Origin of the sequence: Acinetobacter sp. 1542444 (assembly GCF_000581835.1) — a bacterium.
Classification (GTDB): Bacteria; Pseudomonadota; Gammaproteobacteria; order Pseudomonadales; family Moraxellaceae; genus Acinetobacter; species Acinetobacter pittii.
Genome location: NZ_JEYA01000005.1, coordinates 230,686 through 346,028, shown reverse-complemented (window position 1 = coordinate 346,028; position 115,343 = coordinate 230,686). Strand labels below are relative to the sequence as shown.

The window sequence follows — 115,343 nt, the reverse complement described above, 5'->3', positions numbered from 1 at the left end:
CTTTACCGTTCTTTCTATTAATTTGCTGGTTTAACAGGCATCATAATCAGGGCATAAAAAAGAAGGATTGGCTAATTTTAATTTTTGCCGGTCTATTAGGCTACTACTTTGCAAGTTGGCTCGATTTCATGGGCCTCATGTTTATTAGCGCCTCTTTAGAACGAATTATTCTATTTTTATATCCCACGCTTACAGTCATCGTATCAAGCTTACTCTACAAACAAAAATTAGATGTAAAAAGTTTCTTTGCCATTTTTCTTAGTTATGGTGGAACCGTGCTGGTTATGCTTCAGGAGCACAACAACGCACCAATTCAGGGCAACTTCTGGTTAGGGACAAGTTTCGTATTTGCAAGTGCCGTGGCTTTCGCCGGCTATTTGTTGCTGACGCCACCTCTCATTAAGAAATTTGGCTCTTGGAATTTCACAGGGTTAGCCTTAACTGTGGCTTGTATCGGTACATTAACTCATTACGCACTAAGCACACCTCATCCTATTCAACTTCTATTACAACTCCCTTCTAGTGTAATTTGGTATGGCATTGGCTTAGGCTTTTTAGTTACCGTGTTACCTACCGTTATGCTCATGCAAAGTATTGAACGATTAGGTGCCTCTCAATCTGCAATGATTGCTTCAATTGGACCAGTTTTAACGATTTTGCTTGCCGTTGCTTTTTTAAATGAACATCTCAATATGTGGCAATGGGTCGGCTGCCTTCTTAATATTGTCGGCGTCATGATGATTACACTTAGAAAGAAAAGACTAAAACATTAAATCCTCTTGACCTCAACTTAAGTTGAGGTTGGATACTCATCTAAATTTTAATGAACGGTTGAGTTCCAATGAGTCAAGAAACTTTTAAAATCATAAATCCATCAACTTTATATAACCCAACTCCTAACGCTTATAGTCATGTTGCTGTAGTGGAAAGCTTTAAGAATATTATTCATGTAGCAGGTCAAGGAGGCGAAAATTCCCAAGGTGAATTAAGCCCAAGTTTTGAAGAACAAGCGAACCAAGTTTTTGATAATATTCAACATGCTTTAAAAGCAGCCAATGCAGAGCTTAGCAATATTGCTGTATTGAGAGTTTTAGTTGTTGACCACTCGGTCGAAAAACATCAAATTTTGATTAAAATTATGCAAAATTTATGGAAAAATCATCCTTTTCCTGCCTGTACACTTATTCCTGTGCCGCGCCTTGCGCTAGAACACATGCTTATTGAAGTTGAAGCAACGGCATACACCCAATAAAACTGAGAGAACGTCATGTCTACCCCTGAAGATATCAGTCAAAATAAACCTTTGCTTTGGTTGATGGCAGCAGCATGCGGTTTATGTGCAGGTGTGAATTATTATTGTCAGCCTCTAATTCACTCTATTCAGCAAGAGTTTGCTGTAACTCAAGCACAAGCCGCTTTAACAGTGACATTTGCTCAGGTGTCTTATGCCCTCGGTTTACTCTTTATTGTCCCATTGGGTGATATTGTCAATAAAGCCAAAGCTATTCCGTTTTTGATGGTGCTTTGCGCAGTTGGTCTATTTACATCTGCTTTTGCTGTGAACTTACCCATGTTGTGGATTGGTACAATTTTAGCGGGATTATTTTCTGTTGCTGCCCAAGTCCTCATCCCACTTGCCACAATGACCGTAAAACCCGAGAAAACTGGCGAGATCATTGGTTTTTTAATGAGTGGCTTATTGGTCGGGATTTTACTCTCTACCAGTCTAGCTGGCTTATTTTCCAACCTTTTCCACTGGAAAGTAGTGTATGTCGTAAGCGGCGTATTAATGCTTCTGTTGGCATTTACTTTAAAAAGCCGTCTGCCTTATGTCTTACGCATGAAAATGAACTATGGACAAATATTTGTTTCCATGGCTCAACTCTTAAAAGAGGAAAAGCGACTATTATTAAGAGCGCTTACAGGTGCTTTCGCCTTTGCCGCAGTAAGTATTCTGTATTCCACAATCGCCTTACTGTTGACTTCGGCACACCATTTGCCCGATCTATTTATCGGACTGGTCCCACTAGTCGGTATCTTTGGGGCATTATCAACACGCTATATTGGTAAATATGCCGACCAAGGCTACACACGATTACTCACTTGGATGGGTTGTGGACTGTTTTTGGTGAGCTGGCTTTGTTTCTATTTCGGACAAACCCTCCTTTCTAGTTATGTTATTGGCTTTGCTTTAATTCAATTAGCACTCGCACTCGTTCATACCAGCAACCAGAGCATTATTTTCCGTTTACGTCCAGATGCTAAATCTCGTATTAATGCCATCTATATGACAACTTATTTTATTGGAGGAGCTGGTGGCTCTGCCTTAGGGATTTTTGCTTGGAATCATGGCGGGGGGGCTATGACATGTGTTGCAGGGGTAGCTCTTGTTCTGCTTTGTATTTTATTTAGTGTCATTGATGCTTTCTTACAAAAAAAGCAGCTCGCTCACTCATAAAGTAAATTGTTATAAATCATCTTTCTATATTCAACATAAGGGTGGTTATAAATTACTCGGTTAAATGCCACTGTCGATTCAAGGCTAAACCCCGTATAATGCTGCCCTTTCATTAATTTAACGACTTTTGGGTCTATTGGCTATGCAATCACTTCAATCGTTACAACCTCGTATTTCTGTCGCACCTATGATGGATAGGATCAACTAATATAAAATAATTATAAATATTAGACACTTAATAAGAAAAATAAAAATCATGGTGTAAAATTGGTGTAGAGCCAAACTATTTATGCAAGAGACTAAAAAATATTCAATCGCAATCATAATAGATGGAAATGATGACAAAACCCTTCACACTTTGATCTGTCTAGCTAATTATTGATATTATAATTTTGGAGTAATAATGAATACAGAATCATTCCAACCATCAGCAGAAGATGGGTTAATTGGACTTGAGGAACAAAATGAAATTTCTGGTTTAGTTCGAAGATTTGCTACAGAAAAATTCGGATATAAAAGAGTATATGTTTCATCTGCCGCATTAAGTAACAGAATGCCTCAAGCAAGCGTAACGATTACATTACGCCAAAGTTTAATTGATCTTTATCTAAGATTCGGAAAATATGCCTTTGCTGTTTATAAAGATAAAAAATATATTGTTGTTGCTCGTATTGGATTTAAGAAACAGAAAAATGGTCATGGAACCTCTTTACTGAAAGAGCTCTGTATTTTTGGGGAAAAGTTTGGATACGAATATGTAGAAGTAGAACGCCCAAACCTTGACTGCCAAGCTTTTATGAAAAAATTAGGCTTTAAAGATGAGTTCTATCTTCCAATTGATCAGTTGAAAAAGTCTATTCAAGAATACGAGCTTTCGAAACAAGCAAAAGTCTGTCTCGCATGAACTCAATTGCAGTAGGTTTACAGATTGTTTCATCGACTTTGTGGACAACTTTAGAGTTGTCCACATACTTCAAGATTAGAAGCCACTATTTAGGCGTTTGCGCTCACGACTTCTAAAGTTTTTCACATATGGTCCATCAATCATTTCTTCTGGTTCTAACAGCAGTGCACAATTAGCTAAGGTAGCAATTGAACTATCAGTTAATTTAAAGTCATCAGGTAAAAAACCATACTCTTTCTGACGATTAGATTCTATGGCTTCAAATAAAGCTCTAAAATAATCTGCCAAGGAAGCCCTTTCCCCACTTGTTGCTGCTTCAGTAACAGAATCTATGGCAGTAGGTAGAGCTACCCTTGCATCTTCAGCAATTACTCTTATCAACTCATGTAACTGAGGCCAATATTTAAAATCAAACCGACCTTGAAGCAGCTTTAGCTCTGCTTGCAAATGTGATCTGAAATACGGATTACTTTGAGAGGCTTCACGAATTATATTACCAATGTGATAATGGGTAGGGGTTGTAAAATCAGATGTATTTATTAACTCCGATCTTGACTCTAACAGGTTAGCCAGTTCATGAGCTTTAACAGCAATTTGCTGATTAACTTCGTTTAATTGTTTTTGAGCTGACCTAGACTTCACTACCTCCTCTGGGTTATGCATAGAAGTAATGCTTACAAATATTTCTAAAAAGCTTCTGAGTGCTTGATGGTATTTACCCAGTTTTAAATACAATTCACGATAAGCGTGTTGTAACTCAACTTTTCGCTCAAGTAACCTGTCAATGATTATGTTTTCACTGGGTAAAATATGCGCCTGTATATTGCTAGCTTTTTTATCTAATAGAATATTTTCACACACTTGCAGGGCTTTTGTTTGATCTGTCGACATCATGGTTCTCGTCTCTATAACTATTCGTGTCTATAGTGTAATGAGCTCCTTTAGGTATGTCGGTATCTGAACATTACTAGCTTTTAAAGTACTCAGATACCTTCCCATGAAAAACTAAATAAACAACAAGAGTTTTTGTTTAAAAAAATAATTAAAGTCTCTAACCCCATGTTTAATCTACAGCTTCTTTTTGGCCAAACAAAAATTTCCCAATCCACCAAATTGTTTGCCCAAAATTAGAAATAAGCTGTTCACCTTGCCTTAAAAATGAGTCTTGTTCATCAATTTTAGCAAGCTTTAAAGCATCTTCAATTTTAGAACTAGTTTGATGAGCATCACCTAAACGCATGTCATAGGTACCAGCAATTACTCCAAATACTTTTCGAGCTTTATCATTGCCAATTTCTTGGGCTAGAATATCTTCAAGAAGTTTATTAGAACCTAATTTATCTTTGTCTTTATGAGCAGATAACGTGCGAAGAGCAGTGATATTAAGACGCTCAGAAAACACCCGGATCAAATCTTTTGCCAAACGCAATAATGAAGCGCGATCCCTACTCATAAAGCGAGAAATACTTTGTGTTAATTCGCTATCATCTATGTCATGTCTATATAAATCAATTTTAAACTTCTTACGAAACCCTTGTTCTAGCATACGCATACTCTGAAAAAGTAACTCTTCAACAGCATAAGTTGATGCAACTTGTACTTTTACTTGAGCGGACAGTAATTCAGCAGAAACCCTCCCTTCAGGAGCAACATTATGTGCAGCCCAAATATGTTGTTCCCATGCCTCAAGACGAGCAATATCATAAGCATAGACAGTAATCAGATCAGAGTCATTGATTCCAAAATGCGTAGAATAACCTGAAGTAGACTGGATACCACCTGTTTCAGCTGTATACCATTTCAAAGAAAAACCACGATGATTAAGAAGCTCATTTACAATGCTTGGGCGAAACCATAACCAGCGTCCTACATCTTCATTATTTAAATCTAGTGATGAAATTCTCTTCCCATCAGTTTCTACGATGAAACTTGGTAGGTTAATATCCACATCCCCACGAACACGGATACTTCGCCCTTGATGTACAATCCATTCATCACGCCAAAACTCCCCTTCTACTCTTACTCCTGGATAACCTTCTATATGGCCTTCTGAACTTTCCGATTCAGTATTTTCATTATTTTCTGGCCCCATCACAGGAGCATCTTCTTCTTCATCTATATCAGTTCTCCAAACACGAAAAGAAGCCCATCCACCCCCATAAACTTTTTCTAAATCACGAATTAAAAGCTCAAATCGACCTTGATCCCTTTGTTCTTTAAAGCTCTCAAGCCCTACATAACTACTATCTTCAATATTAGAAACATTTTCTACTCTTTGACGATAATAAGATAAACGTAGAGAAAGCCCCCTTGCTGCTAAGTAATCAGCAAGAAACTCCCTTTTAATTTCAATTAAACGATGATTACCCTTAGAGTCAAAAAACTCCCTTATAACTACACAAAAATCTTCTTCTGGTCTTACCCAATTATCTCCTTCTTTCACTAAACGAAGGGCTACTATTAAATCAGGATTTATTATCCATTTAGTTAAACCTATTACTGGCTGCTGGTGAGTAAATATAAGGTTAATACCGATAGGATCTCTATCATTATATTGATATTGCTCAATGGATGAGTAATACCCATCATCGTATGCATAAGGAGCAACATCACGACTTAATCCAAGATCCCCCCATCCTAACGTTTCTGCAATTTCTATTTTTTCTGAAGGAAATGCAGCTGAACCACACCCAAAAAACTCACTAATATAACCAATATTTTTGACATTCCCTTTCTCCTCACTAGAGGATGCTCTCAACGGAATCCATGTAGAGTTAGCAAAAGTTCTACGAGTTTCTTTCTTTTGAAGAATCCAATCTTGGTCCATAATTTATTTTTACCTATAGTTATAAATAACCTAGTATATTTAAATACTTTTTTGAACGTTATAACAAGCAACTGAGTTCTAATTTTTAATTTATTCGTATATTGACCTTATCTTAAAACACACAGATAAAAATTCTAAGCAAATGAATTTGAACATAATAGAAAAAGCTGATACCCAATAGTATCTCTCCAATTTAGAAAGGAGATACTATTGGGCTAAATAAACTCTTGATTATGAAGCTTTCAGTTTAACAGCAACGATAATATAGTTTTCGCCTTCAGCTTTTAACTCAAACTCTACATGTTGTCCTACAGTTAAACCATTTAACAATGCCGGATCAGCAACTTTAAATCCCATTGTCATGGCAGGCCATTTAATTGCAGGAATAGCCTCATGGTTGAGAGTCAGTAAATTTTCTTTAGTATCAATAGCAGTAATGACGCCGATGGCTTGGGCAGAAGCAGCTTTAGCTGTGTCTTTACTCATCTGTTCCATCGGTGCTTCACTCTTTTCTTGCTTTGGTGCTTCATTTTTACTACAAGCGCTGAGTGCAGCAACAGTCGTAACAAATGCCATAACTTTGATAATTTTCAACATAATAAAAACCTCTTTTGGATAAAAAATAAAACCATCAATGGATTGATAGCTTTCTTTTGATTAAAAGCTGATATGCAGCCGGAATAACAAACATTGATAAAAGTGGGGCTGAAATCATGCCTCCAACCATAGGTAAAGCAATACGACTCATTAACTCAGAGCCTGTCCCAGTTCCCAAAAGAATTGGCAACAATCCTGCCAAAATCACAGCAACCGTCATTGCTTTAGGGCGGACCCGTAATACTGCCCCTGTACGAATTGCATCATTTAGTTGTTGCTCATTTAAGGGTCGTTCAAACGAATGTAATTTCTCCTGAGTGTGTTCTATCGCTTGTTTCAGGTAAAACAGCATGACAACACCAAACTCAGCCGCAACTCCAGCCAAGGCGATAAAACCAACGGCAATTGCGACTGAAAAATTGTAACCACTCAGATACATCGCCCAAATACCACCAATTAGAGCAAATGGTAGAGTGACCATAATTAGAACCGCATCCTGTACTTGCCTAAAAATCAGATAGAGCAGAAGGAAAATGATCATCAAAGTAATTGGAATAACCACTTTTAAACGAGCATTTGCCCGTTCCATAAACTCGAATTGACCCGAGTAACTAATACTCATACCAGCGGAACGTTTTACCTGTTGGTCAATAGACTGCTTCAGATCTTTAACCACAGAAGCTAAGTCGCGGCCCTGTACATCCACATAAACCCAACCACTTGGACGAGCATTCTCACTTTTCAACATGGGTGGGCCATCTGTAAGTTGAATATCCGCAACACTGCTCAAGATAATTTGCTGACCTGATTCAGTAAGAATAGGTAGATTTCTGAGAGCTTCTAATGAGTCTCTAATTTCCCGCGGATAACGAACATTAATCGGATATCTTGCTAATCCTTCTACGGTTTCACCAACATTTTCTCCACCAATCGCTGATGCAACAATCTGTTGAATATCATTGATATTTAGACCATAACGGGCAGCCTCAAGTCGATTAATATCAACATCAACATAACGTCCACCGGTTAATCTTTCGGCAAGAGCAGAACTGACCCCCGGTACCTTTTTAGCAATTTGCTCAACTTGCTGTGCGACCTGATCAATCTCGCCAAGGCTACTCGCAGAAATCTTAATACCAATTGGACTTTTGATTCCTGTCGCCAACATATCAATCCGGTTACGAATAGGTGGTACCCAAATATTCGTCAATCCAGGAACCTGAACAGCCTTATCGAGTTCTTTGACCAGTTTTTCTGGCGTCATTCCCGAACGCCACTCAGAACGGGGCTTAAACTGGATCGTCGTTTCAAACATCTCAAGTGGTGCAGGATCGGTGGCAGACTCAGCACGACCAGCTTTACCAAATACAGTCGCAACTTCCGGAACGGTTTTAATCATCCTATCCGTTTGCTGGAGTAGTTCAGATGCTTTGGCAGCAGATAACCCCGGTAAAGCAGAAGGCATATAAAGTAAATCGCCTTCATCCATGTTCGGTAGGAATTCCCCACCCAAACGAGTGAGAGGAAAAAGACTCAGAATAAATACGATTAACGCTGCCAATAACGTAAGCTTTGGATACTCCAAAACTTTATCCAACATTGGTCGATATATTTTAATAAGAAAACGGTTGAGCGGATTACGTTGTTCCGAAGGTAACTTTCCACGAATCCAATAACCCATCAAAACTGGAATCAAGGTAATGGATAATCCAGCAGCCGCGGCCATAGCATAGGTTTTTGTGAAAGCTAATGGAGAAAATAACCGACCTTCTTGTGCTTGTAAGGTAAAAATAGGAATAAAGGATAAAGTAATAATAAGCAGACAGAAGAATAAAGCTGGACCAACTTCACTGGCAGAACGGGCAATAATAGACCAGCGCTCTTGTGAATCCAAAATATGATCAGGATGTTCATGCTGCCAAGCTTCAATATGTTTATGCGCATTCTCAACCATGACCACTGCCGCATCAACCATTGCACCTATGGCAATGGCGATACCGCCTAGTGACATAATATTGGCATTGAGACCTTGATAATGCATAACAAGGAAAGCCGATAAAACACCTAATGGTAAAGAAACGATCGCCACCATAGCCGATCGTAAATGCCATAGGAATAAACCACATACCAACGCTACAACAATAAACTCTTCCAGCAGCTTATGACTTAGATTCTCTACAGCCCGGTCAATGAGTTGACTTCGATCATAAACAGGAACAATCTGTACGCCCTTCGGTAGGCTCCGTTGTAACTCAGCAAGTTTCTCTTTTGCAGCTGCAATCGTCTCACGTGCATTTTTGCCTGCCCGTAAAATGATGACACCACCAACAGATTCTCCTTGGCCATTATATTCACTGATCCCTCGGCGCATTTCAGGCCCGAGCTGAATTGTTGCGACATCGCCCAATGTAACAGGAATACCGAAACCATTGGTGCGCAAGGGAATCTGACGAAAATCTTCCAAAGTTTTCAGGTATCCGGATGCTCTCACCATGTATTCAGTTTCAGCCATTTCCAATACCGAGCCACCAGTTTCCTGATTGGCCTTTTGGATTGCATCAATAATGCTGCGCTGGGTAATACCCAATGCAGCCATTTTTGTAGGATCTAGTACAACTTGGTATTGCTTTACCATTCCACCAATGGTGGCGACTTCTGCAACATTGGGTAATGTCTTGAGCTCATATTTTAAAAACCAGTCTTGTAAGCTACGAAGCTGGGAAAGGTCATGCTGCCCAGTCGGGTCAATTAATGCATATTCATAAATCCAGCCAACGCCTGTTGCATCTGGTCCCAATGAAGATTTTGCATTTGTTGGCATCCGCCCTTGGATCTGATTGAGATATTCCAATACACGCGATCGAGCCCAATAAAGATCTGTATGCTCATCAAAAATGACATAAACAAATGAATCACCAAAAAATGAATAGCCTCTCACCGCTTTTACACCAGGGACAGATAACATGGTTGTTGTAAGCGGATAGGTCACCTGGTTTTCAACAATTTGAGGCGCCTGGCCAGGGTAATTCGTTCGTACAATAACCTGTACATCAGATAAGTCTGGCAAAGCATCAATAGGTGTATTCTTAACTGCCCATGTACCCCATACTGCTAAAACAAGAGCTGCGAGCAATACAAAAATACGGTTTGCAATTGAGAACCGAATAATACGGGCAATCATGATGGATCTCCCTTTTCACTCGGCATAGATGCCATAGACATATTGTTAGATATCTTGGAAATATTAGAAATGACATAAGCATCACTAACTTGTTTAAAGCTAAAACTAACCTGATCACCTGACCGAATTTGAGTAAAAGGCTTTGCAGGTTGTTTAAAGCTCATTGTCATAGCCCCCCAACCAAGTCCTGCAATCGCTTGATGAGAGATTGTAATTTCCTGAAGTGTAACTTTTTCGACTCTACCAATACCTTGATATAGGGATGGTTTAGGATTTTGAGTTTGAGAGGTGGAAATAGCTTTTCCTGTATTAAGCTTATCGAGTACACCTTGTAAATTTGCTTCAGAATCAATCAGGAATTGTCCTGAAATCACAACCTTTTGCCCAACTTTTAGCCCTTGTAAGATGGCTACTTTAAGACCGTCACTTTGTCCCAACTGCACGACAACAGGTTCGAAACGTCCTTGCTCATGTGCCACAATGACGACATTCCGTGTACCGGTTCGAATTACCGCTTGCTCCGGGATCACTAAACTTGCTTGGGGATTATTAAGGAATTTTACGCTAGCAAACATACCCGGTTTTAAATGACCATCTGAATTGGGTAATTCAATACGAACTTTTATGGTTCTGCTTGTGGTATCGAGTGTTGGTAGAATATCAATAACTTTACCTGTAACTGTTTTTGTATAGGCAGCCAAAGTTACTTCGGCTTTACTTCCTTGTTTTATTGTTGCAATTTGAGCTTCGGGAACCGCAGCTTCTAGCCAAATCGGGTTAAACCCTTTAATTGTGGCAAGCGTTTGTCCCATACTTAAGGCCATTCCGCTACGCACCTCTAGTGAATCAATAAATCCACTCACAGGAGCACTCAAAGTCATAGTGGACTGAACTTTACGTGTTCTCTCAACACGTTGGATCACATCTTGCGGTATTCCCAAAAGCTGTAACCGTTGTCTGCTTGCCTGAATTAAAGAACGATCACCCATTCTAAGCACAGCCAGAAATTCTGTTTGCTCACCCGTCCACTCGGGTATAGAAACATCGGCAATCGGACTACCTTGAGATACAATATCTCCAACGGCATGGCCATAGACACGCTGAACAAATCCATTTGCTCTTGTTTGTAAAATAGCAACTTGACGCTCATTCGCCTGCAATATGCCATTGGTCAGCAAGTTACTTCCTACCATTGCTTGTTCAACCATGGCATAACGTATAGCCAGATTTTGCTGAATAGAGGGATCAATCTTTACTACTGTACTTTCAGTAGCGCCTGCATCACCTTCATCAGCATATTTAGGAACCAGCTGCATGTCCATAAAAGGTGATTTACCTGGCTTATCAAAATGCTGCTCGGGTTTCATGGGATCGTACCAATACAAAACTTTAGCTGTCTTCTGCGTACTGTCCGATTGTGTTTTTTCACTTTTATGGGCAAACCAATAACCGGCACCACCACCAACTGCCAAACTCACACCGACAAGTCCCGCCATTGCAAATGCCAACTTATTTCTTAACATTAGGATTACTCCTCGGTATGGTTTTGAGTGGGTTCAACAAAATTAAAGTACAGTTGAGCCGTTATCATTGATTGTTGTTGTTGAAGATCAATAAGACGCATTCGTTGTTCAAGTAATGCCTGACGTGTTGCTATTACATCAGTTAATTTGGCTTTTCCTGCCTGATAACTCGCGAGCTGTAACCGCTCTTTTTGCACTGCATAAGGAATACTCATTTGAGTAGCCCGCTTAATTTGCTGATTAAGAGCTTCAATATCTGCAAGTCCATCATCCAACATGCTTAAATGCTCACGATATTTTGCTTCTTGATCCGCAGTGACTCGATTTTGCTCTGCTAACGCGGCTTGAATGAGGGGACCACTTCGTTTTCTTGAGAATACTGGTATTTCTGTCGTCAACTGAACTCCAATCATGTCTCCAAACTCTGGAGCTCTATGCTGGTAAGCCACCTCTATTCCCCAATCTGGCTTCTGTAAAGCTTGTGCTTGTTTCAGCTTTGATTCAGTGACTTGCTTTTGTGCTTGAAATGCCTTCAGTTCAGGGTGTTGATGTAGGTGGTGATATAGTTGCGCGGTATCAACTTGTAGGTTGGGGGCCTGAGTTGGTAAGGTCTCTATCTGAGAGGAGTTTTCCAAAGGATTTGCACTGACTAAACGATGTAGCTCCAGCTTTGCTTTTGTCAGATCTCGCGATAAATCATCCTTTTGATCAAGTAATACCGTATATTCTTGTTTAGGTGTCATTGCATCAGCGATCAACGATTGACCTGAAATTATTTGTGTTTGAGTCAGTTTTCCAAGCAGCCCGTTTTCTGCAAGTAACTTATCTATCAGCGCTAGCTTTTGCTCAAGATAAAAACGCTTAAACCATGCTGTAGCGACTTGTTGCCGTAGATCAATTCGAAGAATTTGTGTTTGACTATTTGCAACTCCGAGTTCAGCTTGAGCAAGTTCAACTTCGGCCTTTCTTTTGGCCTTATTTGGAAAATCCTGCATAACGCCTATTTTCTGCATAGTCATACCCTCTTGGGTGACTGACCAAGCAGAATCTCCAGATACTGGATAATTATCTAATCCAACAAATAGTTTGGGATTAGGTAAAATGCCTGAAGCGAGTACATTGTTCTCTGCACCTTCAATCTGAGCATAATTTGCTTTTAAAGTAGGTGCATTTTCCTCAGCACGCTTTAAGGCGTTCTCTAAAGTCAGTATTTCTGCATTTGCATGGCCATATAAAAATAATAGACACACAATGCTTAACGATTGCCTTACCCATACTTTGGATGGCAATTTTCTATAGTGAGACATAATTCTCATCCTAAAATGATGCGCATACGAATATGCAAAACATCCATAGATCAACTATGAATGATTAAAAGGTCATCAAATTAGGTGGCTTGCGGGGGGCGCCATAAACTATAAAGAATGGATGGGGGAAGTTGTTGATTAGGAGAGGTAAAATTAGATTGATCTAATACAGGTCCTACTATTTCTAGCAAAGGAACTAAAGAGTCTTTGGGAAAAGCAATTTTTGCAAATGAAGCAATACAATCTGGTTCAGACATGCAAGAAGAATCATGAACCGTTATTTTTTTGATTTTTGAGTCCGCCTTCATACAATCCATATGTGCAGCATTTACCTGATTATTTTCAGGTGAGTGCATCATTTGCATAGATTGCATCTTTTCTGAAGACATTAAACATTTTTTATGCACAGATGCAGCAGCAGCTGCCGATCCTACAAAGAGGATAGCAAACGATAAAAACAGCGATAGGCATGTCTTTAACCACTGCATAGAGATAAGACCAAATTTTATACTTTTTTAGTTTTACAGATTCTAATGAAAATAGCAATCATGAGGTCTTAGGAATAGCAACTTACACCACTATTCCTAATTAACTTTTTATATAAAAATTAATATTCACTATTAAATTATGTAACTCTACTCACCACTTGATAAGTGATAAATGAAAAGAGATAAGCAAGAGAGAATAAATAAGTTGCCATAATAATAGGCTGTCTCCAACTGCCAGTTTCCCTTCTTATGGTAGCCAATGTTGCTAAACAATGTGGAGCAAAAATAAACCAGACTAATAAAGACAAACCTGTCGCTAGACTCCAACCATCCGGGCCTGATATTTGAGATAATAAGGTCTGAGTAACTGCATCCTCATCACCAGACATTGCATAAATTACCCCTAACGCAGCAATAATTACTTCACGAGCTGCCATCGCAGGAATCAAAGCAATACAAATTTCCCATGTAAATCCAATCGGCGCAAATATTGGATGGATTAAATGGCCTAACTGTCCAGCGATACTATAATTGATCGGAGGCATAGTTGGATTATCTGGAGGTAAGGGGAATGTTACCAAGAACCATAACAAAATAGAAAGTGCGACAATAATTCCACCAACTCTTTTTAAGAATATAGTTGCTCTATCATAAAGCCCCAAAGCTACATTTCGAACATCTGGAATACGGTATGTTGGTAATTCAAAAATAAAAATACTTTCAGTTTTATCTTTTCTTACTAATTTCAGAAATAAAGAAACCAATAAAGCTGATATGATTCCTGACATGTAAAGCCCGAATAGAACTAAACCTTGCAAACTGAGCCAACCATAAACTAATTTGTTTGGAATAAAGGCTGATATCAGTAAAGCATATACAGGTAATCGTGCAGAGCACGTCATCAAAGGTGCAATCATAATCGTTGCTAAACGATCTCTTTCAGAACTAATACTTCTTGTCGCCATAACTCCGGGAATTGCGCAAGCAAAGCTTGAAAGTAATGGAATAAATGAACGTCCACTTAAGCCAGCTTTGGACATCAATTTATCTAACAAGAATGCAGCTCTAGGTAAGTACCCTGATTCTTCTAAAACTAGAATAAAGAAAAATAAGATCAGAATTTGAGGCATATAAGCAAGTACACTACCAGCACCTGCAATTACGCCATCAACAATCAAACTTCTTAAAAGTGAATTAGAGATCAATGGCCCAATTACCCCCCCAAACCATGTAATCGAATCTTCAACAAATGAAATTAATGGTTGGGCCCAAATAAAGACTGCCTGAAACATTACAAACATGGTAAAGGTCAATATTAATAATCCAAAAATTGGATGTAAAAATATTTTGTCTAATAAAGCAGTCCGTTTGTCACCATTATCATTTTTCAAGATGACCTGTTTTGTAATGTACTTAATTTGGTCGAAGTGACTTAGGTCAGAATGATAAGGGGCAACAAATAATTTCTTTTGGTCTAACTGGGTCAATAGCCCCTGAATTCCTTTTGTTTTTACAGCTACCGATTCAACGACAGGAATGCCTAAAAGCTGAGATAGCTTCGTTGTATCAATTGAAATTCCACGCTTTCTAACCTCATCCATCATATTGAGAACAAGTATCATAGGTCTGTTTAATGCTCTGACTTCAAGTACAAGACTTAAATGAAGATGAAGGTTAGTAGCATCAACAACACATACAAAAATATCAGGTATGACTTCGCCTTTTAATTCGCCAAAACAAACAGCTCTAGTTACTTCTTCATCTAAGCTACTTGGTTTTAAACTGTAAGTCCCAGGTAAATCCAATACTCGAATGGTATCGCCAGAAGGTAATTTAAAAAAACCCTCCTTTCGTTCAACCGTTACTCCTGCGTAATTAGCAACTTTTTGACGAGTACCTGTGAGGGTATTGAAAAGAGAGGTTTTACCACAATTGGGATTACCAATAAGTGCAATATTTTTAGTGTTCATTGATAATCTCTACAAAAATTCGTTCTGCTTCATTTTTTCTTAATGCAAAACGTGAAGTTTCGATTTGGACCAGTACTGGGTCACCACCGAAAAGCCCTTTCGCAAGTACTTGTAAGGATTCACCGACTCGAAAGCCAAGCAGTTCTAGACGTTCAAGAACAGGATCACTTTTATCTTGAAACTGAGAGCCTTTTTTAAGATCAATGATTTTTACGGTCTGATTTTGCTTTACTTGAAATAAATTCATTGTCTGCCTCTTATCTCAACGCCAAAATTTTTCGAGCGCCATTAAGCACAAACAGAGACACAAGGATGCCAATAATCAAATCTGGGTAAGCTGAACCAGTCCATGCAACAAGCACACCTGCTAAAATAACTCCCATATTTACGATCACGTCATTAGCGGAAAAGATCCAACTCGCTTTCATATGAGCTCCACCATCTTTATGTCCAGAAATGAGATACAGACACGATACGTTAGCAATAAGCGCTAAGAAGCCAATAACGATCATCAAATCTGACTCAGGTTCACTACCAAACATAAAGCGTCTGACAACATCAACAATAACGATCAAAGCTAATAAAAGTTGAATCCATCCTGCAAAATGAGCTGCTTTTAATTGATATTTAGAGGCTTTCCCTACTGCGTAAAGTGCTATACCGTAAACGGCAGCATCCGCAAACATATCAAGAGAGTCCGCAATAAGCCCCGTTGATGCTGCAATAATTCCACTTATGAATTCAATAAGAAAAAGGACACCATTGATTGCTAATAATAATTTTAGAACTTTCGCTTGATTAGTTGGGTCAAGTGTCTCGGGCAATTCTCCTGTAGCTTTTACCGTTTCAACAATTTTTGCACCAAAACCGAGGGCTTCAAGTTTTGTAGTAATTTCATTAATCCCATTTGTATGGAAAACAACTAACTTCCTTTGTGCTAAATCAAAAGATAAACCTTTAACTTCATGCAAGGGAGAAAGGGCCATTCTTACCATTTGCTCTTCTGCCGAACAATCCATCTTCGGAATTAAAAAAGTACTGGCTTCTTGTGCATGCTCTTTATTTTCATAAGATTCAGTTTTATTTAACTTTGCTCCGAATCCAAGAGCTTCGAGTTTTGCAGTGATTTCTTTACTTTCACCATTATGCAGAACTTTTAAGTTCCGGTTTGGCAAATCAAAAACCAATCTCTTAACATCCACTAAAGAAGATAAAGTCATCCGAACCATTTGTTCTTCTGCGGAACAATCCATTTTCGGAATGTTATAGTCACTGATGAAAGTCGCTATAGGTTTATCCCCATTAACTAATTCAGGTGACTTTAAAGAATCTGGACCGCAGCACGAATTCAATTCCCCAGAACACGGCTGATTACTACCATAGGAATCTTTTTCATCATAATTAGGTACTTGTTCTACCTTATTACCACAACAAGAACTTTTATTTTCTTCAGTAGCTGAATCTTTACCCTTACAAGAATCTATTTCTGATTCAGGTTGATTTTGCTTAGTGTCTTCACAAGAACTTCCTTTATTACAACCGCAACCACTCATTGATGTGCCTATAGTCAGATCTTAATTTATTGCATATTAAAAACCTTATAGCTACTATAGAGTCAAGATGAAAATTAGAGATATTGATATGTCTTTAAAAATTGGTGAATTAGCAAAAAAAGTATCGTGCTCTGTTTTAACTATCCGTTACTATGAAAAAGAAGGATTGATTCCATCTCCCGAAAGAACTCAAGGGAACTATCGGCTGTATAATGAGGATTATATAGATCGCCTAAAATTCATTCTAAACTGCCGTACACTTAATATGAATTTAAGTGAGATAAAACAATTACTATCGTATAAAGACACGCCGAATCAGAATTGTTCAAGCATCAATCATCTTGTTGACTCTCATATAAAAATTATTAAAGAAAATATAAATTCTCAACAAAAATTAATTCAGCAACTCTTAGATATCAGACGAACATGTGATGGATTATGTACAGTAGATAAATGTGGTGTTCTAAAAGAAATTGGAGATTATGAAACTAAATTAGCTATAACTTGAGGGTTATTAGTTTATAAATGGAATTACTTTTAATTCTTTGCTATATGACTAGCATCTTACGCTACTAGTCATATAGCAAAATTCTCTAGAAAACTAATTCGATACCTGCACCATATTTCCACCCTTTTTCAGACTCAGTAGCCTCCTGCATAGAAGTAGCTTTTTGTCCTTTTTCATATTGATAAGCAACATCAATGAAAGGTCTGATACGCTTAGTAATCTCATATCTGGTTTTGATACCAGTTTTCAATTCTGACAAACCTGATTTTGCAGCATAGTCAGAGTTATCACTGAATACCGCATCCATTTCTAAATAAGGCTGTGTAATCAATTTCTGGGTTAATAAGAAATCACGCTCGACTTCAAAACTTGCTCCCCAAAAATTATTTTCACCACCGTATAAATAAGCTTGTGTTTCAAAGAAGTAAGGAGCTAATCCTAATACACCAATGACACCATCAACTCGATCGCTGTTGCTGTTATTTTTATCTTCACTGTATCTTACCCCAGCTTGTACATCCCAAAACGGTGCTACATTACGGCTATAAAGTGCTGACACATCGTATTTTGGATCATTACTTTCTGTCTTATCCAAATTGGCTTCAATGAAAAGACGATTTTCATCTGTTCCTATCAATGTTTCTATTTTAGAACCTAAAGCTCCTTTACCATCTTCATCCACAGTCCACTCATTTTCAAACTTTGTTGATTGAAAAATTTGTCCACCATGCTCTTTAAGATGCTTATCGTGGTTCTGATTAAGCATGAGGTTTTCAGAAGCTTTGGTTTTACCTTTATCATTGTCAGTAGATGGTTTCTGATAAACATTACGCTCAACATATCCTAAACCACCAGGCTCTTTTAATAGGATATTGATACCTTCTGACTGAGTAGGACTTACACTATTGTCTATGTTCTCAGTAGAACCATCATTTGCAAAAACCACACCTGACAATCCGATTAAAGCGATAGATAAAAGTGTCTTTGAATATAATTTCTTAGTGGTGCGCATGTTGATTTACTCCCTTATCATTTGTCTTAGGTTGAGCAACAACATCCTTCATATCAGTACCATTGCTATCGACATTTGCCACAATAAGTTTATTCATCATTCCAGCAGACATGTGATATAGCAAATGGCAATGGATAGCCCATTCACCTAACTCATCAGCAGTAAGTAAAGTTGTCACTGTTTTACCTGGTGGAACTATCACTGTATGTTTATTTGGCATATTGCTAGGATCTTGACCATTTTCAAGCTGCATAAACATGCCATGCAAATGCATTGGGTGGGCCATCATACTGTCATTGATGAATTTTAAACGTATACGCTCACCATATTTGACTTTAAATGGTTCTGTTTGATTAAACTTCTTACCATTAATAGTCCAGATATAACGCTCCATATTTCCACCCAAGCGAATTTCAATTTCGCGTTCCGGAGCACGTGTATCTTGTTGAGGGTTCAAAGATTGTAAGTCACTATACTTCAATGCTCTTTGACCAACTGGAGTCGATGCGTTTGCCCATCCATACACCACATCACTTGTTTCAGAAGTGTTTGTGTTCATTGCTGACATATCATGGTTCATTCCAGACATCGACTGGTCTTTTGAATCACTTTTCATCGAAGACATATCGTGATCCATGCCTTTCATTGAAGACATGTCATGATCCATTCCAGGCATCGACTGCTCTTTTGAATCACTTTTCATCGAAGACATATCGTGATCCATGCCTTTCATTGAAGACATGTCATGGTCCATTCCAGGCATCGACTGCTCTTTTGAATCACTTTTCATCGAAGACATATCGTGATCCATGCCTTTCATTGAAGACATGTCATGGTCCATTCCAGGCATCGACTGCTCTTTTGAATCACTTTTCATCGAAGACATATCGTGATCCATGCCTTTCATTGAAGACATGTCATGGTCCATTCCAGGCATCGACTGCTCTTTTGAATCACTTTTCATCGAAGACATATCGTGATCCATGCCTTTCATTGAAGACATGTCATGGTCCATTCCAGGCATCGACTGCTCTTTTGAATCACTTTTCATCGAAGACATATCGTGATCCATGCCTTTCATTGAAGACATGTCATGGTCCATTCCAGACATTGACTGGTCTTTTGATTCACTTTTCATCGAAGACATATCATGATCCATGCCTTTCATCGAAGACATGTCATGATCCATACCCATATCTTCCATTGTTAATAGGGAACGTGGGCGTGGTTTTGGCATCACAATATTTTTTACAGGTGTAGTATTTTCATCGTGTAGTGTGCCAACAGAAAATCCACTGCGATCAATAGATTCAGCTTCTATCTGATAATTTGCTTGTTTAGGTTCCACAATAACATCATAAGTTTCAGCCGTTCCTATTCTAAACTCATCAACAGGCACAGGTTTTACGGGTTGGCCATCTGCACTTACTACGGTCATTTTCAGATTAGGAATTCTTACATCAAAGAAAGACATTGCCGAGGCATTAATGAACCGAAGACGAACTTTCTCTCCAGCTTTAAAGTTTCCAGTCCAATTTTGTTCTGGAGTTTTACCATTCATCAAGAAAGTATAATTTGTTACGTCAGACATATCTGTCTTCAGCATTCGCATCTGATTCCACATGGAACGATCTTGCCACGTAGCTTTTAAACCATCCCTTTTAATTTGCTTAAAAACATCAAAAACAGTTTCTCTTCGATTTTGATAATAATCAGCTTCTTTTTTGAGATTACTCATAATCTGACCACTAGTAGAGTTATGAAAGTCAGAGAGTAAGACAACATAGTCTCTATCAGCTTTTTCCCCAGCTGTTAGAGGCACTTTATTCTTTGGATAAATAACGAGAGGCCCATACAAGCCATCTTGTTCTTGGCCTTTACTGTGCGAATGATACCAATAGGTACCATTTTGACGAACTTTGAATTTATATTCATAAGTCTTATTTGGTGCGATACCATCAAACTGATTAAATCCTGGTACCCCATCCATGATGCCGGGTAAGATTAAGCCATGCCAGTGAATAGAAGAGTCTTGGTTTTTTAATTTGTTATGGACACGAATAACCGCATCATCACCTTCCTCAAATTCAAGAAGAGGTGCAACAAACTTACCATTTACTGTAATTCTCTTTAGAGGCTTACCAGTAATATTCACCGTTTGCTCAGCAATTGTTAAATCATATTCTTTAACCGCTGCCATAACCCAAGTTGATGAAAATAAACCCACTCCTATCAATAGGACATGACTTAACTTTTTAGACATTTATTTCACCTATCTAATATTTAGTTGAGGGCTAAAGTAGGTTTATTTTTCACTTCACCCTCAATCTTTGATTTATCGTATTCGTTATTTATTTGACATGTTCATTTTAGAATGGTCCATGTTCATCATTTTAGAATGATCCATGTCACTCATATTAGAGTGATCCATATTCATCATTTTAGAGTGATCCATTTGGGACATATCTGTCATCTTACCGTGATCATGTTGACTATGATCTTGTTGATTTTTCTCTTCACTCTTCATGTCACAAGGCTTTTTGCAGTTTTCTTGCGCTTTTGGATTTACCTTGACTTCTGTACTTGCACTATTTGCCTGTTTAGCATCTGCTGCCCAAGATTGAGTTCCAGCAACTAAAGTCCCAACACATAGAAGAGTAGTTAAACCACGACGGAATAGAGATTTCATTGTTTGCTCCAAAAACTAACTTTATGTATCTACCTTATAGGCTCTCACCGAACATCAATGTGACCTGAAAATGACATTTTTGTAATCTAGACCGAATTGCGTATTTATAACGTTATTATGGTCTTAATAAAGAGTATGGGATTTTTTAAATGAGAATCTTATTAGTTGAAGACGAACAAAAAACAGGTGATTACCTTAAGCAGGGCCTCTCTGAAGCTGGATATATTACAGATTGGGTTACGGATGGATTATCTGGTAAACACCAAGCTCTTTCGGAAGAATACGACTTAATTATTTTAGATGTCATGCTACCAAAGTTAGATGGCTGGAATATCATTAATGACATCCGTAAAAGCGGAAAAACAATGCCTATTCTTTTTCTTTCAGCGCGTGATCAGATTGAAGATAGAGTTAAAGGTTTAGAGTTAGGTGCCGATGATTATCTCGTCAAGCCTTTTGCTTTTGCTGAGCTACTCGCAAGAATAAAAAGTTTACTTCGTCGGGGTCTACAAAAAGAAGACAGCAATATTATTACGATTGCCGATCTTGAACTTGATCTCCGTAAACGTCGTGTGACTCGGGCTGGACAGCGTATTGATCTAACAGCCAAAGAGTTTGCATTAATGGAGTTATTTATGCGAAGACGAGGAGAAATTCTACCTCGTGCTCTCATTGCCTCTCAAATTTGGGACATGAATTTTGATAGTGATACCAATGTAGTGGAAGTCGCTATTAAGCGGTTAAGAAGTAAAATAGACAGCAATTTTAGCCCTAAGCTTATTCAGAACATACGTGGAATGGGCTATGTGCTAGAGGTAGAAGATGACTCATAAACTGTTTAATGCTATCAGTTTCCGTATAGCAATTATCTTCTCTCTTTCTACCGTCATCATCTTAATGATTATGGGGTTGGTTATTCATCAACTTGTAATGCATCATTTCGAAACTCAAGACCGCACACAGTTAGAAGGTAAAATTCAACTTGTAGAAAACCTTCTTGAGCAAAACCCAGCCAATACAGATGAATTAAATATATATTTAAAAGATGCACTAATTGGTCATCATGACCTCATTGTTCAGATAGAGCGCCCTACTGGACAAATTATTTTTAGTTCAGCACCAGCAGTGATTAAAACTCAAGCTTTAGTCAAATCTAGACATACTCCATGGATAGAATGGGAGATTCAGAACAAAACATACCGTGGTTTAGTTTATAAAAAGTCTTTTGATAGAAATAAGAGTATTCCGTCAGCTCAAATTATTGTTGGAATAGATACATCAGAGCATCTACATTTTTTAAATGACTTTAGACGGCAGTTATTATATATCGGCGTTTTAGGCACTATTTGTTTAATGTTCCTTGGCTGGTTTGCTGCATGGAAGGGATTACGTCCAGTTCAAAAGATGGCAAAAGTAGCAGAAGGTATTTCAGCTCAACATCTTTCTGAACGCCTAGAAGTTGAAAACACTCCAACTGAACTAAAATCACTGGCTATAGCTTTTAACGATATGTTAGATCGTTTAGAAACAGCGGTAGAAAAGCTCTCAGATTTTTCATCAGACCTCGCTCATGAGATTAGAACACCTATTAACAATTTGATGACTCAAACCCAAGTTTGTTTATCACGTAGTCGAGATATTAACACCTATCAGGAGGTCCTCTTTTCCAACCTGGAAGAGTTTGAACGTTTAGCTCGGATGGTTTCCGATATGCTATTCCTTGCGAAGGCTGAGCACGGGTTACATTTACCAAATTTACAGCAAGTTAATTTAGTAAAAGAAGTCTCTGCTTTATTTGACTTTTACGATGCGATTGCTGCTGAAAAGGGTATGTTATTGGAACAAACGGGATACGGTTCTGTTAAAGGCGATCCATCTATGTTACGTCGTGCTCTAAGCAATTTATTGTCAAATGCAATCAAATATGGAAAAACAGATTCAGTAATCAAAATCAAATATCAACAAAACTTTGATACGACTGTTTTTACAATTGAAAATGAAAGCTCACCGTTATCATCAGATCAGCTGAATCGACTATTTGACCGTTTTTATAGAACTGATGCTTCAAGACAACGTGTCGAAGAAGGTACTGGTTTAGGCTTAGCAATTACCAAATCTATTCTTGATGTTCATGGAGCTACGATTCAAGCAACTTATGAAGATGGACGCATTATCTTTAAAATTGTCTTTAAAAATTAATTATAGGCTACTCATTTTAAAATTAGTTTGTGAGTAGCCAATACTGCTTATTTGAAATTACGTAATCGTAATGCATTACCAATAACCGAGGCAGAACTTAGGCTCATTGCTAATGCAGCAATCATTGGTGAAAGCAGCCATCCAGTGAACGGATACAATACTCCAGCCGCTAGAGGAATACCCAAAGCATTATAAAGAAAAGCAAACATTAAATTCTGCTTCATATTTTTTACTGTAGCTTCTGATAAGGAGCGAGCAATTTCGATACCACGTAAATCACCTTTAATTAAGGTAACTTGAGCACTATTCATTGCAACATCAGTACCGGTACCCATTGCAATTCCAATATCAGCTTGGGCCAAAGCGGGAGCATCATTGATCCCATCGCCAGCCATGGCAACCACTCGTCCTTCTTTTTGTAATTTATTCACTAATTCTAGTTTGTCTGCTGGTTTAACCTCACCATAAACTTCATTGATCCCTAATTTAGTACCAACTGATTTTGCTGTTGTTAGACCATCTCCGGTAGCCATCACAATTCTCAAACCTGAGTTTTTCAATAAAAGTACAGCTTCAGGAGTACTCGTTTTGATTGGATCAGAAACGGCTAATAGCCCTACAAGTTTACCGTCAACAGCTAAATGCATAACGCTAGCACCTTCAGCTCTTAACTTTTCTGCTTGAGAAATAAAGGCATCAACAGATATTCCAAGTTGTTCCATCAATGCTGTATTGCCCAAAGCTAAATGTTGTCCATTTAATTCGCCCTTAACACCAATACCTGATCCCGACTCAAAAGATGAGGGCTTCATTAGTGAAAGTTTTCTTTCACGAGCTGCTCGTACAATAGCATCAGCTAAAGGATGCTCACTTCCTTGATCTAAACTGGCAGCTAAGCGAAGAATCTCATTTTCTTCATATCCAGAAAGTGCAATAACCTTATCAAAAGATGGTTGTCCTTCCGTTAACGTGCCGGTTTTATCAATGATTAACGTATCAACTTTACGAAGATTTTCTATCGCAGCTGCATCACGAAAAAGCACCCCATTTGATGCACCACGCCCTGTTGCAACCATAATCGACATTGGAGTAGCTAGTCCTAAAGCACAGGGACAAGCGATAATCAAGACTGCAACTGCATTGATGAGTCCATAAACCCAACTTGGATCTGGTCCAAATATTCCCCACCCAAAGAATGTAAGGATAGCAATAGCAATAACCACCATGACAAACCATCCTGCCACGTGATCTGCCATCCGTTGCATCGGAGCTTTAGAGCGTTGGGCTTGAGCTACCATTTGAACTATTTGAGAAAGTACTGTTGAAGATCCAACCTTTTCCGAACGGATCACTAATGAACCATTCATATTCATCGTTGCACCTATGACTTGATCACCCACACGTTTTGTAACGGGAACAGGTTCTCCTGTCAGCATTGATTCATCTACAGAACTTGTACCTTCTGTTATGACTCCGTCAACAGGGACTTTTTCCCCTGGGCGTACCCTTAATGAGTCACCTACATGCACATGGGATAGTGGAACATCTTCTTCCGTACCATCATCTCTTATTATTCTTGCAGTTTTAGGAGCCAATCCAAGTAGTGATTTTATTGCTGCTGAGGTTTGTGATCGTGCTTTCAACTCTAGGACTTGACCTAATAAGGTCAGTGAAATAATTGCAGCCGTCGCTTCAAAATATACTGCAACACGCCCCATAGATATAAATGAAGCCGGGAATACTTGAGGTGCTACCGTTCCAACCAAACTGTAAATAAATGCTGCCCCAGTTCCGATTCCTATTAAAGTCCACATATTTGGACTACGATTTAGGATTGATTGCCAACATCTAACAAAAAAAGGCCAGCCAGCCCAAAAGACAATAGGCAAAGTTAGGAAGAGCTCAATCCAGCTTTGCACTTGCATGTCGAACCAATTAAAACGGTGGCCAAACATTGCTAAAAAAACTACGATAATAGTCAAAGGTAAGGTGTACCAAAACCTTCTCTTAAAGTCTTTAAGCTCAGTATTCTCGTCTGATTCGTCTAGATTCGGAAGTAAAGGCTCTAAGGTCATACCACAGATAGGACAGTTACCAGGATGATTTTGTCGTATTTCTGGGTGCATTGGACAAGTATAAATTGTAGAAGTATTAACATTAACCGGCTGGCTAGTTTCATTTAAATCTGAATTGATCTTTTTATCGGGTTCTTTAACTGTCGCTGTTTTTTCTGCTTTAGTTATATAAAAATCAGGATCACTTTTAAATTTTGAGTGACATTTTTCACTGCAAAAGTAAAAAGTTTTATTCTCAATTTTTTCAAAAAATTTAGATGTATCTGTTACAGCCATGCCACAAACAGGATCAATCAATGCATTGTTGCCAGCTTTTTCTTCATGATGATGATGGTTCATATAAAACCTCCTTCATGTTTAATTCTTAAAATAAAGGGCTGATTAAGGCGTACTAAATCTTCTCTTATTTGTTTATTTAATGAACATTATTTTCTATAAGGTCAGTGTAACACTTGTACCTTTTCAATTTTAAAAATGACAAAAATGTAATTTTGAAGTCATCGGAGTGTTTCTCTCATTCTTTAATAATAGACCTACAAGGTGATGACCAAGCTTCCAAACTATGATTTTCATTCGGTCATTACTTATTCAAGCATTAGTTTAAAGAGGATGAAGAAATGAAAATTTTTCAAAATAAAATGTCAGCTCTACGTAACGTTCTAGTAGGCGCAACTATGGTTGCTGCTGCTTCAAGCGCATTTGCACATGTCAAACTTGAGAGTGCAATTCCTGCAATTAATACTACGGTAGCAAGCCAGCCAAAAAATATAACGTTAAATTTTGGTGAACCGGTCATGCTCATGAACGTTAAATTACTTGATGCTCAACGCAAAGACATCCCTTTAAATTATCAAGTAAATCATGATTTGAAAAAATCATTCGAAGTAGCAATACCAAAACTCAAACAAGGAAAATATACGGTGGTTTGGACCACAATGGGTACAGATGGCCACAACATGAATGGTGAATATAACTTCACTATTAAATCTGCAAAATAACAATAGAAAGTAAATAGCAATATGCCAGCAGCTTGCTGGCATATTGCTATAAAAAGGGGAGAAAAATATGGTTCCTGAAACTTGGATATATGCAACATGGCTAATTAAAGTCATTCTATATTTAGGAATTGCATCTGTTATCGGAGGTGCTTTCTGCTATTTCTTACTTGGCCGTTATGTAGAAATTAAGGAAACGATTCTTAAATACATCACTATAGGTGCTGGTTTAGGCTTTTTTTCAAGTGTTTTAGGATTCTTCATTCTTATAGGGAGTTTCGCCAATACAGGTCTTTCCGGCATGTGGGACAGTAACTACATAAATATTTTGATCAATACTCCTATTGGACATATCCATATCATCCGGTCAATCAGTTTTGCATTGTTACTACTATTTATGATCATAAAACTGAGTAAAGGTACTATTCAAGTTTCGAAAATTGAAGGAACCATATTTACCATATTACTCATACCAATAGTTTTTAGCTTTTCCCAACTAGGTCACGTTACGAATTTACCATTATTCGCTCAATTTTTATTGTCAATACATGTACTTGTAATGTCTTTATGGATGGGATCACTTTATCCTTTATGGAAAACCAGTAAAAGAATTATTGGCTTACCATTAAAAGAACGCATGCATTTGTTTGGACGCATTGCAGCTTTTGTTGTGGGGATATTACTTGCTTGTGGTGCCAGCATTGCTCTGTTACTGATTAAAGATTTCAATACTCTGCTAAATACTCCTTATGGGCATGGATTTATTATTAAAATCCTATTCGTTCTAAGTATTCTGTTATTAGCCGCGTTTAATAAATGGTATTTCACTCCTCGCTTACAAGATCCGAAATTTGCTAAACAACTGGGTTATGCCATTTTATTTGAGATGTCTTTAGGCCTCTTAATTCTTTTAACGACTGGTTATATCACGACAGTAGTAGGTATCGAATGAGAGGAGGATCAAATAATGACTTCATGGAAGAAGATAAGCTGTATCTTACTTCTACCTATTGTAATGAGTACGATAAGCTGGGCAAAACCAACTTTGCCAGAAACAATAACCCCTTAATCTAACTCGCCTTCCCGTATGTTTGAATGATAATCGTAAAATGGAGATTCTTTTCTGGTAACTGTATTACACTTTTATTTAATAGAATTTTTAAAAAGAAAAATCTTCTAATACAGTAAAAAAAAATTATATTTATTTTTAATTTTAAAATTGAGCTCTCTAGATAGAGAGCTCCTACTATTTAAATGTTTAAATTAAAAATTAAGACACCATTCTTATAGCCTGCTCCAACCCGCGTTGTTTAAGGTTGGCTCCCGCACCAAACCATGCCGAATCCATCCGGTGATCCGTTGATATCGCACGTCGCTCATGATCGACAAACTCGGTAATACTGCACAATAAACCATAAGCTGTATCTTTAGCTGACGCTAACTCAGCTCCACGGCCATGCCCATTAAACATGGTCATGACCTTGGACATGGCGCGTCCATTCGGTTCGGTTTTATTGTCGGCTTTGGATGAATGGATGGGTTGAGTCCTTGCCACATTACGATAGAACTGAATGATACTTTCATCCTGTTCGGCAATGCTCAGATTGGTGTTATTAAACACAGCATCAAAGTAGGCTGCGGCTTCCTGTTGGGTGACTTTACGCTGGCTCAGTTGCTTCATCTCATACATGTGTTCATCCCATGCACGAACTGAAATACCTAGTTGCTGTTTAATCTTCTCTGCATCGAACTTGGTACTGTGGGGAACTTTCACCACACCTGTACTGCTATTCTGCCCACGTAGAGCAATCGCCAGAGTGTTATTACACACCACACGAATTGAGGTAAATTGCGCCGTGGTTGCCAGTGTGCCATCACATGCTGTTGCCAGAAGAATGTAGCCATTACTCACATCCTTGCCTTTCAACGCTGCCGATTGCCCTGTTCTTGCCAATGCCCAGAACTTACGTCCACCTTTGAGTACCCCCGCCGTTTCCAGTTCAAAACCTGACTGATCAGTGAGGTCTTTGTAGAAATTTAATATCTCCATCGGTTGCACCTCCTGATAACGCTGACTCACTACCGATAACGGTGCATGAGTATCTGAACGATAAAGCACTCGCTGTTCTTCATAGGGCAGAATGATATTTTGTCCCCGTTCATTCTTTGCCATATAACTGATATTGGATGATTCAATCCGCCAGTCCATACCCGCCTGCTGTGCCCATACTTCAATTGGCTGATTTCGAATGAGCTGATTCCCTAGTCCATGCCAAGGGGTTTGACCAACGAATGCCATTGTTTCTATTTGATGTGCCATAATTAGTTTCCTTTAAGTGATTTAAATAATTTGAATGCTGTAAAAGTTAAGAATTACGCGAAGCCTGATTGTTGGATTTCAAAATGCTCCAGACATTGCTCACACAGGTAATGCAACGTCACCATATTGTCTTGATGCTGGACATAGAGCAGAAACATGCCCCCGATCACCAAGCCAACAAAGCCCCCCACTAAAGGATGTATAGGACTTCGCTTTGACAACTGCATACAGGCTGCTGCCAGAGACATCGGTGAAAATGACGAAAGCTTTGCAAACACACCTGAAGTAGGCTCTGTCTGGCGTAGTAATTTGATGTGTAATGAGTGACAGTAAGGACACCGGTGCATGTACTTCTTCCTTAAATAAAAGGCATAAAAAAAACCACAAGCATTTGCTTGTGGCTTGATTAGATTTATATCGTTTTTTAAATTAATGATTCACTTTGGGAGTCGCTAAACCTTTCTTAGTACAAGGTTGGATACTTTCAATATATTGCCCATCACCAGTGTCTTTAAAGAAACCATGTTTAGATTTGATTTCTAAACATTGCCCTTTCTTATAAGGTTTAACTTGAGGAACAACTTTAGCTGGTATTGCATAGCTATTTAAAATGACCTCACCCTTAGTTGTCGGAAATACAACTGATTCTTCACCATAGTAGACATTGGCTTTTAGAGTGACCTGCTCTGTTTTAGCCAAGGCAATAGAACTGACGATAAAGCTTAAAATTCCACATGCGATAAGTTTGATTGGGCTCATGATATTTTCTCTTTTTAAATAAAATTAATAATTAAATGAATGCTACAGTCCAGCTTTAATTAGCGACCAAAACATGGCTGGTATCCTTCTTTAAGGACTTGATTGCTGTTCTTATCCCAACTCGCCACGTACCAAGTACATTGGTAACGGTCAGAGTCCCATGCAGCACGGTAAGTTATGGTATTGCCTTGTTGACTCCAGCCATCAACTCTTTTGGCAACCTGATCCGGACCAGAGCGCCCCCACACATTCATGAGATGCGACGCTAACATTTGGTCAATATTTGGAATGGTTGCTTTTAAATCAGCTGGAGCGGATTTGATTGGTTTTAGCCCGTAACGGGAAGTATTGGAACTTAAAGTTTTTCCTTCATGATACTCAGCATCCACTTCCGAACTAAGATGACCAATACTTGTATCAGCTGCTTTTGCCTGTTCAACTGTGGCTATAGCTCCAGCAACCACGTCATCCTCAGCTTGAGAATCTGCTGGTTTTGAATCAGGATCTCCCACCATACTTTCAATGCCAGTGAAATCTGATTCAGCAGGTTCTGATGCTGCTTGTGCTGAAGAGGAGTGATTTTGTAGCTTAGATTGCTCTAAAGCCAGTTGAGCTAACTGAAGTTCAGTTTGACGTTTTTGATGTTGACTAAATAAAATTCCACCTGCAATTAACACAACCATCACTACTACAGTTAACAGCCAATACAACGGCGGAATTTTTTGGATTGAATTACCATTATTCTTTATCATATTGTCACCTTGAAATTGAGGATATATGGCACTTTAGGAGTGCTTTCATTGAGGTAATATGTAATTGAAAATTCTTTATTTTCAGTTGTTGTCTAAATATTGCTTTAGCAATGCCCTCGCCTGATTGAGTTGCTGTGCCTGTTGCTCAATGAGTTGTCGTACTGATTCAGGTAAGGTCTGATATTTATCGGGATGGAAATCTGCCATCTTTTTTCGATAAGCAACTTGTAAGGTTTGCTCACTCAGCACTTCGGGCTGAATCTCAAGAAGTTTGCATGCCTGTCGTTGTTCATTATTCAAATCAGTTGCTATTTTTTGAGTTTGTTCTTCCGCTAAACATTGATAGATAATTTCGACAAGATCCGGAAAGACAGCTCTAGAAACATTCGATACTCGGCACAGGTGGACCATAAAGAGATTCGCTTGCTCTTTATCAATTTTGCCAAGTGCCATCGTATAGACCAATCGCTCAATCATTTCCATACGAAGCTGATAAGCCAGCACATCCTTAAGCTCCGCAAAACGATGTAATAAATCTTCATAATCAAAGTTAGGAGGTTCAGTTAGTAGGCTTTTAATATATTGCTGTGATGCTTCATCATTCAGTTTGGCAAAATGATGAGATATGGCATGGTTAGAATCAGCACTCCATCTACCCGTATTGAATGTGATAAAGTAAGCAGATAGATCAATGATAATCTTAATATCTGCTTCAATCTTTGAAGGAGTCTGCTGGGTTTCTGTCTTTCCCTGACAGATTTCATTGAGAAATGCAGCTAATGTTCGTACTGCTCCCTTGTCCAGTTGGGTAAAGCTCAGGGTGTCCAACCGATTAAGTACGATGCCATGATTAATGACGCCAATATCATCATCGACACGATGAATAAGGTTTAAAGCATAGGCAGCCTCTTCTCCAAAGCTTTCTTTATAAAAAAGCGTTGTTGCTGTGAGGCATAGCCCTGCTTTGGCACTACCAAAGACGGTATCGTCAATCAACATTAAAATGTCATCTGGATGAATCCCTTGGGGGAGATAACTCATAGCACCTTGTAGTTTTTTATAAGGAATAGCTGGCGCAAAATAAATGTTTTCACAGGCCCTGAGCATCAGCATCCAGCGGCTTTTTTGCAGTGACTGTATCGATATAACTGACATGGCAAACTCTTATTAGGTTTAGGTACTAAAACAACCAACGAAGAAAATCAGCAGGCCAAACAATTGCACGGCCTAATAAATACATATTCGAAATAACTGGATACTCCCAGATTAAATACAGCCAGTAACCAATAACGATTGTGAAATAAAGACCAACCAATGGATGTTTCATCATAAATTCCTCTTTTTTTAGATAAGCCTGTCCAACCCGCTACCTGATAGCAGCAGGTGGAATCAAAGGCTTAACTAAGCTTTAATTTGAAAACTGCTTCTAAAGTTTATGTACGCATTGCTGACCAGACTGAAAAGACACCTCTTCGAAATCTTCGGGCATTTTTACTTGCATCATGCCAATAGCCGTGAGTTTCTCCTCACCATAATGCGCTTCCATCTTGTCGTAGAAGCAGGAGCAGAAACTACGGCTACCACCGTTATTCATACAGCCTTGCTTCATTCCCTTTTCAAATTGGGAAGAACAGCCGCTTAGAGAAATGACACAGACACTTAACGCAGCTAATAAAGTTTTATTGATCATTGTTCTATCCAGTGACATGGTCATGGAGGTCAGGCTTTTTTAGGCAATATAAAGCCCTGCCACGGTATATCTCACATGACATATTTATTAAGTTAAATTTTTAGACGAAAAAACTAAAGCTTGAAAAACCAGAAGTTCATCAAACCCTATTAAAAACTAATCAGGCGGTATAAAAAGAATATGCATAGCCAACTCCTTTATATTGGGAGTTCTGCCAAAGCATTAGAGAATTATGGTGGCAGAACGAGAAAGGGTTAGCAGACCGGATTGGATTGACACCGGCACACTCGAAAGTGTCCCTCTCCCGTCCTACCGCAACGGGAGGAGACGAGATGTACCCTCAGAATTATTCCTCAGAAGGAATAACTCTGATGCAACCCAATAAAACGGTCTGCTAAAACCGACTGGCAATGTAGGCCAGCAAGCAAAGGATAATGTGCAACATTTAAGGTGTCAATCATCTATCGACTAAGTCGTAAAGTGATTGTTATTGTTTTTCATTAGATTAGCCCATTAAACTAACCATTAAGTAAATTTAAGGGTGTTTCAGTGCTTCGGTTAAAGTGTCTTGGTGGTCCACTGTATGGACAGGACTATTCTCATGCACATGATGAGTTTATTTTTAGAGACAAACAGACAGGAAAACAGACGCGTTATCTTAAACAGACTGTAGACTTCACACCGCCCCAAGATTTTTTTGTAGCAGAGTCAATTTCTAAAACTGTAGCCTACAATCTTGCATTGCAATTAATAAAACATTCTTAATATTACCTTTTCGAATCTAAGACGACACTACTAATCAAGTAATAATGAGTGATTTTCTAACACTTGATTCAGTCTGTAATAGGTTTATAATCCACTCAAATACATCACCCAACTACTGTTTGTAGTCCAATAATTACAACTAGAAGCTATACCTTACTTTTGACTACCTTTTAAGCAATACTTCATAAGTCGGTACAGAATCATCACAAGTCGGTACATAAATGGAGTGTAGTTTAACGCTTACCCCCTCCACAAATGCTCATAATTCGCTCTCAAGTTAAGCTAAATCATTTTTAAATTTTAAGTAGTTACGAATTATAATATTTACACTTCTTTAAAATTAATAAGTGAACTTGATTACATGGCAACTTCAGCTAAAAAAAATGCTAAGGCTAAACAAGAAACTACATCTACGAGTAACATCAAAAAACTTATTGGTTTAATTGACCAACTTGAAGAACATATTATTAGAAGACATAAATTTCCCTATGGTTTGCCATCAGCCTATGCCGAACACTACAAAGCTTATTTACCTGAACAAATGGAACCTATCAGTGAAGAAATAACGGAGAATGACCGAAAGTGGTTTTATGAACAGCTTGATCAAGGCTTATTAAAAGAATCGCCAGAACAAAAGACTCTCCGTCAACAGGCATGGAGATTACCTCCACCATTACTTCGAGGCGAATCGGAAATTTACATCTACATTCCAGAAGAGGACCGACTTGAACGGCACTATAACGAAATCGCGATTGAAATTCGTAAATTTAAAAACCTAGTATCAACTAAAGTCAGAATATTCAAAAAAACAGAACAAGAAGCTGAGAAACATTTTAAAGAAGCATTTAGTCTCTACTCCAAGCATTATGATTGTTCCTTCTATGTCTACACCCTACCAAAAGAAATCTATAAGCAAATTAGGCAATCTCAATTAGCCCGAAACAGCCATAAACAATCCCAACGGGTAAAAAAAACTTACCTCTCAATTGTTCAACGTTTTATTAAAAGCAATCAAAAAGCTTACTCAAGTATGAAGATGGTTTTAGGAGCAATTGAGGAACAAGCTGTTTCAAAGATTCCAGAATATCTCACTCAAGAATACAATGCTGAAATAGAACATTGCTTACGAAAAAAAGAAGAAGCTGAGTATTTTCTTTTTGCAGCTCGAAATGATCTATCTACAGCGGAAGTCAAAGAAATTGAAAAATATGGTAAAAAAACTGTAATCATACAAGCTCAGAACCGTGATCAACCCCTAACTTCTTTTGCAGGCCGTCCTATCGAACGTTATGAGGAAATAAGAGTATTTTATCAGAAAAAGATTTCTGACTTAGAAGCACAAAAAAGTAAAATTAGAGACTTAGATCAAAGATTAAAATTACTGAATGGAGCTAAATCTTGGTTAAAGAAAAGCGAACCAAACCTATATGATGCGCTGAACAATCTTATAGAAAAGAAAGGTAGAAAACTTTAAGACTCCCCTTCCTACCCCAATAAAAACCCGATTACTCATATAGTTTATTTAGAGCCTGTTAGTTCTACACTGGCATGCTCTTAAAAAAGTTAAAAAAAAATTAAAAGAATAATAATTACAATGAAATTTCTATATTTTAAAGATATTAAAAATAAAAATATCAATAGGTTAAACAAATTCTCCGCAGTTTTCCAAGGGGGGTCAATTTTTTTTTTAGAATTTTCCTTATGCAATAAAGCATACAAAACTTGCTACATAAGGAATCAATATGACTAGCTTAAACCAAAGCCAGCAACACATCAAATTTAGAAGTACATTCAATTGGAAGCTTAGCAATTTCCGAATGTGGATCAATCTAAGAATTGCTCAACGAAGCCGTTTAAATGCTGCGTAACGCAGGACATCGTAACTTTTAAAAAGTCCTCGTATTACCGTCATTTTTTGGTAGAGCATTCTCGGAGTAAAGTGCAATCGGCTTTTCGGTTTAAATACAATTGTAATAAGTAATATTAGATATATGTAATTATTCTAAGAGATACTTATTGTCATAAGCAGTATGCCTTAGCAAATACTGCTTATGGTTTAGATTGATTTAAGTGTGTATCCATGTGAGATGAATACACTCAAGATAGATTAGCCAATACCCACTCTACGCCTACCCTAATGGACATTTCTAAACGATGTCCATAGGTGAAGCTTTTACCTCCTGACGCCTGATACGTAATTAATTATTTGTATGTAGGTATATTATGAAATCTTTGAACCACACAGCTAAACCAAGTCTTCCATCTGTAGCACAGTTCTCAGGTGCTGATAGAGATGCATTCCTAGAACAACTCAAGGAAGATTTTTCAATTCATGAATACATGACAGAAAACGGTAAGACTGAAACATTCAGAACGAGTATAAACCCTGAAGTTGAAACAATGCTCAGTCGTATTGAGTTCATCAAGTATTTTGAGAAAGTGCGCCCAATCGCGTCACTAAAATCTATTCAAAGCTTTAAAAGCAAAGAGCAACTATGTGTTGAGTATGCGAAGGACATTCCACTTTTGCTGAAAAACCAAATTGCGAGAATCTTTGTATTTGCTCACTCTGGCAAGTACAAGATGAGCATTGAGTTACAAGCCTTTAAGGATTCATTCTTAGAACTTTCAAAACAAGAACAATATACCCTTTATGAATTTTCTCTGATTAATCAGTGTTACACATCTGAACAAGCTCAAGCTTATGTTCAAGCTTTAATTAAATTTCAGAAGCTGTTTGCAGCAAGAATGGAGAGTACCTCAATTCGTAAACAGCTTTCGAATCGTGCAACTAATCGACGCCGTTCTAAAGAGCGTTGTATTCAGCTTGTTGAGACACTACTCAAGATCCATTCACGAATCCTTGTTGTGCGAGTAGACCTTGGATTGATACGCGATCCAGCTAAGCTTCAGGAACGCTCTATTTCCCCTGATTTTGCTCGGGCTGAACACGATAGTGAGCTTATGCAAAAGTCTTTAACAAAGTTATATGAAGCATCTAAACATAATCAGCTTAAGTATGCGCTTGGGCATATCCTGCGCCTTGAATATACGCCCGTAAAAGGTCTGCATGTTCACTGCTACTATTTCTTTAATGCTAACGACCATCGTCAGGACATCACATGGGGGCAATATATTGCTGAGAAATGGAAGGTTGCTACAAACAATCTTGGCTCTGCTTTTATTTGCAATATGAAAAAGAATGAGTACCGCTATCGTGCGTTGGGCATTCTGGCTTATAACGACCATGAAATGCTTGAGAACCTCAAAGCTACGTTTGACTACATATGTAAAAATGATCAGTACTTTGCCTTTACTGTTCAGGAGAGACTTCGTAGTTTCCGTATAAGCCAAATACCTGACGTGCCAGATACAAAGCTTGGTCGCGCACGTAAGTTTGAACAGCTTAACCTTCTGGACTCTGATCAATCAGATGATGCTCAAGAAGGAGGACAATAACATGACTAAGTATGCATCAAATGCTTTACTTGCAGCTACACATTCGTCATGCAGCATCCCCCTTATTGGGGCTTACGATCTGATTGGTTCTGAGAAGTCAGCAAAAGCTCTGGGGAGATCAAAAACTACGAGCATGTTTGCAAAACAAACGTCTCAAAATAGCAATCAGGCATTATCTCTCAGTAAACCTGTTGAGTTGATTAGGTCAGCATATCCATTAGTGACAGGCTCCCCTGTCACTAATGGGATGTTATCTGTTCGACTAAAGCCAGAGAATGAATTGTTTATTCAGTTTATTAAACAGATGGGGCCTATGCTTCATATGGGGATTTACTGCCACGATCAGTATTTTTCGAATCAAATTACGGGCTACCAATATATGCTCAACACTAGGCAGTTTAATGAGGATTTAATAGCTTGGAATACAGAACAAGCTCGCACTGAAGAGTTATTTGATTCAACAATGAAAGCTCTATCCAAGGACTACGCAGGTTTCGAAACACACGAGCTATATTTGCCAATGCTATTTACGCTTTCGGCGAATACCCCAATGTATTCGAAACAACAATATTTAGATCAGCAGAAGAAAGAGATGATCGCCATTTTCCTTAATGAAGATGGTAATAATGAGATTATTGCCGTATTTTCTAAATGGGAACTTACACCTCAAGGACAATTAGCTCTCAGATTAGTGTTTTTACTGGAACGCCAGTTTATAGATGATCCTTTTGGTTTGTCTGATGAAAATGCTTTCATTGCCCTACAAGGTAATCTGGAAGGTCTTTTTAATTGCAAAGCATATCCTGCACCTATGCCATTAAACGGTTTTATGCAAACCAATCGCTTTTTTAAAGATGATCCAAAATACAGAGACCTTATTAGGTTGCTTAAAACATACCTAGTTGGCACCGATTCAATCCTTCGAATCTGGGATACACAGTCCAGTTTTGATGTGTTGTATTCCAAGTTTAAAACCAACTAGTTAAGAGGCTATTTCACAATGGGTGTATTCCAGTTAAATACCTCTGATTACCTATTCATGAAATATCGCTCTATGACTGTCGAATTAATGAATATAGTGCAAGACTACTATCCTCATTTAAGTAAGGCAGAGGCGCTGAGAAAGGCAAATAATCAAGAATTTCCTTTCTCTGTCTTTAAAATAGATTCAAGCAAACGTGCACCATTTCTGGTGCACATTAGAGACTTGGCTGATATTTTAGATAAAAAATATTCTGAAGCTGCTAAAGACTTTGCTACGTTTCATCAATGAGGCGTAGCACCTCTTCCAATTGAATTACATTCCGCCTTGATTTCACAGAAACATAACGCTGTAAGCTGCTCCAAGAATCATGCAAACTTACTTTCTGAATTTCAGGTATCGTAAAACTCTGTTCTGCAAGTCTTGTACAGACTTCATGTCTTAAATCATGAAAGCGCAAATCTTCAATTCCCAACATTTTGCAGGCATCACGAAATTCTTTTCCTATGCTTTTCGGATTCAAAGGCAATAAAAGTTGATCATCATACCCCAATTGGAGCATACGGCTTCTCACCTCATTATCTAATAAAAGCTCAACTATTGTTTTACATGGCTCCAACACTTCAAAAGACTTATGATTGCCTTTTGAACCATTCGGATTTTTCAAATCATGAACTTTCCATGAAGAGTGGTAAGAGTCATAATCTTGCAGCCACAAACGTGTTAACTCTGCTTCGCGTCTGCATGAAAAAATTGCAAACCAAATAATTAAATGCATTGGATACTTAGTGCCATACTTATTTAATTTCCAACGCTCAGTAAAGAATTCCGTTAAAGCAATTAACTCTTCATTTGTAGGAAGTCTATCTCTCACTTTACTAGATGAGATTTGGCGAGTCTTTCTAAGTTGTGCTGTAGCTTTATCGAAATTACTTAAATCAACCTCCATACCCCACATAACAGATGCATGAGACAGAACACCTCTGATATGTAAAAGCTCATGCTGCTGTGTACTTGTTGCAATAGGTTCTAAACCAAGATTCGGTACACCTCTCCTTCTTAAGGCAACATGTTCTGCCAAATGTATTGAATGTATTTTTGTGATAATATTGCGCGCGATTGGCAACTTCTTAATTAAGAGTAGAGAATAGCGTTTCGTCCTTCCGTACTCGCTCCCAACTTCATCCAAATATTTATCAATGGCATCTGACAAAGTTAGGTCAATCAATTGTTCTTTGCCAAGTAATATATCTGGATTTTCTTGAATCTCGACTTCTCTTTTTTTAAGCCAGTTCTCTGCCACTTTTTTTGAATGAAATGTTTTGCTTTCAGAATAAGCTGGATAACCCTTTTTATTGATCCGGATAGCAGCTCGGTAATTAACACTTCCATCTGCACCTTTTCTGGCAGTAATTGACCCCATAAATTTACACCATGAACCATTTTTTCCATTATGGTGTAAATTTTGGTGTAAATGCAAACCGATTAACGCAGCTAAACATGGGTTCTCACAGATTCAAACAGGTTGCAAAACACTGATTAAAGGTATGATTTTTAATGACTATTAATAAAACCATTGAAACTATTAAATCTCCAAGAATCAGTGTAGCTCCAATGATGGACTGGACTACAAAGGACTACCGATTCTTTGCACGCTTGTTTAACCCAAACGTTGTGCTATACACCGAAATGGTGACTACAGGCGCGATTTTATTTGGCGATGCAAAACGTCATTTAGACTATAACGCTCAAGAGCACCCAATCGTATTACAACTTGGCGGTTCAAACCCACAAGAGCTTGCCACTTGCACAAAAATGGCTGAAGACTGGGGTTATGACGAAGTCAACCTCAATGTAGGCTGCCCAAGTGACCGCGTACAGAACAATAAAATCGGTGCATGTTTAATGGCAGAGCCAGACTTGGTTGCTGAATGCATTCACAATATGCAAAAAGCAGTAAAGATTCCGGTAACAGTAAAGCACCGTATCGGTATTGATGACATGCAGTCTTACGAAGAAATGCTACATTTCGTAGATACTGTCGCTGCAACAGGTTGTACGTATTTCGTTGTGCATGCCCGTATTGCTATTTTGAAAGGTTTGTCTCCAAAAGAAAATCGAGAAGTTCCTCCTTTACGCTACGAAGATGTATACCGCTTAAAGCAAGAACGTCCGCACCTAACCATTGAAATTAACGGCGGAATTAAAACTTTTGCCGAAACTCAAGCTCATTTACAACATGTTGATGGTGTCATGATTGGCCGTGAAGCCTACCATAACCCTTACCTACTTGCTGAGCTCGGCCAACTTTGGAATTTAGAAGCACCAGATCGATTCGATATTATGGAACAAATGCTGCCTTATATTCAGCAACGCATGGCTGAAGGTGCTCCCCTTTCAATCATTACACGTCATATTTTAGGTTTATTCCAAAACTTACCGGGTGCTCGTAAATGGCGTCAGGCGCTAAGTGGCGGAAACGCAAAAACTTTAGCCGATGTTGAAAATGCAATTCAGAACATGCGAGCAGCTATGATTCGCACTGAAGAGTATGTAAAAGAGCAGCAGGTTTAAGTTGGCGACGACTTCTTAAATTGTAAGAAAATGTGGCATTTTAAATCAGAGACTTAGATTTTGAGTATATTCGCAAATGTTGGAAAAAAATATTCAAATTTAAGCTCTGATTAGTTATTTATTTATAATGATATCAATAATTTAAATTTCACAATTTTTGACCACCTCTTTTGATAAGTATATTTTCGCTCCAAAGCAGACACCTCTGGAAAAAAGATACGTTATTACATAACATACACAAAACTTTTAAGATACGCCTATTAGTATCTCTGAACGCCACAGGTAGGTGGTGATTTTTTTAATATGGATATGGGTAGCACGGTAGAGATTTCACGATGATTATTTATGACGGACAAGTAGCTGATAATTACATGTATCAGGATTCAAATCAGGCAGCCATTGTTGTATCGCACAGCGCACCAAGCCTCCCTTATCCTTTCACCATGAAACCCAATAATCATCAAACTCAAACTTCAACCAACCCACCCATCGATGTAGAAAAGTTTGTAGAAAAATTAGAAAGCGTTACTTCTAGACGCAGTAAAGCTAGATGCGCACGTAGTATCCGTCTTGCACTCGAATCTGCTGGTGCTAATGTTGAAAACCATCCAATCGCAGCTTCAGATTGGGGCGATACTCTCAAAAAGATTGGCTATAAACAAATTGATCCAGCCTTCGACGAACCTCAAGAAGGTGACATTTATATTATTCACAGAACCCGCAACCACGTTTATGGACACATCGCAGGATACACCGGAAGTGAATGGGTCTCTGACTTCAAACAAAATAGCTATGACGTCTATAAAGATGACAGCGTAACGTATACCTATTATCGACTAGGGCAGTCTACCTAAGAACTAGATGTTCAATTACTTTAATTGTTTCAAACAACTGATCCAACGAGTGTTTTAAACCCAGCTTGGCTTCTTTTTTGCTTTATTTTCATATTGTAATTATCAAAAAAAATGATGGAACTTTATGAAAAGAATACTGCTGAGCTTTTACTTACTGACATCGTTTAGCATGACTTATGCCGCCTCTGATACAAACATTATAGAGGTTTTTAAAAAAGTACCCGAAAAACGGATTTATCAAACTCAATATTTATTAAAAGGGACGACTCCTCAAGCTCGAATCCATGTGATACGAAAACAATATTTAAATGGAATACTAGACTGTCCTTCCCTGATTTATCACGACAAGAAGAAAATTCTATCTTTGCACTCATTTGAAGAGGCAACATTTTTTCTAGAGCCAGATCGTTACTATATTCGCTATGAGATTAACAATAGTGGTTGTATCAATTTGGAATTTTACCAACTTAAGCGCCCCAAAATGGACATCCTATCTCAGGAACGTCAATTAGAAGGTGATACGGAATATACATTTTCTATTAGTGAACATATTGGGCCACAATAATTATTTCAGCTCACACTTCCAGCAGATGGTAGATCTGCTCAACATAAGGGTGAATCAGATCACTCTGGTTAGTTCTGTAAGCTAAAACCACTTCAGATAAAAGATTCTTATTTTCTAGAGGAATCAACTTTACATTTTGGGGTAATATTTGCTCAAACTCTTGAGGAACAATGCTAATACCCAAATTTGCAGCAACTAACTGTAATTGGTTTAGCTTACGTGATTGGATCGTCGCTGCTTTAGGCCAGAAGCCAGCCCCTATACACAAGTTTGAGACTAAATAACTCAAACCTCCCCGCTTAGGATGTGGAGTCGAAACAAAATATTCATCTTTTAAATCTTTTATCTGGATACTTTGTGTTTCTTTAAATTTAGGGTGATCAATATAAACAGCTGCAAATAATGGCTGCTCATATAGTTTCAAGGTCGTTATTTCTTCAAGGCTATGCAGAACTGGTGGTCTAATCAAACCAATATCAATTTCCCCATTCAGTAAAGCCAAAATCTGTTGCTCAGATGACAAGGTATTTATCTCAAAATTTATTTCTTGCGTTAAGCTAATTTCTTTTAATATCTGAACCTTTTTATCATCCATAATAATACTGCTCGAATGAGCAATTTTAATCTGACGATTTTTTCCTTCTGCAATATTCTTAGAAACTCCAATGATCTCATTTAAATAATGCATATTATCTTTAATTTTTTTATAGAAGACCTCTCCTGCCGCCGTGAGTTTTACTTTCTTATCAGTACGATCAAATAACTGAAAATCAATTTCTTCCTCTAATAGCTTCATTTGCCGACTTAAAGCAGACTGAGCAATGAATAATTTCTCTGAAGCAGCAGTGAAACTCCCTTCTTCAACAATTTTTATAAAATATTGGAATTGTTTTAATGTGAGCATAACCATCTCAAAATTAGATTATTAGGTCTATTTTATATATTAGATTAGATAGATAGCCTTCGCTAGAATTTTATCAAGACCATTCAATTGATTGAATTATTCATGAAGTATTTAAAAGGGTTTGTCATTTTCACCGTTGTTGTTCTAATTTTATGGTGCTTTAAATTTTATGATCAGCAGTTACCCACACAACCCCAGCAAGACAACATAGAGCTGTATGATTAAATAGTTTCTCTCAAAAATAAAAAGGCATGCACTTACATAAGCACATGCCTTTTCAATATTTAAATTAGGCTTTCTTTAAATCAAGCTTTTTCAAAACTTCAGCCACAGCAATCATAGCAAAGCTTGAAGTCACCACTACCGCTGACCCATAGCCACCACAACGTAATCCCGCCGATGGGCAAACATCTGCACTAGAAAATGGATTATCGATTGAGTAAATACAGGTAATACCAAATTTCTCTTTTGGCTTTTTACAGATGCCTCGAGCACGAAGTTGACTCCGTAGCTTCGCTAACATTGGGTCTTGTTCTGTTTTTGATAGATCGGCCACGCGGATTTTAAGTGGATCGAGCTTACCACCTGCTCCACCCGACACAATTAAAGGAATTTTATTAAAACGACAATGAAGCATTAAAGCCAGTTTTGCTTTAACGTCATCGATGCAGTCCAAAACAATGTCTGGTACAGGGTTTAAAAGCTCCGTGACATTTTCAGACGTTAAAAAGTCATCAATAATATTAACTTTAATACGTGGGTTAATTTGGCGACAACGCTCCGCCATAATCTCAACTTTTTCACAACCCAGAGTTGATGTCATTGCAGGTAACTGACGATTCACATTTGATGCTGCAACCACATCCATATCTACTAGTGTAATCTCACCAATACCTGTACGCGCTAAAGCTTCTACCGCCCAACTACCGACCCCACCAATACCAATCACCATCACATGACTTTTTTCATAGTGCTGGAACGATGAATCACCATAAACTTTGGCTACACCTGCAAAACGGCGGTCATATTCATCTTGTTGGAGATCGGTCATTGCTGCTCTTTGAGGGGATATAAAACACGGAGAGTATTTTACTGCTTTTCAGAAGAAAGTGTATTTTAGATCAAAGAAAACTTGAGACTGTAATATTTAAACTCACGACAAGTCTTATGATTATTAATCAAATTATACGGCTTAAGATTTAAACTATTGATTACTAGTGTGACAGGCGGCATGGATGCCGCCCAGTTGGGCTGCGGTATAAGGACATACCGTCAGCCCGACAAAGGATTTTTGTTACTTTTTATCCTTAAAAAGTAAAGATATGGCTATATACCCAACATTAGCTCATTCATATTCATTACAAGACTGTACAAGCTTAGCCAATTTATGAAGCAATCAAATTCCGAAGTACATAATGCAAAATACCACCTGCCTTAAAGTACTCAACCTCATTTAACGTATCAATTCGACATAACACATTAAAATGACTGGCTACCCCATTTGGCCCTTTCACATCAACCTCAAGAATTTGATGAGGCTGAACGCCATCAGACAAACCTCGAATTGATATCACCTCATGACCAGTTAAGTTGAGAGATTGTCGAGTTTGTCCATCAATAAACTGTAATGGCAACACTCCCATACCCACCAAGTTTGAACGATGAATACGTTCAAAATTTTCGGCAATGACAGCCTTCACGCCTAATAAGTTTGTTCCTTTGGCAGCCCAGTCACGTGAAGATCCTGTTCCGTATTCTTTACCAGCAATAATCACAAGCGGTGTATGTTCTTGTTGGTAACGCATTGCTGCATCATAAATAGCGAGCTTTTCACCACTTGGCACATGAATGGTATTACCACCCTCTTCACCACCTAGCATCTCATTTTTAATACGAATATTGGCAAAAGTACCTCGCATCATGACTTCATGATTACCGCGTCGAGAACCATAAGAGTTAAAGTCTTTTGGTTCAACACCTTGCTCTTGCAAATATCGACCTGCTGGGCTGTCTTTTTTGATATTACCTGCCGGTGAAATATGGTCAGTTGTTACCGAGTCACCAAGCACTGCCAAAATACGTGCCTGTTCAATATTTTTAATCGGTTTGGGAGGCTCACCAATACCTTCAAAGAACGGCGGATGGCGGATATAAGTCGAATCATCCGCCCATTCATAAGTTTTACTTTTCGGAATCTGAATGGATTGCCAGCTTTCATCACCATCAAACACCGCAGCATATTCTTTATGGAACATCTCTGTATTTACTTTCTGTAAGACAGCATCAATTTCTGCCTGACTTGGCCAGATATCTTTTAAATAGACAGGTTGTCCATCTTTACCTTGCCCAATAGGTTGCGTAGTCAAATCGGTACGAATATTACCAACTAAACCATATGCCACTACCAAAGGTGGCGAAGCAAGCCAGTTTGTTTTAACTAATGGATGTACGCGTCCTTCAAAGTTACGGTTACCAGAAAGTACTGATGCAACATTTAAATCATGGCATTGAATTGCATCTTCCACTGGCTCCGGTAGTGGACCTGAGTTACCAATACAAGTTGTACAACCATATCCCACCAAGTTATAGCCCAACTCATCTAAATACGGCGTAAGTCCAGCAGCCAGCAAATAGTCAGTCACGACTTTAGAACCTGGTGCAAGAGAGCTTTTCACCCACGGTTTACGCTGCAAACCTTTTTCAATCGCTTTTTTAGCAAGTAAACCTGCTGCTAGCATTACACTTGGGTTAGAAGTATTGGTACAAGAGGTAATTGCCGAAATAACAACATCACCATGATTTAATGGATAAGTTTTTCCTTCAATCACGCAAGAAGGACTTTCATGTTGGATATTTGCTTTTTTTGCCTCGACAGCAGTACCGCCACCACCTTCATTTTCTAAACGCTCTTTAGCTTCTTTGGCTGGTTTTAAAGTTAACTCCATCAGCGCATTAAACGTTTTCGGCACCTCTGATAAAAGCACGCGATCTTGTGGACGTTTTGGACCTGCCAAACTTGCCTGAACTGTACTCATATCAAGACTTAAAGTATCGGTGAAAACAGGTTCATCACCCGCATTACGCCATAAACCTTGCGCTTTGCTATACGCTTCGACTAGTTCAATACGATCACTTTGACGGCCAGTTAATTTCAAATAACCCAAAGTCACTTCATCAATCGGGAAGAAACCACAAGTCGCACCATACTCTGGTGCCATGTTGGCGATGGTCGCTCGGTCAGCCAGTGGTAAATCGGCTAAACCATCACCATAGAACTCTACAAATTTACCCACAACTCCTTTTTGGCGAAGCATTTGAGTAATGGTCAGCACCAAGTCAGTTGCCGTAATTCCTTCCGGTAGTTTTCCTGTCAATTTAAAACCAATGACCTCAGGAATAAGCATAGAAATGGGTTGACCTAACATAGCAGCTTCGGCCTCAATCCCCCCTACACCCCAACCTAAAACACCTAAACCATTAATCATGGTGGTATGTGAGTCTGTACCAACTAAGGTGTCAGGGAAAGCAAAGGTTTGTCCATTATCTTCACCTAGCCACACCGCTTGAGCCAAATATTCTAAATTGACCTGATGGCAAATCCCCGTACCCGGTGGCACTACACTAAAGTTATTAAATGCAGATTGTCCCCAACGTAAAAATTGATATCGCTCACCATTACGTTGCATCTCGATTTGTACGTTTTCTTCGAAAGCTTGATCATCGGCAAAATAGTCGACCATGACAGAGTGATCAATGACTAAGTCTACAGGAGATAAGGGATTAATTTTTTCAGGGTCGCCACCCGCTTGCGCCATCGCTGCTCGCATTGCAGCTAAATCAACCACTGCAGGCACACCCGTAAAATCTTGCATTAAAACCCGTGCAGGTCGATATTGAATTTCTTGATCTGAGGTACGGGTTTTTAGCCATTCTGCTAAAGCATGGATGTGTTCCGTTTTAACGCTATGCTGATCTTCAAACCGTAATAAGTTTTCCAATAATACTTTTAAAGATTTCGGCAGTTTGGCAATATCCCCTAGCGTTTTCTCTGCTTGGGCTAAGCTAAAAATCTGATAATTGCTGGAACCTACTGTTAGCGTCTGTAAAGCATTAAAACTATTGATATTGCTATACTTAGCCATTGGGTTATCCTCCCACGTCTGGCAATGTTATTTTTCACGTTTTTACATGTTGTTTTCTTACTTTAAGCTTCTTTTTTAATCGCTGTGTTTTGTTTTAGTTACTATTTCTAATCTTTGATTTTTATTACGATAATTTCAATGCAGTGAGAGAGTTTTTCCACAGCAACTCAGCCAAATCTGGCTCTGACATATTTAAATTTTCAGCCAAACTTTGTAGAACGTAAGGTAAATTAACAGGGGTATTACGAGTTCGCTGTTCTGTTGAGGTTTGACAGCAAAGCGGTGTCATATCTGGACAATCTGTTTCAATCACCAAGTGCTCTGCACCTATAGCCTGCACAACGGTATGAAGTTTTTTTGCATTTGGATTGGTAATTTGCCCCGTCACACCAATTTTAAAACCAAGCTTGATAAGACCCTTAGCCTCTTCTACCCCACCACTAAAGGCATGAGCAATTCCGCCAAATTTAAATTTTTGAGCTTTTAATATAGCAAGCACATCACCGTGCGCTTTTCGAATGTGGAGTAACACTGGTTTTTGGTATTGGGTTGCAAGCTCTAACTGAGCTGCAAAATATTGTTTTTGCTTTGCATATACATCTGGCTGCTTATGTTCTTTCAAGAAAGTATCTAAGCCAATTTCACCTACAGCCACGCAGTTTTCTTGCTGCAAGATTTGTTCAAGATGAGAAAGATGCTCTGGTTGATGCTGCTCAATATAAAATGGGTGTAAGCCTGGTGCTAAATAAGAAGTAGGCACATTTTCCCAACTTTTTAACTGATGATGAGTCTGCACCAACTCATCAAAACGTGACTGTAGAAAGCCAATTAAAACCAAAGCATCTACACCCACTTTTTTAGCCTCGAGTGCTAATTGCTGCCGATCTTCATCAAAATCGGCAACATCGAAATGGGTATGGGTATCAAACAAATGCATTAGCCAGCACTTTTTGCAACTGGTGCCGAAGCTGGTTTGGCTTTAGGCTGTGGCAAATATTCTTCTTTCAATACATCTTGCAATTGGTCATAAGGAATGACTAATCGAGGGAGTCCAACCACGTATGGGCCAATTTCATACTCACCGTATTGAAGGATTAAACCTTGCTCACCCAACAAGAAGTTATTAGATAATTTAAATGGCCATGCTTGTTCATAGTCAGCAACATTATCAGCTAATTTAGAGTCCGTCACCCATGTCTTAAAGGCGTCATGGGCTAACTTCTCTAAAGCTGCTTTTTGCTGAGGACGTAATAAATCTTCAAGCTTAATTTGCTTTTGCTCTTTTAAATCAAAATTACAATAATGCTGTGCAGCAGAGCCATGAGCCCCACCTAAATAACTACTACTGTTAAGCACTACAGTTACAACTTTACCTTGAGCCTGCAAAATCTTAGGTTTAACTAAAAGATTAATCTGATGATTACTACTTAAAGCCTTTAACTCATTATCTAGATCAATAAATGAATTTGCATACCGTTGCACCTGTGCATCAAAGCTATTTTTTTGCTCTGCACCCGCTACCGCTGAAGCTTCTGACTTTTGTTCCGTTTGCGTGCCCTTAGCATCAGGTTCAGCAATTTCTAAAATTTGATTTAATGTACTTAAGATTTGTTGATCTATAATTTTGTCAATAAAAGGAAAATTACTTTGTAAACGTTCAACTGTGAATTCTGGACAAGTTTTACCATCACAATCAGGTAAAACCACCTTACTAAGAATTGTTTCACCCTTCAAAGTCAACTCTACTGGCTTTTGTTCTTGAACAGTTGATTTCTGCTGCTCTTGAGAATCTTTAGGATCAGCTTTAGGTTGGCATGCTGCCAAAAATATAGCAGAAGCAAGCAAAGTTAATCGTAGTGAAGCTTTAGAAGATAACATCATATTTTGCCTTTTATTCTAAGGAGATTACGCTATGCCTTTCTAAGAAATTAGCGCATATAAATAGAGGTTGCAAATTCTGCTACCATCTTAAAACATTTGTTCATAAACCTCGGGTTGTAATATTCTTTTGGTCTGTTCTTTAGATAAATAAATATCGAGCTGTGGAGCTTCTTTAGTAATCTGGTTTGCCTGATAATGTAAGCCAACCCCTTCACCATCAAAGAACCAATCTGCCTGTCCCCAATATAAAGTTTTTGGTGCTTCTTTCTTTATGTCAGCAGTCTGCTTTTTTAACCAGTCTTGATAGGCCACCTGCACCATTTGATGCACAGTAGTTTGTTGATCTTTTTTCAAAACATCTAACAAAGTTAAGCTCTTATGCAGTTTGCGGTCGGCCACAAAAAAGTAATAACGGTCTTTAATCGTGAGCTCTTCCTGCTTGGTATCAAGTCCTAATTGCAATAAAACATATTGGTTACGCTGCGATGCAATACGGGTATGAAGATGCAATTCATAAGCCCGATTCTTTGAATATTTATCTTGCCATTCATCAGACTTTTTAACATAAGCATTAACGGCTTGCTGCAAACTTAAGTCTTTTTTCAAATCAATTTGATCTTGAATTACTTTAGCCTGACTTTTCGCGATCCATTCATTTAGCCATGCATCTTGAGTCTTTATTGTTTGAATATCGACATCAATACAATTTTTCTTCTCACAAAATGGCAAAGCATAATCAGCTTTTACTTGTTGCAAGTTTAGAAATGGTAGTACTTCCGCTTTCTCTATATTTTGATTTTGGGTAGAAGCTGATTTCATTTGAGAAGATGATGAAGGTTGAAAGCTTTTCCAGACAAAAAGGCAAATAGCTAAAAGTAATATGATTACCGCAACTAAAAGTGCAATAACTGTCTTTCTATTCAAATTCATTTCATCATCCTTTCTTATTTTTCAAAACAAAACAGCTTCTGTTCGAAGCTGTATGTCAAATCTCAAAGATTAGTGTTCACGTGTGTTACGGAACTGAATATCAGGCCAACGCTCTTGCATAATCTGCAAGTTGACACGACTTGGTGCAAGATAAGTTAAGTGACCGCCACCATCGATAGAAAGCTGATCATGGGCTTTTTTCTTAAATTCATTGAGAATCTTGTCATCATCACAATGAATCCAACGAACCGTATTAACACTTACAGGCTCATACACGCAGTCAACTTTATATTCTTCTTTCAGACGGTAAGCAACAACGTCAAACTGAAGTACACCAACTGCGCCCACAATCAAGTCATTGCTAATTTGTGGCATAAATACCTGAGTTGCACCTTCTTCAGACAACTCTTTCAAACCTTTTTGCAATTGTTTTGACTTTAATGGATCTTTCAAACGCACACGACGGAACATCTCTGGCGCAAAGTGAGGAATACCTGTGAAATGTAGATCTTCACCACTTGTGAAAGTATCACCAATTTGAATTGTGCCGTGGTTATGCAAACCAATAATATCACCTGGCCACGCTTCTTCTAGATGTTCACGCTCACCCGCAAGGAATGTCAATGCATCACTAATACGTACATCTTTACCAATACGTACATGATTCATTTTCAAACCTTTCTCGTATTTACCTGAGCAAATACGCATAAAGGCAATACGGTCACGGTGTTTCGGATCCATATTTGCTTGAATTTTAAATACGAAACCAGAAAAGCCTTCTTCTTTTGCATCAACAACACGCTCTTGTGTTGGATGAGCTTTAGGTTCTGGTGCCCAATTCATAAATGCATCTAATACATGGTCAACACCAAAGTTACCTAATGCTGTACCAAATAGAACTGGAGTTTGTTTACCTTGTAAAAATAATTCGCGGTCTAAAGGTTCGTTCGCCATTTGTACGAGCTCAAGTGACTCTTCAAAAGATGCCCAAGCCAACTCACCTACTTTTTCACGGATATCTGCGTGGTCATAACCTTCACGTACTTCAATATCTGTAATCGTTGAGCCAAAGCCTGCTTTGTAGACATACAACTTATTCTCAAGAATGTTGTATACACCCGCAAAATCACGTCCCATCCCTAATGGCCATGTAATAGGTACACAACGAATATTAAGGACATTCTCAATTTCATCCAGCAACTCAAGTGGTTCACGAATCTCACGGTCCATCTTGTTTACAAATGAAATGATAGGAGTGTCACGCATACGACAAACTTCCATCAATTTGATGGTACGCTCTTCGACACCTTTTGCACCGTCAATCACCATAAGTGCCGAGTCAACAGCGGTTAGAGTACGATAAGTATCTTCAGAGAAGTCTTCATGCCCTGGTGTATCGAGCAAGTTAATAGTATGACCTTTATATGGGAACTGCATAACCGAAGTGGTAATGGAAATCCCACGCTCTTTCTCCATTTCCATCCAGTCAGATGTAGCTGCGCGGTCAGATTTACGGCTTTTTACCATCCCTGCAACTTGAATTGCTTTACCCCATAACAGTAATTTCTCTGTCATGGTTGTTTTACCGGCATCGGGGTGGGAAATGATGGCAAATGTGCGGCGTTGAGCAACCTGTGCCGCTAACTCATCTTTAAAACTCATGAAATACACCTACTGCGGAGATTGCAGTGCCAAAGACTTAAAGTCGATCAAAATAAAAATTGGCGTAATTGTAGCAGATTTATAGAAGTGTTTAATGATTGTTGATAAGCCATGAGCCACTCACAAGCTTTTTAAATACTTTTTTTTAAATATGGCTTAACGTCTTAGAAATTTTATAATAAAAAAGCCCATCTGATCGTAGATGAGCTTTTTTAAGAATTAGTAGAATAGTTATGCCAGTTTTTTTTCTTCAATAAATTGGACATCTGCAATTTGTGCATCCCAGAATTCATTCCATAAAGCACAATAATCAATACATAACTTGGTTAAGCTTTCATAATCATCTTTTGTAATTGCTTGCGCTAACGCGAACCAAAGGTCATCTTCATGATCATCGTCAGCAGCCTCTGATGCTTCATCAGTAGATACCCCATGAACATGGTAATAACCCCCACCTTCAACATCAATATTCACAAATTTGGTTGCTTGTCGTAATGGAGGACTAAAAAGAATGACTTCTTCTTCTGCAACAGCTAATAACGCCACAACATTAATATAGCTATCATAAGAAGACTCTAAAAATGATCTAACCTGATCTGCAAATTTTGATGGTTTATAATTACGACGGTCAAGTTCCGTTAAACCATAATCATTAAGTAAATCTTCATATAAAGGATAATGAGCATATTCAGGATTACCCAGATAGTAATTATCTTTGTCTAAACCAGGGCGAAAGCCAAACTCATCAAGTATATTTAAACTTAATAATACCCGTGGATACATCTTCGCTCCAGAGTGGAGTTTAGGTTCCAATTGTTTTGTTAAAAATTGAGCCTTTAATAGAGCGTCAGTAAAAATTTGTACAATCGCATGACGATATTCTAAATGGATAAGAGTCAAACGTTGTTTATCAAGATATCCATCGTTTAACAGCTCAATAGCAGGATGATTACAAACTGGTAACTCTGCAATTGTTTTTCTTAACTGTTTAAGAAATTGTAAATTTTCATCCCATTGTTTTGCAGGAATACTATTTTTCATCCCCTGCAATGCTTTTTCTCTTGGATTATTAAAGTCTTCAAATTTTTTTAACATAATGATTCTCTGTAAAAAGTTTTTCTTATAGTTAAGTTATAGGCTCTCTCTTTATTACAATTTTGCATTCAATTGCTAAAATAAATTCCGCACACCCATACTTAACAAGTTGATACTATGTGTATTATCTCAACAAATCAACGGATTAATTAATAATATTTAAAAAAGTAAACTATTGCCAATTAAATATATAATATGTTGTTTTTTAAATTAACCAAGCTATTGAATAAATATAATTTTTTAAATACTATAAAATAAGTTTTATTTAAGCTTATACACTTTACAATAGCAAAGTTAATCAAAAAATATCCGCAACGGGGAACCCGATGACAAAAAGAGAAACTATTATAACAACAGCAACATCCCTCTTTAACCAAAAAAGCTATACTTCTATTGGTGTTGATCGCATTATTGCTGAGTCAAATGTTGCAAAAATGACTTTTTATAAATACTTTTCTTCTAAAGAAGCCTTAATTGAAGAATGTCTTTATAAAAGAAATTTAGAGATCCAATATTCGATATTGGAAAAAATAAAAAATACCAACAACCCATTGATTAAATTAAAAAAAATATTTAATTGGTATATCAACTGGATTAATACAGATGACTTTAATGGCTGCTTATTTAAAAAAGCGACAATCGAAGTCATGCAATTGTACCCTTCTATTAAGCATCAAATTAATGAGTATCGGGAGTGGATTTACTCATTAGTTTTCTCAGCTCTTTCAGAGTTAGAAGTAGAAAACACAAAAATCCTAACAGGGCTCTTTCTTAACATTGTAGATGGAATCATTATTGATGGTACTATAAATAAAGGAAAGATTAATCCAGAACAAACGTGGTCTTATATAAACAAAATTATTGAATTAGAAACAGTTCGAGAGTATGCAACTATTTAATTTATAAATTAATTAAATATTTATATTTTAATAAATATAAAAAATATTTTTTTAACTCGGTGGAGTCTACTCTCCAACTCCACCAAAAATCTATTCAACCCCTAAAAATTAATATTTTTATTTAGTTCTATCTTCATCAATTTCAATTATTATATAAACTTCATAATACTTTATAACAACCCTTTTCACCTCTTATATTTTATAAAATACAAACATCAATTTATTAGTATTACTTTATACTTGCAGTATATATTCATAAATTATTATATGTAAAATACTCAACTAACTGAGAAGCTAATACTATTCACTACTACAAATATATAGGTGTGTTTTAGAAGATAAATTTATTTTAATTAATTGTTCTTTAAAGATAAAATTAAAAGGAAATATTAGGTTTAAAAATCGATATAGAAAAGATTAAGCGAAGTGAGCGCCTTGAGATTCAATCAGTTGATCGACGTGAACAGGCATTCCTAATAAATAACCCTGAAATTGCTGACAACCTAAACGCGTTAAAATCTCAACTTGCTGTTGAGTTTCCACCCCTTCCGCTGTTACGGTTAAACCCAACTTTTTAGCTAAATGTATTATACTTTCTAATATAACTTCTTCTTTTGAGCCTGGTTTTAAGTCAACAATAAAACCACGATCAATTTTCAATTCATCTACAGGTAAATCTTTTAAATATAAAAAGCTTGAATGACCTGTTCCAAAATCATCAATTGCGACTCGAATGCCCATATCACGTAGTCGCTCACAAGCTCGAATACTTAAATCGATATGTCGCATTGCTGTTGATTCAGTAATCTCAACAATTAAGTGATGAGGTTGAATTTGATATTTTTTCAATAATGCTTCGAGTGTACTAAATAATTTTTTATTTTCGAACTGTAGTGCAGATAGGTTTACTGCGACTGGATAAAATGGGGTGTTACTGCGTTCCCACTCTTGAATTTGCAGGCAAGCTTGCTCAAGTGCCCAATATCCCATTGGAATGATCAAACCCGTTTTTTCTGCACCTTCTATAAACATATGCGGTGTGAGTATTCCTAAAGCTGGATGATTCCAACGGATTAATGCTTCAACGCCACAGACTTCAAGATTCGTATTAAATTTTGGTTGGTAATATAAGATGAACTGCTTTTCTTCTACGGCCTTATAAAGATCATTGATCAGTTTTGACTGACTTCTCGTTTCTTGTTGATGGGTTGAATAACTAAAGATGGTGTAAGTATTTCGGCCTTGCTCTTTAGACATGAGCATCGCGGCATCAGCGTTCATGAGTAAGTCCTGAACATTTTGTCCGTGCTCAGGAAATAGTGCTACCCCTAAACTTGCAGAGATATTAATTTCTTTACCAGAAATCTGATAACTCTCTTGAATCAGCTGTAAAACTTTCTCAGCCAAAATAACTGCTTCATCGGCATTTGTATTTTCGGCAATAAGCAAAAACTCATCACCACCAATTCTAAGCAGTTTGCACTTCTCATTGAGTTGCCAATGTAAGCGGTTCGCCATCTGAATAAGTAATTGATCCCCCACATGATGTCCAAATGCATCATTCACCGATTTAAATCGATCTAAATCAATGTATAAGAAAGCAATTTTCTGGTCTTTGTATCGATGATCTGAAAGTAAGACTTCAGCATAATCCACCAAATAAAGGCGGTTAGGTAATTTAGTCAAATTATCTTGTATAGATAGGTTAGCTAATTCTTTATTTGCTTTGCGCAGCTCTAAATTCTGTTGAGTAAGGCGTTGCTCTAACATTGCAACAATAAAACTTGCTACGAGTACCAAACAGGTGACTAGAATAATTGTAAATAATAATAAGTCATGCTCAGCCTGATATTGGCTAATAAATTTATCAGTAATATTCGTCGCAATAAGCGCTGTGTAGTGCATCCCCATAATACTTAAGGTCATCATAACCGAAAATGCGATTTTTAAAGTTAAGCGATATCGTTCCGTGTCTTTTAATTTATAGGCGAGTAAAAACGCTAGCCCTGAACCACTCATCGCAATTAATACAGAAAATAAGAGTAAAAACGAAGTGTAATCTTTTTTATAAACATTAATATTCCAGCCCAACATGCTAATGTAATAAGAAGCTGAAATTCCGATTCCCATAATAATCGAGCTCAAAATGAGTCTAAATAAAGGGAGCGTAAAACGCGAAGTCAACCACATCGCAATGCAAGATAACAATGCACTAATGGCATAAGAAATTGCAATTAAAGGAATATTAGAGTGAGCTGTATCAAACAGATGATAAGCCTGTATACCAACAATATGGACGATGCTAATTGCTAAGGCGAGTAGCAATCCATTAATAAATAAAATTAAGGATTCAAATTTCTTATAGACTTGCTTGAATATTAGCTGCTCCATGGAAATTACAATATAACAAATGAAGCCAGCTGCAATAAAAGAGCCGACGATCAATGTGCTATCGTAATCAACATGACCCATATTGGACTTCCATGATTATTCAATACTTTTTTTTATTTTGTTCAACTCATTGCCCAAAATACAATTAAACATGTTAAAGAAATTTTAGTAAATTTGACTTATTCAGTCAGTTATAAACAATAACATTATCTATCTTTTGGTCAAGTATTTTTTACTTTATAAATCAATAAAGTAAATAAAATTTAAGCAGCCAATTATATGAAAAATATAGAATTTATTTAATCTAGTCAAGTTGGCCTAATCGCAATTTTCACATTCAAATAAAATAGTATAAATAAAGAACCCTGCTTAAAGCAGGGTTCTTTTAAAACGTTAGATAAAGAAAATTAGTTCTTTTCTTTGTCTACGATTTTATTCGCTTGAATCCAAGGCATCATCGCACGTAACTTATTACCAGTTACTTCAATACCATGTGCAGCATTTTGACGACGACGAGCAGTCATAGATGGGTAGTTTAACGCACCTTCTTGAATGAACATCTTAGCGTACTCACCAGATTGAATACGTTTCAATGCATTACGCATTGCTTCACGAGATTGTTCATTGATTACTTCAACACCAGTTACATATTCGCCGTACTCAGCATTGTTAGATACTGAGTAGTTCATGTCAGCGATACCACCCTCGAACATTAAGTCAACGATCAATTTAAGTTCGTGTAAACATTCGAAGTAAGCCATTTCTGGTGCATAACCAGCTTCAACTAAAGTTTCGAAGCCCATTTTCACCAATTCAACCGCACCACCACAAAGAACTGCTTGCTCACCGAATAAGTCAGTTTCAGTTTCTTCACGGAATGAAGTTTCGATAATACCTGTACGGCCGCCACCTACGCCAGAAGCGTAAGAAAGAGCAACGTTACGTGCATTACCAGAAGCATCTTGGTGGATTGCGATTAGGTCAGGAACACCTGAACCACGTTGGAACTCTGAACGTACAGTGTGACCAGGTGCTTTTGGAGCAACCATGATTACGTCTAAATCTTTACGTGGAACAACTTGGTTGTAAAGAACAGAGAAACCATGAGCAAATGCAAGAGTCGCGCCTTCTTTGATGTTTGGCTCAATCACGTCACGGTAAAGTTGTGATTGAAATTCATCTGGAGTCAAAATCATTACGAGGTCAGCTTGCTTAACAGCAGCAGGAACTTCTGCAACTTTAAGACCTGCATTTTCAGCTTTCTTCCAAGAAGCTGAATCTGCACGTAAACCTACAGTTACGTCTACGCCTGAGTCTTTAAGGTTAAGTGCATGAGCATGACCTTGAGAACCGTAACCAATAATCGCTACTTTCTTGCCTTGGATGATTGATAAGTCACAGTCTTTATCGTAAAAAATTTGCATTTGTGTTCTCCGCTAAAATACTTTTTAAAAAATTAAATGGCTAATACTTTTTCGCCACGGGCGATACCAGATACACCTGAACGAACGACTTCTAGAATAGTGTTTTCTGCAAGCGCATCGATAAAACCATCTAATTTTTCAGTTGTCCCTGCTATTTGAATGGTATAGGTCGTTGGTGTCACGTCTACAATCTGCGCACGGAAAATATCCGCTGTTCGCTTAATTTCAGCACGTGAAGCACCTAACGCTTTTACTTTAATCAACATCAGTTCACGCTCAATATGTGAACCTTCTGATAAATCAACTACTTTTACAACTTCAACAAGTTTATTGAGCTGCTTTGTAATCTGTTCAATCTTATGGTCATCACCATAAGTTGTTAATGTTAAGCGTGACAAAGTTGGGTCTTCGGTTGGCGCAACATTCAGTGTTTCAATGTTATATCCACGTTGGCTAAATAAACCAACAAGGCGAGAAAGCGCACCAGCTTCGTTTTCAACGAGTACAGAAATAATATGTCTCATTATGTACGCTCCCCTTTACCTAACCACATATCCTTCATAGACTGACCTGCGATCAGCATTGGATAAACATGTTCCGTGCGATCAACCATGACATTAATGAATACACATTTATCATTAATCGCCATTGCTTCAGCAAGCTTCGACTCTAGTTCATCAGCATGATCAATCTGGATACCAACGTGACCATAAGCTTCCATTAACTTGCCAAAATCAGGCAATGATTCAACGTATGAGCTTGAGTGACGGCCCTCATAGTTCATATCTTGCCACTGCTTCACCATACCTAAAGCACGGTTATTCAAGCACAAGATCTTCACATTCATGCCATATTGCTTACACGTTGAAAGCTCTTGAATACACATTTGAATTGAAGCTTCACCAGTAATACAAACAACTTGTTGATCTGGGAAAGCGAGCTTCGCAGCCATTGCATAAGGTAAACCTACGCCCATGGTGCCCAATCCGCCTGAGTTAATCCATTGACGTGGACGTTTGTATTTGTAATACAACGCACCAAACATTTGGTGTTGGCCAACATCCGAAGTAATAATGGCATCACCATTAGTGACTTTATATAAAGCTTCAACAACTTGCTGCGGCTTCATTGTTCCATCAGTCGGAGTTTCAAACTTTAAGCCATGAACTTTACGCCATTCATTAATTTGATCCCACCACGCAGCAATTGCTTCAGGGTTTGGCTTAGACACATTCAATTGTTTCAACTGCGTCAACATTTCCTGAAGTACAGGCTCAACCGCCCCTACAATCGGAATGTGCGCCATAATTGTTTTTGAAATACTCGCCGGATCAATATCAATATGAATAACTTTAGCATTCACACAGAATTTTGCTGGGTTATTGGTTACTCGGTCATCAAAACGCGCACCAATTGCAAGAATGACATCAGCATTATGCATCGCCATATTTGCTTCATAAGTACCGTGCATACCCAACATGCCCACAAACTGTGGATCATCGCCAGGGAAGCCACCAAGGCCCATAAGTGTGTTAGTTACTGGATAACCTAGTAAATGTGCGAGTTCAGTCAATAATGCCGATGCATTACCTTGAACAACACCACCACCCGTATAAATTACAGGGCGTTTTGCACTTAAAAGCTCATCAATCGCTTTACGAATTTGGCCAGAATGACCACGTGAAGGTGGCTGATAAGAACGCATCTTCACTTTTTCAGGATATTCGTACGCAAATTTTTCTGCAGGATTTGTCGCATCTTTAGGAATATCGACTACAACTGGACCAGGGCGACCACTTGCTGCGATATAAAATGCTTTTTTGATAATTGCAGGAATTTCGCTTGCATGACGAACTTGGAAGCTGTGTTTCACGATTGGACGTGAAATACCTACCATATCAGTTTCTTGGAAAGCGTCTTCACCAATAAGATGTGATGCAACCTGGCCAGACAAAATCACCATTGGGATTGAGTCCATATAAGCTGTTGCAATTGGAGTCACAGTATTAGTTGCGCCAGGTCCAGAAGTGACCAGTACTACGCCAGTCTTACCTGTGGCACGTGAGTAAGCATCTGCCATATGACCAGCAGCTTGTTCATGACGTACGAGGTAATGATTAATTTTGTCTTGTTGAAATAGCGCATCATAAATATGTAATACAGCGCCGCCTGGATAACCAAAAACATGTTCAACGCCTTCGTCCGCAAGAGCACGAACGAGCATTTCACCACCAGATAAAAGTTCCAACGTGATTCACCCTAAAATCTTTATCACTATTTATGGAAGGCACAAATAGTGTTTCATTCATTGAATTGTCTGCACTGTTATAGCACACATATTGTCTAGTTTTCGTTGCAATAGAAAAATTTCTGTTTTTCAGCCGTATAAGCTTTTTTAACATTAATAAAGCATGTCTGGATATACATACCTTAAGTAAAATCAATCTCTCGGCTAGAGAGAATGTCTATTACAAAACATGACGGTTATTCGAAGGGTGATCAAATAATCGCATATAAAACTAAAGGAAGCATTTTTGTTGTTTAATTCACTAAAGTCAAGATTAAAGAAACACTTTTCTATGATTATTTTTTAACTGACTATTTTTTCATCTTATTTGATTTTTCCACTTTTCTTTTTTATGACTACCCCCGCTTTTTTCAGGTTTATTCTTGTTTAATTTTTAACGGAAAATAAATCCATCCCAAAACTGCATTTTTGTCGATTTTGCGCTATGCTGTGCAACAATCTTTAATATCAATTTTTGTTGTATAGCTTACGTCTATGACTATTTCTCACATTGACCCCGAATATCAAGCAAACACGATTGAACCATCAGTTCAACAAGATTGGGAAAATCGTAAAGTCTTTAAAGTTGCCGACACTGTCGAAGGTAAACATCGTTACATCCTGTCAATGTTTCCTTACCCAAGCGGCAAGCTGCATATGGGGCATGTGCGTAACTATACAATTGGCGATGTGATTAGCCGTTTCTATCGTTTAAAAGGTGAAACTGTATTACAACCTATGGGTTGGGATGCATTCGGTTTACCTGCGGAAAATGCAGCAATTGCCCATAAAGTTGCTCCGGCAAAATGGACATTTGAAAACATTGCGTACATGCGTGACCAATTAAAAAAATTAGGTCTATCTGTAGATTGGGATCGTGAATTTGCAACTTGTACACCAGAGTATTATCACTGGGAACAATGGTTATTTGTTCAGCTTTATAAAAAAGGCCTGATCTACCGTAAACTTTCAACAGTAAACTGGGATCCAGTTGACCAAACTGTTTTAGCAAACGAACAAGTTGAAAATGGTCGCGGATGGCGTTCTGGTGCATTGGTTGAAAAGCGCGATATTCCAATGTACTACTTCCGTATTACTGACTATGCACAAGAATTATTAGACGACCTAGACACTCTACAAGACGGCTGGCCTCAACAAGTGTTGACCATGCAGCGTAACTGGATCGGTCGCTCTACAGGCATGGAAATTACTTTCCCATCTGCCAATACTGAAGTTTATGCTGATGGCTTAACTGTTTATACAACACGTGCTGACACGCTTATGGGCGTGACATATGTTGCCGTTGCAGCAGAACACCCTCTTGCGCTTAAAGCTGCTGAAAACAACCCTGAATTGGCTGCATTTATTGAAGAGTGCCGCATGGGTTCAGTTGCAGAAGCGGACTTGGCAACAGCCGAGAAAAAAGGCATGGCAACAGGCTTGTTTGTAAAGCATCCTGTAACTGGTGAAGAGCTTCCTGTCTGGATCGCAAACTACGTATTAATGTCTTACGGTTCTGGCGCAGTGATGGCTGTACCAGCGCATGACGAACGTGATTTTGAATTTGCAAACAAGTTCAACTTGCCAATTAAGCAAGTGATTGATGCTAAAGGTACTGACGATGCAGACTACTCGGCAACTGAGTGGCAAGAATGGTATGGTTCAAAAGAAGGTAAACTTGTTAACTCTGGTGAGTTTGACGGTTTAGAATTCCAAGCTGCTTTTGATGCATTTCTTGCGAAATTAGAACCACAAGGTTTAGCAAATTCTAAAGTTCAATTCCGTTTACGTGACTGGGGTGTTTCTCGTCAACGTTACTGGGGTTGTCCAATTCCAATGATTAACTGTGATACTTGTGGTCAAGTCACTGTTCCAGAAGACCAGCTTCCGGTTGTATTACCAACTGACGTTGTTCCAGATGGTTCAGGTAACCCGCTTAATAAAATGCCTGAATTCTATGAAACTAAATGTCCTTGCTGTGGTGGCGATGCACGCCGTGAAACAGATACCTTGGATACTTTCGTAGAGTCATCTTGGTACTACGCACGCTATGCATCTCCAGACTTTACTGGTGGCATGGTTAAACCAGAAGCTGCTCAAAACTGGCTTCCTGTAAACCAATATATTGGTGGTGTTGAACACGCGATTCTTCACTTACTTTATGCACGTTTCTTCCACAAATTAATGCGTGATGAAGGTGTAGTACAAGGTAATGAACCATTTACCAACTTGTTGACTCAAGGCATGGTGCTTGCAGATACATTCTATCGTGAAGCAGAAAATGGTAAGAAAACTTGGTTTAACCCTGCTGATATCGAATTAGAACGCGATGAAAAAGGTCGTATTCTTTCTGCAAAATATTCAGGTGACGGTCAAGAAGTTGTGATCGGCGGACAAGAAAAAATGTCTAAGTCGAAAAACAATGGTATCGACCCACAAGCGATTATTGATCAATACGGCGCAGATACAGCACGTGTATTCATGATGTTCGCTGCTCCACCAGACCAATCTTTAGAATGGTCTGATGCAGGTGTTGAAGGTGCAAACCGTTTCTTGAAACGTGTATGGCGCCTTGTAGCAAGCTTCCTTGAAAAGGGCAACCAAGCTTCTACGATTGATGCTGCTAACTTGTCTAAAGATGCTCAAGATTTACGTCGTAAAACACACGAAACTATTCAAAAAGTAAGTGATGATATCGAACGTCGTCATGCATTCAATACTGCGATTGCCGCTTTGATGGAATTGTTAAATGCGAGCAATAAGTTTGAGGCAAAAGATGACAACGATGTTGCTGTAGAGCGTGAAGCGATCACTACACTGTTAACTTTACTTGCTCCATTTGCACCGCATTTAAGTCAAACATTATTGGCTCAGTTTGGTACAGATGTAACAGAAGCAACATTCCCTGAAGTCGATGCTTCTGCATTAACTCGTAATACGCAAACGATTGTTGTACAGGTTAACGGTAAACTTCGCGGTAAACTTGAAGTTTCGGTTGATATCTCTAAAGAAGATCTATTAGCTCAAGCTAAAGCCCTTCCAGAAGTTCAACAATTCTTAACAGGACCAACAAAGAAAGAAATTGTGGTTCCAAATAAATTAGTTAACCTCGTGGTTTAATTAAAGTTATTGATGAGAGGATCAAGCATGCACTTTGCCAAACGTTTAGCCGCTGTTGTTTTGACCTTAGGCCTTAGTGCAGGCTTAGTCGGGTGTGGATTTCATTTAAAAGGAACCAACCCGACTGCAACTCCGCTTGTTTATAAAAAATTAAGCCTTGAGTTACCAGCTAAAACTGATGATTTGGAAACCCAGTTAAAAGTTTATTTAGCTGCAAATGGTGTTCAATTCAGCAATGATAATGATGCCTACGTACTCCGTGTTTTAGAGTACACCCCACGTCGCCAGCTTTTAAACGGAAAACTAACGGAAGTATTATTACGCTTAACCGTAACCTTCCAGATTGAAGACCGTCAGGGTAATAAAATTACTGAACCACGTTCATTAACTGCATCTCGTAGTTATCAATATGACCTTGCAACGGTTAACACCGAAAATCAGCAAGAATCTTATTTACAACGTATTGTAATTGATGACATTGCACAGCAAATTACTCGTCAGATTTCAGCAAACCGTTTACCAAAAGCTCAGCCTTAATCTTTATTTTTACCAGCAATGAAAATTGACTATTTACAAGCCTTAAAACGCATTCCGGAAGCACGGGGTGCGTGGATTTTACATGGCCAAGAACCTTTACTGGAACAAAATTTATTAGATGCTTTTCGTAAAAGTTGGCAACAACAAGAAGTTGAAAGACAGCGCTATGATATTAGTAGCGTGAGCGACTGGAAGAATGTTTTTAACGCGCTTAACAGCTTATCTTTATTTTCTCAGCAGCTTGCCATTGAAGTGCATGGCAATATAAAGCCTGACGCAAATGGATTAAAACAGCTTAAAAGCTATATTCAGCATAATGAAAATAACCTGCTTTTAATTGTTCTACCTAAGCAAGATAGTAGTAGCTTAAAGTCTGCTTTTTTCCAAGTTGTGGAAGCAAATGGTGTTGTTGTTGCCCTTACGGCAAACTATCCGCAAGACCGTCAAAGAATTTTATCTGCTGAAGCAGAGAAACTTGAAATTCAACTCGATAATGACGCATGGCAGTGGCTCATGCAGCATCATGAGCATAATCTGCTCGCAGCTAAGAATAGCTTGATGCGTGTAAGAGATACTTTTCCAGACCAACAACTGATTCAAATTGAACAGCTGTATGCTTGTTTACAAGATCAGTCTCGTTACACCACTTACGATTTAAGTGACGCACTGTTAGAAGGTAATCTCGCTCAGTCCATTAAGATTTTTCAATATTTAATTGCTGCTGGCGAACCAGAAAGTCTGATTTTATGGACACTAAGCAAAGAAATGCGTTTACTGATGCAATTATTTGAACAGCCTCATAATGCATTACAACTTGGTATCTGGAAAACTAAAGTCAGTTTATATCAACAAGCTTTAAGAAGATTAAATCCTCAACAGTTTTTAGGATGGTCTACCCTTCTATTGCAAGTTGATGCAGCAATTAAAGGTATGTCGAATGAAAATGCTCAACATTTGATGCAGCAGGCCATTGCTGAATTATGTGGGAAAACGCTATTTATACAATAATTCGGCGGAATCATTTTTCTTCATTCTTGAAATATAATAAAAATTCACGTTTTATCCTCATTTCGCTTTTATACTAAATTAAATTTTAAACTTTTCGACCTCTCACCATGCCAAAAATAAAGCCAATCAAACTTGTTATTATTATCCTCTGTATAGCAGTTATTGCTGTATTAGCTTGGAAGTTTTTAAAGCCTAAACAGCAGCAACCTCAATATATTACTGCTGAGGTAACACGTGGGGATATTGAAAATAATGTACTTGCAACAGGTACACTAGATGCAACCAAACTCATTAGTGTGGGTGCGCAGGTATCTGGTCAGGTTAAAAAGATGTATGTACAGTTGGGTGATCAGGTTAAACAAGGTCAACTCATTGCACAAATTGACTCAACCACCCAAGAAAATAGCTTAAAGACCTCTGATGCAAACATTAAAAATTTAGAAGCACAGCGTCTTCAACAAGTTGCTTCCTTAAATGAAAAGCAACTTGAATACCGTCGTCAGCAACAAATGTATGCGCAAGACGCAACGCCACGTGCAGATTTAGAATCGGCTGAGGCAAGCTATAAAACAGCTCAGGCACAAATTAAAGCATTAGATGCACAAATCGAATCTGCAAAAGTCACAAAATCTACAGCACAAACCAATATTGGTTACACACGTATTGTTGCTCCAACTGATGGTACGGTTGTCGCGATTGTGACTGAAGAAGGTCAAACCGTAAACGCGAACCAAAGCGCGCCAACAATTGTCAAAATTGCAAAATTACAAAACATGACGATTAAGGCGCAAGTCAGTGAAGCTGACATTATGAAAGTTGAAAAAGGACAACAGGTTTACTTTACAACTTTAGGTGATGAAACCAAGCGCTATGCAACTTTACGTCAAATTGAACCAGCTCCTGACTCAATTTCGAGCGAATCAACCAGTACAACAAGCTCAACAACCAGTTCAGCTGTTTACTACAATGCCTTATTCGATGTGCCAAATACCGATGGTAAATTGCGTATTGATATGACTGCACAAGTTTATATCGTATTAAATTCAGCTAAAAATGCTTTATTGGTTCCATCTTCTGCTTTAAGTAGTAAACAATTTTCTGGTCAAAGAAAATCAGGTCAATCATCTGAGAAAGCAAGTTCTACCCCAAGTACAGAACGCAAACATGAAGGTAATGGTGCTCGTTTAGAACGCTTAAATTTAACTGCTGAACAAAAACAACTCGTTGAACAAGGTAAATTAACGTTAAGTGTTGTACGTGTATTACAAGCTGACGGCACAACTAAACCGACTCAAATTTTGGTGGGTATTAACAACCGTGTAAATGCGCAAGTTCTTGCTGGCTTAAAACAAGGTGATCAAGTTGTCATTGCTGATAGTGCAGATACTTCTGCTGCATCGGCAAATAGTAGTAATAACCGTCGCCGTAGTGGCCCAATGGGAATGTAAGCATGACAAAACAAGCTTTGCTTGAAGTCAGCAATCTAGTCCGGGAATTCCCTGCTGGCGAAAGCACGATACAAATTTTAAAAGGCATTGACCTAACCATTTATGAAGGTGAACTGGTTGCCATTGTCGGTCAATCTGGTTCTGGTAAATCGACCCTCATGAATATTCTGGGTTGTTTGGACCGACCTACGAGTGGTAGTTACAAAGTTAATGGACAAGAAACCGGTAAACTTGAGCCAGATCAACTCGCTCGACTACGCCGTGAATATTTTGGTTTTATTTTCCAGCGCTACCACTTACTGGGCGACTTATCTGCCGAAGGTAACGTAGAAGTTCCAGCTGTTTATGCAGGTGTTACCCCTTCTGAACGTAAACAACGCGCAACGGCTTTACTGACCGAATTAGGTTTAGGTACTAAAACACTTAATAGACCAAGCCAACTTTCTGGTGGTCAGCAGCAACGTGTTTCGATTGCCCGTGCGCTGATGAATGGCGGTGACGTTATTCTGGCAGATGAACCGACGGGGGCACTCGACTCTCATAGTGGTGTTGAGGTGATGCGTATCTTGCGTGAACTCAATGCTGCAGGTCACACTATTATTTTAGTCACCCACGATATGCAAGTTGCAAAAAATGCGACTCGTATTATCGAGATTAGTGATGGAGAAATTATTAGTGACCGCCCTAATGTTCCAGATCAAGCAGCCGAACCAATCAAGACTGATCCTGATGCGGCGCCTGCTTTGCAAGGTAAACAGAAGAAAGGCAAAAGTATTTCTGCATGGCGTTCTACTTTAGACCGTTTATCAGAAGCCTTTCAAATGGCTTTACTGTCTATGAATGCCCATCGCATGCGTACTTTTTTAACGATGCTTGGGATCATTATTGGTATTGCATCGGTTGTTACGGTTGTCGCGCTAGGTAAAGGCTCTCAACAGCAAATTTTAAGCAATATTAGCAGTCTGGGAACAAATACGATTACGGTATTTCAGGGCCGCGGTTTTGGTGATAACTCTAAAACTGCAAGTTTTAAAACCTTGGTGCCTGCCGATGCCGATGCGTTAATGACTCAACCGTATGTTAGTGCAGTCAGCCCAATCGTCAGCACATCCAAAACCATGCGTTACCAACAAAATGAAGCGAACGCGACCATTAATGGTGTGAGTAACGATTATTTCGATGTGAAAGGTTTGGTCTTTAAAGATGGACAAACTTTTGATCAACGTAGTGTCCGTGATCGCTCACAGGATGTGGTCATTGATACCAATACTCAAAAGCAGTTCTTTAGTGACGGTACCAACCCTATCGGTCAAGTCGTACTGCTCGGTAGTGTACCTGCCCGTATTATTGGCATTGTAGAACCGCAAACAAGCGGTATGGGCTCAGATGACACGCTAAATGTCTATATGCCTTATACAACCGTGATGAGTCGTATGCTAGGGCAAACCCATGTTCGCAATATCGTGGTTCGTATTAATGATAAATATTCAACTGCCGCAGCTGAAAATGCGATTGTAAATTTATTAACCCAGCGCCATGGTGCACAAGATATTTTCACCATGAACAGTGACAGTATCCGTCAGACCATTGAGAAAACAACCAGTACAATGACCCTTCTGGTTTCAGCAATTGCCGTAATTTCACTGGTGGTTGGTGGTATCGGGGTAATGAATATTATGTTGGTTTCAGTGACTGAACGTACTCAGGAAATTGGTGTACGTATGGCCGTAGGTGCGCGTCAAAGTGATATTTTGCAACAATTCCTGATTGAAGCAATTTTGGTGTGTTTAATTGGTGGTGTGCTTGGCGTCTTACTGTCGCTTGGCCTTGGGCAACTTATTAATAAATTTGCTGGCGGTAACTTTAGCGTGGCTTATTCAAGCACTTCTATTATTGCAGCATTTGTCTGTTCAACACTGATTGGTGTCGTATTTGGTTTCTTGCCTGCCAAGAATGCCGCGAAACTTGACCCTGTTGCCGCACTATCTCGAGAATAAGGAAAATTGCATGTCTTTCTCTATGACTAAACTCAGCACAGCACTTCTTCTCACAGGTTCTCTTGTAGGATGTGCAGCTGTAGTAAAAACACCTTATGAAACACCTGCAGTACAAGTTCCGGGTAGTTTTCAGTATGACACAGCAAAAACAAAAAACATGTCTGCCGATCAATACTCTGACCGTTGGTGGACACTCTTTAACGATGCACAGCTCAATCAACTTGTAAGTAATGTATTAGAACGTAATAGTGATTTAGCAGTTGCAGGTATTGCTCTAAAGCAAGCCCGTCTACAAGTTGACTTAACCGCTAACAAACAAGGCTTACGAACCAGTTCAAGTGTATCTACTGGACATTCTTTCGATTTAAATTCGGGAGATGACAGTGCTAAAGGTCTATCAATGAGCGCTGGCGTAAGCTATGAGCTTGATTTATTTGGCAAGCTTGCTCGCCAAACCGAAGCAAGTAAATGGGAAGCTTTAGCGACAGAACAAGACTTACAAGCCACGGGGCAAAGTTTAATTGCAACCACTGCCAAACTCTATTGGCAACTCGGTTATTTAAATGAGCGCTACACAACTGCCCAGCAAAGTCTAGCAACCTCTCAAAAGCTTTATGACTTGGTACAGATTCAATATAAAGCTGGTGCCGTTTCAGGTGTAGATCTGACTCAAGCAGAACAATCAGTACAAAGCCAGAAAGCGAGTTTAAGCCAGATTGAACAACAACTGGTTGAAACTCGCACAGCCATTGCGGTGTTATTACATGAACCATTGCAGCAATTAAATATTCAAGAGCCAAAGCGTTTACCACGCACTGCTCTACCTGCAATTGGTGCTGGCTTACCTGCCGACATTTTATCGCGCCGACCTGATTTGCAAGCAAGTGAGCTTCGCTTAAGAAAAGCATTAGCAACTAAAGATGCTACTAAGGCGAGCTACTACCCTTCGATTAGCTTAACCAGCAGTCTAGGCTCAAGCAGCACATCGTTAACGGAGTTATTACGTAACCCTGCTCTCACGCTTGGTGCAAGTTTAAGCTTACCGTTTTTGCAATATAACGATATGAAGAAAGATATCGCGATTAGCAATCTGGATTATGAAAAAGCGATTATTCAATATCGTCAAACGCTTTATCAGGCTTTTGCTGATGTAGAAAATGCTTTATCGAGTCGTACCGAACTCGACAAACAAGTAGCATTACAAGAGCGTAATGTTGAACTTGCAGAAAAAACTGAACGTTTAACCGAAGTTCGTTACCGTTATGGTGCTGTTGCATTAAAAACACTTCTTGATGCTCAGCAAACAACACGTACTGCACGTTTAAGCCTCGTTGAAACCAAGCAAAGCCAATACAACGCGTATGTCACTCTCATGCAAGCTTTAGGTGGTTCACCTGTAAAAGAACTGCCGCAATAACTTGTACCAATTAAAAAAGCCGTAGTCCTTCAACTACGGCTTTTTTATGGCTGAATAAATTTTAAAACTTATTCATCATCCATCATAGATTGGCTCATACCTACAGTATTGAAACCAGCATCTACATATAGAATTTCACCAGTAATACCTGAAGCCCAAGGTGAGCATAGGAATAATGCGGCGTTACCAACTTCTTCAATCGTTACGTTACGCTTTAACGGCGCAACTTTTTCATTGGCATCTAACATTTTACGGAAAGATTTAATACCAGAAGCAGCTAAAGTACGGATTGGGCCCGCAGAAATCGCGTTTACACGGATACCATCAACACCAAGGCTTGATGCCAAGTAACGAACACCAGCTTCTAAAGAAGCTTTTGCCATACCCATAACATTATAGTTAGGCATAACGCGCTCAGAACCTTGGTAAGTCAAAGTCAATAAACACCCTTGGCGAGCTTGTAATAAAGGTTTTGCAGCACGAGCCATTGCAACAAAGCTGTATGCACTGATGTCATGAGCAACTTTAAAACCGTCACGGTCAGTCACGTCAGTGAAGTCACCATCAAGCGTGTGTGCAGGTGCAAAGCCAATTGAGTGCACAACACCATCTACGCCGTCCCAATGTTTTGCAAGTTCTGCAAATGCATTATCAATTTCAGCATCAACAGCAACATCACATGGAAACACAAGCTTAGAACCGAATTGCTCAGCAAATTCATCCACACGTTTTTTTAATTTTTCGTTTGGATAAGTAAACGCAAGCTCTGCACCTTCACGGTGTAATGCTTGTGCAATACCAAAAGCAATTGATAATTTACTAGCAACGCCTGCAATCAAAAAGCGCTTACCTGTTAAAAGTCCTTGTGTCATGCCGATCTCACTCAAAACAATTTCAAGCATAATGCCAATATTCGGCGGTTTTCGAAATTGCATAATGCATCTTTTTTCAAAAATCGCACGAAAAAAAATCGCTCCTGATGAGGAGCGACTTCTAGATGAATTCAATCTTAGTCGTCAGACAATAAGCCCAGTAAGCGTAAGAAAGAAATATACATCCATACTAAAGTTGCAAGTAATGCGATACCACACAACCATTCCATGAATTTTGGTGCACGATATGCTGCATTAGTTTCGATTAAATCAAAATCTAAAATCAGGTTAAGCGAAGCAATGACCGCGACGAATGCAGCAAAACCAATACCTAACCAGTTACTTTCAAAAATATAAGGAACACTTGAACCAAATGCTAAACGCATGATCATCTGCACAATAAATACAATAAAGATCGCCAAAGATGCAGAGATGACAACTGACTTAAACTTTTCAGTTGCGCGGATAATTTGGAATTTATATAAACCAAACATCACCAAAGTCGTAACGAAAGTTGCTAATAAAGCCTGAAGTGGAACACCTGGGTATTTCAACTGGAAAGTAAACGAAATACCACCTAAAAAAGCCCCTTCAAATAAGGCATACGGAATTGCCAAGGTTGGCGCAGTCGTTGGTTTAAAGGTTGTAACTAAAGCTAAAACCAAACCACCAATTGCACCTACAATTGAAGCCGCGTAAGCAATACCAACATTTGCAGTAAAGGCTGCATAGAAAAATAAAGCGACACCCACCGCAGCTGCAATGACAGTCAACATAACAGATTTTTGAATCGCACCTTGCACAGTCATCGGTTGACTATAGTCACTGACCGTTTCAACTCGCGTCAGTATCGGGTTATTACTTTGCATAAATGCTCTCTTTTTATAATTAAAATTTAAAACATCATTTTAAGCAAAATGAATATGAAAGCCAAATTAAGCAATCGGCATTATTGTAACAATGTCCTTTATGCAATAAAAAAAAGGAGGCTTAAGCCTCCCTTTCATATCACATCTACAACGTAATCAATCTTTACCATCTGTATTCATGATAAAGAAATATTCGCGGTAATATTTCAACTCTGAAATTGAGTCACGAATATCATCCATTGCCAAATGTGATGCATTCTTTTTCAAGCCACTCATAATTTCAGGGCGCCAGCGTTTTGAAAGCTCTTTTACCGTAGATACATCAAGATTACGATAGTGGAAATACTGCTCAAGTTCAGGCATAAGACGGTGTAAGAAACGGCGATCCTGACAAATTGAGTTACCGCACATTGGTGAAACTTTTGGATTTACCCATTTTTTTAGGAATTCTAAAGTTTGTAACTCAGCATCACGGGCTGTTAACTTACTACGACGAACTCGTTCAATCAGACCAGACTGACCATGTTGACGAGTGTTCCATTCATCCATTGCATTTAAAATACGATCAGGTTGATGAATAGCCAAAACCGGGCCTTCGGCAAGTACATTTAAATGATCATCTGTAATAATTGTTGCGATTTCAATAATTTGGTCATTATCGGTATCTAATCCGGTCATTTCCAGATCAATCCAAATTAATCGTGTATTTAAAGTACTGCTCATGAATGTACGTTCTAAAATGCCGTAAAAACATCAATAGTAGCAAATTTCTTGCTTCCGCGCTGTAATTCTATAGCTGCTTCATGCTATTTTTGCGGTCTTCAAACAATGGTTTTTTTGGGATATGAATGGCTTTAATTCGTAAGCGTCGTTTAACTGAACAGCAGCAACGTCGTATTGAAAAACAGCATAAAACTCGCCAAGAAGAGATCGATACTTCACAGGATCTAGATGGACTCGTTGTACAACACTATGGCCGTCAACTTGAAGTACAAGCCCTCTCTGTACCTGAGCATCACCCAGAAAAACCACAAGTTGCTGAAGGAGAACCTGAACCATTCTGGAAGCCGATCGAGCTCAATAGTGTTTGGCGTTGCCATACCCGAACTAATCTTGAGTTACTTGTAACTGGTGATCGTGTTAAATGGCAGGCAGACCCCAATACGGGTCTAGGCATTATTACAGCCATTCACCCACGTACATCTTTACTTACCCGCCCTGACCGCTATCACAAAGTTAAACCAGTGGCCGCAAATATCAGTTTGATTGTGATTGTATTTTCACCGCTTCCTGAACCCGCTCCAACGTTAATTGATCGATATTTAGTTGCTTGTGCAGATGCAAACATTCCAGCTCTTTTGGTCCTCAATAAGTCTGATTTACTCACTGAAAATGACCCAATTCTCACTCTATTAGAAGAATATAAAACTTTGGGTTATGAAGTAATGATTTGTCAGTCCAAGAAGGGAGATATCTCTGCTTTATCTGAGCGTTTAGATGGTGAAACCGTAGCATTTGTAGGGCAATCAGGCGTAGGAAAAAGCTCTTTAATTAATGTGCTCATTCCAGATGCAGAGCAAAAAACTAATGTTATTTCTGAAAACTCTGCACTTGGACAACACACGACAACCTCTACGCGCTTAATCAACTTCGGTAAAAATGGTGCCTTAATTGATTCTCCGGGAATTCGTGAGTTTGGGCTTTGGCATCTCGATTTAGAAAAAATTCGTATGGGCTTTCCAGACATTGCAGCACATCTAGGATCTTGCCAATTCCGTAATTGTACTCATACTCATGAAAAGAATTGTGGTTTAAAAAATGCTGTCGAAGCAGGTGAAATTTTGCCACGACGTCTAGATAGCTTTTTGCGTTTAATCGACGAGATTCAAGAAGCGCAGCAAAAAAACTGATTTTCTGCCCTATTTGCCCTTGAAGTGGTGATTTTGATCACCATCTATATACGCTATACTCTAGGTCAATTTTGTTTTTTAATTTTTTTAGGTGACTTGTGGAACGCTGGTTAGAGTTTATGGGGAATCACCCCATTTTGTTTGGTACGCTCGGAGTCTTGATCGTGTTGTTCTTCATTTTTGAAGGTCAACGTAATGGTCGTAAAATTTCTCCACAGTCGCTTGGTATTTTAGTGAAAGCGAAAAATGCTCTTTTGATTGACTTACGCGATAGCAAAGATTTCCGCGAAGGTCACATTAGTGGCAGTCGCAATATTCCGTATAGCCAAATCGCAAGTCATGCTGACGAATTAAAAGCAAGTGACCGTCCACTGGTATTTATTTGCAACTTGGGGCAAGTTGCCGGAAGTGCTTTGCAAAAAGTTGCTCACCACGATAGCTATCGTCTTGATGGTGGTATTAGTAACTGGAAAGCACAAGGCTTACCTCTTGTTAAAAGCAAACCAAAAGCTTAAGGAGAATTATCATGGCTGCAAATGTCATTGTTTACTCAACTTCTGTATGCCCGTATTGTGTTCGTGCTAAACAGTTACTTGAGCGTAAAGGTGTTGCTTATAAAGAAGTAAATCTTTCTGTTGAAGCACCCGAAGTACGTGTTGAATTAATGCAACGCACAAATCATCGTACTGTCCCACAAATTTTCATAAACGATCAGTTTATTGGTGGTTTTGACCAACTTTATGCTTTAGAGCGTGAAGGTAAACTCGACGAATTATTGGCTTAACATCGCATCCATATTAAGGAAAAAACAATGAGCGAAGAACAACAAGTTCAACCACAATTAGCTTTAGAGCGTATTTATACAAAAGATATTTCTTTTGAGGTTCCTGGGGCGCAGGTTTTCACAAAACAATGGCAACCTGAACTTAATATCAATCTTTCTTCTGCTGCAGAAAAGATTGACCCAACTCACTTTGAAGTTTCTTTAAAAGTTGTGGTAAAAGCCGATAACGACAACGAAACAGCGTTCATTGTAGATGTAACTCAATCAGGTATTTTCTTGATCGACAACATTGAAGAAGAGCGTTTACCTTATATTTTAGGCGCATACTGCCCAAATATTTTGTTCCCGTTTTTACGTGAAGCTGTAAATGATTTAGTAACTAAAGGTAGCTTCCCACAGTTACTTCTTACTCCAATCAACTTTGATGCAGAGTTCGAAGCTAACATGCAACGTGCTCAAGCTGCAGCTGTTGAAGGTCAAGCTTAATATTTTAGCTTTCCCTTTTAATAAAAAAAACCGCGTAATACGCGGTTTTTTTTATGTGTGCTATTTATATTATTAACGATCAAGCGAGTGAAGCTGAATAGATGGAAACTGAAAACCACGGCAAGATAACTCTGAACGCCATGCCACGGTTAATATCATATTGCCAACAATAAAATTCTGATAAGCAAATGTCCCATTAAGTGGGTGAGAACAGACTCCACCATGATCAGTAGAATGTGCCTGAGTATTTAACGTATTTAAATCTAGGCGTATGCCTAGTCCTGAAGCTTTTAAAACGGCTTCTTTTGTGGTCCAGACTTTAAACCAATATTCTCTATCTTGTTCTAGACTTTGCCAGGTTGCATATTCATCGGGATGAAATGCATGCTGCGCTAGAGCTTCCAAACGTACTTTACGGTCTAACTCTTCAACGTCTATACCGATATCTTTAACATGCTGACTCATCGCTAAAGCATAATATTGTTGGCTATGAGAGTGATTAAAATTTAAATCGTGATTCAATAAATAGGGCTTGCCATGCTCATGCTTTGCAAACTCCAAATCCATTGAATTGAGTTGTAGTTTCTCTGCAATCAGTCGATTTCTGACACTCTGTATTTGTTGTTTTTTATAATGATTAAATGAACGGAAGTCTGGAAAATCTTGTTTAGACTTTAAAAGAAGCTGAGATAATGCCTGTGTATAGACTTCAATTTTCCGCTTAGACATTATCTCGACCTTACTTAAAATTATTAGAATTTAACGACATCGCCTTTTAAAGCAACACCCGCCATCATGGTGCCTTTATAGCAATCGTAAGTTGTCGTACTCGTTGTTTCATTGGCTTTAAAATAGCTCACAATATTGGTCACGGCGTTTGCCCCTTGTGCTTTGGCATTGTTTTGCATTTGGATCAGTGCTGAACGCAAAACCCAGTCACAAGACGTTGCTGCCGACTTACCAAAACCATTGGTCTTTTTATTCGTCACCGCATCTTTTTGAATAACTTTACCACCAGACTTTGTACCCTTTAAATAAAACTTTACCGAACCATCCAAAGTCCCATCTGCAACCGCACGGTCTACAGCTTCTTTAAAATTTAACTGATGTACTTCATCTCCAGCCTGAACAGTGGCAGTAAAACCCGCACTTAGCATTGCTACAAATAAAAGTTTTTTATTTAACATTGTTGTGTTCCTTATTGTTTAACACGTTTAAAAATAAGCGAAGTATTAATTCCGCCAAAAGCAAAGTTATTGCTCATAATAATGTCAGCATCCAAATTTCTCGGCTGCTGAACGATATAATCTAGTTCACCACATAGTGGGTCGATTTCATCTAGATTTAAAGTTGGAATAAAACGGCCACGATTCATCATTTCGATGCTTAACCAAGCTTCAATAGCCCCACACGCCCCCAGCGTATGTCCAAAATAACTCTTTAAAGAGCTAATTGGTTTATAGCCTAAAACTTTTGCAGTGGCTTGGCTCTCCGCCACATCACCCTGATCAGTTGAAGTACCATGTGCATTTACATAGTCAATGTCTTTAGCTTCTACAGATGCATCTTTAAGCGCTAACTCCATACAGCGCCCCATCATTTCTGATTCAGGACGAGTGACATGTTGACCATCGGTATTGCTACCATAACCAATCACTTCTGCATAAATATGAGCACCTCGTGCTTTGGCATGTTCATATTCTTCGAGAATTAAACACCCTGCCCCTTCACCAATCACCAATCCATCTCGTTTAGCATCAAAAGGACGTGGTGTTTTTTCAGGTTGATCATTCATACCACTGGTTGCGAACAATACATCAAAAACTGCCGCCCCTGCCGCACTGAGTTCCTCTGCACCACCCGCAATCATGACTTGTTGTTTGCCATATTTGATTGCCTCGTAAGCTTGCCCAATTGCCATGGAACCAGAGGTACATGCACTTGAGGTAGGTAAAGTTAATCCTTTTAGACCAAAATATACGGTCATGTTCACTGCACTGGTGTGGGCCATCATGCGAATATAAGTGGTGGCATTAATCTTACTCATGCTCTGGTGAAGCAACATGCTTGCAAACTCACCCACGGCATCTACGCTACCCGCAGAAGAACCAAAGGCAACACCCGCTTCGCCACTAGACAAAATTTCATGCCCGAGCAAACCAGCATTTTGTAAAGCAGTTTCGGCACAAACCACAGACATGAGCGCTACACGCCCCATCCCACGGGTAACCTTACGGTTAAAATGTTTTGGAACATGAAATGTTTCAACAGGCCCAGCAAGCTTGGTCCGAAGGTCAACATATTGCTCCCACTCCGGCATGTAGCGAATACCACTTTTAGCAGCTTCAAATCGCGCAAAGATGTCATCGGCAGTTTCACCTAAAGAGGTAATGCCTGCCATTCCTGTCACAACTACACGTTTCATCAGATGAGTCCTCCATTTACAGAGATCACCTGTCGAGTTACATACGAGGCTTCATCTGAACACAAGAATTTCACTACGCTCGCCACTTCATCAACCTGTCCCATGCGCTGCAGCGGAATCATTTTAAGCGCATGTTCTTTGACTTCATCTGTCACCATTTCGGTTTCAATCAGTCCAGGGGCTACACAGTTCACAGTAATTTTTCGCTTCGCCAATTCGAGTGCCAAAGCCTTGGTCGCACCAATTAGACCTGCTTTTGCAGCACTGTAGTTGACCTGTCCACGATTACCCATAATTCCAGATACAGAAGATAAAGTGACAATACGGCCACCTTTGCGTAAGTGAATCATTGGCATGATAAGTGGTTTTAAAATATTATAGAAACCGTCTAAGGAAGTCGAAATTACTTCATCCCAATCTTGATCTGTTAACGCAGGAAAAGCACCATCATGAGTAAGACCTGCATTTAATACAACCCCATAAAAAGCGCCATGCTGCTTTACGTCTTGTTCTAGAATTTGTTGAACCGTCTGGCGCTCATTTACATCAAACATTAAATAATGGCTATTTTGACCTAAGGCTTGAATCTCTTGTACGACTTGCTCAGCCTCTGCCTGACGAGAACGTGCATGTACAGTTACATCAAAACCAGCCTTTGCCAGCTGTAATGCAATCGCTTTCCCAATTCCTCGGCTTGAACCCGTTACTAAAATTCGTCTTGTCACGATGTATTCCTAATTCTTTGTGGTTATTCAAATGGTGTTTCTGTAGGTTCAAATACACTTAACGTTGCCTGAATGCAGTGCTCAGCATATTGAATTTCACAGGAAAATTGCCCAAGTCCTTCATGAAAATATTGTTGCTCTATTTGGATAATCAATCGTGAACCTAAGGAGAAATAAGGGATGGGTAAATTTAATTTACGTGTTCCCAATAAAAAACCGACTTTTGGTGCTTGTTTTGACTGCTGACCTTGCCAGCCTGAATAAGCACTAATTGTTTGTGCCATAATTTCAATGCTTGCCCATGTCGGCAATCCTTCCGCTTCACAAAACATGAGCTCTGGTGTAATCGTGAGTTCTGCTTGTGCCCGCCCTTCAGCAACATCCGTTAAATGGTCAACAAATACCATCGGTTGCTCATGAGGAATATATTGAATTGCATCCAGTTTCATTAGGGCTTCACTCCAAAAACAAGACTAATATTACTTCCCCCAAAAGCGAAAGAATTACTCATGACATAGCGAATGGGTTGTTTTAGTTCAGCATCTTGCACATAGTTTTGGTCGGCCAAAGCTGGATCAATCTCAACACTTTGATGTAAAGGCAACCAACTTTGATCTTTTAAAACTTGCTCACAAATAAAAGCTTCGATGGCACCCGCTGCACCGAGACAATGTCCAGTTTTATGTTTTGTACTACTTAAAGCAACTTGGTAATCACCCAAAATTTGTCTTACAGCCTTAATTTCCATTGCGTCATTTTGTGGAGTTGCCGTTCCATGCAAATTGATATAACCAATCTCTTGAGCGGAAATATGTGCCATATCTAATGCACGTTGCATAGCTAAAGCTGCACCTTTGCCTTCAGGGTGCGGGGCTGAAATATGCCACGCATCCATAGATTCACCCGTCCCCATTAACATGACTGGTGCTTGTTCTTTACTTAGTACAAAAAACGCAGCAGCTTCACCAATATTAATACCATCACGGCTTACGCCGCAGGGTTGGCAAATATGTTCAGATAAACTTTCTAGACTATTAAATCCATTTAGGGTCAATTTGCACAAGGTATCGACGCCCCCCACCAGCACAACATCTGCTAAATCTGCATGAAGTAATCTCTGCCCTGCGGCTAATGCTTTAGCGCTAGAAGAACAAGCTGTTGAAATCGTATATGCAGGTCCTTCCCACCCTAAGTACTGCTGTAATGCTTTCGCTAAACAGCTCATTTCTTGAGGATAGTGTGATATCGATAGATCTGTTTGCCCTTGAAAATATTGCTTAAGTAATAATTCATTATCTGCAATACCAGAAGTAGAGGTGCCTACCACAATGGCTAAACGTTTATTTTCAAAGGATGCTGTATAAGCTTTTAACTCTGTTTCGATTTTAGATAATGCGGTTAATGCAAAACGTAGATTACGTGAATCTACAGACTGCAAAGCATCGGGTACGTGCGAACATAACGGGTGCATATACTGCCCCACCCAAACATCACGATCAGCGATTAAATCATCTCGCAAACTCAAGGTTTGCTGCGGCTGCTGTAATGCTTGTTTAATTTGATTAAGTTCGTAGCCTAAAGCTGACAAACCAACACTAAATTGTATGCCTACTGCCATTGCGACTTTATTTTCTGAAGGTAGATGTTTCATGGCGTAGGACTTTCTTCTGTCTGCAAGGTGTTCTCAATCGAACTCAGCGTCATGGTATAAGGGACTTGTTCATTAATCAATTCAATGCTTCCTTGTCCTTGTTTAAGCTGCAATACAGGTTGCTTTTCAATATAAACAACCTGCTTGTCTGCTTGTTGTTTCATCTCCACAGCTTGCTGCCCTAAATGTGAAAATTGAGGGTAGGTTGCAAACAAAAGATCACGTACCACAAACTCAAAAGGCAATAAACGCATTTGATCAATACGTTGTTCAACATGAACCCGATGCCCATCAAACTGTAACTTAAATAATTGTTGACCTGTCAAGCTTAAAGCGACCATATCCAGTACAGCACCCTTTTGCTGTTGATATAACAAGAAGCTAAAACTTTGCTGCTTCCACTGAACTTCAACCTGATCTTGCCTTTGATAAGTCTGAGCCTGCCACAGTGGACTTTGCAGCCCTTTAGCATGTGGCATAACCTGACAACCATTTAAAAATATAAAGCTACTGAGTAATATCGTTGCCCATTTGCGTTGCATGGTTATCCCTCAAGTACCTGTTCTTGCGCCAAGCCTTCACGACAATATTCTGCCAAAGTAGTGAGTCTACGTTTGGCATTTTTATGGATTGGATTTTTTTCATCCCACGCATAACCAGCCAATAATGAAGAAATCATACGACGAATACCTTCATTCTGATTTTGTGAGAACACCACATCTTGGAACTCACCTTCGTACCATGACTCAACATAGGCACGAAACACCTGAATGCCGCGGCGTAATGGTTTTTCATATTCTTCTAACCAGTCGACTTGCTCACCTTGTAAAACTCGTTCAACCAAAGGAATTGCCATACTTGAAGATTTAAGAGCAATCGTCACACCTGATGAAAAGACTGGATCAAGAAACTCACCCGCATTACCTAATAGCGCATAGTTGCGGTCTGCCAAGTGTTTTACATTCGCTGAGTAGCCCACCAAAGTACGCACTGGTGTATCAAACTTTGCATGGCGCAAGACATGTGACAAGCTTGCTTCATCGGCTAAAATGCGTTTGAACATTGCTTCAGGTTCATTATCCGAAGCATTTTCGACCGTGTATTTATCAAAAAAGTCTTGTTCTGCCACCACACCGAAAGAAGCCCGTCCATCTGCAAATGGAATCAGCCAATACCATGCACGGTGATCTTTTTCATGGACAGTAATTAAAATTTTATTACGATCAAATTCTGGGTCATCTGTAATACGATCTTCAATATGGGTAAACAGCGCACGTCGTACCGGAAAATTTGATGGGCTTTCCAAGTCAAGTAATTTTGGCAAAATTCTCCCAAAGCCGCTCGCATCTAACAAAAATTTAGTTTGAATCTGATAACGCTGTTGTTCTTCATCGATTACTGTAAGTACAGGCTGTTCAGATGCAACATCAACATCTAAGACTTCATGTCCAAAGCGTATATCTGCGCCATAAACTTGAGCCTGCTTTGCTAGCAAATTGTCAAAATCTGCACGGCGAACTTGCCAAGTTGTTCCCGGACCATCGGTAAATTTTTCTGTAAAGTCATAAAAACTACGCTGTTTGCCACGTAGAAAAGCTGCCCCATTTTTAAATTGAAAAGCATATTGCTCAACATGCTCACGGACTGTTTCTAATAAACCAGCCTCTTCTAAAAATGCCATAGATTGAGGTAACAATGACTCACCAATCGAAAAACGAGGGAAATGCTGTTTTTCAATGACCGTAACGGTATAGCCCTTTTTTCGAAGAAGTGCAGCAGCAGAACTACCTGATGGCCCAGCCCCAATAATCACGACGTCAATTTTTTCTATAGTGCTCATAGCACAACTTCCTTTTTAATTTATTCAAATTATGAATGGTCTTGTAAATTCACGATATGTTTTTCATCTGCGGGCGTTAACAAAGTCGCATAGATAAACGAGAAAATAACCCCGAGTAAAACCGTTAAACCAAAACAATGAATTGCGTAAGTATGGCTAAATGAAAGTAATCCGAAGCCGAGTAAGGTCGACATCATACATAAAAATAATGCCATTCCAACTACTTGTGGGTGATCATGTCCATGTCGGTAGAAAATTGCATAGTCGACACCAATCCCTATAATCAGAAAAGTCGCCATAATACTAAACAGGTTAATCTCGACACCTAACCATGCCTGAACAGCAAAAGTGCTCAGTAATGCCAAGCTAACTGGCAGGACTAAAGGCACAATCGAACTTAATCCATAAATAAGCGCCAAACCAACTGCCAGACCAATTAAGGCATAAATCAGAAGATGTTGAGCCTGCACTCGATGTTCAGCAAACATTTGCGACATTTCGGTAATCGGTTGCTGAAAATGTATATGCTCATTCTGAAGCTGCTTTAACACTTCAGGCTGTTTTGCCCCTGTCACCATCACTAATCGTTCATTGGCTTGAGGTTGTAAAAAAGCTAAAGGGTGATCTTTAAATACTGAAAAATCTAATAACGGTTGTGCCGCTAGTTGCTGTTGCCATTGCAATACGTCAGTGACATTTAAGCCCATACTTTGTGCATATTGCTGCAAAGTCGCTTTTGGAATATTTCTTAATAGTTGTAGATTATTTTGCTGCTCTGCCAATGGTGGAATCCATTGACCTAAAGCTTGAAATGCACTGATTTTTCCGTTTGTTTGCAACTGTTGTAATTGCCCTATCAGTTGCTGCTCTTGTTGCTGCATTTCATTTGCAGATGCTGCACGCACCACAAAATAATCACTACTTTGCTGCTGGCCAAATTGCTTACGAACAGCTTGGTCCTGCTGTTTTAAGCTCGCGTCCATACCTTGTAAATTACGAATATCATCGTTACTTTTAAGATAGAAAAGACTCGAAGTACCTACTGCTAAAATGACTGCAATCAAGCCATAACGAACTTTGGCACGCTGTTGAAACCATAAGCGTGCTTGTCCAATCCACGATAAAGCTTTTATTGCTGGCTGAGCATTGAGCGCAGGTAATCTTGGTAATAGCAGTACACTACTGATCCACGCCGCAGTTAATCCCACAATTGAAAAGACCGCAATCTGCTTAAATCCTGGGAATGGGGTAAAACTCAAAAAGATGTAAGCAACCAATGTGGTCATTAAGCCCATAAACAAACTTGGTAATAGCGGTTTTAAAATTTGAAAACCACCCAGTTGTCTATGCTGCGATTGCATCGCCATAAAATAAAATGAAAAATCAACACAGACACCAATCAGACTCGCACCAAAGACCAATGTCATGAGGTGAATTTCACCAAACACCCAATGTGTGACTGCAAACGCCACAAAGCTTCCAGTCGAAACTGCAATAAACTCGGTCGCCAAAGGTCGTAGTGAGCGAAAGCCGAACCAAACCAGAAAAATTAAGCCTAGTGTCGAGCCAACACCAATGGTTGAGATTTCCTGTTTAGCCGATTGCGTACCAAAATTTGAAAATAAAATAGTTCCAGTCCAATGAGATTTTAATCCCATTGCAGCTAGCTTTTGCTTAGTTTGCTCAATCCAAGTAGAGGTCTGTTCTTGATAATCAATATTGTATGGACTTTGCGTCAACTGTAATACGAAAAGCCGAGAGATACCTTGTTCATGATGAATCGTGGCAAAGCCCTGCTCCATTTCAATATCTTGTTGCGACGGGGTTGCCAACTGCATGGCATAACGAGGGAACAATAATAGCGGGTCTTGCTTAAGTGATTCAGCAGTGACAGGCATGCCTGGACTCATCATCTGCATCAGACTTTGTTCAGTCAGCGCAGCATAGTCCTTTTTTTGCAATAAGGCTTGATCTTGAGTACTCAACAATCCTGCTCGATGTTGATACAACTGTTTTGCAAATTGATCAAAATCAAGTTGTGGCTTCAGCGGTTGCCACAACTGGCTTTGCTTGGCCTGCGCTGTTAAGAAATGAGTCGCTTGTTGTATTGCAGTCTCATCTTTGGCATCTACCACCACAAATACTTTATTGTTGAGTTGCTCATTCATGTATTGCTGAGTACGTGCAAGTTCTGGGTCTTGCTGAACTTTAGGCAATAACGCAAAAATATTGGTCTGAATATGAATATCTTTATTCAGCCACGTCACGCCAAGCCCCACCGCGATCAGTAGCAGAGCAATTAACCAAAGCGCGGTAAACTTATTTTGCCAGTTGGAAAATCGCATGCTCAGCAGCCGTTAGATTCGTCGGTTGAGAAGTCTGGTGACTAAAGCGAATGGTGGTTAAATTATTCGCTTTCTCGGTAATCACAATTTGGTTGACGTACTGTTGTCCTTGAGCATCAACACGCACAAATAACTTTTTAAACAAGCTACTTTTCGGAGTTAAACTCATGCTCCAACCCGCTGGACTATAATTCGCACTTACCACATTAAAATTCTTTGCTAAGGCCTGTTCATTACCAGACATGAGCTGTAAGAATAAAGTCGCGACCGAACTATATGGTGATTGATCAACTTGTATTTGGCTAAATGTACGCTGAGTTTTCTGTACCAATTTGGTTGGGGTAACGATCAAATCTGCTTGCACAGGTCGTTTGATTTGCCACGCTACACCATAAGCTTTTGAGAACAACAAAGAGCCGTTCGATACAAAAGTTTTATTCAACGATGGCAATTTTTTTTGCTGTTCGAAATCAGCACGAACCGTAGGAGATTGTGACAATTGCTGAAAAATTTGAGTGATCTGTGTTGGCGCTGCATAGACCGCACTTAAACTGCTCATCCAAACAGCAGCACCTAAACCTAAAGTTTTGATGAATTTAGACATCACGCATTCCTCTTCGGTTGAAACTCAGACCATGCATTTAAACGATCAAACAAAACTTGAGGCGACTGGAAACACATTTCACGTGCTTCAATATTCACCGCAACCTGTGTGGTATAACCTTTAGTTAAACGTTTCCCTGACTCAGCATCAAAAATCAAATAATCGATTTTCAAACGATTTTCCCATTCTTTTAAAATGGCCCGAACCCGAATCTTTTGTTCAAACTCAATACCGTATGCATAGCGAACATGGCTTTCAATCACAGGCCATGCATAGCCTGATTCTTTCATCTGCATATAGTTGTAATGAAATTGATCGAGCAATTTACAGCGCGCAATCTCAAAATATTTTAAATAGTGTCCATGCCAAACCACATTCATGGTATCGACATCATGAAATGGAATTTCAATGATTACATCTGCATGCATTGGCTCACCTTATCCCATAAATTCTGGTTGATTAAACAATTCAAGTTGGTCTAAACGATCAACAATCTGTTGTAATTCGGTTTGTAATGGTCGGTCTTCTTCGACAAATGCAAAGCTTTGTAAGGTCCATTGCATAAATGCCTGCAATGTTGGACTTAACTGTGTGGTGAGGCCTTTCAGATGAATTGCCTGCACACTCGCACAGCACAGCGCTGCAATGACTTGCTGTGTTAAGGTAATTACTCGGCTCGCATCACGTGCAGCAATGGTTCCCATGCTGACTTTGTCTTGGTTATGGCATTCAGTTGAACGTGAAAAAATTGAAGCTGCCAAAGTATTTTTCAAGGCTTCAGCCGTCCACGCCGACACTCCGATTTGTACCGCTTTAAAACCATGATTCAGCGGCAAACGTTCAGCCGTTGCACCTGTTAAATTACGCGGTAAACCATGATTCATTTTATGATCGACTAGCTGTGCAATCTGTCTGTCCATCAAGTCAGCAATATTAGCGATCATAATTTTCAAGCTATCCATTGCTTGTGCAATGTGCCCACCGTAAAAATGACCGCCATGCAATACACGCATTCCTACAGGATCAATTAGTGGATTGTCGTTACTTGAATTCAGCTCATTTTCAATAAACTGACGCAACCATACTTTTGAGTCTTCAAATACACCAATAATGTGTGGTGCACAACGAAGCGAATAACGGTCTTGCAAACGTGGGCTTTGATGTGCTGTTTGTACTTCACTATTCAGCCAGTCACGTAATTGCTTGGCAATCTGTTGCTGTCCCGGATGAGGTTTCTGTGCAAACAGTACTTCATCAAAATGACTAGGATTACCTTCCAAGGCCAATACATTTAGAGCGGTAATTAAAGTACTAGCAAGTGCTATCTGCTCTGCTTTTTTATAGTTTAGACAAGCAATTGCTGTCATCACTGCTGTGCCGTTCATGAGCGCCAAACCTTCTTTTGGTCTGAGCGTTAAAGGCTGCAAGCCTTTTTCAGCATACACCTGAGCAACTGGAACAATTTGTCCATCGATATAGACATCACGCTCACCAACTAAAGTTCCCGCAATATAGGACAACGGCGTTAAATCCCCACTTGCCCCGACTGAACCTTCAGATGGAATAACTGGAATTACATTTTCATTCAGCAACCAAACTAAGCGTTCCAGCAAAGCGATCGACACGCCTGAATAACCGCGAGCTAACGAACATAAACGCGTCACTACTACTGCACGTGCAGTGATGACATCTAAATCTTCACCTAAACCACAACCATGAAAACGTGAAAGATGCAGCGGTAATTCATTAACCTGATGCAATGGCACTTCAACCAAACATGAGTCGCCATACCCCGTAGTTACACCGTAGATTACCCCTTCTTCTTCAAGGAGTTGATCGAGAAAATCAGCGCCTTTTTGAATCAGTTCACGCCACTCAGACGTTTCAGGTAAAGCAACCTGACATTCGCCTCTTGCTACAGAAACAACATCTTCAATACTCAGTGGTTGTTCACCTACGGTTAACACACGCATGTTATTTCGTCCAAAAATTATAAAAATTAAACCATTGATAAGGGGCACGCAGACAATGCTGTTCTAGTACTGTAACGTACGTTTTAGTGATGGTTTGCATACTTTCAATACGGTTAGCACGAGGTAAACTCACCTGCTCAGCAATTGAATGGATATGCACTTGAAACTGCTGCTGCACCCGATAGCAAAACACAGCAATAACAGGCACTTTGAGTAAATTTGCTAAAATCCATGCACCTTGTGGGAAAGCTGCTGACTCCCCTAAAAAATCAACATGCTGTACACGATCTGACTGCACAGGCACTCGGTCTGCCGCCACAATGACCCACTCACCTTGCTGCATTTTGTCTTGCAGCAGCATGGCAGTTTCAATACCCAGCTCATCAACTGATAAAAGACACACATCTGCCTTATCATTTATTTTTTTCAAAAACTCATTAAATTTTGTCGCGTGCTTTTGGTAAACCAACACATTAATTTTCTGCGGATGGTCTGACTTAATGGCTCGAAGTAATTCAATATTGCCAAAGTGAGAGACAATAATCAGAGCACCTTTTTGATAATACTGAGAGAAGTTTTCATGTCCAAAAACTTGTAATTCCTGCTCGGGAATATTACCCAACCAACCCTCAATCTTATCTAAAATACATTCGCCAAATTGCATGAAATGCGCATAGCTATTTGTCCAATTTGGTTGGTGGCTAAAGGGAGACTGCGATCCAGCAAAATGATGCAGTTTTTGTAAATAAAGTAAGGAGGCCTGCCTTGCTGTGACAGCAAATAACCAGTACCACATGATGACGAAGTACATCACAAACTTGCATAACCAACGTCCACCAAAACGGTAAAACCATAACATCAGCATAAGGGGTAACATGCCACCTCGCTCTTTAATGTCGTTCCATTTTGGTGAAGCTGAATCTGTCATAATTAACCTTGCAGCTTTTGTTTTAATAGCTTCGGTAAGCGAATCAGCATGCCCATAAACAAAGTTGCATGCGCTTTACTTAGCCCTAAGTTATCTCGCCAAGCATGAAAATGAGAAATACCCTGCTCTGGATAAACCACAGGCGTTGGTACATTAATAAAAGGAGTATTTTCCCATTTTAAACGTACTAAAATTTCACTATCAAAACCCATACGTGGCTGAAATTTAGCACTATTTAAAACCTTTATCGTGCTCTCAAGCGGATACACGCGAAACCCGCACATGCTGTCTTTAATTTCAAAAGACAAACTGTTTAACCACACCCAAAAATGAGTGATGTAGCGGCCATATAAGCGCTTTTTAGGAATAGAGGCATCAAAGTATGGCTGACCAATTACCATTGCATCTGGATGTTGTCGAGACTGCTCAATAAATTTTGGAATGTCATCCCAGCAGTGTTGACCATCGGCATCAAGTTGTAATGCATGGCTTAAACCAAGCTCATAGGCTGCACGCAAACCAGTCATTACGGCTTTTTCCTTTCCCCCATTCACATCATGTTCAATAAGATGAATTTGAGAATATTGCTCTGCCAATCCTTTTAAAATTTGGCTACATGCATCATCACTGCCATCATTGACCAAAACAATCGTTAGACCAAAACTGTTCAGATAAGAAATTAAATCTGCTAAATAATGTGGATGGTTATAAACCGGAACAACAAAGCCGTAATTGGTCTGCATTTTTAACCCTCTACTTCCGTTTGCAAAGCAAATAATAATCGCCCTGAAGCCAGAATTTGTTCTGAATCACGTAGTTCAAAACTCACTTTATGCTCTTTTCGAGAAAACTTGAGTTGTACTACAGCATAAGGGCGAATCAGGTTTTGGAATTTTAACTGCTCATATCCCTGACACCAGCTCAAATCAGACCAAATTGATTTAGCAAATTGTTGTAAAAAGCCTATTTGCCCAACCCCAGGATAAATGGGTTGTGTTGGGAAATGCCCTTTAAAACATGCTAATTCAGGTGGAAATTCCAACTCCCAAATGTAGTCATCTGAATTTTGAGACTGTGACAGCACCACGGGTTGTAACATAGGCTTAAATAGAGTTTTCAAATAGTTTTTATTGAGTTTGGACTGAGTATTTTGTGGTAACTGGCTAAGGAAACGCCATTGACGAGGAATCGCCATCGTTTCCAAGCTGTCTTTTAATTGCTGTTTTAAATGGTTGACAAAAGCGGACTTACCTTGCTGTTGTAACTGCTCACGAGCTTGTTCTGTTAGAACAACAATACAACCCAACATTTGGCGTAGCTCATATTCAAGTACCAATACATGACAGTGTTTTACGACATCTAAAGCCTGAATAGTTTGCTCGATCGCATCTAGACTTAAACGCTTTTCTTCAAGTTTTACAATTCGATCTGTACGCCCCATCAGTTTAAAGGCCTGACATGTTGCATCTGTCCATGCAGCACCATCACCTGTGGTAATCCAGTCATTCTCATAGGCATGATTACTCTTGACCATAAGCTGCTGCTCTTCAATACGAATAGCCACATTACTAAATGCAGTCCAAGCATCTTCATCTTTAGCGCGATGGGCAATACCACCAGTTTCCGAACTTCCCAAAACTTCAATAATCGGACAATTTAGTAAAGGACGAACCCCACTTTCTAGCTTGCCCCCGGAACTAAAGACCATCTGGCAGTGTTGTAAAACAACATCGGTTGTCCAGCGTTTTAATAAAGCAGGACTTGAGATCAAATAATTGCTTAACCTCATTGTTTCTAATTGTTTTTGGGCTTGTACCACATCTTCAGGGAATGCCATTTGAGGATTATAAAAACTTCGACCTGTAGCAAGTGGTAGTAATAATTTAAACAGTAATCCATAAATATGTTGATGACTAACTGTTGCAATCGCAGTTGCATGTTCATCAAAGCTAAAACTCTGACTCAACCCTTGGACTTCGTTAAGTAATTGTCTAAGTGTTCTTGGAATTTTTTTAGGTTCTCCAGTTGAACCCGACGTATAAAAATAGAGTTGAGCCTGCTCTAAAAAAGCATCGTCTAACATTAAAGATAAAGGAACAACTTCTCCAATTTCTTGACGCTTTAAAAAATAAATCTGTTGTGCTGCAAAATCCTGTTCTAATTCACGCACTCGATTGGGTGGCAAAAGTATTTGTTTTTTCGCTAACAAAGCAGCAAAGAATAAAACCAGAAATTCATAACTATCTGCTTCCCATAAAGCCCAAGTTAGATTTTCCATTTGAGCAATTGCAGCAGCTTGTAACGCCACATCCTGCCAAAATTGATTAAAACTGGTCGAGTTTAGAGTACCGTCTATACAAAGTGGCTGAGCTGAATCGATGAATTTTTGAAAGTGGCAATACATAGTTTTTAATTAATGATTTGAAGAATGTAAACGCTGATGTCGCTTACGCAAAATAAATTCACCAAGGAGCAAAATGCCCATCAGCACATAAGAAATAAAGCCATTATAAATGACCCAAACCTGAGTTGAGGTAAAAAGCACAGTGCTTAAAGCAATCAGTGCATTACAAAAAAAGAAAATACACCAAACTTTGGTGACCTGTCTGGTCCACTGTACGCCAGAAGCAGGTAAATCAGGTTCAACGAGTCGGGAAAAGCGCTCAATCATAGACGGCGGCTTAATGAGTGTCAGCGAAAAAATAATTAATGCGCCTAAACTCATACCCACTGGATATAACTTTAGCCAAGCATGGTCATGTAACAATAAACTTAGACTACCGCAAACGATAGCAAAACCCGTTAATGGCCATAATAACGAGTTGCCTTTGCTAAAAAGTCTGATCACACCCAACCCGATGAGTAAAGCACTCACCCAGACAAATTGGCCGTGACTCAAACTCCAGCCCACAATAAAGGGATACAGCACAAAAAGTGCCGTCATTATCCCTTTAAGAATAAACTTCATTCAGCAGTCATGTTCTGAATAACCGTCACCACATCAAGTACGGTTCTCACATTTTTAAAGTCTTCAGGCTTTACTTGCTTGCCTGTTAACTCTTTAATTTTTACAACTAAATCGACCGCATCAATACTGTCTACATCAAGATCAGAATAAAGGTTCGAATCGAGTTGAACAGTCTCTGGTTCAATCTCAAACAAATCTTCCATCCATTCGCGGAGTTTAGTTAGTACTTGCTCTTGAGATAACATCATCACGCTCCTTATGACTTCTGTTGTGCTTCAACTAAAGCAACCAAGCTCTGGATTGACTTAAAATGCTGTTTGGTTTCATCCGACTCTGCATTTAAATGAATGTTGTAACGCTTTTTCAAAGCCAGTCCCAACTCAAGTGCATCAATCGAGTCTAATCCTAAACCTTCTCCAAATAATGGAGCTTCTGTATCAATATCGGCAATAGTAATATCTTCTAGTGCTAGAACATCAATAATCATTTGCTTTAGTTCATCAGCAAGATTGCTCATTTCAAGATAACTCTTCATCAAAAATTTTATAAAAACTACGACTTAACTGACGAACTTGTTTAGGTCCTACTGTTAAATCATCTAACAGATCTGATACTTGCACAGCATCTAATACCTTGACCTCGATATGAAATGGTTGAGATGGTACGTGGTACCATTTTTCATTCTTGGTTAAAGTTGATGGTGTACAAGTAATAATTACTGGGCGAATTGGTACATTTGCACGAATGGCAATATTGGCTGCGCCTCGCTGAAACTCGTTTAGGGTCATCCCTTTTTCAGTGCGCGTTCCTTCCGGAAAAATTAAAAGAGAAGCCGCATTATTTTCTTTTAGACGCTTTACACAGTCTTCAACAAACTGCTGAGAACCTGCATTTAAAATATAACCTGCGCTTTGTACGGGTCCTTTGGTAAATGGGTTCGACCAAAGAGACTGCTTCACGACACAATTAGCCTGCTGCATCATACCAATTAGTACTACAACATCAATCAAAGTCGGATGATTGGCAATCACCAGCTCTTGGCGACTATTTTGTAGTTTTTCTAGCCCCTCTACCGAATAAGTCATAATGCCGAGTTTGACCATCATGTCGGTAAAGCCTTTGAAACTATGTTTAATCACATTTTGCGCACGTTGCTGTCGCTTTTGCGGATCAGAAGTAGTTGCATTGAGTACGGGTGCAATCACTGAGGCAATGGCCATACCACCCAGCCCAAAACTGGCAAAGCTAAAGCCAGTAGCAGCCACACGCCAGCAATAATTACTTTTTTGCTTGAGATTTTTAAGATTTAGCATTTGTTCCACCCAAATGCAGATGTTAACTGGTCAGCATCCTGCCAAAAATGAGCAAAAGCAGGAGCATCTGCTTCATCTATATGCGTCCACGCGGTAATTTGTAAATTAGGTTGCTCTAGAGTAACGACAGCAGCCATCGCATAGGCAGGAAAATTGATTGCCTCAGCATAAATATTAGGTAATGGCTCATCATAAGCGACGACTAAGACCCGCTTACTCTCAGGCATTGACTTTAAAAGTGCATAAGCCTCAATCAAACCTTCAGTCCATGAACAGCTTAAGCTGGTAGAGGGAGTATCATCCTGACATAAAATCGAGTAAAGGCCAGAAATTGCATTATGAACAGACGTTGAAAATTGTGTTGGCGATGGAGTTTGATCATTTAAAACGTCTTGCAAGATATTTAACGTTTTTGCCTCATCACCATATTTTGATACCCAAACAATATAATCGGCCTTGTTACTTTCTAATGCACCGATCGCACTATTTAAAGCAAGTTTAGCCAATGGTGATAAACGTCTACGCTGCATAGCTGGGATACGGTCGAGAGCCGCATAGGAAGGCTGAGCATGTGTAAATATAAGCTGAGCAAGATGTAATGTTACCATGCTAAAAAATGAATCCTAAGCCGCGTTATTCTGTCGAAATATAAATTATTTTATAAAGATGCTGATTATAGCATTCGTTATAAAATTTACAAAAAATTACGTTTATCACTCACACTTTTTCATAACTCTTCGGAGTAGCTCATTTATTTGCAAAAAAAACCCAAAGAAAACTTTGGGTTTTTGAACAGTAAAAAACTTAACGGTTAAATTTTTTCTCTGCTTTTTTGAATTTCTGAATGTAGCGACGGCGACGTGCAGCAGTACGTTCATCAACCTGACTCTTACGACCTTCAAATGGGTTTTCAGAAGTTTTAAAGTCAATACGAACTGGCGTACCTTCGAGTTTATATACTTTACGGAACACGTTTTCTAAATAACGGCGATAATCGGCAGGTGTCTTATCAACCTTATTACCATGGATCACAATAGTCGGTGGGTTCTGTCCACCCATATGCGCATAACGCATTTTAATACGACGACCGCTAATCATTGGCGGTTGATGAGCTTCTGTCGCATCACTCAAAATTTGAGTCAATTTAGCTGGTGATACTTTTAAGTTCGCAGACTCATAAGCACGGTGGATAGAAGGATATAAATCACCCACCCCAGTTCCATGTAAAGCAGAAATTAAATGGATTTTTGCCCATGGAATAAAGTCAAAACGACGTTCAACATCAAGCTTACACTGCTTGCGGTCGTATTCAGACATGTTATCCCATTTGTTGATGGCAATAACCATGGCACGACCAGCTTCAAGCGCATAGCCAATTAAATGCAAGTCTTGCTCAACAATACCTTCACGCGCATCGACTACAACCACTACAACATGTGCATCTTTCATTGCTTGCAAAGTTTTAACAATTGAGAACTTCTCAATCATTTCATCAACTTTACCTTTACGACGCACACCTGCTGTATCAATTAAGGTGTATTTACGGCCTTCACGCTCAAAAGGAATGTAAATCGAGTCACGCGTTGTACCTGGTTGGTCAAATGCCACCACACGGTCTTCACCAAGCAAACGGTTGACCAGTGTTGACTTACCAACGTTAGGACGACCAATAATTGCTAAACGTAAGCCAGTATCTTTGTCATGTTCTTCAGGATTTTCATCTTCTGGAACTTCCGCAAGTACATCTTCCAGCATTTGCTGTACGCCACGACCATGGCTAGCGGCAACTTGTAATGGTTCACCCATACCAAGTTTATAGAACTCAACCAAAGCTGCTTCAGCATGAACACCATCTACCTTGTTCGCAACAAGATAAATTTTCTTGCCTAAAGTACGTAGTTCACGAGCAATTTGTTCATCAGAAGCTAACAACCCAGCACGAGCGTCAACCACAAAAATAATAATATCTGCTTCATTGATCGCTGTTTTTGACTGCTCGGCCATGTAGTTATCAATACCGCCTTCGCTCTCACCGATACCACCAGTATCAACAACAATGAAAGACTTATTTTGATAAGTCGCATCACCATATTTACGGTCACGAGTCAGACCCGCGAAGTCGGCTACAAGTGCATCACGACTCTTGGTAATCTGGTTAAATAACGTTGATTTTCCGACATTCGGACGACCAATGAGCGCAATAACGGGTTTCATACAATAACCTTAATTCAAGCCCAGCCATATCTCATGGCATGAGCATTAGAAACAATACAGGAGATATATTTTAAGGTCAGATATGACCATAATAAAAGACGGGGCTTTGAACTGATTTAATTCAAACACCCCGATATTTTTTTAACAGCGTAATTTGTTAAGCGGCTATTTTAGCACAAGCAAATGAAATTAACGATTCTGCCAAATACTTAAATCGCCTTTTCTGGTCGAAACGTAAAGTTGGTTCTCAATAACACGTAATGTATTGACCTCACCACTTGTTTTTGAACGACCAATCAACTTACCTGTTGCAGGATCAACAAGATGTAATACGCCATCTAAATCACCAACAATAAGGTCCGATCCCAACACAACAGGGTTACTTAAATGACGGTTTAATAAACTATCATTTTGCCAAACTTGTTCGCCTGTCGTTAAATCATAAGCAGTTAACTTACCATCAGTTGATGAAACAAATACTTTATTGTCATAAACTTCTGGACGCTTCGTGCTACTTGAGTCTTCACTCCAAACTACACGTTGAGAAGCTAGATCAGTTACAGTCACTTGTCCTTGGAAACTTGTAGTTACCATAAACTGTCCAGCAACAGTAGGATCACCATCGATATCAATCAAACGTTGAATATCAGAACGACCTTCACTTACCGCAACACGACGTTGGAAACGTGGAATACCACTAATCGTATCAATTGCATAAACATACGCATTCGCAGATGCGATTAATACGGTACGCGGGTCAAGACTCACCGGTGACGCCTGACCACGTAAACTAAATTGGACATTTGGTAATTTATAAGCCCAAACTTGTTGGCCTGACCCAGCATCATGCGCAAATACAGTACCATCATTAGCAATGGTAATAACGCGTCCAGACTGAACTAAAGAAGGACTTAATAGTGCACCAGATAACTGCGCAGTCCACTTTTGTTCACCTGTTGCCTGATCTAAAGCAAAAAGTTGACCTTTACTATTACCAACAACAACAATTCCTTCAGCAGCTTCAACACCAGAGCTCAAGCCTAATTTGCTGACTTTTTTCTCCCAAAGACGCTGCTTACCACGATATGCAGCGACTTCACCTTTTGGGTCAAGCGTAAAGACCACGCCCTCACTTGCGTCAAGCTGCAAACGTAACGGATCTGCCTTATCAGTAGAAGAAACACTGCGCGAAAACACGGGTACTAGAGTCTTTTTCGACTCAGTCAATTTCGGTAGTGGATTTGGTTTTGCTTCTTTTACTTTGTTGCTAGAACATCCCACCAGTACAGCTGATGCGATTGCAATTGCCAAAGGCAGTTTGAATTTCTGATTCATTAAGACTCTTCCACCTGTGTTTCCAAAATTGGGCGCTCAATCTGTGGATCTTCAACTAAAACGCCAACACTTTCGAGTTTAATTTGTAAAATTTGTCGTTCTTGTTTACGTTCCAGTAACGAATCCCATGCTGCCTGATACGCTTTTTTAGCAGAATCAATATCTTTCTTGGCAACAAAGATATCACCACGTAACTCTTCTACTGTTGCTTTAAATGCAGGATCGACGTTACCAGACAAGGTTTTTAGTGCTTCATCATATTTGTTTTGCGCCAATTGTGCATCTGCTAAACGCAATTTTACAACCTGAATCAAACCTTCATCTTTTACTTTTGAATTTTCGACTTTCTTCAATGCTTTTTCAGCAGCAGCATAGTCTTGTTTTTCATAGGCTAATTTTGCTAATACAAACTGAGTCTGTATCGCCTGAACAGAATCGATATCATCTTTTACGATTTTATCTGCCGATGCAGTGACCGAAGTTAAAGCATTAGGATTATCAGCACTTGCATTTGCCTCATCCATTAACTGCTGTACTTTTGCAGTTTCTGTCTGGCTGCTCGCAAGATTTCTTTTTTGCCAATATTCCCACCCAAAAAAGGCAATCAATGCAATGAGAATCCCGCTAATCATGGCAGAACCATATTTTTTGGCGAACGACTTTAAGCTGTCGAATTGTTCTTCATCACTTACACTCATGTGATTGTCCTTTTCCAGATGTTTCAGTTTATTTTGTAAATTTTTCGATTAAGAATGGTACAAGCTCAGCCAGCGCAACTTGTGACTGCTCAGCTGTTGCTAACTCTTTGATAGCAAGCTGCTGTGCTTCCCATTCACGCTCACCTAAAATCATGGCGTAAACAGCCCCAGCCTGATCAGCTTTTTTCATCTGACTCTTCATACTGCCTTGTGAACCTGTTTTGATTCGAATACTGCTATTTGCAGCTTCTAACTGGTCACGTAATTGTTCTGCTAAAATCAAAGCTTTAGTTTGATAAGCAGGCTCTGCAACCAAGAATACTTCACAATCACGAATAACTTGAGCTTGTTCAACCTGCTCAAGTAGAAGCAATAAACGCTCCATACCCATTGCAAAACCAACAGCAGGTACAGATTGATCGGCCTTACCTTTTAGCTGACCAACTAAACCGTCGTAGCGACCACCAGCACATACAGTACCTTGCGAACCTAAAGCGGTAGTTGTCCATTCAAAAACGGTTTTATTGTAGTAATCCAGACCACGCACCAATTTTTGATTAATGACAAATTGGATGCCAGCAGCTGTCAAATAATCTTGTAACTGCTTAAAATGATCCAAACTTTCTTCTTTCAAGAAGTCATGTAATTTTGGCGCATTTTCTAAAATTTTCTGAGTAGATTCAATTTTAGAATCCAAAATACGTAATGGATTCGTTGTTAAACGACGCTGTGAGTCTTCATCCAACGCATCTTTATGCTCGTTTAAAAACGCAACTAAAGCATTACGATACTCTGTACGCTCTTCAGTTTCGCCCAAAGTATTTAACTCAAGCTGAACCTTATCAGCAACGCCCATACGTTTCCATAAACGAGCGGTCAACATAATCAATTCAGCATCAATATCAGGAGTCGCAACACCGAAAGTTTCCACGCCAAACTGGTGGAACTGGCGGTAACGTCCTTTTTGTGGCTTCTCATAACGGAACATAGGTCCCATATACCACACGCGTGGCGTAGCACCGCGCAACAAATTATGTTCAACCAATGCACGAACACAACCTGCTGTACCTTCCGGACGTAAGGTTAATGACTCGGGTGGATTGCCTTTGTCAAAAAAGGTATACATTTCTTTTTCAACAATATCGGTAGCATCACCAATAGCACGTTTAAACAAGCCCGTTTGTTCAACGATCGGCAAACGAATTTGTTGATATCCATAAGCATCCATTAAAGATGCTAAATGTTGCTCGAGACGTCTCCACGCTACTGTTTGCGTTGGCAAGATGTCATTAAAACCTTTGATTGCGACGATTGAACTCATGATGAACTACGAATAATTTCTTTAGATTTAGCTTCTTCAAGCTCTTGGACACGTTGACGAACCATAGTTTCGATTTCATCAACCAATTGATCGGTATCGATTAAATGGCTTTTTTCACCATTACGATAAACCAATGAGCGAGGCGCAGCCCCAACAACCCCGATGTCAGCTTCTTTTGCTTCACCCGGGCCGTTTACTTTACAACCAATTACCGACACATCCATTGGAGTACGAATATCTTCTAAACGCTCTTCCAATGCTTGCATTACCTGAATAACATTAAATTCTTGGCGAGAACAACTTGGGCAAGCAATAAAGTTAATCCCGTTAGAACGAAGCCCTAGTGATTTTAAGATATCAAAACCAATCTTGATTTCATCTTCCGGTTCGGCGGCAAGCGAAATACGCATCGTATCGCCAATACCTTCCATCAACAATCCACCAAGGGCAATCGCTGATTTCACAGTACCTGTACGGTAAATACCAGCTTCAGTTACGCCTAAATGTAATGGATTATCAATTTGCTTTGAAAGTAAACGGTAAGCATCCATGGTTAAAAACACATTTGAGGCTTTTACGCTGACTTTAAATTCATGGAAGTTGAGACGATCTAAAATATCAATATGACGTAGTGCTGATTCAAGCAATGCCTCACCTGTAGGCTCGCCATATTTCTTTTGTAAATCTTTTTCTAAAGAACCCGCATTGACCCCAATACGCATAGAAATGCCATGATGACGTGCCGCAGCAACAACTTCACGCACTTTCTGATCTGAGCCGATATTACCTGGGTTAATACGTAAACAGTCTGCACCATAGTCTGCAACTGCCAGAGCAATTCTATGGTCAAAGTGAATATCAGCCACCAATGGAACTGAAACACGTTTACGGATCGCACCAAATGCCTCAGCAGCCTCCATAGATGGGACCGAAACACGCATAATATCAGCACCTGCATCAACGCAACGCTCGATTTGAGCAACGGTTGCATCGACATCGCAAGTTTCGGTATTTGTCATACTTTGCACACTAATAGGTGCATCGCCACCGACATACACCGAACCAACACGGATTTTACGTGTTGGTCGACGTTTAATTGGGTTCTCTATCATTGTATCGCTCAACTCATGGTATTAGCGGGATAAACGGAATTCTGCTTTACCGTTTACCGTATATGGAGACAATGAAATCTGTTCTTGGTTTAGACTTAATGACACAGCCGTTGCATCATCAAGACGAATCTGGAATGGAGACTCACCAGTTAAGTTTAAAGTTGATGACTGGCGACCTGTCGCCAAAACTTTACCTGTTGCATCAACAATATGAACAGAAGTTGGTCGGTTAAAGTTTAACACCAATTGGTCACCCACGGTTGAGGTTGTAGCCCCTTGCATAGGTAAAACTTCAACATTCGATTGATTTACTTTAGGTAAATCAGCATCTTCTTTCTTTGAAGTCCATTTTTGGACACCCATAACAAGCAATGACACAACAGCAAGAATTACAACAGCAAGAAGTGCGCGCTTTAACCATTTCTTATTACGATCACTATTAGAACCCGGGAGTTTACCCATGATTTTAATTGGCGAATTATTTAAGGCATGATTTGGTAACAGCCCAGTATCATTTGCATAAATCTCATCGAAACGCTGAATAATTGCCGTCGCGTCCGTATTCAAATATTTTGCATATGAACGGTAATAACCCTTAATGAAAGTCGCTTCCGGCAATGATTTATAGTCATCTTGCTCTAAAGCGGTCAAGGTCTTAACCGGCATATTTAAATCTGAAGAAACTTGCCCTAACTCTTTATTCTGAGCAACTCGAATTTGACGTAAATACTCACCAGGACGTTGAATATTTCCTAAAGCAGAAGTCGGTAAGCTTGAGCCAGTTGGCTGCTGTGAATTAGGATTTATTTCCATACGGCCTCAGTACTATACTGTAATTGCAAATAACGTTGATATTCTGGACTTTCCGGGAACAAAGCACGTAACTGGTTTACTAACACTTGCATTCCCATTTTACCCGCATTGGCTCGAGCCACTCTTACACCAATCCAAAGTGCTCTTGCACCCTGATTTTTCTGCCCCACTGTACGAACATATTGCTCATACATTTGTGTAGCAGCCGGAATCTGCTGCTGCAAATAAAAAATTTCCGCTAACTCTAACATTGAAATATAAGAGTCGCGGTTAGCAAGGAGTGCTTGTTTGAATGTTTTTTCAGCATTCGCAACATCACCCAATTTTAAATAAATACGCCCCAGATTTTCTAATGCCTGATAGCGTTGGTCATAACCTAATGTTGCGCCAGCAATACGAAATTGCTCAACCGCATCATTATAACGCTCCATTTGATATAAATAAGTACCATAATTATTATGTGCTTGAGCATTATCTGGTTCAGATGAAATTGCTCGTTTAAAATAATGTTCTGCTTTTTCTAAATTGGGTTTGCTACCTTCTTGCTGTAGCAAAATACCCATCATCATATTTGCAGTAGCATCGCGGCTATCTACACTTAAAGCTTGATCAAGAGCTCGCTTTGCTGAATCCAAGTCACCCGAACGGATATGTTCAGCAGCAAGTTGTGTACGCACCTTTACTGCTTTCTCTGGGTCTTTTTTTTGCGTATGCGTTGTCTGGCAACCACTTGCCAGAAATGCAACTGCAATCCCCATACATAAGACCGTTTTTAACTTTGGAATACTCAAAGCCTGCCCTCAATTTATCCTTGTGTACGCAAAATCTCTTGACGCTGTGTGACTTTTTTCTGCCACTGTTCAGCACGACGGGTTCTGTCAGCCACTTGACCCACTAACTGCCCACATGCAGCGTCAATATCATCACCACGTGTTTGACGAATCGTACACACAAATCCCGCATCAGACAAAGTTTTTTGGAACGAGATAATACGATTTCGGCTTGAGCGACCATATGGCGCATGCGGGAACGGGTTAAACGGAATCAAGTTAATTTTACTTGGTAAATTTTTTAATAATTTAATCATTTGCTGTGCATGTTCAGGCTGATCATTCACGCCTTCTAACATCACATATTCAATCGTCACATGTTTACGCGTACTTTCATTACCATCTTTGGCAATATAACGCTGACATGCTGCAATTAACTGAGCCAATGGATATTTTTTATTAATAGGTACTAATTCGTTACGTAATTCATCGTTTGGCGCATGTAAAGAAATGGCTAAAGCCACATCAATGTCTTTTGCAAGCTGGTCAATTTTCGGTACAACACCTGATGTCGATAAAGTCACACGACGTTTTGACATGCCATAAGCAAAGTCATCAAGCATAATCTGCATTGAGCTTAATACGGCATCATAGTTGAGCAATGGCTCACCCATGCCCATCATCACAACATTGGTCACTGAACGTTCGCGCTCGGCAACAGGCACTTCTTCCATATAAGAATAGTTTGCCATCCAGAGTTGCCCAATAATTTCATCTGGCGTTAAATCACGTTGGAAACCTTGTTTGCCTGTTGAACAAAATGAGCAATCTAATGCGCAGCCCACTTGAGAGGAAATACAAAGCGTTTTACGTAACCCAGTTTTATCTTCAGCAGGAATTAATACAGTTTCAACTAAAGAACCTGCACCCTCACCTACGCGAAACACCCACTTACGTGTACCATCTTTTGAGTAATGACGGTGAACCACTTCAGGTGCTTTAATTTCACAAATCTGTTCAAGCTTCGCACGTAATTTGCCTGAAATATTGGTCATTTCAGCAAAGTCAGTAACAAAGTATTGATGTATCCATTTCATGACCTGTCCGGCACGAAACTTCTTCTCACCAATATCTTCAAAGAATTTTTCTAACTCAGGACGAGACATGCCGAGTAAATTCACTTTATTTTCGGCAGCAGGGATTACCGGCGTGGACGAAGATTGCTGCTGTCCATCAAGATTTTCAGATGAAACGACCACTGCAGAACTCATGTGTATTTACCTAAACCATGTCAAAAAACTGAAGATATTGTTCAAGAATCAAACAATATTCTCTTAAGAGAATAAAAAAACCAGATAAGTAGTATACCACTTATCTGGTTTGAATGCTTTCGATTAACGAGTGCGTGGGCAGATCTCGTTGTCAGCAAAGAAGTAAGCAATTTCACGCTCTGCAGAAGCAACTGAGTCAGAACCGTGAGCAGCGTTTTCGTCGATGCTTACAGCAAAGTCAGCACGGATCGTACCAGGAGCAGCTTCTTTAGGGTTTGTAGCACCTAAGATTTCACGGTGTGCAAGAACTGCATTTTCGCCTTCAAGAACAGATACTACAACTGGACCAGAAGTCATGAATGCAACTAAGTCACCAAAGAAACCACGTTCTTTATGCTCAGCATAGAAACCTTCAGCATCAGCTTGAGAAAGGTGTTTCATTTTAGTCGCAACAATTTTTAAACCCGCTTTTTCAAAACGAGCAAAAATTTCACCGATGTGGTTTTTAGACACTGCATCAGGTTTTACGATAGACAAAGTACGTTCAATAGCCATGAGTGGCTCCTTTATTTTAAGATTTAAACTTTAAAAAATTTGCCGCATTATACCGATGTCATAGGCAATAATCAGCTTTGAATGTGTAAAAGTTGCGATTTTTTCTACTGTTTTTAGCGAACTTCGTCTATCCAGGCCATCTGAATACCTTCTAGCAATCCTTCTGTCGATTTATTTGGGTCATCACTGAAGTCTGGCAATGCGCACACCCATGCATGTAAATCGGTAAAACGGATCCATTGCGGATCAACTTCTGGATGTGCTTCTGACAATTCAATGGCAATATCAATCGTATCTGTCCAACGTAAGCCCATAGCGGCTCCTATCTGTTTAATCTGCTAAATCACGAACTGTGTACTTTAGCAAATCCACAAACTTAATCGATAGCTTAAGCTGATAAAAATTACCGATACTTATAAAGCGATGTTCAATAATGGCGCCACAAAAATAATCGTAGCCGCGACCGCTGCACCAATTAGCGCACCAACAATCACATCACTTGGATAATGAAGGCCCAGTACCATCCGAGACAAAGCGACAAGCACCATAAATGGGAACATGGCAGCAAGCAAAACTGGCTGGATGTAACCCAATACAATTGTCACCATGACCGCATGAAGCGTGTGACCTGATGGAAAACTAAAGTGATCAAGCGGTCTTTCACCAAGTACAATTACCTGATGCACCTGATAAGGACGTGGTCGCGTTGTTTTGTGTTTTAAAAATTTATAGATTGCTGTGCCAACAGAACCACCTAATAACAAGTAGATGATTTGCAAGCTATAGTTAATGCCTTGCATACCCCACACGATTGCCAACATTAGATACCAAAATGGACCATCTCCAACACGACTGATAATTTTGAAAAAAAGGGCAACACGCTGTGAGTGAGAGAAATTATTCAGATATAAACAGCCTCTCAAATCTAAATCGAGTATTTTTATTTTTGCATTCTTAAATTTCATGGTCATTCTCCTATCTTAGGATACTTAGGTGAAGTCCAACGAGGGCTCCTTCACTACCTGATAAAATGCCTGCTCCAATTGCTGAACCGGAAGTTGCCAACCGCTTTGCTGTACTTTATGACAGGCTTGTACGCCCATTTCTCTAAGTTGTTGTACTGAAGGAAGCTGATAAATTTGTTGTATAAAGTGGTTTTTTTGTCCAAGTGGGCTTAACCAGCCATTCACACCATGTGTTAAGTATTGATGTGCACATGCATAATCATACGCTATAACTGGTAAACCGCTTGCCATTGCCTCTAAAACTACGTTACCAAACGTTTCAACTTGACTCGCAAATACGAATACATCTGCACTCGCATAGGCAGCCGCCAAATCTTGACCTCTCAGACTTCCGGTAAAGATAACACCCTTCGCTTCAGGTAGTGACTTTAAACGAGCAAAATCTGGGCCATCTCCTACAATAACCAATTTAGTTTTATTTGGCTGAATGGTTTGCAGGTTCGCATAACTTTCAATGAGAACTTGTACTTCTTTTTCGGGAGACAAACGCCCCACATAAAGCATAACGCGTGTATTCTCATCAGCATCCCATTGTTTTCGCAAATTTTCAGAGCGATGCTTCGGTGAAAATCTGGTTGTATCTACGCCACGCCCAACGACAACCAGTGGACAAGTAATACCAAAACCGCGTAATGCTTCTTGAGTATCTTTACTCGGCACACAAGTTACTTGAGTGTTATTGTGAAACCAGCACAGGTATTTTTGAATCGGTTTGACTAAAAAAGCCAAATCGAAGAAACGACTAAAGTCTTGAAATGGTGAATGAAAGCCGCTCGAAACAGGAATAGCTTTTGCCTTAGCAGCCTGCATGGCGGTTAAACCTAACGGCCCTTCAGTCACGATGTGCACAACATCTGGCACAAACTTTTCAAAAGCTTTCGATACTTTTAAATATTGTGGCCAACCAAATTGTAAAGTTGGATATTTTGGAATAGCTTGTGACATCACCAGACATTCTTGCTCTGGCGTAAAGTCATGACATTTCGCTTTTTGCTCTGGGCGAATCAGTAAAATCTTATGCCCCTGTTTTTGTAAACCTTGGCATAACTGTAATAATGATAGTGCCACACCATTGATTTCGGGTGGCCAAGTTTCCGTCACAATAGCAATTTTTAAACGTGGGCGCACCAGATCATGCAATGAATGTGCATTAGATAGCTGCTGCTTTTGTTTAAAAAAGAATTGGAAGCTTTCAGGAAGTTGCTGTTGTTTTAATAGTGCTGTCGCATATGAACTTTGCATAGCGCCATCCATCAATGTATTTATTTTCATGCTTAAAGATTAAGCAGTTTTTTTGACATTTTGATGATAAATGCATGACAGTTTACTGACATGAAAAATAAAAAAAGCACACTGATGACAGCATGCTTTTTCTTAAATTCTAGTAACTCTTAGCGATTTTGCAATTTTGCATAATCCATGAGTACATTAGCAGCTTCAGTCACAAAAGTTTCCTCTTCTGGTAACGCTGGACGTTGCGATGCTTTCATTTTAGCGCGAGATTCAGCTAGAGCATCTAATGAAGCTTGATAGCTTTCCCAGTTTGCAAAAGGCTTTTGACCCGTTGCAGCACGGCGTTCATTTTCTGCATCTAAAGTTTGTTTCTCTAAGCCAAGTAATTCAGCACGGCGCTTATCAATATCAAGTACAACTTGTTTTTGCTCACTTGTTACCTTAGCAATCGCTGTACGTTTATTTAGATATTTAAACTGAGCGTCATTGCCAACACGTTGTTCAGAGAATTGAGACAACTTTGTCACATAAGGTTGAACAGAACCTTCGCGCTTAAATGGTGCAGTAGGAATTGTGTCCCACTTCAATGCATTCTTCGATTTACGCTCACCAAACTCTTCGTTATAGATATCGACGAGTTTAATGTCTGGCACTACACCTTTATTTTGTGTACTACCACCAGTAATACGATAGAACTTACGCTGAGTTAAAGTCGCTTGACCATATGCAAGAGTATCAAGTTGTACTTGAGCTGTCCCCTTACCAGTGGTTGTACTACCAATAATAATACCGCGCTCATAGTCTTGAATTGCCGCAGAGTAAATCTCACTTGCTGATGCCGATGCCAAGTTCACCAATACCGCGAGTGGACCTGTATAAATTTGCTGGCCGCCATCGTTATCTTCAAACACGCTTACGTTGCCATTGCCATCACGAATTTGTACAACCGGACCAGACTTAATCACCTGCCCCAACATACGTGCAACTTCTTCTAATGAGCCACCTGGGTCATTACGTAAGTCAATAATAATACCTTCTACTTTCTTCGCTTTTAGCGCTTCAAAAGCATTTGCAGTATCTTCAGAAACTGAACGGTATTGTTGACCTGCACGACGTGAACGATAGTCAAAATAGAATGATGGAATTTCAATTACGCCCAACACATGCTTTTTGCCATCACGTGTCACTTCAACTGTGCGTGAACGAACACCAGCATCTTCTTCTTGAATAACATCACGTACTAAAGTCACATTACGAGCCTGACTCATTGATGCGCCAGCACCAAGAAGTTTTAATGTGACTTTTGTTCCGCGCTTACCACGAATAAGCCCAACAATTTCAGAACTTGTCCAGCCAATCACATCAACCATTTTCTCGCCTTCTTGTGCGACACCAATGATTCGATCTCCTGATTTCACTTGACCAGACTTACTTGCAGGACCACCTTCTACAATGGTTTCAATCTTGGTGTAATCTTCGTTGCCACGTTCTGGACGAATCGACACCCCAATACCTTCTAGTTGCAAGGTAGTTTGGCGATTAAGTTCGATCGCATCAATTGGCGGGTAATAGTTACTATGTGGATCATAGGTCGCCAACATTGCATTTAATGTTTTGTCCAAGACGTCATCGCTTTTCACACGACTAATTCTTTCAAGCTGACGCGTATAACGTTTAGTTAACGTTTGAGCTGGCGTTAAATCTTCTGGGCCAGTTAAGTCTTGACCATCAGCAAGTGAAGGATTTTCTTTAAGCGCTTTTTGTTTCGCCTGCTCTTCTTCACGACTAATGGTTAAGTTGATTAACTGTGAAACCAACATTTTGCGCCAATGATTTTGTTGCTCAGCAGTCGTTTTAAAATACGGTGCTTTTTCACGATCAACTTCAATATAGCTATTTGGCTGCTTTAAATTTTGCTGTTGTTTTAACTCAGCTAACATGAACTCATAAAACTGTTTTAAACGTTCACGATATTGCTGATGAATTGCAAACGGTCCAGTCAAATTCCCCGCTTTTAATGAAGCACCAAAATTTGAACCATAGAGTTTTTTATAATTTTGAACTTCAGCGTCTAAAAATAGTGAGTGATCTGGATCAAGACTATCTAAATACATATCAAGAATACGATTTGATGTCGTCGCATCCAGACGCATATTTAAATAATGTTGGCGATCAACTAAAGTTGCCAGCTGGCGAGCTACCAAAGCTTGTTCTTGCGTTGGCTGGATTGATTGAGAAACCGCAGCAGTATTGGTTGCTGCTCTCGCTTCATTCATCGTATGAGAGAAGAATAAACCGCCAGTCGCGATCGCTACTGCACAAGCTATAGTTTGAAGTTTCATAAATTTTTAATACTTCCTTGGGTGTTCCTATCTTACACGCTCTGTTTTCGATATGAACTAAGCAGATTCAAAATCTTAACCAACTAAATTGTTTATACCGTGTAGTTTTATCATATTCTGTACTGACAAAATGTAGCAAAACATTGCAAAATTCGCTTATTGTTTTTCAATCAAAATTCAAATGGAACCAATATGATTGGCGCATTGATGCTGGACATCGCCGGCACAGAACTTACTCAAGAAGATATTGAACTATTACGCGCTCCGCAAGTCGGTGGCATGATTTTATTTGCACGAAATATTGAATCTCCACAACAAGTCCGTGCCTTAACGGACCATATGCGTCAAATTCGTCCAGATATTTTAATTGCTGTCGACCAAGAAGGTGGGCGAGTTCAGCGCCTAAGATCAGGTTTTACCTTATTACCGGCCATGGGTCGTTTTGGGGAGTTATATTTAACTCAACCTCAAAAAGCACTTGAGCTGGCTGAACAGTGCGGTTGGTTAATGGCAACAGAAGTCCTTGCAGTCGGCATCGATTTTAGTTTTGCACCAGTTTTAGATCTTAACGCAATTAGTGACGTGATTGGCGACCGTGGCTTCTCTAAAAATATTGAAGATATTGCTCCACTTGCCGGCGCATTTATGCAAGGCATGAAAAAAGCCGGAATGGCGAATACAGGCAAACACTTCCCTGGTCACGGCTCGGTGAAAGCAGACTCTCATGTGGCAGCTGCAATCGACAGCCGTAGCTATGACGAAATTTACAACCACGATATGCAAAGCTTCATTAAGCTTATGCCTCAGCTAGATGCACTCATGCCTGCACATGTGATTTATGATCAAGTTGATCCAAATCCGGCAGGTTTTTCACCTTTCTGGATTCAAGAAGTTCTACGCAAGCGTTTGAAGTTTGATGGTGTACTTTTCTCTGATGACTTAAGCATGCAGGCTGCTTGTGTCGCAGGGGGGGCAGATGCGCGTATTCAGGCTGCTCTAGCGGCTGGGGGTGACATGGGACTGGTGTGTAATGACCGAAGTGCAGCCTGTACAGCGCTCGAAGGTATTACAAACTTAGAACTACCAAACCAAGAGCGTTTAGAACGCATGCGCGGCCAAATTCCACAAATTCAAATTGGTGAAACCTTATCGCTTGGAAATGAGTGGCAAGCTGTCAAAACAGCCATTGAAGAGTTTAAAAATTCGATTTAACTTTACTAAGTAATTGATAAGTTTTTATGAAATAAGATTGTCTCAACAATTGGATACTCGGTAACGTCATCCACAACCTGCATGGTTTATGCAAAATGCTTTTTTGCAATTAAATCAAAAAATATCAGGCTTTGAACAGGTTTTGTGGATGACAATGGTTTTGCCTACTTTTCCCAAAAGAAAAGTAGGTCGAGCCGAAGGCTGATGACTAAATAAAATTAGAACACAGCATGACTCTGCTATGAAAATTACGACATAAAAAATATCAAGATAAATTTATGGAAAAATAGAGCCTAGGACGAATGACACAACAACTTTCAAAACACCGCCATATCTCTTTTACAGCCCACTATACGGGTTATATCTGGTATCAAATGGGGATCTCTCATGAAGCACTTGCCACAACCAAAGGCAAATCACTGGCTTATTTGGTTCATCCAATAGAATCATGGGCAGAGAAATATGTGGGCGGTAGTATGCGCACTACGCTCAAACAACGCCACACCATGCTTGACCATCATTTAGAACAACTCATTCAAGAAAGTCCTGATTTACAGGTGCTTGAAATAGCATGTGGCCTGTCTCCACGTGGCTGGTGGTTTAGACAACATTACCCTTCGATTACCTATCGGGAGCTTGATTTGCCCGATATGGCACAAACCAAACAAAATGCGTTACAGCAAATTGAAAAAAATGCACCTGAAGTTTTATCAGTTGATTTATTTACAGAAGCTTTTGCACAAGCATTTGAAGTATTTGACCCTAACCGCCCATTGGTTGTAATCAGTGAAGGTTTGATTAACTATTTTGATAAAGATTTATTAAAACAATTGATCCAATCGATTGGCCACTATGGGGCTACTTTTAAAAAGTTCCACTATTTAACCGACTTATATCCTGAACCCATTAAAAACAAACTCGCTAGTATTATCTGGAATAGTAGTAAGTTACTTAAACTCATGTCTCGCAGTTCATTTAGTTTTCATTTCAAAAGTCCACAAGAAGTTAATGACTTTTTTAAAGATACAGAATTTGAGCAGGTTACTATTGAACAGCCACAAATATTTTTTGGGGAAGTTTCTCAAGATAGCCATGAAGAGCATTTAGGCGACTTAGTTTGGATTATTCACGCTCAAATAAAATAATAAATATAAAAAATGGAAGCTCGACATAAACGAGCTTCCATCTATAACTATATTATTAAGCTGCTTGTTTTTGACGAGCAATAAAACGGCTTAACCGATCAGCAAGCTCAAAACTACCATGTTTAAATAAAGCACGTATTCCTTGTTCAGTAGCTTCAAAGATTAAACACTCAATTGCAAAACGACCTTCTTCATCTTCTAAATGCAGTGCCAAATCACGTGGATGGTCATTCACAAAATCAAGCTGTGAAACATCATCCATTTTTAAATACATCCCAAAGAAAGTCACGTCAACAATCGTCACTGGCACTTCTGTTTTACATTCATGATGGCTCAGTTGAGTGTTCGGTTGCAAAACTGGAACTCGCTCTTCACCACGGCGCTCCATCTTTTGCATCTGGTCACGCGTCATTGGAATAATACCATCCAGATTGTGGATAGATTCACCCTTCAAGAATGAAGTGAACAAACTCATGGTTTCTTTACGACGCTGGAGCTGTGGCACATGATCAGCGTTTGCAATAAGTGCAAATTCCATATCAGGACATTGCAAAGCAAAATTGGCGTTTTCATGAGGCAGAGTAAAACTGTCGTATTGCCCTGCTGCAACTAGCGTTTTGCACTCTGGAATAGGTACATCTGTTAACCGCAAAAGGCGGTTACAGTTAATTTCATAACGTTCCCGCTCAGTCCCCGTAAACTCGGCCATTTGTCTAAAAAATAACTTTTTAGCGGTTGGTGACATACGAGTTTTATCTAATTTTGCATGATTAACTAAATACAAAATAACAGCTTGCCCAAACTCTTCCATGCGGTTTTCTTGCATGAGTTTGAGCGACTCTTCTAAAATCATTCGCCAACTTTTACGAGTCTTTTGCATAACTCCCATCAAGATCATACGATCCATCAAATCTGGGCGCTGATGAGCAAAACAAGAGGCAATCACAGACCCTAAAGACATTCCCATTACAGAAACTTTTTGTATTCCAACGATATCTAACCAACGTCCTAACATTTCAGATAAATCAGGAAGTTCTAAAGTACCCGCAGATACTCCTGTGTCGCGATTAGTAATTTGCTGATTTGCACCCATCGAAGGTAAATCAATTAAAATAACCGGACCACTTTCAAACAATTGTTCAACACAATATTTATAAGAATTAAAATTCTGGAAAGCACCACCAACAATCACAATCGGTGTTTTGTGAATCGTTTTAGGATCGGCAATTGCCATATATTCAATTTTCCAACCGTCAATCCATGTTGTACGAGCAGGTTGTTTAAAACTATCTCTATGGTAGATATCGAAAAAGCCAAAACCGGCATAAGCTTGGTTGATCTCCGAATCCATTTGAATAATGGAATTCATATCCTTGCTTCCTCCTTGCTGTAATTTTTTTATGCTGCAAGAGTTCCTTCTTGAACACGTAATCTTTTATGCACAAAACTTTAAAATTTGTATTAGTTTGTATTGCACAATAACATTCTAAACAATTGTCTGAAATATACGCAATCGCTGAAATGACCGCTCATCTTGTTTAAGTCGCTAATAGTTTGCAAAATATTTAAATGTTTTTTTATGGCGGTCACATTTTTCAAAAAAAGCCATTCATTGTTCCGCATTTGACTGCTACTATCTTACTCATTGGTAAATGATTAAAAAATGCTATGCAAGATTCAATTGAACAATATATGCAAAAAGTTGGGCAACAAGCACGCGAGGCCTCACGCGTCTTAACAAGTGCTTCTACCTCACTAAAAAATCATGCACTCTCTGCTATTTATACTGCTTTGGAAAATAATCAAGAAGCAATCTTGGCGGCGAATCAAATCGACATGGATAAAGGTCGTAGCAACCAGCTCGACAGTGCCTTACTTGATCGTCTTGAGCTTACGCCCGCACGCTTTAAAGGGATGTTGCAAGGTTTAAAAGATGTGATCGCGCTTGTCGATCCAATTGGGGAAATTACTGATCTTGCATATCGCCCCACAGGCATTCAAATTGGAAAAATGCGTGTACCTTTAGGTGTCGTTGGTATGATTTACGAATCACGTCCAAACGTAACACTTGAAGCTGCATCTTTAGCGATTAAATCAGGCAATGCCATTATTTTACGCGGTGGTTCAGAAGCACTCGAGTCAAATAAAGCAATCGCAGAAGCAATTAAGCATGGTTTAAAAGTTGCCGGTTTACCTGAGCATTCAGTACAAGTCATTGAAACTTCTGACCGTGCAGCTGTTGGTCACCTCATTACAATGGCTGAATATGTTGATGTCATTGTTCCACGTGGTGGTAAAAGCTTAATTGAGCGCGTAACCAACGAAGCGCGTATTCCGGTGATTAAACATCTTGATGGTAACTGCCATGTATTCGTTGAAGCACAAGCAGACCTGCAAAAAGCTTTACCAATTACATTGAATGCAAAAACACATCGTTACGGTGTTTGTAATGCGATGGAAACACTGCTTGTTGATGAAAAAATTGCAGACGTTTTCTTACCACGCATTGCCGAACTATATGCTGAAAAACAAGTTGAGTTACGCGGCTGCCCAGAAACACGCCGTATTTTGGGTGCCTCTGTAAAACCTGCAACAGAAGAAGATTGGTACACCGAATATTTAGGGCCAATTCTTGCTGTTAAAGTGGTTAGCGGTATTGATGAAGCAATTGACCATATTAACAAATATGGTTCACATCACACCGATGCAATTGTGACTGAAAACTATACTTTGGCTCGTCAGTTCTTGGCTCGTGTAGATTCAAGTTCAGTTGTAATCAATGCTTCAACTCGTTTTGCTGATGGTTTTGAATATGGCTTAGGGGCAGAAATTGGTATCTCTACAGATAAAATCCATGCCCGCGGTCCTGTTGGCTTAGAAGGCTTAACTTCTCAAAAATGGATTGTGTTAGGTGACGGTCAAATTCGTCAATAATTAATCTATGAGTTCAAACAAAAACGCCTGATCAATTTCAGGCGTTTTTTATTATTCAAGTTATTAATTAGAAAATAAAGTCGGTATTCACGAATTTAGAATAGTGCTCAGACACCATAGAGGCCAACATGCCTTTGCTATCATCTGTCTGCTTAGCAGCAATCATAGAACGGATAGAGAACGCTCGCAGAGCATCATGCACAGACAATGTACCTTCCGCAGAATCTTTACGACCACCGAACGGGAATACATCAGGGCCACGCTGACATTGACAATTGATGTTTACACGACAGACCTGATGGACCAACGGATCAACTAAATGACCAATTTGCTCAGGGTCACTACCAAAAATACTCACCTGCTGCCCATGATCAGAAGTAGTGACATATTCCAGTACAGTTTCAATGTCATCATAAACAGAGACTGGTATCACTGGACCGAACTGTTCTTCACGATACAGTCTCATCCCCTCAGTCACTGGATAAACTACGGCTGGATAGAACATGGTTTTGCAGAACTCACCACCTTCCGGATTAACTACTTTTGCCCCTTTAGCCACAGCATCTTCAATCACTTCAGTCATGTAGGCCGTACGGTGCATACCTGGTAATGGGGTGATAAATACACCTTTTTCCCACGGCATACCCACTTTAAGTTTGGCCAGTTCAGCCGTTAAGCGGTTAACAAATTCATCGGCTATCGAGCGGTGTACCATCAGCATTTTGAGCGCAGTACAACGCTGACCATTAAATGACAATGCACCCAACAGACACTCTTTCACTGTCAGATCCAAATCAGCATCTGGCAGAATAATGGCTGCGTTCTTTGCATCTAATCCTAGAATCGCACGCAGACGATGAGATTTTGGATGTTGTTTTTTCAAGTGGTCAGCCACTTTACTAGAACCAATGAGTGCCAGTACATTAATTTGCCCAGATGCCAGCAAATGCGGCACTACTAGAGAACCTGGTGCATAAATCGTATTGATCACGCCTTTTGGAAATGAGTCACGAAACGCTTCTAGTAACGGTTCAAACAACAAAGTCCCGAATTGAGGTGGTTTAAAAATAATGGTATTCCCCATCAGCATGGCTGGGATCAGAGTTGCAAAGGTTTCATTCAGTGGGTAGTTGTATGGTCCCATACACAACACGACACCTAGTGGAGTACGACGAATTTGACCAATCGTACCTTCAGCAATTACAAAGCGGGAGTTGGCATTATCTAAATCTTTCAGGGCATCAATCGTTTGACGCATGTAGGTAATCGTACGATCAAATTCTTTCTCTGAATCCGCCAAGCTTTTGCCAATTTCCCACATGATCAGCTTAATAATCAGATCTCGTTGCTCCACCATGCGCTGAATAAAATTTTGCATACAGGCAATGCGCTCACCAACCTTCATCATGGGCCATTCGCCACGACCATTATTGTAAGCCCTTACCGCTGCTTCTAGTGCTTCATCGCTTTCTTTTTCACCCATGACTGGATAACTACCAAGTTCAACTTGCTGTAGGCTACCGTCAGGCTGCTGAATCCAGATCGGAGATAATGTTTTCTTGGTTGCACCAGCCCATAGCTTCAACTCACCATCCACGAGTGAGACACGCTGATGAATTTGAGATGGCAAACGTACACTTTCAGGAATACCGTCCACTACTGGGAATTTATGCTGTAGATTATTTAACTGATTCATTCTTCTTAATACCTTATTATTCGTATGTCTTTTATATATTCCCGAACTCGCCACTGTAATCAGGTTTTATTCGGGTCAATATCACTATTATTATCCGTACTCACCTTGCTTGAACCGTAAACCACAAGGTGAATATGTTAAAGCGTTGATAATCTTTCTAGATGAATTTACCCCCGACACACACTATCAGTCACCCCTAGCTTCTGGATGACTTGTTCAATGATCTGTTCTGGTGTGAGAGCAATATCAATAGCAATTGCTTCATTCACATCAGGTTCCTCTAATGTGTCTAGCTGGGTTTGTAGCAACGCTGGGTCAAAAAAATGACCTGATCTTTCTGCAAGTCGTTGCTGTAATAACTCATAAGAACCTTTTAAGTAGACAAACTTAACATTCTGGTCCTGACCTCTTAAAATATCGCGATACATGCGTTTTAAAGATGAGCATGTAAATACAGCCGTTTCACCGTCTCTCTGTTTGGTTTCAATGGCCTGACGAATTGCCTGTAACCATGGCAAGCGGTCTTCATCAGTTAAGGGAATACCTTGACTCATCTTACTTTTATTTGCAGCTGAATGAAGCGTATCGCCATCAAGGAACTCACAAGCCAAACGCTCTGATAACAATTCACCAATTAGGGTTTTACCTGTTCCACAAACACCCATTGCAATCACAATCATGGATTACTCACCTTTAATTATAAAATAGTGCTAAGCAGTAGCGTGAAAGATAAACCCAACACTGAAATGATCGTTTCTAATACTGACCAAGTCTTGAGTGTCTGCCCTACTGTCATACCGAAATATTCTTTGATTAACCAGAATCCTGCGTCATTTACATGTGAGAAAACTAATGAACCTGAACCTGTGGCAAGTACTAAAAGTTCTGGCCTAACTGCGACCCCCGCCGTAGCTGCAATTGGAGCGACAATACTACACGCTGTAGCCATAGCCACCGTTGCCGATCCTGTTGCCAAACGAATCAGTGCGGCAACAAACCAGCCTAACAATAACGGCGACAGGTTTGCCTTCAACGCTGTAGAAACAATCTCATTAGAAATACCAGTGTCACGCAAAATACCGCCAAAACCACCACCAGCACCTACAATCAACATAATCCCAGCAATAGAAGCTAAACACCCACCGCAGAATTTTTCAATTTGTTCACGGTTAAAGCCCTGCATCGTACCAAAGGTAATAAAGCTGACCAGCACGGCAATGAGTAATGCGATATCAGAAGTACCAATAAAACGTAGCAAATCATTTGCGAAAGTTTGTGGTGCAAAGAAAAGATCAGCCCAGCTACCAACCAACATCAATCCAACTGGCAGCATGATCGTAAATAAGGTAATACCAAAACTTGGTAATTCACGTGTCTTACTAGCATCTGCTTCAACAAACTGCTTTGCTAAAGGATTATTTTCAGACAATTTGACGTATTTGTTGATCCACAGTGCATACAGTGGCCCAGCGACGATAGCCGTTGGCACACCCACTATCAGACTATAAGCAATCGTTTTACCGATATCAGCATGATAAGCCTGTACTGCCAACAGTGCCGCTGGATGTGGTGGAATTAACCCATGCACAACCGATAAACCGGCAACCATTGGCAAGCCAACAACCAATAAAGATTTACCTGTTCTTTTTGCGATATTGAATGCAATTGGAATGAGTAGAACGAAACCTACTTCGAAAAATACGGGAAGGCCAACAATAAGGGCAATAAACATCATGGCCCAGTGAATATTTTTCTCACCAAACCACTTAATTAAAGTAATTGCTATTCGCTCTGCGCCACCAGACTCGGCCATCATTTTACCGAGCATCGTTCCGAGTGCGATTACAATCGCGAGGTGACCTAAGGTTTTACCTGTACCGGCTTCATAAGACTTAACAATATCACCCATTGGCATGCCAACAGCCAAGGCTAAACCGAGTGAAACAATAATCAGAACTAAAAATGGATAAATTCTAAACTTCGCGATCATGACCACTAAAGCAATAATCGCGATTACAGTGTAGATCAGTAACATGCCACCCTGAACCGTCTCCATGGGACACTTCTCCTTGGAATAATTATTTAGGCACACTGCCTAAACAAGGGTCTTCAACCACAGTAATTCCTACTGTTAAGACATTAAATTTTTATATTTAGGTGTGACCAGCACAAACTGGTCACATCAATACAGCCTTTAAAGCACATAGAATGCACTTCATTTTTTATAAATATTGTCTACATTTACAAAGCTCTCAACTGACTCGCAATTTGTGCCAAGCGAGTAATTTCAGCCCAGTCTTGTGCAGCTACAGTAGCTTTAGGTGTTAACCATGAACCACCTACACAAACCACGTTAGGTTGTTTTAAGAAATCTGGCGCTGACTCTGCCGTAATTCCACCAGTCGGACAAAAGCGCAAGTTTGGAAATGGACCATAAAATGCTTTTAGCATCTCAACGCCACCTGCCTGTTGAGCTGGGAAGAACTTCACAATGTCATAACCCAATTCAATCGCTTGAATCAGGTCACTTGGTGTCATCACACCCGGCAATAGAGGTAAGCCAGCATCTTGCGCAGCCAAATGCAAATCTTTAGTTAAACCAGGAGATACACCAAATTGAGCACCTGCTTTTTTGGCTTGCGCACAGTGTTCTGGTTTGGTAATCGTACCTACACCCACCACAATGTCATCTGCCAATTGGCTAGCACGCTCAATAGCAGCAAGACCAGCAGCGGTACGCAATGTAATCTCAAGAACTTTCACACCACCCGCATGTAAAGCACGTGATACATCTTCACCTTGCTCGGCAGAATCAAATGCCAATACAGGGATAACTGGACCTAATTTGACGATATCTTCAATTTTAATCATTATTTTTCAGTTCCTTTGATTCAAATCTGCTCTGGTAAATTTTCACCAACCAATGCACCAAATACAGATGCTCCATGTTCAGCTGGCGCAGCAGCAGCACGGAAAACACCAAATAATTCACGGCCAAAGCCAACTTCGTTTTCTGCCTGATGTTCTGGCTGAGCAACAGGACGCGACTGCCAAGTCTGTTCATCTATTTCAACATCGAGTACGCCAGCCTCAGCATCAATAACCAACATATCGCCTGTTTGAACTTTAGCAATCGGCCCATTTAGTAAGGCCTCTGGAGATAAATGAATCACCGCAGGAACTTTGCCTGAAGCGCCAGACATACGACCATCAGTGACTAAAGCAACGTGGAAACCTTGATCTTGTAAAACACCCAACACAGGCGTTAAACGATGCAATTCAGGCATACCGTTAGCACGCGCACCTTGGAAACGAACAACTGCAATAAAGTCTCGGTGTAATTCACCACGATCAAATGCAGCTTGCACTGCTTCCTGAGAATCAAACACAATTGCTGGAGCTTTAACTTTACGATGTTCTGGCGCAACAGCAGAAATCTTGATTACACCACGGCCAAGGCGACCTTGCATTAAGCGCAAGCCGCCATCTGGTTGAAACGGCGCATCAATGCTACGTAAAACTTTGTCATCAAGACTTTGAACCACACCGTCAACCCAAGTGAGCTTACCATCAATCAGTTTTGGTTCTTTGGTGTAGTGCTGTAAACCTTTACCAGCTACAGTCGTTACATCGTTATGCAACAAGCCAGCTTCAAGTAAGTTACGAATAAGGAAAGCAACCCCACCCGCAGCTTGGAAATGGTTTACATCAGCTTTACCATTTGGATAGATTTTTGCGAGCAGTGGAACAACAGCCGACAATTCATCGAAGTCATCCCAGTCAATCAAGATGCCAGCGGCACGAGCAATCGCAATAAGATGTAGAG

Annotated in this window: 108 protein-coding genes (2 of these 108 only partly in view); 32 read left to right on the top strand and 76 right to left on the bottom strand. The window is 39.4% G+C overall.

The window, feature by feature from the left end; all coding sequences use genetic code 11:
- The 4 genes from J580_RS18900 to J580_RS18885 all read left to right on the top strand — a co-directional run.
- Positions 1-773, top strand: the 3' portion of a protein-coding gene (locus J580_RS18900; RefSeq protein ID WP_017387604.1) for a DMT family transporter. 154 nt of this gene lie to the left of the window's left edge; only the last 773 of its 927 coding nucleotides appear in the window; the start codon falls outside the window, past its left edge; its stop codon occupies positions 771-773.
- A gap of 68 nt (positions 774-841) precedes the next feature.
- The gene (locus J580_RS18895; protein WP_017399913.1) at positions 842-1,252 is read left to right on the top strand and encodes a RidA family protein; all 411 of its coding nucleotides are present in this window, start codon (positions 842-844) and stop codon (positions 1,250-1,252) included.
- A 15-nt stretch (positions 1,253-1,267) separates the two neighbouring features.
- Positions 1,268-2,458, top strand: coding sequence for an MFS transporter (locus J580_RS18890; RefSeq protein WP_032005278.1), 1,191 nt, complete (start codon positions 1,268-1,270; stop codon positions 2,456-2,458).
- A gap of 403 nt (positions 2,459-2,861) precedes the next feature.
- A complete protein-coding gene (locus J580_RS18885) occupies positions 2,862-3,362 on the top strand; it encodes a GNAT family N-acetyltransferase (protein WP_032005276.1) in 501 nt (166 codons plus the stop codon).
- Positions 3,363-3,437: 75 nt separating this feature from the next.
- Here the strand turns inward: J580_RS18885 and J580_RS18880 are convergent, their stop codons facing one another.
- The 10 genes from J580_RS18880 to J580_RS0104440 all read right to left on the bottom strand — a co-directional run bounded on the left by J580_RS18880 (position 3,438) and on the right by J580_RS0104440 (position 16,808).
- Positions 3,438-4,256 (bottom strand): hypothetical protein, encoded by an 819-nt coding sequence (locus tag J580_RS18880; RefSeq protein WP_032005274.1) that lies wholly within the window; start codon positions 4,254-4,256, stop codon positions 3,438-3,440.
- A 169-nt stretch (positions 4,257-4,425) separates the two neighbouring features.
- Positions 4,426-6,189 (bottom strand): hypothetical protein, encoded by a 1,764-nt coding sequence (locus J580_RS18875; protein WP_032005271.1) that lies wholly within the window; start codon positions 6,187-6,189, stop codon positions 4,426-4,428.
- A gap of 231 nt (positions 6,190-6,420) precedes the next feature.
- Positions 6,421-6,786, bottom strand: a complete 366-nt coding sequence (locus J580_RS18870; RefSeq protein WP_032005269.1) for a copper-binding protein — start codon at positions 6,784-6,786, stop codon at positions 6,421-6,423.
- Positions 6,787-6,820: 34 nt separating this feature from the next.
- On the bottom strand, positions 6,821-9,967 hold the full coding sequence (locus J580_RS18865) for an efflux RND transporter permease subunit (protein ID WP_032005267.1): 3,147 nt from the start codon (positions 9,965-9,967) through the stop codon (positions 6,821-6,823).
- A complete protein-coding gene (locus tag J580_RS18860) occupies positions 9,964-11,490 on the bottom strand; it encodes an efflux RND transporter periplasmic adaptor subunit (protein WP_000945690.1) in 1,527 nt (508 codons plus the stop codon). Before J580_RS18860 ends, J580_RS18865 begins: the two co-directional genes overlap by 4 nt.
- A gap of 5 nt (positions 11,491-11,495) precedes the next feature.
- Positions 11,496-12,797 (bottom strand): TolC family protein, encoded by a 1,302-nt coding sequence (locus J580_RS18855; protein ID WP_032005266.1) that lies wholly within the window; start codon positions 12,795-12,797, stop codon positions 11,496-11,498.
- An 80-nt stretch (positions 12,798-12,877) separates the two neighbouring features.
- Positions 12,878-13,285, bottom strand: a complete 408-nt coding sequence (locus tag J580_RS18850; RefSeq protein WP_001198641.1) for a hypothetical protein — start codon at positions 13,283-13,285, stop codon at positions 12,878-12,880.
- A 137-nt stretch (positions 13,286-13,422) separates the two neighbouring features.
- Positions 13,423-15,255: a ferrous iron transporter B gene (feoB, locus tag J580_RS18845; protein WP_032005264.1), complete on the bottom strand. Its 1,833-nt coding sequence runs from the start codon at positions 15,253-15,255 to the stop codon at positions 13,423-13,425.
- Positions 15,245-15,502, bottom strand: a complete 258-nt coding sequence (locus J580_RS18840; protein WP_001048221.1) for a FeoA family protein — start codon at positions 15,500-15,502, stop codon at positions 15,245-15,247. Before J580_RS18840 ends, feoB begins: the two co-directional genes overlap by 11 nt.
- A 10-nt stretch (positions 15,503-15,512) precedes the next feature.
- Positions 15,513-16,808: a cation transporter gene (locus tag J580_RS0104440; protein ID WP_000012075.1), complete on the bottom strand. Its 1,296-nt coding sequence runs from the start codon at positions 16,806-16,808 to the stop codon at positions 15,513-15,515.
- 88 nt (positions 16,809-16,896) lie between these two features.
- Here J580_RS0104440 and cadR point away from each other — a divergent pair, with 88 nt between their 5' ends.
- Complete coding sequence (cadR, locus tag J580_RS18835; protein WP_024436134.1) at positions 16,897-17,316, top strand: Cd(II)/Pb(II)-responsive transcriptional regulator; 420 nt, start codon at positions 16,897-16,899, stop codon at positions 17,314-17,316.
- Positions 17,317-17,401: 85 nt separating this feature from the next.
- Here the strand turns inward: cadR and J580_RS18830 are convergent, their stop codons facing one another.
- The 3 genes from J580_RS18830 to J580_RS18820 all read right to left on the bottom strand — a co-directional run bounded on the left by J580_RS18830 (position 17,402) and on the right by J580_RS18820 (position 21,017).
- On the bottom strand, positions 17,402-18,328 hold the full coding sequence (locus tag J580_RS18830; protein ID WP_001260880.1) for a copper resistance protein B: 927 nt from the start codon (positions 18,326-18,328) through the stop codon (positions 17,402-17,404).
- The gene (locus tag J580_RS18825; RefSeq protein ID WP_032005262.1) at positions 18,315-20,591 is read right to left on the bottom strand and encodes a multicopper oxidase domain-containing protein; all 2,277 of its coding nucleotides are present in this window, start codon (positions 20,589-20,591) and stop codon (positions 18,315-18,317) included. The genes J580_RS18830 and J580_RS18825 overlap by 14 nt, the downstream gene beginning before the upstream one ends.
- Before the next feature lie 84 nt (positions 20,592-20,675).
- Positions 20,676-21,017, bottom strand: coding sequence for a hypothetical protein (locus J580_RS18820; protein WP_000838338.1), 342 nt, complete (start codon positions 21,015-21,017; stop codon positions 20,676-20,678).
- A gap of 149 nt (positions 21,018-21,166) precedes the next feature.
- On the opposite strand from J580_RS18820, the gene J580_RS18815 reads away from it, so the two are divergent.
- Both J580_RS18815 and J580_RS18810 read left to right on the top strand, forming a co-directional pair.
- Positions 21,167-21,850: a heavy metal response regulator transcription factor gene (locus tag J580_RS18815; protein ID WP_001221578.1), complete on the top strand. Its 684-nt coding sequence runs from the start codon at positions 21,167-21,169 to the stop codon at positions 21,848-21,850.
- Positions 21,840-23,216 carry a heavy metal sensor histidine kinase gene (locus tag J580_RS18810; protein WP_000149044.1) on the top strand — a complete coding sequence of 459 codons (1,377 nt, stop codon included), beginning with the start codon at positions 21,840-21,842 and terminating at the stop codon, positions 23,214-23,216. The genes J580_RS18815 and J580_RS18810 overlap by 11 nt, the downstream gene beginning before the upstream one ends.
- A gap of 47 nt (positions 23,217-23,263) precedes the next feature.
- Here J580_RS18810 and J580_RS18805 read toward each other — a convergent pair whose 3' ends face one another.
- Positions 23,264-25,630 carry a heavy metal translocating P-type ATPase gene (locus J580_RS18805; protein ID WP_001015463.1) on the bottom strand — a complete coding sequence of 789 codons (2,367 nt, stop codon included), beginning with the start codon at positions 25,628-25,630 and terminating at the stop codon, positions 23,264-23,266.
- 278 nt (positions 25,631-25,908) lie between these two features.
- On the opposite strand from J580_RS18805, the gene J580_RS18800 reads away from it, so the two are divergent.
- Positions 25,909-26,289: a copper resistance CopC family protein gene (locus tag J580_RS18800; protein ID WP_000689218.1), complete on the top strand. Its 381-nt coding sequence runs from the start codon at positions 25,909-25,911 to the stop codon at positions 26,287-26,289.
- Positions 26,290-26,356: 67 nt separating this feature from the next.
- A complete protein-coding gene (locus tag J580_RS18795; RefSeq protein WP_000248862.1) occupies positions 26,357-27,238 on the top strand; it encodes a copper resistance D family protein in 882 nt (293 codons plus the stop codon).
- Positions 27,239-27,556: 318 nt separating this feature from the next.
- On the opposite strand, the gene J580_RS18790 is transcribed toward J580_RS18795, so the two are convergent.
- From J580_RS18790 to J580_RS18770, 7 genes are all read right to left on the bottom strand, one after another.
- Positions 27,557-28,606: a DUF932 domain-containing protein gene (locus tag J580_RS18790; RefSeq protein WP_032005260.1), complete on the bottom strand. Its 1,050-nt coding sequence runs from the start codon at positions 28,604-28,606 to the stop codon at positions 27,557-27,559.
- A 53-nt stretch (positions 28,607-28,659) separates the two neighbouring features.
- Positions 28,660-28,953 (bottom strand): hypothetical protein, encoded by a 294-nt coding sequence (locus J580_RS23315; protein ID WP_081403709.1) that lies wholly within the window; start codon positions 28,951-28,953, stop codon positions 28,660-28,662.
- An 82-nt stretch (positions 28,954-29,035) separates the two neighbouring features.
- A complete protein-coding gene (locus tag J580_RS18785) occupies positions 29,036-29,365 on the bottom strand; it encodes a hypothetical protein (RefSeq protein ID WP_032005258.1) in 330 nt (109 codons plus the stop codon).
- A gap of 59 nt (positions 29,366-29,424) precedes the next feature.
- Entirely contained in the window at positions 29,425-30,117 is a 693-nt protein-coding gene (locus J580_RS18780) for a hypothetical protein (RefSeq protein ID WP_081403708.1), read from the bottom strand.
- Between the two features lie 81 nt (positions 30,118-30,198).
- Positions 30,199-31,224 carry a J domain-containing protein gene (locus J580_RS18775; RefSeq protein WP_032005254.1) on the bottom strand — a complete coding sequence of 342 codons (1,026 nt, stop codon included), beginning with the start codon at positions 31,222-31,224 and terminating at the stop codon, positions 30,199-30,201.
- 73 nt (positions 31,225-31,297) lie between these two features.
- On the bottom strand, positions 31,298-31,447 hold the full coding sequence (locus J580_RS23575) for a hypothetical protein (RefSeq protein ID WP_155762378.1): 150 nt from the start codon (positions 31,445-31,447) through the stop codon (positions 31,298-31,300).
- Between the two features lie 96 nt (positions 31,448-31,543).
- Positions 31,544-31,807, bottom strand: coding sequence for a hypothetical protein (locus tag J580_RS18770; RefSeq protein ID WP_032005252.1), 264 nt, complete (start codon positions 31,805-31,807; stop codon positions 31,544-31,546).
- 549 nt (positions 31,808-32,356) lie between these two features.
- On the opposite strand from J580_RS18770, the gene J580_RS0104430 reads away from it, so the two are divergent.
- The 5 genes from J580_RS0104430 to J580_RS18750 all read left to right on the top strand — a co-directional run bounded on the left by J580_RS0104430 (position 32,357) and on the right by J580_RS18750 (position 37,304).
- Positions 32,357-32,572, top strand: a complete 216-nt coding sequence (locus J580_RS0104430; RefSeq protein WP_032005250.1) for a hypothetical protein — start codon at positions 32,357-32,359, stop codon at positions 32,570-32,572.
- Between the two features lie 361 nt (positions 32,573-32,933).
- A complete protein-coding gene (locus J580_RS18765; RefSeq protein ID WP_032005248.1) occupies positions 32,934-34,046 on the top strand; it encodes a hypothetical protein in 1,113 nt (370 codons plus the stop codon).
- Positions 34,047-34,795: 749 nt separating this feature from the next.
- Positions 34,796-36,031 carry an inovirus-type Gp2 protein gene (locus J580_RS18760; protein ID WP_032005247.1) on the top strand — a complete coding sequence of 412 codons (1,236 nt, stop codon included), beginning with the start codon at positions 34,796-34,798 and terminating at the stop codon, positions 36,029-36,031.
- Position 36,032: 1 nt separating this feature from the next.
- Entirely contained in the window at positions 36,033-37,013 is a 981-nt protein-coding gene (locus J580_RS18755) for a hypothetical protein (protein ID WP_032005245.1), read from the top strand.
- Positions 37,014-37,031: 18 nt separating this feature from the next.
- Positions 37,032-37,304 (top strand): pyocin activator PrtN family protein, encoded by a 273-nt coding sequence (locus tag J580_RS18750; RefSeq protein WP_032005244.1) that lies wholly within the window; start codon positions 37,032-37,034, stop codon positions 37,302-37,304.
- On the opposite strand, the gene J580_RS18745 is transcribed toward J580_RS18750, so the two are convergent.
- Entirely contained in the window at positions 37,288-38,436 is a 1,149-nt protein-coding gene (locus J580_RS18745) for a tyrosine-type recombinase/integrase (protein WP_032005242.1), read from the bottom strand. The genes J580_RS18750 and J580_RS18745 overlap by 17 nt on opposite strands.
- 134 nt (positions 38,437-38,570) lie before the next feature.
- On the opposite strand from J580_RS18745, the gene dusA reads away from it, so the two are divergent.
- The 3 genes from dusA (at position 38,571) to J580_RS18730 (ending at position 41,006) form a co-directional block, all read left to right on the top strand.
- Positions 38,571-39,587, top strand: a complete 1,017-nt coding sequence (gene dusA / locus J580_RS18740; RefSeq protein WP_032005240.1) for a tRNA dihydrouridine(20/20a) synthase DusA — start codon at positions 38,571-38,573, stop codon at positions 39,585-39,587.
- Positions 39,588-39,922: 335 nt separating this feature from the next.
- On the top strand, positions 39,923-40,441 hold the full coding sequence (locus J580_RS18735; protein ID WP_032005238.1) for a hypothetical protein: 519 nt from the start codon (positions 39,923-39,925) through the stop codon (positions 40,439-40,441).
- A 169-nt stretch (positions 40,442-40,610) separates the two neighbouring features.
- Positions 40,611-41,006 (top strand): hypothetical protein, encoded by a 396-nt coding sequence (locus J580_RS18730; RefSeq protein ID WP_081403721.1) that lies wholly within the window; start codon positions 40,611-40,613, stop codon positions 41,004-41,006.
- A gap of 10 nt (positions 41,007-41,016) precedes the next feature.
- Here the strand turns inward: J580_RS18730 and J580_RS18725 are convergent, their stop codons facing one another.
- On the bottom strand, positions 41,017-41,916 hold the full coding sequence (locus J580_RS18725) for a LysR family transcriptional regulator (RefSeq protein ID WP_081403707.1): 900 nt from the start codon (positions 41,914-41,916) through the stop codon (positions 41,017-41,019).
- Positions 41,917-42,012: 96 nt separating this feature from the next.
- Here J580_RS18725 and J580_RS23305 point away from each other — a divergent pair, with 96 nt between their 5' ends.
- On the top strand, positions 42,013-42,135 hold the full coding sequence (locus J580_RS23305) for a hypothetical protein (protein WP_002117232.1): 123 nt from the start codon (positions 42,013-42,015) through the stop codon (positions 42,133-42,135).
- Between the two features lie 64 nt (positions 42,136-42,199).
- On the opposite strand, the gene J580_RS18720 is transcribed toward J580_RS23305, so the two are convergent.
- The 7 genes from J580_RS18720 to J580_RS18690 form a co-directional block, all read right to left on the bottom strand.
- Positions 42,200-42,961: a ThiF family adenylyltransferase gene (locus tag J580_RS18720; RefSeq protein ID WP_032005232.1), complete on the bottom strand. Its 762-nt coding sequence runs from the start codon at positions 42,959-42,961 to the stop codon at positions 42,200-42,202.
- A gap of 334 nt (positions 42,962-43,295) precedes the next feature.
- The gene (gene acnA / locus J580_RS18715; protein ID WP_032005230.1) at positions 43,296-46,052 is read right to left on the bottom strand and encodes an aconitate hydratase AcnA; all 2,757 of its coding nucleotides are present in this window, start codon (positions 46,050-46,052) and stop codon (positions 43,296-43,298) included.
- A 124-nt stretch (positions 46,053-46,176) separates the two neighbouring features.
- Positions 46,177-46,989 carry a TatD family hydrolase gene (locus J580_RS18710; RefSeq protein WP_032005228.1) on the bottom strand — a complete coding sequence of 271 codons (813 nt, stop codon included), beginning with the start codon at positions 46,987-46,989 and terminating at the stop codon, positions 46,177-46,179.
- Positions 46,989-47,930: an RsiV family protein gene (locus J580_RS18705; RefSeq protein WP_032005226.1), complete on the bottom strand. Its 942-nt coding sequence runs from the start codon at positions 47,928-47,930 to the stop codon at positions 46,989-46,991. Before J580_RS18705 ends, J580_RS18710 begins: the two co-directional genes overlap by 1 nt.
- A gap of 90 nt (positions 47,931-48,020) precedes the next feature.
- On the bottom strand, positions 48,021-48,863 hold the full coding sequence (locus J580_RS18700) for a hypothetical protein (protein ID WP_032005224.1): 843 nt from the start codon (positions 48,861-48,863) through the stop codon (positions 48,021-48,023).
- A 69-nt stretch (positions 48,864-48,932) separates the two neighbouring features.
- Complete coding sequence (locus J580_RS18695; RefSeq protein ID WP_032005222.1) at positions 48,933-50,525, bottom strand: peptide chain release factor 3; 1,593 nt, start codon at positions 50,523-50,525, stop codon at positions 48,933-48,935.
- A gap of 231 nt (positions 50,526-50,756) precedes the next feature.
- Complete coding sequence (locus tag J580_RS18690; RefSeq protein ID WP_032005220.1) at positions 50,757-51,620, bottom strand: hypothetical protein; 864 nt, start codon at positions 51,618-51,620, stop codon at positions 50,757-50,759.
- 326 nt (positions 51,621-51,946) lie between these two features.
- On the opposite strand from J580_RS18690, the gene J580_RS18685 reads away from it, so the two are divergent.
- Entirely contained in the window at positions 51,947-52,519 is a 573-nt protein-coding gene (locus J580_RS18685) for a TetR/AcrR family transcriptional regulator (protein ID WP_032005218.1), read from the top strand.
- A gap of 417 nt (positions 52,520-52,936) precedes the next feature.
- Here the strand turns inward: J580_RS18685 and J580_RS18680 are convergent, their stop codons facing one another.
- From J580_RS18680 to J580_RS18665, 4 genes are all read right to left on the bottom strand, one after another.
- On the bottom strand, positions 52,937-54,991 hold the full coding sequence (locus J580_RS18680) for an EAL domain-containing protein (RefSeq protein ID WP_005066201.1): 2,055 nt from the start codon (positions 54,989-54,991) through the stop codon (positions 52,937-52,939).
- Positions 54,992-55,317: 326 nt separating this feature from the next.
- The gene (gene ilvC, locus J580_RS18675) at positions 55,318-56,334 is read right to left on the bottom strand and encodes a ketol-acid reductoisomerase (protein ID WP_002115094.1); all 1,017 of its coding nucleotides are present in this window, start codon (positions 56,332-56,334) and stop codon (positions 55,318-55,320) included.
- Between the two features lie 32 nt (positions 56,335-56,366).
- Positions 56,367-56,858 carry an acetolactate synthase small subunit gene (gene ilvN, locus J580_RS18670; protein WP_002114824.1) on the bottom strand — a complete coding sequence of 164 codons (492 nt, stop codon included), beginning with the start codon at positions 56,856-56,858 and terminating at the stop codon, positions 56,367-56,369.
- A complete protein-coding gene (locus J580_RS18665) occupies positions 56,858-58,582 on the bottom strand; it encodes an acetolactate synthase 3 large subunit (RefSeq protein WP_005079103.1) in 1,725 nt (574 codons plus the stop codon). Before J580_RS18665 ends, ilvN begins: the two co-directional genes overlap by 1 nt.
- A 534-nt stretch (positions 58,583-59,116) precedes the next feature.
- Here J580_RS18665 and leuS point away from each other — a divergent pair.
- The 6 genes from leuS (at position 59,117) to J580_RS18635 (ending at position 68,148) form a co-directional block, all read left to right on the top strand.
- Complete coding sequence (leuS, locus tag J580_RS18660; protein ID WP_032005216.1) at positions 59,117-61,741, top strand: leucine--tRNA ligase; 2,625 nt, start codon at positions 59,117-59,119, stop codon at positions 61,739-61,741.
- Positions 61,742-61,768: 27 nt separating this feature from the next.
- A complete protein-coding gene (gene lptE / locus J580_RS18655) occupies positions 61,769-62,278 on the top strand; it encodes an LPS assembly lipoprotein LptE (protein WP_002115142.1) in 510 nt (169 codons plus the stop codon).
- 18 nt (positions 62,279-62,296) lie between these two features.
- Complete coding sequence (holA, locus tag J580_RS18650) at positions 62,297-63,286, top strand: DNA polymerase III subunit delta (protein WP_032005214.1); 990 nt, start codon at positions 62,297-62,299, stop codon at positions 63,284-63,286.
- Positions 63,287-63,393: 107 nt separating this feature from the next.
- A complete protein-coding gene (locus J580_RS18645; RefSeq protein ID WP_032005212.1) occupies positions 63,394-64,734 on the top strand; it encodes a MacA family efflux pump subunit in 1,341 nt (446 codons plus the stop codon).
- Positions 64,735-64,736: 2 nt separating this feature from the next.
- Positions 64,737-66,731, top strand: a complete 1,995-nt coding sequence (locus J580_RS18640) for a MacB family efflux pump subunit (protein WP_017385757.1) — start codon at positions 64,737-64,739, stop codon at positions 66,729-66,731.
- A 22-nt stretch (positions 66,732-66,753) separates the two neighbouring features.
- Positions 66,754-68,148: an efflux transporter outer membrane subunit gene (locus J580_RS18635; RefSeq protein WP_081403720.1), complete on the top strand. Its 1,395-nt coding sequence runs from the start codon at positions 66,754-66,756 to the stop codon at positions 68,146-68,148.
- A gap of 68 nt (positions 68,149-68,216) precedes the next feature.
- Here the strand turns inward: J580_RS18635 and J580_RS18630 are convergent, their stop codons facing one another.
- The 3 genes from J580_RS18630 to orn form a co-directional block, all read right to left on the bottom strand.
- The gene (locus J580_RS18630) at positions 68,217-69,020 is read right to left on the bottom strand and encodes an enoyl-ACP reductase FabI (protein ID WP_032005208.1); all 804 of its coding nucleotides are present in this window, start codon (positions 69,018-69,020) and stop codon (positions 68,217-68,219) included.
- Between the two features lie 137 nt (positions 69,021-69,157).
- On the bottom strand, positions 69,158-69,889 hold the full coding sequence (locus J580_RS18625; RefSeq protein WP_032005206.1) for a Bax inhibitor-1/YccA family membrane protein: 732 nt from the start codon (positions 69,887-69,889) through the stop codon (positions 69,158-69,160).
- A 156-nt stretch (positions 69,890-70,045) separates the two neighbouring features.
- Positions 70,046-70,612 carry an oligoribonuclease gene (gene orn / locus J580_RS18620; protein WP_000099436.1) on the bottom strand — a complete coding sequence of 189 codons (567 nt, stop codon included), beginning with the start codon at positions 70,610-70,612 and terminating at the stop codon, positions 70,046-70,048.
- A 125-nt stretch (positions 70,613-70,737) separates the two neighbouring features.
- On the opposite strand from orn, the gene rsgA reads away from it, so the two are divergent.
- The 4 genes from rsgA to secB all read left to right on the top strand — a co-directional run bounded on the left by rsgA (position 70,738) and on the right by secB (position 73,069).
- Positions 70,738-71,799, top strand: coding sequence for a ribosome small subunit-dependent GTPase A (rsgA, locus tag J580_RS18615; protein ID WP_032005204.1), 1,062 nt, complete (start codon positions 70,738-70,740; stop codon positions 71,797-71,799).
- A gap of 98 nt (positions 71,800-71,897) precedes the next feature.
- Positions 71,898-72,314, top strand: a complete 417-nt coding sequence (locus J580_RS18610) for a rhodanese-like domain-containing protein (protein ID WP_000443006.1) — start codon at positions 71,898-71,900, stop codon at positions 72,312-72,314.
- Positions 72,315-72,325: 11 nt separating this feature from the next.
- Positions 72,326-72,583, top strand: a complete 258-nt coding sequence (gene grxC, locus J580_RS18605) for a glutaredoxin 3 (protein ID WP_002114715.1) — start codon at positions 72,326-72,328, stop codon at positions 72,581-72,583.
- 27 nt (positions 72,584-72,610) lie between these two features.
- The gene (gene secB, locus J580_RS18600; RefSeq protein ID WP_031968657.1) at positions 72,611-73,069 is read left to right on the top strand and encodes a protein-export chaperone SecB; all 459 of its coding nucleotides are present in this window, start codon (positions 72,611-72,613) and stop codon (positions 73,067-73,069) included.
- Between the two features lie 72 nt (positions 73,070-73,141).
- Here secB and J580_RS18595 read toward each other — a convergent pair whose 3' ends face one another.
- The 33 genes from J580_RS18595 to J580_RS18435 all read right to left on the bottom strand — a co-directional run bounded on the left by J580_RS18595 (position 73,142) and on the right by J580_RS18435 (position 104,530).
- Complete coding sequence (locus J580_RS18595; protein WP_032005203.1) at positions 73,142-73,798, bottom strand: 4'-phosphopantetheinyl transferase family protein; 657 nt, start codon at positions 73,796-73,798, stop codon at positions 73,142-73,144.
- 23 nt (positions 73,799-73,821) lie between these two features.
- Positions 73,822-74,256: a hypothetical protein gene (locus J580_RS18590; protein WP_016144319.1), complete on the bottom strand. Its 435-nt coding sequence runs from the start codon at positions 74,254-74,256 to the stop codon at positions 73,822-73,824.
- Positions 74,257-74,267: 11 nt separating this feature from the next.
- A complete protein-coding gene (locus J580_RS18585) occupies positions 74,268-75,494 on the bottom strand; it encodes a beta-ketoacyl-ACP synthase (protein ID WP_032005201.1) in 1,227 nt (408 codons plus the stop codon).
- Positions 75,494-76,219, bottom strand: coding sequence for a 3-ketoacyl-ACP reductase FabG2 (locus tag J580_RS18580; protein ID WP_081403706.1), 726 nt, complete (start codon positions 76,217-76,219; stop codon positions 75,494-75,496). Before J580_RS18580 ends, J580_RS18585 begins: the two co-directional genes overlap by 1 nt.
- 23 nt (positions 76,220-76,242) lie before the next feature.
- Complete coding sequence (locus J580_RS18575) at positions 76,243-76,668, bottom strand: 3-hydroxylacyl-ACP dehydratase (RefSeq protein WP_032005199.1); 426 nt, start codon at positions 76,666-76,668, stop codon at positions 76,243-76,245.
- Entirely contained in the window at positions 76,668-77,870 is a 1,203-nt protein-coding gene (locus tag J580_RS18570; RefSeq protein ID WP_032005198.1) for a beta-ketoacyl-[acyl-carrier-protein] synthase family protein, read from the bottom strand. The genes J580_RS18575 and J580_RS18570 overlap by 1 nt, the downstream gene beginning before the upstream one ends.
- Positions 77,867-78,412: a DUF3261 domain-containing protein gene (locus J580_RS18565; RefSeq protein WP_016142227.1), complete on the bottom strand. Its 546-nt coding sequence runs from the start codon at positions 78,410-78,412 to the stop codon at positions 77,867-77,869. The genes J580_RS18570 and J580_RS18565 overlap by 4 nt, the downstream gene beginning before the upstream one ends.
- Positions 78,413-78,414: 2 nt before the next feature.
- Entirely contained in the window at positions 78,415-79,710 is a 1,296-nt protein-coding gene (locus tag J580_RS18560) for an NAD(P)/FAD-dependent oxidoreductase (RefSeq protein WP_032005197.1), read from the bottom strand.
- Positions 79,711-79,739: 29 nt separating this feature from the next.
- Complete coding sequence (locus tag J580_RS18555; RefSeq protein WP_032005196.1) at positions 79,740-82,055, bottom strand: MMPL family transporter; 2,316 nt, start codon at positions 82,053-82,055, stop codon at positions 79,740-79,742.
- Positions 82,030-82,659 carry a LolA family protein gene (locus J580_RS18550; protein WP_032005195.1) on the bottom strand — a complete coding sequence of 210 codons (630 nt, stop codon included), beginning with the start codon at positions 82,657-82,659 and terminating at the stop codon, positions 82,030-82,032. The genes J580_RS18555 and J580_RS18550 overlap by 26 nt, the downstream gene beginning before the upstream one ends.
- Positions 82,659-83,087, bottom strand: a complete 429-nt coding sequence (locus tag J580_RS18545; protein ID WP_000542808.1) for an acyl-CoA thioesterase — start codon at positions 83,085-83,087, stop codon at positions 82,659-82,661. The genes J580_RS18550 and J580_RS18545 overlap by 1 nt, the downstream gene beginning before the upstream one ends.
- 9 nt (positions 83,088-83,096) lie before the next feature.
- The gene (locus tag J580_RS18540) at positions 83,097-84,632 is read right to left on the bottom strand and encodes an HAL/PAL/TAL family ammonia-lyase (protein WP_032005194.1); all 1,536 of its coding nucleotides are present in this window, start codon (positions 84,630-84,632) and stop codon (positions 83,097-83,099) included.
- Between the two features lies 1 nt (position 84,633).
- Positions 84,634-85,560 carry an acyltransferase gene (locus tag J580_RS18535; protein WP_032005193.1) on the bottom strand — a complete coding sequence of 309 codons (927 nt, stop codon included), beginning with the start codon at positions 85,558-85,560 and terminating at the stop codon, positions 84,634-84,636.
- Between the two features lie 2 nt (positions 85,561-85,562).
- Positions 85,563-86,303 carry a glycosyltransferase family 2 protein gene (locus tag J580_RS18530; protein ID WP_032005192.1) on the bottom strand — a complete coding sequence of 247 codons (741 nt, stop codon included), beginning with the start codon at positions 86,301-86,303 and terminating at the stop codon, positions 85,563-85,565.
- 2 nt (positions 86,304-86,305) lie between these two features.
- Positions 86,306-87,964 (bottom strand): AMP-binding protein, encoded by a 1,659-nt coding sequence (locus tag J580_RS18525; RefSeq protein ID WP_032005191.1) that lies wholly within the window; start codon positions 87,962-87,964, stop codon positions 86,306-86,308.
- Between the two features lie 9 nt (positions 87,965-87,973).
- Positions 87,974-88,528: a septation protein IspZ gene (locus tag J580_RS18520; RefSeq protein ID WP_032005190.1), complete on the bottom strand. Its 555-nt coding sequence runs from the start codon at positions 88,526-88,528 to the stop codon at positions 87,974-87,976.
- Complete coding sequence (locus tag J580_RS18515) at positions 88,525-88,779, bottom strand: acyl carrier protein (RefSeq protein WP_001987856.1); 255 nt, start codon at positions 88,777-88,779, stop codon at positions 88,525-88,527. The genes J580_RS18520 and J580_RS18515 overlap by 4 nt, the downstream gene beginning before the upstream one ends.
- Before the next feature lie 5 nt (positions 88,780-88,784).
- Complete coding sequence (locus J580_RS18510) at positions 88,785-89,045, bottom strand: phosphopantetheine-binding protein (RefSeq protein ID WP_000067033.1); 261 nt, start codon at positions 89,043-89,045, stop codon at positions 88,785-88,787.
- Between the two features lies 1 nt (position 89,046).
- The gene (locus J580_RS18505; RefSeq protein ID WP_014208347.1) at positions 89,047-89,850 is read right to left on the bottom strand and encodes a lysophospholipid acyltransferase family protein; all 804 of its coding nucleotides are present in this window, start codon (positions 89,848-89,850) and stop codon (positions 89,047-89,049) included.
- On the bottom strand, positions 89,835-90,449 hold the full coding sequence (locus J580_RS18500; RefSeq protein WP_032005188.1) for a beta-ketoacyl synthase chain length factor: 615 nt from the start codon (positions 90,447-90,449) through the stop codon (positions 89,835-89,837). Before J580_RS18500 ends, J580_RS18505 begins: the two co-directional genes overlap by 16 nt.
- A gap of 196 nt (positions 90,450-90,645) precedes the next feature.
- A complete protein-coding gene (der, locus tag J580_RS18495) occupies positions 90,646-92,055 on the bottom strand; it encodes a ribosome biogenesis GTPase Der (protein ID WP_005066184.1) in 1,410 nt (469 codons plus the stop codon).
- 189 nt (positions 92,056-92,244) lie between these two features.
- Positions 92,245-93,390, bottom strand: a complete 1,146-nt coding sequence (gene bamB, locus J580_RS18490) for an outer membrane protein assembly factor BamB (protein WP_032005187.1) — start codon at positions 93,388-93,390, stop codon at positions 92,245-92,247.
- Positions 93,390-94,088, bottom strand: a complete 699-nt coding sequence (locus tag J580_RS18485) for a YfgM family protein (RefSeq protein WP_017398816.1) — start codon at positions 94,086-94,088, stop codon at positions 93,390-93,392. The genes bamB and J580_RS18485 overlap by 1 nt, the downstream gene beginning before the upstream one ends.
- Before the next feature lie 28 nt (positions 94,089-94,116).
- Positions 94,117-95,409, bottom strand: coding sequence for a histidine--tRNA ligase (gene hisS, locus J580_RS18480; RefSeq protein ID WP_032005186.1), 1,293 nt, complete (start codon positions 95,407-95,409; stop codon positions 94,117-94,119).
- Positions 95,406-96,521, bottom strand: a complete 1,116-nt coding sequence (gene ispG / locus J580_RS18475) for a flavodoxin-dependent (E)-4-hydroxy-3-methylbut-2-enyl-diphosphate synthase (protein WP_002115078.1) — start codon at positions 96,519-96,521, stop codon at positions 95,406-95,408. Before ispG ends, hisS begins: the two co-directional genes overlap by 4 nt.
- A gap of 21 nt (positions 96,522-96,542) precedes the next feature.
- On the bottom strand, positions 96,543-97,334 hold the full coding sequence (locus tag J580_RS18470) for a helix-turn-helix domain-containing protein (protein ID WP_002114935.1): 792 nt from the start codon (positions 97,332-97,334) through the stop codon (positions 96,543-96,545).
- Positions 97,325-98,125, bottom strand: coding sequence for a type IV pilus biogenesis/stability protein PilW (gene pilW / locus J580_RS18465; protein ID WP_212750317.1), 801 nt, complete (start codon positions 98,123-98,125; stop codon positions 97,325-97,327). Before pilW ends, J580_RS18470 begins: the two co-directional genes overlap by 10 nt.
- Before the next feature lie 14 nt (positions 98,126-98,139).
- Positions 98,140-99,375, bottom strand: a complete 1,236-nt coding sequence (rlmN, locus tag J580_RS18460) for a 23S rRNA (adenine(2503)-C(2))-methyltransferase RlmN (protein ID WP_002115097.1) — start codon at positions 99,373-99,375, stop codon at positions 98,140-98,142.
- 123 nt (positions 99,376-99,498) lie between these two features.
- On the bottom strand, positions 99,499-99,930 hold the full coding sequence (ndk, locus tag J580_RS18455) for a nucleoside-diphosphate kinase (protein ID WP_000963851.1): 432 nt from the start codon (positions 99,928-99,930) through the stop codon (positions 99,499-99,501).
- Positions 99,931-100,043: 113 nt separating this feature from the next.
- The gene (iscX, locus tag J580_RS18450) at positions 100,044-100,244 is read right to left on the bottom strand and encodes a Fe-S cluster assembly protein IscX (protein ID WP_004698764.1); all 201 of its coding nucleotides are present in this window, start codon (positions 100,242-100,244) and stop codon (positions 100,044-100,046) included.
- Positions 100,245-100,343: 99 nt separating this feature from the next.
- Positions 100,344-100,895, bottom strand: a complete 552-nt coding sequence (locus J580_RS18445) for a phosphatase PAP2 family protein (protein ID WP_005066176.1) — start codon at positions 100,893-100,895, stop codon at positions 100,344-100,346.
- 24 nt (positions 100,896-100,919) lie between these two features.
- Positions 100,920-102,209, bottom strand: a complete 1,290-nt coding sequence (locus J580_RS18440; RefSeq protein ID WP_075383343.1) for a glycosyltransferase family 4 protein — start codon at positions 102,207-102,209, stop codon at positions 100,920-100,922.
- Positions 102,210-102,346: 137 nt separating this feature from the next.
- Positions 102,347-104,530: a carboxy terminal-processing peptidase gene (locus tag J580_RS18435; protein ID WP_032005184.1), complete on the bottom strand. Its 2,184-nt coding sequence runs from the start codon at positions 104,528-104,530 to the stop codon at positions 102,347-102,349.
- 192 nt (positions 104,531-104,722) lie between these two features.
- Here J580_RS18435 and nagZ point away from each other — a divergent pair, with 192 nt between their 5' ends.
- Positions 104,723-105,742, top strand: coding sequence for a beta-N-acetylhexosaminidase (gene nagZ / locus J580_RS18430; RefSeq protein WP_032005183.1), 1,020 nt, complete (start codon positions 104,723-104,725; stop codon positions 105,740-105,742).
- Positions 105,743-106,044: 302 nt separating this feature from the next.
- Positions 106,045-106,887 carry a class I SAM-dependent methyltransferase gene (locus J580_RS18425; RefSeq protein WP_032005182.1) on the top strand — a complete coding sequence of 281 codons (843 nt, stop codon included), beginning with the start codon at positions 106,045-106,047 and terminating at the stop codon, positions 106,885-106,887.
- 55 nt (positions 106,888-106,942) lie between these two features.
- Here J580_RS18425 and J580_RS18420 read toward each other — a convergent pair whose 3' ends face one another.
- A complete protein-coding gene (locus J580_RS18420) occupies positions 106,943-108,256 on the bottom strand; it encodes an alpha/beta fold hydrolase (RefSeq protein ID WP_032005181.1) in 1,314 nt (437 codons plus the stop codon).
- A gap of 299 nt (positions 108,257-108,555) precedes the next feature.
- Here J580_RS18420 and J580_RS18415 point away from each other — a divergent pair, with 299 nt between their 5' ends.
- On the top strand, positions 108,556-109,821 hold the full coding sequence (locus J580_RS18415) for a glutamate-5-semialdehyde dehydrogenase (protein ID WP_032005180.1): 1,266 nt from the start codon (positions 108,556-108,558) through the stop codon (positions 109,819-109,821).
- A 67-nt stretch (positions 109,822-109,888) separates the two neighbouring features.
- Here J580_RS18415 and J580_RS18410 read toward each other — a convergent pair whose 3' ends face one another.
- The 5 genes from J580_RS18410 to edd all read right to left on the bottom strand — a co-directional run.
- Positions 109,889-111,517 carry an NADP-dependent glyceraldehyde-3-phosphate dehydrogenase gene (locus J580_RS18410; protein WP_032005179.1) on the bottom strand — a complete coding sequence of 543 codons (1,629 nt, stop codon included), beginning with the start codon at positions 111,515-111,517 and terminating at the stop codon, positions 109,889-109,891.
- A gap of 167 nt (positions 111,518-111,684) precedes the next feature.
- A complete protein-coding gene (locus J580_RS18405; RefSeq protein ID WP_014208329.1) occupies positions 111,685-112,197 on the bottom strand; it encodes a gluconokinase in 513 nt (170 codons plus the stop codon).
- Positions 112,198-112,214: 17 nt separating this feature from the next.
- A complete protein-coding gene (locus tag J580_RS18400; protein WP_017402549.1) occupies positions 112,215-113,573 on the bottom strand; it encodes a gluconate:H+ symporter in 1,359 nt (452 codons plus the stop codon).
- Positions 113,574-113,758: 185 nt separating this feature from the next.
- On the bottom strand, positions 113,759-114,388 hold the full coding sequence (eda, locus tag J580_RS18395; protein ID WP_009390833.1) for a bifunctional 4-hydroxy-2-oxoglutarate aldolase/2-dehydro-3-deoxy-phosphogluconate aldolase: 630 nt from the start codon (positions 114,386-114,388) through the stop codon (positions 113,759-113,761).
- 20 nt (positions 114,389-114,408) lie between these two features.
- Positions 114,409-115,343: the 3' portion of a phosphogluconate dehydratase gene (gene edd, locus J580_RS18390; protein ID WP_032005178.1), read on the bottom strand. Its footprint extends 919 nt past the window's final position; the window shows 935 of its 1,854 coding nt (coding positions 920-1,854); its start codon lies beyond the right edge, outside the window; it ends in the stop codon at positions 114,409-114,411.

Excerpts from the sequence above, each read along its gene's own strand:
- J580_RS18680 (WP_005066201.1), bottom strand. The coding sequence starts at position 54,991 with ATGGGTCATGTTGATTACGATAGCACATTGATCGTCGGCTCTTTTATT.
- J580_RS18880 (WP_032005274.1), bottom strand. The coding sequence starts at position 4,256 with ATGATGTCGACAGATCAAACAAAAGCCCTGCAAGTGTGTGAAAATATT.
- rsgA (WP_032005204.1), top strand. The coding sequence starts at position 70,738 with ATGGCTTTAATTCGTAAGCGTCGTTTAACTGAACAGCAGCAACGTCGT.
- J580_RS18635 (WP_081403720.1), top strand. The coding sequence starts at position 66,754 with ATGACTAAACTCAGCACAGCACTTCTTCTCACAGGTTCTCTTGTAGGA.
- J580_RS18640 (WP_017385757.1), top strand. The coding sequence starts at position 64,737 with ATGACAAAACAAGCTTTGCTTGAAGTCAGCAATCTAGTCCGGGAATTC.
- iscX (WP_004698764.1), bottom strand. The coding sequence starts at position 100,244 with ATGGGCTTACGTTGGACAGATACGATTGATATTGCCATTGAATTGTCA.
- J580_RS18415 (WP_032005180.1), top strand. The coding sequence starts at position 108,556 with ATGCAAGATTCAATTGAACAATATATGCAAAAAGTTGGGCAACAAGCA.
- grxC (WP_002114715.1), top strand. The coding sequence starts at position 72,326 with ATGGCTGCAAATGTCATTGTTTACTCAACTTCTGTATGCCCGTATTGT.
- J580_RS18470 (WP_002114935.1), bottom strand. The coding sequence starts at position 97,334 with ATGGAAATAAATCCTAATTCACAGCAGCCAACTGGCTCAAGCTTACCG.
- J580_RS18575 (WP_032005199.1), bottom strand. The coding sequence starts at position 76,668 with ATGAAACTGGATGCAATTCAATATATTCCTCATGAGCAACCGATGGTA.
- J580_RS18755 (WP_032005245.1), top strand. The coding sequence starts at position 36,033 with ATGACTAAGTATGCATCAAATGCTTTACTTGCAGCTACACATTCGTCA.
- J580_RS18705 (WP_032005226.1), bottom strand. The coding sequence starts at position 47,930 with ATGTTATCTTCTAAAGCTTCACTACGATTAACTTTGCTTGCTTCTGCT.
- J580_RS18820 (WP_000838338.1), bottom strand. The coding sequence starts at position 21,017 with ATGAAATCTCTATTCCGTCGTGGTTTAACTACTCTTCTATGTGTTGGG.
- J580_RS18535 (WP_032005193.1), bottom strand. The coding sequence starts at position 85,560 with ATGACAGATTCAGCTTCACCAAAATGGAACGACATTAAAGAGCGAGGT.
- J580_RS18720 (WP_032005232.1), bottom strand. The coding sequence starts at position 42,961 with ATGACCGATCTCCAACAAGATGAATATGACCGCCGTTTTGCAGGTGTA.
- J580_RS18685 (WP_032005218.1), top strand. The coding sequence starts at position 51,947 with ATGACAAAAAGAGAAACTATTATAACAACAGCAACATCCCTCTTTAAC.
- orn (WP_000099436.1), bottom strand. The coding sequence starts at position 70,612 with ATGAGCAGTACTTTAAATACACGATTAATTTGGATTGATCTGGAAATG.
- J580_RS18695 (WP_032005222.1), bottom strand. The coding sequence starts at position 50,525 with ATGAGTTTTAAAGATGAGTTAGCGGCACAGGTTGCTCAACGCCGCACA.
- J580_RS18850 (WP_001198641.1), bottom strand. The coding sequence starts at position 13,285 with ATGCAGTGGTTAAAGACATGCCTATCGCTGTTTTTATCGTTTGCTATC.
- lptE (WP_002115142.1), top strand. The coding sequence starts at position 61,769 with ATGCACTTTGCCAAACGTTTAGCCGCTGTTGTTTTGACCTTAGGCCTT.
- J580_RS18560 (WP_032005197.1), bottom strand. The coding sequence starts at position 79,710 with ATGAGCACTATAGAAAAAATTGACGTCGTGATTATTGGGGCTGGGCCA.
- J580_RS18630 (WP_032005208.1), bottom strand. The coding sequence starts at position 69,020 with ATGACACAAGGACTTTTAACAGGTAAGCGCTTTTTGATTGCAGGCGTT.
- nagZ (WP_032005183.1), top strand. The coding sequence starts at position 104,723 with ATGATTGGCGCATTGATGCTGGACATCGCCGGCACAGAACTTACTCAA.
- J580_RS18815 (WP_001221578.1), top strand. The coding sequence starts at position 21,167 with ATGAGAATCTTATTAGTTGAAGACGAACAAAAAACAGGTGATTACCTT.
- J580_RS18555 (WP_032005196.1), bottom strand. The coding sequence starts at position 82,055 with ATGCGATTTTCCAACTGGCAAAATAAGTTTACCGCGCTTTGGTTAATT.
- J580_RS18550 (WP_032005195.1), bottom strand. The coding sequence starts at position 82,659 with ATGTCTAAATTCATCAAAACTTTAGGTTTAGGTGCTGCTGTTTGGATG.
- secB (WP_031968657.1), top strand. The coding sequence starts at position 72,611 with ATGAGCGAAGAACAACAAGTTCAACCACAATTAGCTTTAGAGCGTATT.
- J580_RS18840 (WP_001048221.1), bottom strand. The coding sequence starts at position 15,502 with ATGAATTTATTTCAAGTAAAGCAAAATCAGACCGTAAAAATCATTGAT.
- J580_RS18750 (WP_032005244.1), top strand. The coding sequence starts at position 37,032 with ATGGGTGTATTCCAGTTAAATACCTCTGATTACCTATTCATGAAATAT.
- leuS (WP_032005216.1), top strand. The coding sequence starts at position 59,117 with ATGACTATTTCTCACATTGACCCCGAATATCAAGCAAACACGATTGAA.
- J580_RS18855 (WP_032005266.1), bottom strand. The coding sequence starts at position 12,797 with ATGTCTCACTATAGAAAATTGCCATCCAAAGTATGGGTAAGGCAATCG.
- J580_RS18790 (WP_032005260.1), bottom strand. The coding sequence starts at position 28,606 with ATGGCACATCAAATAGAAACAATGGCATTCGTTGGTCAAACCCCTTGG.
- J580_RS18760 (WP_032005247.1), top strand. The coding sequence starts at position 34,796 with ATGAAATCTTTGAACCACACAGCTAAACCAAGTCTTCCATCTGTAGCA.
- J580_RS18525 (WP_032005191.1), bottom strand. The coding sequence starts at position 87,964 with ATGTATTGCCACTTTCAAAAATTCATCGATTCAGCTCAGCCACTTTGT.
- der (WP_005066184.1), bottom strand. The coding sequence starts at position 92,055 with ATGAAACCCGTTATTGCGCTCATTGGTCGTCCGAATGTCGGAAAATCA.
- eda (WP_009390833.1), bottom strand. The coding sequence starts at position 114,388 with ATGATTAAAATTGAAGATATCGTCAAATTAGGTCCAGTTATCCCTGTA.
- J580_RS18810 (WP_000149044.1), top strand. The coding sequence starts at position 21,840 with ATGACTCATAAACTGTTTAATGCTATCAGTTTCCGTATAGCAATTATC.
- J580_RS18780 (WP_081403708.1), bottom strand. The coding sequence starts at position 30,117 with ATGATAAAGAATAATGGTAATTCAATCCAAAAAATTCCGCCGTTGTAT.
- J580_RS18420 (WP_032005181.1), bottom strand. The coding sequence starts at position 108,256 with ATGAATTCCATTATTCAAATGGATTCGGAGATCAACCAAGCTTATGCC.
- J580_RS18865 (WP_032005267.1), bottom strand. The coding sequence starts at position 9,967 with ATGATTGCCCGTATTATTCGGTTCTCAATTGCAAACCGTATTTTTGTA.
- J580_RS18860 (WP_000945690.1), bottom strand. The coding sequence starts at position 11,490 with ATGTTAAGAAATAAGTTGGCATTTGCAATGGCGGGACTTGTCGGTGTG.
- ispG (WP_002115078.1), bottom strand. The coding sequence starts at position 96,521 with ATGATAGAGAACCCAATTAAACGTCGACCAACACGTAAAATCCGTGTT.
- J580_RS18625 (WP_032005206.1), bottom strand. The coding sequence starts at position 69,889 with ATGCAAAGTAATAACCCGATACTGACGCGAGTTGAAACGGTCAGTGAC.
- J580_RS18545 (WP_000542808.1), bottom strand. The coding sequence starts at position 83,087 with ATGCATGCAGATGTAATCATTGAAATTCCATTTCATGATGTCGATACC.
- J580_RS18520 (WP_032005190.1), bottom strand. The coding sequence starts at position 88,528 with ATGAAGTTTATTCTTAAAGGGATAATGACGGCACTTTTTGTGCTGTAT.
- J580_RS18425 (WP_032005182.1), top strand. The coding sequence starts at position 106,045 with ATGACACAACAACTTTCAAAACACCGCCATATCTCTTTTACAGCCCAC.
- J580_RS18725 (WP_081403707.1), bottom strand. The coding sequence starts at position 41,916 with ATGGTTATGCTCACATTAAAACAATTCCAATATTTTATAAAAATTGTT.
- J580_RS18405 (WP_014208329.1), bottom strand. The coding sequence starts at position 112,197 with ATGATTGTGATTGCAATGGGTGTTTGTGGAACAGGTAAAACCCTAATT.
- hisS (WP_032005186.1), bottom strand. The coding sequence starts at position 95,409 with ATGAGTTCAATCGTCGCAATCAAAGGTTTTAATGACATCTTGCCAACG.
- J580_RS18440 (WP_075383343.1), bottom strand. The coding sequence starts at position 102,209 with ATGGATGGCGCTATGCAAAGTTCATATGCGACAGCACTATTAAAACAA.
- J580_RS18795 (WP_000248862.1), top strand. The coding sequence starts at position 26,357 with ATGGTTCCTGAAACTTGGATATATGCAACATGGCTAATTAAAGTCATT.
- bamB (WP_032005187.1), bottom strand. The coding sequence starts at position 93,390 with ATGAATCAGAAATTCAAACTGCCTTTGGCAATTGCAATCGCATCAGCT.
- ilvC (WP_002115094.1), bottom strand. The coding sequence starts at position 56,334 with ATGCAAATTTTTTACGATAAAGACTGTGACTTATCAATCATCCAAGGC.
- J580_RS23305 (WP_002117232.1), top strand. The coding sequence starts at position 42,013 with ATGAAGTATTTAAAAGGGTTTGTCATTTTCACCGTTGTTGTTCTAATT.
- holA (WP_032005214.1), top strand. The coding sequence starts at position 62,297 with ATGAAAATTGACTATTTACAAGCCTTAAAACGCATTCCGGAAGCACGG.
- J580_RS18445 (WP_005066176.1), bottom strand. The coding sequence starts at position 100,895 with ATGAAATTTAAGAATGCAAAAATAAAAATACTCGATTTAGATTTGAGA.
- J580_RS18870 (WP_032005269.1), bottom strand. The coding sequence starts at position 6,786 with ATGTTGAAAATTATCAAAGTTATGGCATTTGTTACGACTGTTGCTGCA.
- cadR (WP_024436134.1), top strand. The coding sequence starts at position 16,897 with ATGTCTTTAAAAATTGGTGAATTAGCAAAAAAAGTATCGTGCTCTGTT.
- J580_RS18800 (WP_000689218.1), top strand. The coding sequence starts at position 25,909 with ATGAAAATTTTTCAAAATAAAATGTCAGCTCTACGTAACGTTCTAGTA.
- J580_RS18435 (WP_032005184.1), bottom strand. The coding sequence starts at position 104,530 with ATGAAACTTCAAACTATAGCTTGTGCAGTAGCGATCGCGACTGGCGGT.
- J580_RS18540 (WP_032005194.1), bottom strand. The coding sequence starts at position 84,632 with ATGCGTGTGTTAACCGTAGGTGAACAACCACTGAGTATTGAAGATGTT.
- J580_RS18770 (WP_032005252.1), bottom strand. The coding sequence starts at position 31,807 with ATGATCAATAAAACTTTATTAGCTGCGTTAAGTGTCTGTGTCATTTCT.
- J580_RS18775 (WP_032005254.1), bottom strand. The coding sequence starts at position 31,224 with ATGCTCAGGGCCTGTGAAAACATTTATTTTGCGCCAGCTATTCCTTAT.
- dusA (WP_032005240.1), top strand. The coding sequence starts at position 38,571 with ATGACTATTAATAAAACCATTGAAACTATTAAATCTCCAAGAATCAGT.
- J580_RS18690 (WP_032005220.1), bottom strand. The coding sequence starts at position 51,620 with ATGTTAAAAAAATTTGAAGACTTTAATAATCCAAGAGAAAAAGCATTG.
- J580_RS18875 (WP_032005271.1), bottom strand. The coding sequence starts at position 6,189 with ATGGACCAAGATTGGATTCTTCAAAAGAAAGAAACTCGTAGAACTTTT.
- J580_RS18745 (WP_032005242.1), bottom strand. The coding sequence starts at position 38,436 with ATGGGGTCAATTACTGCCAGAAAAGGTGCAGATGGAAGTGTTAATTAC.
- J580_RS18510 (WP_000067033.1), bottom strand. The coding sequence starts at position 89,045 with ATGAGCAATCTTGCTGATGAACTAAAGCAAATGATTATTGATGTTCTA.
- J580_RS18805 (WP_001015463.1), bottom strand. The coding sequence starts at position 25,630 with ATGAACCATCATCATCATGAAGAAAAAGCTGGCAACAATGCATTGATT.
- J580_RS18530 (WP_032005192.1), bottom strand. The coding sequence starts at position 86,303 with ATGCAGACCAATTACGGCTTTGTTGTTCCGGTTTATAACCATCCACAT.
- J580_RS18565 (WP_016142227.1), bottom strand. The coding sequence starts at position 78,412 with ATGCAACGCAAATGGGCAACGATATTACTCAGTAGCTTTATATTTTTA.
- ilvN (WP_002114824.1), bottom strand. The coding sequence starts at position 56,858 with ATGAGACATATTATTTCTGTACTCGTTGAAAACGAAGCTGGTGCGCTT.
- J580_RS18735 (WP_032005238.1), top strand. The coding sequence starts at position 39,923 with ATGATTATTTATGACGGACAAGTAGCTGATAATTACATGTATCAGGAT.
- J580_RS18830 (WP_001260880.1), bottom strand. The coding sequence starts at position 18,328 with ATGCGCACCACTAAGAAATTATATTCAAAGACACTTTTATCTATCGCT.
- J580_RS18585 (WP_032005201.1), bottom strand. The coding sequence starts at position 75,494 with ATGAAACGTGTAGTTGTGACAGGAATGGCAGGCATTACCTCTTTAGGT.
- J580_RS18730 (WP_081403721.1), top strand. The coding sequence starts at position 40,611 with ATGACTTATGCCGCCTCTGATACAAACATTATAGAGGTTTTTAAAAAA.
- rlmN (WP_002115097.1), bottom strand. The coding sequence starts at position 99,375 with ATGAGTTCTGCAGTGGTCGTTTCATCTGAAAATCTTGATGGACAGCAG.
- J580_RS18825 (WP_032005262.1), bottom strand. The coding sequence starts at position 20,591 with ATGTCTAAAAAGTTAAGTCATGTCCTATTGATAGGAGTGGGTTTATTT.
- J580_RS18645 (WP_032005212.1), top strand. The coding sequence starts at position 63,394 with ATGCCAAAAATAAAGCCAATCAAACTTGTTATTATTATCCTCTGTATA.
- J580_RS18570 (WP_032005198.1), bottom strand. The coding sequence starts at position 77,870 with ATGAAACATCTACCTTCAGAAAATAAAGTCGCAATGGCAGTAGGCATA.
- ndk (WP_000963851.1), bottom strand. The coding sequence starts at position 99,930 with ATGGCTATTGAACGTACTTTGTCTATCGTAAAACCTGATGCAGTGTCT.
- J580_RS18500 (WP_032005188.1), bottom strand. The coding sequence starts at position 90,449 with ATGGTAACATTACATCTTGCTCAGCTTATATTTACACATGCTCAGCCT.
- J580_RS18890 (WP_032005278.1), top strand. The coding sequence starts at position 1,268 with ATGTCTACCCCTGAAGATATCAGTCAAAATAAACCTTTGCTTTGGTTG.
- J580_RS18765 (WP_032005248.1), top strand. The coding sequence starts at position 32,934 with ATGGCAACTTCAGCTAAAAAAAATGCTAAGGCTAAACAAGAAACTACA.
- J580_RS18595 (WP_032005203.1), bottom strand. The coding sequence starts at position 73,798 with ATGTCTAAGCGGAAAATTGAAGTCTATACACAGGCATTATCTCAGCTT.
- J580_RS18400 (WP_017402549.1), bottom strand. The coding sequence starts at position 113,573 with ATGGAGACGGTTCAGGGTGGCATGTTACTGATCTACACTGTAATCGCG.
- J580_RS18885 (WP_032005276.1), top strand. The coding sequence starts at position 2,862 with ATGAATACAGAATCATTCCAACCATCAGCAGAAGATGGGTTAATTGGA.
- J580_RS18410 (WP_032005179.1), bottom strand. The coding sequence starts at position 111,517 with ATGAATCAGTTAAATAATCTACAGCATAAATTCCCAGTAGTGGACGGT.
- J580_RS0104440 (WP_000012075.1), bottom strand. The coding sequence starts at position 16,808 with ATGAGTGGTTGCGGTTGTAATAAAGGAAGTTCTTGTGAAGACACTAAG.
- J580_RS18590 (WP_016144319.1), bottom strand. The coding sequence starts at position 74,256 with ATGTTAAATAAAAAACTTTTATTTGTAGCAATGCTAAGTGCGGGTTTT.
- J580_RS18895 (WP_017399913.1), top strand. The coding sequence starts at position 842 with ATGAGTCAAGAAACTTTTAAAATCATAAATCCATCAACTTTATATAAC.
- J580_RS18710 (WP_032005228.1), bottom strand. The coding sequence starts at position 46,989 with ATGCATTTGTTTGATACCCATACCCATTTCGATGTTGCCGATTTTGAT.
- J580_RS18485 (WP_017398816.1), bottom strand. The coding sequence starts at position 94,088 with ATGAGTGTAAGTGATGAAGAACAATTCGACAGCTTAAAGTCGTTCGCC.
- J580_RS23575 (WP_155762378.1), bottom strand. The coding sequence starts at position 31,447 with ATGATGAAACATCCATTGGTTGGTCTTTATTTCACAATCGTTATTGGT.
- feoB (WP_032005264.1), bottom strand. The coding sequence starts at position 15,255 with ATGAACACTAAAAATATTGCACTTATTGGTAATCCCAATTGTGGTAAA.
- J580_RS23315 (WP_081403709.1), bottom strand. The coding sequence starts at position 28,953 with ATGCACCGGTGTCCTTACTGTCACTCATTACACATCAAATTACTACGC.
- acnA (WP_032005230.1), bottom strand. The coding sequence starts at position 46,052 with ATGGCTAAGTATAGCAATATCAATAGTTTTAATGCTTTACAGACGCTA.
- J580_RS18785 (WP_032005258.1), bottom strand. The coding sequence starts at position 29,365 with ATGAGCCCAATCAAACTTATCGCATGTGGAATTTTAAGCTTTATCGTC.
- J580_RS18700 (WP_032005224.1), bottom strand. The coding sequence starts at position 48,863 with ATGAATTTGAATAGAAAGACAGTTATTGCACTTTTAGTTGCGGTAATC.